Source organism: Marinobacter sp. (assembly GCF_041687235.1).
Classification (GTDB): domain Bacteria; phylum Pseudomonadota; class Gammaproteobacteria; order Pseudomonadales; family Oleiphilaceae; genus Marinobacter.
This window is the reverse complement of sequence record NZ_JAWLCH010000001.1, coordinates 690257-805599: the sequence shown is the minus strand read 5'-3', so window position 1 is coordinate 805599 and position 115343 is coordinate 690257. Positions and strand designations below refer to the sequence as shown.

Genomic DNA, 115343 nt, shown 5'->3' with positions numbered 1-115343 from the left:
ACCTCGGCCTGACCGGCTCTGGGGCCATGAATCCAGTACCTGAGGATACGGTACTTCCAGGTTTCATTGACCAGTACGTAGTCGCCTTCCGGAGATACCGCCACGCCATTGGCAAAATGCAGGTTTCCCAACAGGACTTCGGCCTTGCCGGTTTTTGGCGAATAGCGAAGCAATCGGCCATGGGGGCGCATTTCCAGAAGATCCAGCAGGTAGTCCGGCTGTCGGAACTTCGAGCTGGCATCGGTAAAGTAGATCCGCCCGTCATCGGCAATATCGACATCATCAGTGAATCGGAACAGGGTGCCTTCCGCCTCCCGGGCCAGCACTTCAATCCGGCCCTCCGGACTGATGGACAGCAGCCCTTTCCAGGCATCCGCCACGATCAGGTTACCCTGGCGGTCGAAGACCATACCCAGGGGCCGACCGTCGGTGGACAACCAGTTCTCCACCCGACCATCCGGAAACACCCGGGCGATGTAACCGTCCTGGGTACCGGTATAAAGCACTCCGTCCTGACTGATGGTGGTGTCTTCGGGGCCGTACACCTGGCCCCGGGCCAGCAGGTCCGCCAGCCTCAATCGTTCGTTTGGCGCGGTAGGCCCGGTCAGGGGCGGCGGTGAAGGTGGGGTCCAGGCCTTGCTGTCGACAGGCGAGGGTGTCAGCAGGAAGCTGCCAAGCAGCAGGAAAACAACCAGCAATCCCACCATCCATTTCATACACTCTGCCCGCCTGTTGCCATTTCAGTTCTGTGTATCAGCGAATGACTTACCTTAACAGACGGGCCAGCGGGCAGGAAAATGCCCGGGCCTGTCATTCCCCGGCACTGAGGAAACGCCGGCAAAGAGCGGCGAAGGAATCCGCCTTTTCGGCGTGCAACCAGTGGCCAGTGCCCTGGATAATACGCAGTTGCGCCTGCGGAAACAGTCGCTGAATGGCATCCCTGTGTTTTTCCTGGATGTAGGCCGAATCTGCGCCTTTGAGAAACAGCACCGGTCCTTCGAACGGACCCTCACCTTCCGGTGCCCGGGCAAGATTCTCGTAGCAGGCGTCAATAACCGGCAGGTTGAGGCGCCAGCGAAACACTGGCCCACCCTCCTTCTGCTGCTCCCGGGGAATGCGTTCAAGGTTTTTCAGGAGGAATTGCCTGACACCGGGCTCTTCGACGAATCCGGCCATCAGCTTGTCGGCGTCCTGGCGGGAGCCTACGTCGGACAGATCCATGCCTGTCAGCCCTTCAAGAATGGCGTCGTGTCTGAGCTTGTAGGTGACCGGCGCAATATCGGCTACGATCAGTTTTTCGACGCGCTCCGGCGCTTGCAGGGCAACCTGCATCGCCACCTTGCCGCCCATGGAATGGCCCAGCAAACTGGCCCTGTCGAGGCTCTGCGCATCCATGTAGGTAATCACATCTGCCGCCATGGCCGGATAATCCATGGCGTCCGTGTGGGGGGAACTGCCATGGTTACGCTCATCCAGCGCATGGATCTGCCACTGATCTTCAAGGCGCCGGGCAATACCACCCAGATTGTCGAGGGATCCGAACAAACCGTGTAACAGGATCAGCGGCGGGCCTTCGCCGGTAATGCGGTGATTCAGCGCAACAGTCATGGGCAGTCAGTCTCCGGATTGGTCTGCGTTCTCAAACCGGATACATTACCACTGCCAGTTTTGCGAGCAAGTGCCGGTATCGGCGGCCATTTTCCAGGGACGAAAAAAAGCCGGGCAGAGCCCGGCATGAAGGTCATAGACGTTACGCCTGAGAAATCAGCAATAGAAGATGCTGTTCAGGTACTCGGCGAGCTCAATCACGTTTTTGCGTTCAAGCTCGGTATGGGGTACGAAGATTTCCTGTTCCATAAAACACCTCCTGATTGCTTTTCCATTGCTTCAACCTGATACCCTGATGCTATCGTTAAATTCATGGGTAACCGTTGACAGGCGGTTGCATACACTTGACATTTTGTACCAGCCATCATGACAGGTCGTTAACTATCGGGCCGTATAATGTGACATCTGCTCAAAGAGACCCCGCCAGCGCACCTCTGGTCGCTGCTTCAAGCACGTTGGCACTGGTGAACTACCTCGAGCGCCAGGGCGTGCTGAACCCGCCCCGCGTTGAAAAACTGACTGGGCTGGCAATGTCGGAACTCACCGACCCGGATCGGCGGGTGCCCGCCGACGCCCATTACCGGCTATGGGAGCACGCAGAGCTGGTTACCGGCGACCCCGGAGTCGGGCTGCATGCCGGGCAGGTGGTGGATCCGGAGCGGATGGGGCTGGTCGGCCACGTCTTTTTCAATTGCGATACGCTCGGCGAGGCAGTTACCCAGTATGTGCGGCTGCACCGGCTGATCAATGAGTCGGTCTTCCTGAGCTTCGAGCAGACCGCCGACCAGGCCATACTCTGCTGGCAGCCGGACAGGTCCGAGCATTACTGCCGGCAGGATATGGACCGGACCCTCGCTGCCGCCATCACACGCACCCGGCACTTTATCCACCCCGGCATACGAGCCGACTGGGTAGACATAGCCCACCCTGCCCCGAATTACGCCGACGAGTACGAAAAGCTCCTCGGTGGGCCGGTCCGATTTGACTGTGGCATCACCCGGCTGGCGTTCAGCAGCAGGTATCTCGGGCATCCGATTCCCCGCCGCAATCCTTACGTCTACTCAGCGGTACTGAAACAGGTCAACTCACTTCTGGCACGGCTGCAGACCCGGCGCTCCTTCGGCCGCAAAATCCGCCGGTTGATTTCAAAACAGATGGCAACCGAGAAGATTGATGCCGACAGTCTCGCCCGCCAATGTCACATGAGCCGGCAGACCCTGTACCGGAAGCTCAAGAAGGAAGGCTTGAGTTTCCATGGACTGGTGGAGCAGGTGCGTCAGGACAAGGCTCTCAGATACGTGGCTGCGGACCAGTACTCCCTTGGCGAAATTGCCTTCCTGCTGGGGTTCTCGGAACTCAGCGCTTTCAGCCGCGCGTTCAAGCGCTGGACTGGCACCTCGCCGGCCGAGTACCGGGCCCGGCACCTGCTACCGCTGGCGTCAGACAACTCACGGCCGCCGGTCGGCAACGGAGAACACTGACATGGACGAACTGTCGCTGGTTGCGATTGTTGTGGGCGCCATTTACCTGGGTGCTTTTGCCTGCATTTATCGAATCCTGCTGACCTATCGCACCACCCAGGGTGCCATTGCCTGGGTTGTTGCCCTGCTGGGCCTGCCCTATGTTGCGGTCCCCATGTTCGTGCTGTTCGGGCGCTACCGGTTTGGCGGTTACGTAAAGGCACGCCGCCTGGGAGACGAATCCCTGACCAACCTGTTGAACCGGTTCGAACAGCAGACCACGTCCATCCCGATCCCGACCAGTGACCGGTTCACGGACGAACTTCAGGTGTTGTGCCGGCTGGGCCGCCAGCCGTTTACCGAAGGCAACCGGTGTACCCTGCTCCGGGACGGCGAGGCCACCTTCGAAGCGTTGTTTGAAGCCATGGAAGACGCCGAGCACTATATTCTGATGGAGTTCTACATCGTGCGTTCGGACCGGGTTGGCCGCCGGATCAAGTCCATCCTTGAACGCAAACTGGCCCAGGGCGTGGAGGTCTGGTTCCTGTACGACGATATCGGCAGCGTCTGGCTGCCACGCAACTACCTCAAACAGCTTGCCGCCGCCGGCGCCCGGGTCGCTTCGTTCGGTGACGGCAATATTCGCAGGCGACGGTTCCAGATCAATTTCCGCAACCATCGGAAACTGCTGGTCTGCGACGGAAAAATCGGTTTTGTGGGCGGCATCAACCTGGGGGACGAGTATCTGGGCACCGCCATGGACCAGGAGCCCTGGCGTGATACCCACTGCCGTATAGAAGGGCCTGCGGTAACAGGCCTGCAGCTGGCATGGCTGGAGGACTGGAACTGGGCCAGCAACGATTTCCCCAGCCTCGACTGGACTCCCTACAACAACCAGCCGGGCAGCGACGAGGTGCTGATGCTGCCGACGGGCCCCGCGGACACCTGGGAAACCTGCACCCTGTTTTTCCTGAACTGCATCAATAATGCCCGGACCCGGTTATGGATTGCGTCACCCTACTTCGTGCCAGATTTCCAGATCATGAATGCCCTTCAATTGGCCGCACTTCGAGGGGTGGAGGTAAGGATCCTGATTCCGGAAAAGTCGGACAGCCGCCTGATCGGGCTGGCGGCCTACTCCTATCTTGTCCAGGCCTGCAAGACCGGAATTGAAATCTATCGTTACCAGCCAGGCTTCATGCACCAGAAAGTGATACTGGTGGACGACCGGTACGCGGCGGTCGGGACCGCCAACTTGGACAACCGGTCCATGCGCCTCAATTTCGAGATCACCGCTATCACCACGGCATCGCATTTCATCCGCAGCGTTGAATCCATGCTGGAACAGGATATCGACAACTCCCGCCTGATGACCGAAAGCGATTACAAGGACCGTTCGATCCTGTTCCGCCTGGGCTGCCGTGCGGTCCGGCTGCTGGCACCACTGCTGTAAAATCCCCCGCCACTGGCTCCGGAATACCCGATGTGCGACTATGCCAACACGAATCAGCCAGTACGCAGTAGCGACAGACCACCATGAATGCCTTCAAACCAAGAGAAACACTGACCGAACAGGTCGCTCGCCACATTGAGAACCTGATCGCCTTTGGCCAGCTACGATCCGGTGAGCGGATCTACGAGGGTGCCATGGCCAAGCAAATGGACGTGAGCCACGGGTCCATTCGGGAAGGGCTACTGCTGCTCGAGAAGCGGCACCTGGTTCGCAACGTGCCCCGGAAGGGCGCGTTCGTGACACCACTGGATGAGTATTTCGTCCGCAGTCTCTATGAAACCCTGGAGCTGTATCTGACCCACACGGGACGAAAGCTGGTGCGCAACTGGCAGCCGGATGACATGGCCCGCCTGGAGAGCCTCTACGACCAGATGAAGGCCTGCTATGAAAAGAACGACCTGATGGCATTCCTGGAACTTGGTATTGAGTACACCAAGGCATCACTGGCCTATGCCGATAACTATTTCATCGTCTCGGCTATTGATGACCTCTGGCCGTCAGCGAAACGCTGCGCCTTTGTCGCCTTCCGGCAAGGGGGCAACCAGGTGCTTGAGGACAATCTGTCGCACATGAAGCAGTCCATCAGTGCCATCAAGGACCGGGACGAGGACCGCCTCGCCGATATTCTGCACCGCTACGCGCTCCAGCAGTGCCACCAGGTTCTGGAGGCAATTGACAGGACCGATGGTAAAACAGCGTAGTGGTTTTCAATAGAAGAGCTGCGTGAACGAAAAGCCGATATTCAGGTAGGCGGTCCAGTTATCCTCATTATTGTAGGCCACGGCCAGTTGCACCGGCCCCAGGAACGTATCCACGCCGGCGAACACACTGGAGGATTTCACCGAGCTGTCCCAGCTTGCCGCGTCCAGCGAAGCCCAGGCGTTTCCAGCCTCAAACCCGACACCCACGAACCAGGGCACCAGCGGTCCGCCAAAGGTCTGGCTGGCGTACGCGGAAGCCATCAGGGCGTTATCCCCGGTAATTTCACCCGGCGCATAGGCCGACAAGCGCCGGAACCCGCCCAATCGGACGGCGTTTTCAATGCCGGGGGTCCCTTTCGTAACCGCATGGGCGTACAGCAGGCCGCTGAGGGTCAGGCCCTTCCAGCTTTCGGTACCGAGTGCCAGACCGGTCACTGAATCAAATTCCCTGTCCGACCCCAGGCCCTCCCGCTCGAAGCGCCCCCTGATACCGGCAAAACCACCCTCTCGTGGAAAGAACGTATCGTCCAGCGAGTCATGAACCAGTTGCACGGCCATGCCTCCCTGATGCACGGATTCCTCCGGAGCTACTGGCTGACCGATCTGCTCATCGACCGTCGCATAGCCCCGGGCATAGATCAGCCGGATTTCTGCGTTGCCGCCAATCTCCATACCCAGAGCCAGATCCGCTTTTCGGAAGGTGACATCCACCTCCGCGATGCGGGCCCCGGAGGTATCAAACAGACTGAACGTGTCGCGGGAATACTCACCGCCGAGCACCAGGAATCGCTCATAGCCATAATCCAGAGGCTGATACCACTGGCTGCGCACCCAGGGCTCAGTGCCCAACTGGACGCCAGTCTGCCATTCGCCACCCAGCTCATTCAACTCGGTCATTCGAACAGAGGAGGCGAGATTGAAGCGGGTTTCCCCGTCAAAATTGTCCTCATAGTTGAGGCCGAAAGACAGGTAGTTCGGCCCCCAGCTCTTCTCCTGGACGCGGATGGTCAGGATAGTGCCTTCGGGCGACGACGCAGTGGAGTAAGACACAATTTCGTAGTAGCCCAGACCGTAAATTCGTTTGAGATCCGCCTCCAGCTGTTCCGTATCCAGCGGCTCGCCGGTTTTCTGGCGTATTCTCTCCTTGAGAAAGTCACTGGCCAGTCGACGGCTGTCTTCAATCCTGATTCGTGAAACGGTGTCAGCCTCAGCGTCCCGGGCCACCACATTCTCTCGCCATGCATTCCAGTCTTCCACGGATTCCGAGAGCGGACGCAGTTCGACGCCATGCTCTCTCGCTGCACTGGCACCCAATTCAAACAGCATCGGAGCATCATAAAAGTCGGCCGAACTATAGCCTTCCAGATCGGGACGAATCAGGACATCACCATCAGCAAGCAGATCCAGCTGCTGATCGGTATTGCGTCGGGTCATGATGGTGGTAAGTTGCCCGACTACGGAGAAGGCCCCCCGCAATTCATCGAATTCCATCAAACTGTCGGTAATATCAATGGCGATGATGATGTCGGCGCCCAGATCCCGGGCAACACTGATCGGCAGGTTGTTGGCGACACCACCATCCACCAGCAACCGGCCCTCGCGCTCCACCGGCGCATACACTCCGGGAATGCTCATGCTGGCCCGAATGGCCTCTGACAGGTTGCCGTCACCGATGACCACCTGCTCACCGGTCTCAAGATCCGTGGCAACAGCGCGGAACGGAATCGGCAGGCGGTCAAAGTCTTCAACCAGCGCAGCGTTGCGGGTCAGTTCGTTCAGGATAAAGCCCAGATTCTGGCCGGCAATCAGCCCCCCACCAACATGCAGACCATCGGCACGCACTCCGATACCCGGGACCACCGGAAACCGCCAGTCATCCTGCTTCCTCCGTACCGGTTTGTAGACCCGGCCCGGGTCGTCACGGAAGCTCGACAGCCAGTCCATACTGATAAAGCGTTGTTCGATATCGCTGACCGGCATGCCACTGGCGTAGAGAGCGCCGACCGCGGAACCCGCACTGGTACCCACCACCAGATCAACCGGAATCCGCATTTCTTCGAGAACCCGCAGTACCCCGACATGGGCCATACCCTTGGCACCACCGCCACTGAGCACCAGGCCAACCCGGGGACGCTCTTCACCCGTGGCCAGTGGCGCCATAAGAAACAGTAGCGTGACCATCAGCCACGGGACAGTCCGGGCCCAAAGCGTCTGCCGGTTCACGATCGGGTCATTTCCTCTCGGAGGAATCGTCGTCCGCCAGCGACAGGTGGGAAACGTCAGGCACCACCGGCGGCGGAAGATCACGCTCCACACCAAGGTCACTGCCAGCCGGCGCCAGGCTCCATTCATCCAGATGCTGGAACATGGGCGGTTCCACTTCGGTCTGTTCGGCCAGGGTAACCCCGACCGGGTCCAGACTCAGACCGGAACCGGAGAGGATGGCGTCCACCTTCTCGCCCGCGACCGGCAGTCGATCACCGGGCTCGGTTTCAGGAACCCCGCCCCGCTTCTTTTCCGCCGGCGGGTTAGCGGCCGCCGGTTCCTGGGACGGCTGGCTTGCCGGAGCCGAAGGCGTGGGTTGAGGTGCCGCGCCGGCAGCAGGACGGGCCTCGCCCATGGGTTGAACATACGCCACCATGCCGTGCTTCTTCAGTACCGCCCGGTACTTTTCAGCCTGCACCTCTTCCAGCTTGTTACGAATAACCACTGGCTGGCCACTGAACATGCGGTCAACCTGCTCAAGAGAGGCCTTGAACAGCGTGCGGGCATTGTTGCGCGCCGTTTCCAGATCCGTTCCGGGAACGCATTCCCCTTTAAAGACAAGCTGAAACATGCGTTTTCCTCTTAACGTCCGTCTTTCTCACATCATAGTTGATCGTATCGCGCACCGGGAGCCCAGGCCCCTGCCCGTTACTGTATCGAGAGTGCAAACAATTGAAAAATTAATGTCACATATCACGCAAAATGCGACAGACTCTGCAATAATCCTCCGTAACCAAACTTTACACTTGGTTACAGATTAACCGGATTGTCACCAGGGAGTGGCCTCCAATGACTATCAGACATTTGCTCAGCGCCTCTGTCGCAACCCTGTTGCTGTCGGCACCCCTTGCCCATGGGGAAAACCTCGACGTACTCATGAGTCAGGTCTTCCCGGAAGCCCAGGCGACTTACATCGGATACGAGAGCGTTGAACGGGAAGATATTCCGGCCAGCGCGGCGGTCGACAGAAAATACCTGATAGTGGATTTCCGCCTGGCATCCAATGAAATGGCATCGGAACAGCTTCAGGCCAGCGTGCACAAGGTCTGCATGGCACTGCTGAAAGACCGCGACCTGATCCGTCAACTCTCGGATTCCGGTTACGACATGGTCTCTGTCGCTTTTGACCGTCGCTCCCAGTTCGATTGCCTGTAAATCACCTGGAAACTCATTCCTCGCGGCCGAGCAATTTCGGGAACGCCTCAAGAGCGCTATTGACCGCATCCAGGTTGAACGCCTCAACATCAGCCAGCAGCTTTTCCCCATAACGGGTCACGGACCGGGAGCGGAATCGCTGCCCCCAGGCCAGCACCCGGCGTGCAAAGTCTTTCATCTGCTCCGGATCACCGCTCTCTCTCACGGCCTCCCACTCGTCACCAAAATCCGATGCCAGCTGCTCCCTGAGCCAGCCCCGCTCCTGCATGCTGAGGGTCTGGGCCAGCAGTCGGTCCGATTCTTTCGGAGCACCCTCGTCTTCGGCCTGCTCCACCGTGGCCTCGACCCTCGGCAGCGTTACCGTAAACACTGAACCGGCCCCCGGCTCACTCTCCACTTCCAGTTCACCGCCCATCATCCTGGCCAGCTTCCGGCTGATCGCCAGTCCCAAACCAGTGCCACCGTAACGCCGGGTGTTCTGCCCCTCCTGCTGTTCGAAGGCATCAAAAATTCGCTCGACCTGGTCCTGCGGGATCCCGATGCCGGTATCCCGGACCGTCACGATCAGCTTGTAATACTGGCGTTCCGGTATGTCCGGGCCCTGGGCCACTTCCGGGGACCGGTTCTTGAGCGGTTTTGCTGTGGCCCGAACCGTCACACCACCTTCATGGGTAAACTTGATGGCATTGCCAACCAGGTTGAACAGCACCTGCCGCAAGCGGGTTTCGTCCAGCATCATGGCGCCCGGCATCCTTGAATCGACACTCACTTCCAGGGTGATACCCTGCTCCCGGGCCCGCAGATCGAAGATGTGGCGAACATCGTCCAGAAGACGGCGTACCGACACCGCTGAGTAGTCGAGCCTCATTTTTCCTGCCTCAATCCGGGACAGGTCCAGTATGTCATTGATCAGCATCAACAGGCTGCGGCTCCCGGCGCGGATAGCATCCAGGTAGTTACGCTGCTGTGGATCTGTGACGCTGTTACTGAGCAGGTCACTGTAGCCAATGACCGCATTCATCGGGGTCCGTATTTCGTGGGACATATTGGCCAGGAATTCACTCTTGGCAAGGCTGGCAGCCTCCGCTTCCCGGGCTAGCCGCTCGGCCTCGAGCTTGGCGGCCCGCAGTTCGTCCTCGCTTCGGCGCAGGGCATTTTCAGAACGGATACGCTCATCCACCTCCCTGGACAGTTTCCGGTTCCAGTACAGGAAGATCAGCACCACCAGGATGGCAATCAGGACCACCCGCCGCACCACCGTATAATCGGTTTCCTGCTCGATATCCAGATGGATCCAGCGGTTGTAGATGGATTCGGTTTCGCTGGCCTCGAGACTGCCCAGCGCCTTGTTCAGTACCCGGTGCAGTTCCGGACTGTCCTTGCGCACTGCCAGTCTCAGGTCGTACTGGTAGGGCGTGATACTGGTGATTCTGAGATTCGACAGGCCCAGCCTGGCGACGGTGTAACTGACCGCCGGGATGTGGGTAACCATGACATCCAGATCGCCATTGGAGAGCGCCAGAAGGCCCTCCTCCACGGTATCCATGGGATACAGATCCAGGTTCGGATGGTTAATGAGCAAATAATCGTGAGCCGCATGGCGGTTCACCACACCCACCCGCTCACTGCGAAGCTCTCGAAGATCGCCGATAAAGCGCCCGTCATCACGGATGGCGAGGGCAATGGGCACCGTCAGATAGGCCCGGGTAAACAGAAACGCCTCCTCCGTGCGCGGAGTCCGGGACAATCCCGGCAGTATATCCACTTCACCGGAGCGGAGCTGTTCTTCAGCATCTATCCGACTGCCTGCTACCGAACGGGTAAACCGGACGTTCAACTGAGTCTCAAGCCGGGTCAGCAAATCCGGAACCAGACCCGTTGGCCGACCATCCTGGGTATATTCAAACGGTGGCCAGTCCGAGCGAAACGCGACCTTCAGATCCGGATGCCTTTCGAGCCAGTCGACATCAGAAGCCGACAACTCAATGCCGCTTCGCTCCAGTGCCGGCTGATCAGCCTGCAGCCAGGACTGACGGATGGCCCGATGTTCATTGTGGCTGATCGCGGCAATGGCTTTGTTCAGCACCTGGAAGAGCCGGTCGTTGTCGGTATCCACCTGCAGAACCACATCCACTGGATTGCTATCCAGCAGAACAGACAGGCCGATACCGTTCACCATGGCGGACTGCAGGTAATCGGAAACAACCGGAACCGGCGCCAGAAATGCGTCCGCATGCCCGGAAAGAATCTGCCCGACAGCGTCGCTGACATTGGCCACTGGCACCGGTGTGAATTTTTCAACCGGGTCCAGCATGGGGTATTGGTTGGGATCACCGGCAATCACGGCAATCCGGCTGCCTTCCAGGTCCGATAGGCTCCGAATGGCGGCATCGCCGGCGCTGACGAACAATCCGTAGGTCAGCGACATCAGGGGGTCGGTAAAACGCTTGCCGGGTACCACCGGCATCCCCGGCATACGCGTGGTCAGAATCGCATCGGCTTGCAGCTCACTCTGAACCGGGCCTCGGTCTTGTGCCGTTGCCAGCACAACCGGTTCCATGGTGACACCCAGTTTTTCCGACAGCCGGGCAAGATAGTCAATGTAGGTCCCGGCAAGGACATCATTACCGGTATCAAACACCAGCGGAACCTGATCACTGCGAAGACCGATGCGAAAGCGTTCCTGACCTTCCAGCCAGGTCAATTCCTGTTTGCCAAGTACCGGTGCCGGCGACAGTTGAGGAGGCTCCGCCCGGACCGGGGATTGAAACAGCGCCAACAGGCAGCATAGTAGAAAGGGAAGGGTAACCTTCACTGGATATCCTCAAGGGTTCCGCTACATTTCAGGGAACAATACCTGCAAACGCCATTGATTTCATTCAGGCACATGGCCAACGGGAGATGAATGTCCATGGACACCAGCAAACACAACCTCAGCACCCTGTTCGAACAGCTTGGCCTGGCGTCCGACGCCAAAAGCATCGAGGACTTTGTGGCCAGGTATTCCCCCTTGCCAGGCGAGGTTGCGATCCAGGATGCCCCCTTCTGGTCCGAGAGCCAGTCCCACTTCCTCGAGGAGGGACTGGAGGAAGACAGTGACTGGGCGGAGATCATTGACGAGCTGGACGCAATGATGCGTCACTGAGCTTTGGCGCTTTCGCTGATTATAACCCGGTCGCGACCGGCGTCCTTGGCCTGGTAGAGGGCGCGGTCGGCCCGGTCAAACACCGATTCTTCGGTGTCACCCGTAACAAAGCCCGCCAGACCGGCGGAAAAGGTAACGGTCACCGGTTCACCGCGAAAGTGAAAGGGCAATTTGCCAACGTGCGCTCGCAACTTATCCACCACTGCCCGGGCATCGGAGGGCTCGGTTTCCGGGAACAGCACAACGAATTCCTCACCGCCAAACCGGGCAATAAAGTCAGTGGTGCGCAGACGCTCCCTGAACTCCCTTGCCACCAGCTGCAGCACCCGGTCTCCCGCCTTGTGGCCGTAGCAGTCATTGATCCGCTTGAACAGATCAATGTCCAGCACACCGATGGTCAGAGGGTGGCTGTAGCGTTGCCAGCGGTTGTATTCAAAGGACAGTCTTTCCTGCCAGGCTTCGCGATTGGGCAGTTCGGTCAGCAGATCGGTCATGGCACGCAATCGCTCCTTGCGGACCTGCTCCTGCATCTGCTCCGAATGGGCCTCCATGGCGGCCACTTTCTCCTGCATCGCTTCGAGCTGTTCTGAAAGCGCCCGTTCCCGTTCCGATTCCTGGGTTCGGAAACGGCCAACGGCCTGACCGATAGACGCCAGGTGACGACTGACCGACTGCTTGAGATCCACAAGGTTATCGCTTTCCTGCAAGCGCTGCCCCACCCGTTCAATCTCATCACGGATTTCCCGGTCAAGATGTTCGGACGCACGCAATCGGCCGGACTGGGCTGAAGACTGGGCGGAGAAGTGCTCCCGCAGCAGCTCCAGCCGCTCGTCCAGGCGCCTGAGGAAGTCTTCAAATTCACGCTTGCTACGAGTGACGGCGGCTATTACCAGTTCTGCGACATGATTCAGGCCTTCCCGCAATTCGTCCCAGTCGTTGCTGGCCAACAGGGATTGCTGCAGCGCCCGGGCCCGGGCCTCGGCCGCAGGTTCAAGGGAAACCTGTGACAGCATCTGTCCCAGCAGCTGGCCCACACGGCGGGCGATACGCAACCGCTGGGCATTGTCCTCGATATCCTGTCCATTACCCGGTTCAGGCTGGGTCTGATCCGCGTTTTCCGTCTGTGGTTCTGGCTCGGCCGGCTGCTCGGACTTGTTCCGGGAAAACAGTGAACGCTTCCGGTCATTGCCGGACTGACGTTCATCGAGCAGGGCCACCTGGCGATCGATCTGGTCCTGGAGTTCCTTCCAGGCATCCACATCCACCCGATTTTTTCGCAGGTCTTTCCGGATTCGCGCCAACAAACGGTCCAGTTCCGGCGTCTGGCCCTCGGATGCGAGGCTGGTTCGCACCAGCATACGCTCAAGGGTGTTACGTTCCGCCTTCCACTGCTTTTCCCGGTTATCTGCAGATTCGAGTTCCTGAAGGTACTTTTCCTTCCAGGACTGATCCGATGCCATGGAGCGCTCCCGCTTACCTTTGTTGTCCGGTTATTGACTGAAAAGCCCCGCCTGACCGTTAACAGTCTCAGGAACTCTTGTCGCTGGTTTTTCCATGATACTTATCGCGGCGTGCCCTGGGGTGACTCTGGTCATAAACCCGTGCCAAATGTTGAAAATCAAGATGAGTATAGACCTGCGTGGTGGCAATGTCGGCGTGGCCGAGCAATTCCTGGACCGCCCGCAGGTCACCACTGGATTCGAGCATATGGCTGGCAAAAGAGTGTCTAAGCAGGTGAGGATGGAGCTTCTGGTCAGCACCTCGGCTGATGCCCCACCGGCTCAGCCGGGCCTGAATACTGCGATGACTGAGGCGCTCGCCCCGCTGGCTGACAAACAGGGCCGTTTCACCCTCATTGGCCAGGCCTGCCCTCTGTGGCAGCCACGCCTGAATGGCCGCGATTGCTTTCCGTCCAACCGGCAGCAGCCGCTCCTTGCCTCCCTTGCCCACAACCCGCACGTCGCCACCACGCAGATCGACGGTGTCCAGATCCAGGCTCGCCAGCTCAGCCAGTCGCAATCCGGAAGAGTACATCAGCTCGAACATGCAGAGATCACGGACTTCCAGAGGATCGTCCGGCTGCGCATTCAGCAGGTGATTCAATTGATCAACGTCCGCCACACGGGGCAAACGACGACCACTCTTCGGCGCACGAATATCCAGAGCCGGATTGTCCGAGGCCAGTTTTTCCCGGAGCAGGAACTGGTAGAAACGACGGGTCGCGGAGAGATGCCGGGCAATACTTCGCCCCGACAAACCCTCCCGACTGAGCGTTGCCACATAGCGGCGCAGATCATGATTGGAAACCCGTTGCCAGGTGCCAGGTCCACTGCGGCTCAGCCACGCTGCCAGACGCATCAGATCGCGTTGGTAGCTGTCACAGGTCCTGGGGGAATGGCGTTTTTCCGATGCCAGGTGCCGGATAAAATCCGTCAGCGGCCCGGAAAGTTCGTGGGACACCGCCGGAGCCTCTGACACCTCAGCGGGACTCCGTCGCCATATCGGCTACCGGGGCCGCAGCAGTGTGGCGCTGCACCATGGGCGGCAGCAGACGGCTGAGCGTGTCACTGATGTAGCTCAGGAACAGGGACCCCATGCTCTGGTCAAAATAGCCGGACTGACAGCTGCCGACAGCGAACACGCCCACCAGCTCATCATGCCGCAGCGGCACCAGGGCCACAGAGGCGATCGGCTCCTCCCGGTCGGGGAACAGAAACTCACGCTCACTCTCGCGGAACTGGCCGCACACAGCCCTTTCGCCCTCCAGAAGGCTCCCCAGGCGCTCACGGGCCACGGACGGACTCACCACATGCAACGCACCCTGGGAGGCTTCGGGCAGCTCAACATCGGTGAACAGCAGCACCGACGCTGCGTCGAGACCGAAATCACCACGGATACTGTCATCGATGGCCGCAGCCATATCGTTCAGAGTCCGCGCTTCGATCACCTGCATTAACAGACGCTTGCTCTTCTCGAACAACCGGTCGTTGTGGCGAGCGATGGACACCAGCTCCACCAATTCCCGGCGCAGTGTGTCGCGCTGCTCCCGAAACAGGTGCACCTGGCGTTCCACAAGGGAAATTGCCCGGCCACTGTCATGTGGCAGGGTGAGACTGCGCAGCAGTTCGTCCTGATCGACAAAGAAATCGGGGTTGGCTCGCAGGTAGTCGGCCACCTCTTCCCGGGTGAGCTCACCGGCCTTCTGTCGGGCCGTTTGTTCTGTCATGGAGTACTCCTGGCTGTCAGGATCGTTGTTTATGGGGGCGACCGCTCCTGCGGCGGCGACCACCAGATTCACCTGGCAGCCTTAACTGCCCCTCGAATACGCTGGTTGCAGGCCCTTCCATCATAACAGGCGACCCTTCACCCTGCCATTCGATGACCAGTTTGCCGCCGCGAAGCTCGACTTCTACACGAGAATCCAGCAGGCCACGCAAACCACCGGCAACAACGGCGGCACAGGCGCCACTTCCACAGGCCAGGGTCTCGCCGGAGCCCCGCTCGAACACCCTCAGGCGGACATGCTTGCGATCGAGGATCTGCAGGAAACCGATATTGGCCCGCGCCGGAAACCGCGGGTGTCTCTCCAGCTTTGGACCGAGGGTTTCCACCGGCGCCTGATCCACGTTCTCAACCAGCAGAACACCGTGGGGATTGCCCATGGACAGGGCGCTGAGTTCGACCGTCTGACCATCCACATCCACGGTGTAGACATCCTTGCGACGGTCCGCCGCAAACGGAATAGCCGGCGGATTGAACTCGGGTACGCCCATGTTGACCATGACCATGCCATCACGGCCAACCCGCAGTTCGATAACACCCTTGGCAGTCTGAACCCGGATCACCTTTTTGTTGGTCAGACGCTGGTCACGGACAAACCTGGCAAAACAACGGGCGCCGTTTCCGCACTGCTCCACCTCGGAACCGTCCGCGTTGAAAATACGGTAGCGGAAATCGACGTCCGGCAGCCCGGGAGGCTCCACCACCAACAGCTGATCGAAGCCGATTCCGAAGTTCCGGTTAGCCAGATCCCGAATCATTTCCGGGCGCAGGCGGAACGGTTGGCTGATGGCATCCACCACCATGAAATCGTTCCCCAGCCCGTGCATCTTGGTAAATCGAAGCATCGGGCCCTGACTCCGGCGTTGCTGTGTCATCTCCTCACCCCCGCTCATTCCGGAAGACAGCTCTCGGGCGCGAGCTGGTCTTCAAGAGTTTCGCGGCGACGCACCACATGCACCTGGTCACCATCGACCATCAGTTCCGGAGGCCGGTTCCGGGTGTTGTAGTTGGAGCTCATGACAAAGCCATAGGCGCCGGCAGAGCGAACCGCCAGCAGGTCCCCCGCCTGGAGACGAAGGTGACGATCCTTGCCCAGGAAATCACCGGTTTCACAGACCGGACCCACCAGATCCCAGGCTTTTTCCTCGCCTTCCTGATGCGGCGTAACCGGAATGATCGCCTGCCAGGCACTGTAGAGGGCCGGGCGAATCAGGTCGTTCATGGCGGCATCGATGATGGCAAAATTCCGGTGCTCGGTGCACTTCAGGAACTCGACCCGGGTTACCAGGATACCGGCATTGGCGGCAATGGACCGGCCCGGCTCAAGGATCAGCTCAAGCTTGCGGTCACCCAGCCGTTCGGCCAGCGCCTTTACATAATCCGACGGCTGCGGTGGCTGTTCCTGGTTGTAGGTAACACCCAGGCCACCCCCCATATCGAGGTGATGAACGTGAATTCCCTGATCCGCCAGGGTGTCAATCAGCGCCAGCACCCGATCCAGGGCATCCAGGAACGGAGACACACTGGTCAGCTGGGAGCCTATGTGACAATCCACACCCTTTACCTCGAGGTTCGGCAAGCCGGCAGCGCGGGCATAGACCTCCGGGGCCTCGGCGATATCGATCCCGAACTTGTTCTCTTTCAGGCCCGTGGAGATATACGGGTGGGTACCTGCGTCAACATCCGGGTTCACCCGCAGGGAGATGGGCGCCTTCACGCCCAGCTCGCCCGCCACGGCATTCAGCCTGTCCAGTTCGGTATCGGATTCCACGTTGAAACAGCGCACGCCCACCTCAAGCGCCCGCCTCATCTCCCACTCCTGCTTGCCCACGCCGGAGAAAACAACCCGGGACGGGTCGCCACCGGCCCGCAATACCCGCTCCAGCTCACCGGCTGAAACAATATCGAAGCCTGCACCGAGCCGGGCCAGAACGTTCAGTACCGCAAGATTGCTGTTGGCTTTAACGGCATAGCACACCAGGTGCGGGTGGCCCCTAAGAGCATCGTCATAGGCCCGGTAATGACGCTCAAGCGTGGCCCGGGAATAGACATAGGCCGGCGTACCAAAACGATCGGCGATGGCAGAGACAGGGACATCTTCGGCGTACAGCTCGCCGTCGCGGTAATTGAAATGATCCATGAGTTTCCTGATTCGGTTAACGGGGCCAGGAGGCCAGAGCGCTAGTCTCGGTTGTCTTCGCGCTCCTGCTGGTCCTGAGCGGATTCCTTTTCGGGCGCGGCTGACGCACCCTCACTGTCACGGTACAACGGGCCTTTCTGGCCGCAACCACCCACGACCAAAGTCAGCACCAACACCATGATCGGCAGAGTCCACGCTCGCATACCTGCTACCCCTGAGTTCACTATGGGCGCAGTATACCTGACACCCGCCCCGGGCCGCGAGGTCAGCGCGTTCTGGCAAGGTGTCTGTTGAGGGAATCCTCCAGCACTGACCGGTAATAGAGATACTGACTGGTCTGGATGTCCTGCTGGTAGACTCTCGGGTCGATGTCGTGGGGCAGATGAACGTCGGTCAGATACACCGGGTAAACTTCGTCACTGCGGCGCATGGAGCGGATGTAGTGCGCGACTGCCGGAATCAGTTGATCGCCATACTCCTGAACGCTGAACTCCTGGTCACCACAGAAGATATCGAAACGCAGACGACTGTCGCCCTCGTGAATGCCCACGGCCTGCACCTCAAGCCCCGGCAGGGGCACGCCCGAATCCGGTTCCGGCCGGTACTCGGCACGCCAGGTTCCGTCGCGGCGGACAATTTCGTAACACTGAACGCCGGCGACCACGCCGGCAGTCTCCGTGTGACGGAGCAACCGCCGTTCAATCAGGTTATCCAGAAAGCGCAAAACCGGCACCAGCAAATGCCGCCGACTGGTCACCGCCTGCTCCCAACTAAACACCGAGCCCAGCTCATCGACCACCCAGAGGCGGGCCTGGCCGGCCAGGATACGGTAGAACACCTGGATATTGTCCGGCTCGCTGGCCTGGCACACCGCCCGCAGGGCCGGCTCGTCCTGCAGCGCGTAACGATCGAACACCACCGGCAAGTAACGCTCCTGGGGCAACGCAAGATGCTCCATCAGCGCCTCGAAGCTCTCCAGGGCAACAAAGCCCGGCTCCAGGCCATTGAACTGGAGCATGAAGTAGCGACGGTCCATCTCAATCACGTAGCGAAGCGGGTGCGGGCCGGTACCGCCGGCAAAGAAAGGCCGAAGCACATCGGCAAACAATTCCTGGACCCGTCGGGCGATGGCCGAGCCGTGCCCGCGGTTGTGACAGTGCACCTGAATACCCGGCAGCTCTGCGGGGTTTGCTGCCACCGACGCGAGAATATTCTTCAGGCATTGAATGAGCGTGTCGCCGGCCGCGTAATGCTGCAGGCTCACCTCGTGCCAGCTATTGAACGTGATCTGGTCAATACTGATGACCAGGTTCTCCCGGCCGCCACTGAAACCCAGCGAATCGTGACGGGAACTGAGCTTGTGAAGGCCCTTTTCAGTCAGGTGCGCCTGGGGATCGACACCCACATTGACCAGCAGGAGATTTCTCAGGGGCCGGACACCCCGGGACAGCGCCTCCCGCTCAGCCGGCGCAATCGGAAATGGCAGGAACCCGGACAGGGCATCCAGCATTTCCCGCAACTCACTGACCGAGGCAACACTGCTTCCGGAACGCACGTTCAGGCGGGTCGATCGGGTCAGCAGGCCATTGCAGTAGCACCAGACCATCAGCTCTGCCAGATTACCCGAGCGGCGGATGACCGGCTGCCAGAACGCATCCGCCGGGTCTTCCAGATCCCGATAAAGCAACCAGCCGTCGGCATCCCCGCCCTGCTCCGACTGGTGGTGGAAGGCCAGATTCTCCTCGGCCAGCGAGGGCGCCAGCCCCGGGTTGATCTGCTCGATCTTGCCCGCTTTGCGCTGAAATGCCGCATAGAGCTTGCGGCCCAACAGGTTGATGTCGGTATCACTGATGGCAGCACGCTGGCCATGCTCCCTGGCCATTTTCGAGAGCAGCCGGTAACCATGGGTCAGTTCGTTGACGATGGTACGGCGCAGGGTAGTGACCTCCTCCGCCCGCCAGCGCTGGCGCTCATCCAGCTCGACCAGCGCGCTCTCGGGCCAGCCCCAGCGTGTCACCAGCTGACGTAACAGCCTTGCACGCCATTGCTCGCCGGCGGCTTCGGTCCGGGTCAGTGGCAGACCGGCTTTGAGATACAGGCTCCGGCGGATCAGATCCAGCCTGGACGACACCTCAGGCCCGGACAGCCATGCTTCCAGCCGGTCGTAAAGCATGACATAAGGGTCAAGACTGTCAGCGTCGGTCTCTCCCCGGAAAACGGCCCGCTTGAACTCGCTGGACAACAGGGGCTGCCCGGCCGTGCGCGCATAGCATTCAATCAGGAGCAGTTTGAGGATGGACTTCCAGGGCGCATCAATCCCCTTGTAAAGCTGCCAGACCCCGGCACCGAGAAATTCCGCCTCCGGAATCGCCGGAACCGGTCCAAAATCAATATATTCATCGGCCCGAACGAACCGGAAGTCCACCAGCTTGCGCATGCAATCGTCGTAGCTCTCTTCCTGTTCGGCAGGAATCAGCCACCACATGGGCCAGGCACCGGCAAGATGGATGCTGGTCCGGTAAAACTCATCCAGCAACAGGAAGTGCTGGGCGCTGCCACAGTTCTCGCCGGTGACCTCTGCCCGTTGCCGACCGGCCCGCCAGTCCGAGGCACAGAATACGAATACGTGGAGTTCCACACCCAGTGATTCTGCCCACCGGGCCAGCTTTTCGGCCTTGCGCTCCAGACAGCGGATTCCCCGCTCCGGCAAATCACTGCGGTGGCAGAGCCAGACATCCAGATCACTGGCCACGGAATGCCCCAGGGTCCCGGGACTGCCCATCAGGAACATGGCGTCCAGATCCGGCTTGCGTTTACCTTCATCTTTCACGGTGAAAGTCCGGGCCAGCCGCCGTGCCGCATTGATCGTGGCAAACGACGGCTTGTAATTACTCAGGCCATAGGGACAGTCGCTGTCGAGATACCCGGGCAACGCCGGGTGGTTGAGATGAAAGACCAGAGGCAGGATTTCCAGCACCATTTGCTGACGATAGGACAACGCCGAATGGGCACGGCTCCAGCGCTGCTGATTGACCAGCAGAAACCGGTCCCTCAGACGACGGAGAGTCTTGCGATCTATTCCCTCCTCAAAGTCGAGGGAAATCGGGGCAATATGGGCGGTCAAGGCGGCTCCGCAGAGAGGTTCTTTTCAGGATCAGTATGAGTATGATGTCGGCATCGTGGCAAAACCTTTAGAAAAATAAAAGCTGGAGAACACGCGAGGCTCACCCGCTGTGAAAGAATTCATTATTCGCCGCTATCGTTCGGATCAGGCCCCGGCGTCCGAACGCCAGACCGTTCTGCGCATCGACGATGAAGGCAAAGTCCTGTTCGCAGACCACCAGGCCGAGGCGGTTCTGGGCTATGACGGCAACGAACTGGAGGGCCAACCGGTGCACCGTATCCTGGCATCACGCCAGGATGACCCCTTCGCACCCGCGAACCGCCATCGGATTGAACGGGGCCAGAATGTTCTGGTGACTTTCAGGCACAAGGAAGGTTTTTTCTACACCGCCTGCCTGACTCTGCGGCTCGACATGAGGGATTCCGACAAGGCGGCAAGCGCTACGATAACCTTGCGTGACAGCTCCACCAGAGATTCACGGCTACTGCGCTGGGCAGAGAGCAGCGCCGGTTTCGGAATCTGGGAGCTGGACACCCGAACCAATGAAATGATCTGGACAGAGGGCATGTTCCAGCTTCTGGAGTTGAGACCCGGCGCCGATGTCACACCCGAACAGGCCCTGTTTTACTGCCAGACCGGACAGGCCAGGGTCCGGGCCATGTTCCGGCGCTGCCTGCGCACCGGCGAAGCCTTCTCGCTCGATCTCGACATTGTCACTTCACGCCAGAACCCGCGGCGGGTAACCCTCAGCTGCCGTGCCCTGAAGCAGGGTGGCAGGATTCCCCGACTCGGCGGCACCCTGGTGGACCGGACGGCCGAACTGAAGCTCGACAGCGCTCGTCAGCACGCCATCAGAATGCTGGCGGCGGCCAGCAGCGCCACCGCAGACCTGATTGTTGCCGTGGATGCCTCGTTCAACCTGCTCCACTTCAATGACGCCTGGGCCCGGCAATTTTCCGAAACCTTCGGTCTGCAGCCCCGGCTGGGCAATAACCTGAGCGACCTTCTCCAGGAATTTCCCAACGAACGCAGGTTAATGGAACGCCTGTGGCACCGGGCCTTCGAGCGTGACAATTTCGTGGTTGAAATGCCCATGGCCCAGCAATCCCGTGCATTGCCGGCGCATGAATTCCACTACCAGCGACTGACCAATGAGCAGGGCGAAGTAACCGGCGCGGTACACGTGGCCAGGCGCATCGAACCGAGGCTCAACCACGCCTCAAGCGAGGAATACCGTATCCGCCATGATCCGGTTACCGGGCTCATGAACCGCAAGGCGTTCATCGCCCGCGTAGCCAGGACGCTTGAGCAGAAATCCCATCGCGAATCCTGTGACAGCCTGCTCTATCTCGACCTTGATGAGTTCGAGCGCTTTAACGATCTGGCCGGCAGCGGCACCTGCGACCGATACCTCCGGGAGCTGGCCGGCAATCTGGGCGTGCGCGTGCGTCAGCGAGATGCCCTTGCCCGACTGGCCGGTGACACCTTCGCCCTGCTGATCGAGAATTGTCCGGAAGCACGGGCCCGGAAAATTGCCCAGGAAACCCTCGACCTGATCGGCGAGTTTGTCTTCGACTGGCAGGGCCACAGGCTGCAGACCACCGCCTCCGGCGGCCTTCTGATAATGGATAACGACATTCCCGCAGATCCGGAGCAGCTACTGAGCCAGGCAGCGGACCTGTGCCATACGGCCAAAACCTCCGGACGCAACCGGATCCACGCGGCCAGGGCCTTTGCCCACCAGGCCGACGACTCCATAGCCAGCCAACGGGTCGAGCAGATCCGAGAGGCTCTGGACAACCGGAAGCTGATTCTCGAGTACCAGGCCATGAGGCCGGTGGCCAGCCCTACCTGGGGCGATCACATCGAAATCCTGTGCCGGATTCCTGCAACGCCAGATGGCGAGACAGTACTGAAGCCTGACGACTTTCTGCCCATTGCAGAACGCTTTGACCTGGCCAAACGCCTTGATCGCCAGGTGATCCGTCAAACCCTCGACTGGCTGGACAACCAACCGTTGCTGGAACCGCGATTGAAGTACTGCGGCTTCAACCTGTCACTGGCCAGCGTGCTGGATGACACCTTTTCCGACTTTATGGCCGAAGCCCTGAGTGATTCGGCGTTTAACCCCGGCTGCTTCTGCCTGGAAATCCGTGAAGCCCACGCCACCCAGTATCCGGATGATGTGGCCGTGCTTTGCGATGCGTTGCATCGCGCAGGCTTCCGCGTCGCCCTGGACGGCGCCGGCGCTTCAGTGGAGAGCTACAGCCTGGCGGCCAGATTACCGGTCGACATTATCAAGCTGGATCGGAGAATGGTGCAGCAACTGGAAGAGGACCCGGTGCAGCAGGTCATGCTTGAGGCTCTGCACCGGATTGCCGAGGCCGCCGGCAAGGTCACCGTGGCCACGTTTATTGAGAGCGACGACGCTCTGCGCAAGGTCCGGACTCTGGGCATCCATTACGGCCAGGGGTACCGGCTATTCCGTCCGCAACCGCTGGACGAACTCACCCCTGCGGCGGTGGATCTGACTACGGGGCGGATCGGCGGCTAACCGTTCCGCCCTGCAGTATGCTTCCGGTTCAGCCCAGTTGATTGCGTGCCCGGCCGACCGCCGCGCGCACCTGATCCGGCGCCGTGCCACCGAGGTGATCACGGGCCTGAACCGAGCCTTCAAGCGTCAGCACATCAAAGACATCGGCGCCGATATGATCGGAGAACTGCTGCAACTCTTCCAGTGTCATTTCGGACAGGTCGCGCCCCTCGGCGACACCAAACGCCACCGACTTGCCAACAATTTCGTGGGCATCCCGGAAGGGCACGCCTTTCTTCACCAGGTAATCCGCCAGGTCGGTGGCGGTAGAGAACCCGCGCTTGGCTGCCACGCGCATGTTATCGGCCTTGGAGCGAATGGCCGGAATCATGTCGGCGTAGGCTTTCAGGCAGCCCTTGATGGTATCGACGGTATCGAACAGAGGCTCTTTGTCTTCCTGATTGTCCTTGTTGTAGGCCAGCGGCTGGCTCTTCATCAGGGTCAGCAGGCTGATCAGGTGACCATTGACACGGCCGGTCTTACCCCGGACCAGCTCGGGAACATCCGGGTTCTTCTTCTGGGGCATGATGGACGAGCCGGTGCAGAACCGGTCCGGCAGATCGATGAAATCGAACTGGGCCGAGGTCCAGAGCACCAGCTCCTCGCTGAACCGTGAAAGGTGCGTCATCAGCAGCGCGGCGAAGCTGCAGAACTCAATGGCAAAGTCCCGGTCGCTGACGGAGTCCAGGCTGTTCTCGCTGGCCCGGTCGAAGCCCAGCAGCCTGGCGGTCATCGCCCGATCAATGGGATAGGTGGTGCCAGCCAGGGCCGCTGCGCCCAGGGGCATCACGTTCACCCGCTTGCGGCAATCCTGCAGGCGCTCGGCATCCCGTACCAGCATTTCATACCAGGCCAGCAGGTGGTGCCCGAAGGTGACCGGCTGGGCGGTCTGCAGATGGGTGAAGCCGGGCATGATGGTATCCGCCTCGCGCTCGGCCAGGTCCAGCAGGCCTGCTTGCAGGCGCTTCAGTTCCTCGGCAATGACATCGATTTCATCCCGCAGGTACAGACGGATATCGGTGGCTACCTGGTCATTACGGCTACGGCCGGTGTGCAGTTTCTTGCCGGTGATGCCGATACGGTCAGTCAGGCGCGCCTCAATGTTCATGTGCACGTCTTCGAGGCTGACAGACCACTGGAAATTGCCGGCCTCGATGTCCGCCTTGACCCCTTTCAGGCCTTCGATGATCTGGTCCCGTTCCTCGGTGGTGAGCACGCCGACCTCGGCCAGCATGGTGGCATGGGCGATGGAACCGGTGATGTCGTGGTGGTAAAGGCGCTGGTCAAATCCTACGGATGCGGTAAATTTTTCAACAAAGGCATCGGTGGGTTCACTGAAGCGTCCGCCCCAGGGTTTTTCAGAGCTTGTGGTCTGGTCAGACTTTTTCTGATCCGTCATGGTCTATCTTTCCTGCTGACAGCCCGGCATCATCTGGCGGGAACTGGGTACATTGAACGTGGCGGGAGTATACCATTCTGACCCGGGTAAAGGAGACACCCCGTAACGGGGACAAAGGTGTGACAGATCACGAGTTCTTCGTTCCGGACCTGTGCCGGGTAAGGGCCGTGTTCCTGTTGCTGGTGACCAGTGAGCTGCTGGTTCTGGTACTCGCCATCGTGCAGGCAGACCAGGGCTGGATCGACTGGAATTACTTCGGACTGTTGTCACTGTTTGTCCAGTGGACCACCCTCACCAGCGCTGCTCTCATCTGCCTGTTAAGGAGCAGGCTCGCCCGAATGTCAGTCTCCGGTGCCACCACGACCATTGTGGTCATCGTGCTACTGGATGTACTGGCCTTCAGTCTGTTTGCCGACAGCGTGCTGCACCCCCAGGCTGGCGTAGCCGTGTGGCAGGGCGTGGCCAAGAAAATGCTGCTGGCGCTGCTGATCGTGCTCATGGTGCTTCGCTATTTTTACCTGCAGCACCAGTGGCAACAGCAGCGGGAGGCGGAAATGCAGGCGCACCTGGCATCCCTTCAGGCCCGCATACAGCCTCACTTCCTGTTCAACAGCATGAACACCATTGCCAGCCTGATCGCCGTCAACCCGGAACGGGCGGAAGAGGCGGTGCTGGACCTGTCGGAACTGTTTCGCGCCAGCCTTCGCACCGGCGATCAGCTGATCCCGCTGTCCCGGGAACTGGAGCTGTGCCAGCGCTACCTGGCCATAGAAGCGCTCCGCCTGGGCGATCGCCTGAAGCTGGAATGGCAGATCGAGGATGGCCTTGAGCAGCAGGCGATTCCGCCGCTCACCCTGCAGCCGCTGGTAGAAAATGCCATCTACCACGGCATTCAGCCCCGCCCGGACGGCGGCACCGTGAGGGTTGAGGCCCAGGCCAAAGGCGACTTTGTCTACCTGCTGGTGCAAAACCCCAAACCGGACCAGAACAACCGGCAACATGACGGCAACCGTATGGCTCTGGCCAACATCCAGTCTCGGCTCAGGGCGCTGTTCGGGGAACCGGCGGTACTGAAACACAGCCACCAGAACGATGTGTATACCGTTACCCTCAGGCTGCCCCGACAAAAGGCTGGCGAACAGATAACCCGCAAACCATGAATCCACGGGAGAGGGAACCGAGAACAGCCATGAGTGATATCCGCAGTGTCCTGATTGCCGATGACGAACCCCTGGCCCGGGAACGCATTCGCAGGTTGGTTGAATCACTCCCCGGGTATCGGGTCTGTGGTGAGGCCGCCGACGGCGACAGCTCCCTGAAACAGGTTGCCGAACTTGAGCCGGACATTCTGCTGCTGGACATTCGCATGCCCGGCATGGATGGCATGGAGGCGGCCAGCCGCCTGAGCCAGCTGGCCAATCCGCCCGCCCTGATTTTCTGCACGGCCTACGACCATTACGCCATCCAGGCCTTCGACGTTCAGGCCATCGCCTACCTGCTCAAACCGGTTCGCAAGGAGGCATTGGCGGATGCCCTGGCCAGGGCCGGCAGGGTCAACCGGGTGCAGCTGCAGACTCTGAACGGCCAGACCGGCCGCGACCAGGAACAGCTGGCGGTGCGCAGCCATCGGGGCACCGAGCTGATTGATCTGTCGGAAATCCTCTACTGCGAGGCGGATCAGAAATACGTCACCATCCATCATACCCGCGGTGAAACCGTGTGCGACTATACCCTCAAGGAACTGGAAAGCAGTTACCCGAGCATCCTGCTGCGGATCCATCGGAACACCCTGGTAGGCGTGCGCTTTATTCAGGGACTGAAACGGACACCCGACGGCCACAATCGGGTATTGCTAAGGGACGGCCAGGGCGAACTGCCAGTCAGCCGGCGCCATGCCAGCAACGTGCGCCAATGGCTTCAGGAGCACCAGCCGGGCTGACTTCGTGACGCTCCCGGCTGTGGTAGCCACGGGACTTTTCTGCCGCCACAAGGTAACCTTGGCGGACATTTTTCGAACCGACAGTGAGTGTCATGTCCAAACGTACCCTTCGCATTGCAACCCGCAGCAGCGCCCTGGCGCTGTGGCAAGCGGAATTCATCAAGGCCGAACTGGAAAGGCTGCACGACAACATCACCGTGGAGCTGGTCAAGATCAAGACCCAGGGCGACAAGATTCTGGATGTGCCCCTGGCCAAAATTGGCGGCAAGGGCCTGTTCGTCAAGGAACTGGAAGAAGCCATGCTGGACGGCCGTGCGGACCTCGCCGTGCACTCCATGAAAGACGTGCCTATGGAATTTCCGGAAGGCCTGGGCCTGGTGGCCATCTGCGAGCGGGAAGACCCCACCGATGCGTTTGTCAGCAACCAGTATGACAACGTTGATGCCCTGCCACAGGGTGCCGTAGTTGGCACCGCGAGCCTGCGCCGGGAAGCACAGCTGCGGGCCTACCGCCCGGACCTGCAGATTCGTGTTCTGCGCGGCAACGTCAACACCCGCCTGGCCAAACTTGATGCCGGCGAATACGAGGCCATAGTGCTGGCCAGCTCCGGCCTGAAACGCCTGGGCTTTCACGACCGCATCCGCTACTGCCTGCCGGACACCGTGTCGCTCCCGGCGGTCGGCCAGGGCGCCCTTGGGATTGAATGCCGGCTGGACGACCACGACCTCCTGGCCATGCTTGAGCCTCTCAATCACAAGGACAGCTCGGATCGCGTCAGGGCCGAGCGTGCCCTGAACCGACGTCTTGAGGGCGGCTGCCAGGTTCCGATCGCAGCCTATGCCTTGCTTGAGGATGATGACACGCTCTGGCTTCGTGGCCTGGTGGGCGCCGTGGATGGCACCCAGATCTTCCGGGTTGAGGGCCGTGCGCCCCGGGCGGAAGGTGAACGCCTGGGCAGGGAGTTGGCGGAGGATCTGCTGGCTCTCGGTGCCGACAAGGTTCTGGCTGAAATCTATGGCCATACACCCACCTGAGCCGGACCTGAGCGGCCGGCGGATCCTGATCTGCCGGCCCGAACCCGAGGCTTCGCGGCTTGCCCGCCGGTTTCGTTCAGCCGGTGCCAATGTAAACATCCTGCCACTGATTGGCCGGGAACCTCTGCCGGAAACACCCGAGCGCCGCACACTCATCCTGAGCCTGGATGAGTTTTCCCACGTGATCGCGGTCAGCCCGTTCGCTGCCCGCCTGCTGCTGGAGGAGGTGGACACCTGGTGGCCCCAGGTTCCGATGGGCATCCGCTGGTATGGCGTTGGCGCCGGCACAGCAGCAGTGCTTGCGGAACACGGCCTCAGTCCACGCCGGCCGCCCGAGGGCTGGACCAGCGAAGCGCTTCTGGCACTGCCGTCACTGCAAAAGCTGCAAGGCGAACGGGTTCTGCTCGCCCGTGGCGAAACCGGACGCGAGCTGATCCGGGAAACACTCGAATCCCGTGGCGCCCGGGTCACCCTCCTGCCCCTGTATCGCCGCTTTCGCCCGGACCACGCCCCGGAACAGATCCGGGCCACCCTCGACACCTTTGCTCCGGAGGCCATCGTCGCCCTGTCCGGAGAAACCTTGAACAATCTCATCGCACTATGTGCGAATAGCAGCCATAATCTATACGATAGGTTATTGATTGTTCCCGCAGATCGGGTTGCCGAACAGGCCCGGGCAGCGGGATTCAGAAATCCGTGTATACCAGGAAGCCTTGCCGATAACGACATCGTGGCCACGGTTGCAGCGCAACTTGCCGGCCGGGACGGTGGCTCCGGAAAAGCCAAGTAAGGACGCCCGTGACAGACACAACGAATCAACTGCCCGCACCCGTTTCCAAGGAACCACCGGCACGCCAGAAACTCTGGCCGGTATGGCTGGTCGCCATTGTTGCCCTGATAGTCGCTGTCGCTCTCGCACTGTGGAGCTGGCAACAGTGGAACAACCATCAGGCGGTTATGCAGACACTCCAGAGTCTGCAACAGGACACTGCCCAACTCGAAGACCGCTATGGCGACCGTGGCAGCCAGCAGAGCCAACGCCTCCAATCCCTGGAAGAGAAACTGGCGAGCCAGCGAGAGCTGATTGCCACCCAGCAGCGCCAGATCGACCACAATGCCCGTGAACTGCTGGAAGCCGGAAACCGGACCCGCACAGACTGGCTCCTGGCCGAGGCGGAGTATCTACTGCGCATCGCCAATCAGCGCCTGATGATCGAGAAAGACATTCGCGGCGCCATGTCGGCCCTGGAAGCGGCTGATGAAGTGCTCGCCGAATCCGACGACATCGGCGTCTACCCGGTTCGCCAGCAACTGGCCCGGGAAATCCTGGCGCTCAAAGGGCTCACAGATGTGGACCGGACCGGTCTCTACCTGAAGCTGGAAGCCGCCATCGACAGCATTCACCAGCTCACCGACCAGGCCCTGATCAACGAAAACGCGCCGGGCTTTATTGCCAGCTCCGGCGCGGAAGAAGAACCCGGCGGCGAGCCGGGAGCCCTGGCGCAGGCCTGGAACAAGGTAAAATCGACACTGATGCAGGTTGTGGTCGTGCGCCGTATGGACGAGCCAGTGAAGCCGCTTCTGTCCCCGGATCAGAGCGCCTATGCCAGGCTCAACCTGCAGCTGATGCTGGAAGAGGCAGAGATGGCGGTATTGCGTGGCAACCAGCCGCTGTATGAACGAGCGCTCACTAAAGCCCGAACCACCATTGATGACTGGTACGACGCCAGCAATGCCCGAGTCACCGCACTGACTGAAACCCTGTCCGAACTGGCGCAGAAAAATGTGGATCCGGAACTTCCGGATATCAGCCAGTCGCTGGATTTGCTCAAGGAACGCCTGGCCGGCCGCCTCAATGCCAACAACGGCAGTCGTGAGGATAACGCCGGTGACGATAGTGGAGGCGACGATTCATGATTCGCCTGTTACTGATCATCCTGCTAGCGCTGCTGATTGGCACCGGCCTGTCCCTCGGGTTGCAATACGACCTGGGCTATATCCGCATCAGCCTGGGCAACTATCTGATAGAAACCAACTTCTGGGTAGGACTGGGCCTGATCGCGGCCCTGATCGTGCTGACAGTGCTGACCCTCAACGTTTTCCGCAGGCTCAGGACAAGCACCGGGCTGGTGGCCAGCTGGATTGCGCGCGGCAACGAACGCCGGGCGCGTCGCCGGACCACCCAGGGCCTCCTGGCGCTGGCCGAGGGCAATTGGCCCAGAGCCCGGAAACTGCTCACATCTTCCGCCAGCCATGCCGATACACCTCTGATCAATTACCTGGCCGCTGCCCAGGCGTCGTTCGAGTCAGGCGATCATGAAGCCGTGGACGAACTGCTGCGCAAGGCCTTCGACAGCACGCCCGGCTCCGATATGGCCGTCGGTATCACTCAGGCCCAGCTGCAACTGGCCGGCAACCGCCTTGAGCAGGCCCTCGCCACGCTGGTTCGCCTGCGCAAGCAGTCGCCCCATCACCCGTTTGTGCTGAAGCTCCTGAAAAACACCTACTTGCGCCTGGAAGACTGGCGCGAGCTGTCCAGGCTACTCCCCGAACTGCGTAAGCGCAGCGTTCTGCCCGAAACGGAACTGAATGAGCTGGAGCGGCAAGTGTGGCATAACCTGCTGGAGCGGGCCGCCGAAGATTGCCGACGTCGGCAGAAACAGGACCCCGAAGCGTCGCTGGAACCGCTTACCCGGCTATGGGACGAGCTTCCGGGGTTCCTGCGCCGCGACGAGTACACCATCCGAGACTATGCCCGCCTGCTGGCCAGCCTGGGGGACGAAGTTCAGACCGAAACGCTGTTGCGGAAGGTATTGCGCAATCACTGGAGTGATGAACTGATCAATCTTTATGGACGGGTGAAGGGGCAGAAGCCGGATGAGCAGTTGTTGCTGGCCGAACAATGGCTGAAAGACCGTCCGAACAACCCCGAGCTCCTGCTGGCCCTGGGTCGGCTGAGCCTGCGCAACGAACTGTGGGGCAAAGCCCGGGAATATTTCGAAACCAGTCTCCGGCTGAAGCGTAGCCGCGAGGCACTGGCAGAACTAAGCCGCCTGAATGCCCACATGGGCGAGGAAGAGGCCAGCGTCAAACTGCTGATGCAGGGGCTGGCCAAGGATAATGGATTGCCGGAACTTCCGATGCCGCGGGCCTGAGTCCGCGGTAAATATGGGGTCAGATGAACAGTTCATCTGACCCCTTGTTCACGCCCTTGGGGCGTACTCCAGCACGTCAGAGAAAAACGCGTCTTCAGGCAGACCCGCATCCACCAGGGCATCCATCAAGGTATACACCATGGTCGGCGATCCACTGGCGTGCACCTCTACATTATTCCAGTCCATTCCGGAAGCCAGGACAGCGCGAACGAGCTGATCGTGGTGGCCCGCCCAGTCGTTGTCCTCATCATCCCCTACCACCGGCAGAAACGTGAGAGGTGGCCATTCCTCCTGCCACTGCTGCGCCAGGGCGCGAAGGTACATATCCTCGTGCCGCCGCACCCCCCAGTAGAGTTTCACCGGCTGCTTGTAGGACGTTTCCCGGAGGTAATCCACAAGGCTTTTCATCTGGGCAAAGCCGGTGCCTGCGGCCACTAGCAACAGCGGTTTCGTTGGCGCTGATGCCAGACACGCCTTGCCGTGGGGCAGCTCCACGGTCACTTCACCGCCCGACGTCAGAGCATCAATGACCTTCTGGGCTGATACCCACTCCGGGGTCGCCTGAATGTGCAGCTCGATGGTCTCGGCCGATGGGCTGCTGGCGATGGAAAAGTAACAGGGGTCTGCATCAGGAAGATTGACCGACAGGTACTGCCCGGCGTGAAACGACAGTTCCCGACGCCGCGGAAGCTGAAGCTCAACGCGATAGACATCGTGACTGATGGAACGTACGTCCACGACCTTTGCCTGAAACTTGCCAGGCTGATTGTTTCCAGCTGCCATAACGGCGGATATCTCCAGTTCCAGGTCCGTGAGCGCGATGCTTCGACACATCATCAAGCGCTCGCCGACCTCTATAGTCTGTTGGTTTCGGGTATTAAGGGCGCTTCCGGCCAATAGTCGGGCCTCGCAAATTTCACACACCCCATTGCGACAGGCCGCGGGCACATCAATGCCTGCCTGCGCGGCAGCGCCGAGCAAATCTGCGCCCGCTTCAGCAGTGAAGGCGATACCAGAAGGCAAAAGGCGCACCGCCCTGTGTTCACTGCCCATATCAGTCGGGGCGCGATGCCGGACTTTCAATGCCCAGGGTATCCCACAACTCATCGACGCGCTTTTTAACCTCGTCTGTCATGGCAATGGGCTCACCCCATTCGCGAGTGGTCTCGCCCGGCCACTTGTTGGTGGCGTCCATCCCCATCTTGGAGCCCAGGCCGGAGACCGGGGAGGCGAAATCCAGATAATCGATGGGCGTATTCTCCACCAGCGTTGTATCCCGGACAGGATCCATCCGGGTGGTGATCGCCCAGATCACATCTTCCCAGTTCCGGGCATTCACGTCGTCATCGGTGACAATCACAAACTTGGTGTACATGAACTGCCGCAGGAATGACCATACCCCCATCATCACCCGTTTGGCATGGCCGGGATACTGCTTCTTCATGGTCACCACCGCAAGGCGGTAGGAGCAGCCCTCCGGCGGCAGGTAGAAATCCACAATCTCCGGAAACTGCTTCTGCAGAATCGGGATAAACACCTCGTTCAGCGCCACCCCGAGTATCGCCGGCTCATCGGGTGGACGACCGGTGTAGGTGCTGTGATAGATCGGATCCCTGCGATGGGTGATCCGTTCTACGGTGAACACCGGAAAGTGGTCCACTTCGTTGTAATAACCGGTGTGATCACCAAACGGCCCTTCCGGCGCCATATCGTCCGGGTAGATAAAGCCTTCCAGCACAATCTCGGCACTGGCCGGCACCTGCAGATCACTCAGCCCTGCCTTCACCAGCTCGGTCCGGCTGCCACGGAGCAGCCCGGCAAACGCATATTCAGACAAGGTGTCGGGCACCGGCGTTACCGCTCCGAGAATGGTCGCCGGATCGGCGCCCAGGGCCACGGCAACCGGATAGGGCTGGCCCGGATTGGCCTTCTGGAACTCCTGAAAATCCAGGGCACCACCGCGGTGACTCAGCCAGCGCATGATCAGCCGGTTGCGGCCGATGACCTGCTGCCGGTAGATACCCAGGTTCTGTCGTTCTTTGTGGGGCCCGCGGGTAATCACCAGCGGCCAGGTCACCAGGGGCCCGGCATCGCCGGGCCAGCAGTGCTGCACCGGAATCTGGTACAGGTCCACCTGATCCTTCTCGATCACCACATCCTGGCAGGGCGCAGAGCGAAGTACCTTGGGGCTCATGCGCATTACCTGCCGGAACAGCGGCAGTTTCTCGATGGCGTCCCGGAAGCCTTTGGGGGGATCCGGTTCCTTGAGAAACGCCAGCAGCTTACCGATGTCCCGAAGCGCAGTGACGCTATCCTGTCCCATACCCAGCGCCACCCGTTTCGGTGTTCCGAACAGGTTGGCCAGAACTGGCATGTCATAGCCCCTGGGATTTTCAAACAACAACGCAGGACCACCTGCCCGCAGGGTGCGGTCGCAGATTTCGGTCATTTCCAGGTGAGGGTCGACTTCTACGCTGATACGTTTCAGCTCACCCAGCTTTTCCAGCTGGTCAATGAAGTCTCGCAGGTCGTTGTATTTCATCGGTTACTCCGTTCAGATATGCCAGTACTACGGAGATCGGTGGTCGCTGGACTGCTTTTTCTCGGAGTTAGAACAAGGCGGGGACCTGCGTTCCCAGACACGCCGTAAACCCATCCCTGGGGGCTTGGTCTTGCCATCCATGGCAAGACACAGTCTGGGAACGCAGGTCCCCACCTCGTTCTTCAGATCACCAGTTCTTCTCGAAGCGCTCGTCTCAGTGAAAAATCAACGGCGCTTCATGGACTGGAAGAACTCATCGTTGGTTTTGGTGTCCTTGAGCTTGTCCAGCAGGAACTCGATGGCGGCGGTGTCGTCGTCCATGGAATGCAGGAGCTTGCGCAGGATCCAGACCCGCTGGATATCCGCCTCACTCATCAGCAGATCTTCACGGCGAGTGCCGGAGCTGCGGATGTTGATGGCCGGATAGGTCCGCTTCTCGGCAATCTTGCGATCCAGATGGATCTCCATGTTGCCGGTACCCTTGAATTCCTCGTAAATCACCTCGTCCATCTTGGAACCTGTGTTCACCAGGGCCGTCGCCAGGATGGTCAGGCTGCCGCCCTCCTCCACGTTACGGGCGGCACCGAAGAAACGCTTCGGCTTTTCCAGGGCGTGGGCATCAACACCACCGGTCAGGACCTTGCCTGAAGACGGGATAACCGTGTTGTAGGCACGAGCCAGACGGGTAATGGAATCCAGCAGGATAACCACGTCTTTCTTGTGCTCGACCAGGCGCTTGGCTTTTTCAATCACCATCTCGGCCACCTGAACGTGACGGGCTGGCGGCTCGTCGAAGGTGGAGGCGATGACTTCGCCGCGCACGGTGCGCTGCATCTCGGTCACTTCCTCAGGCCGTTCGTCAATCAGCAGCACCATGACATGGCACTCGGGATTGTTACGGGTGATGGACTGGGCAATGCTCTGCATCAGCAGGGTTTTACCGGCTTTGGGCGGAGACACGATCAGGCCGCGCTGGCCCTTGCCGATGGGCGCCACCAGATCCAGCACTCGGGAGGAGAGATCCTCGGTGCTGCCGTTACCGGCTTCGAGCATCAGACGCTCGTCCGGGAACAGGGGCGTGAGGTTCTCGAAGAGAATCTTGTTTCGGGCGTTGTCCGGCTTGTCGAAATTGATCTCGCTGACCTTCAACAAGGCAAAGTAACGCTCGCCGTCTTTGGGCGGGCGAATCTTGCCGGCAACGGTATCACCCGTGCGCAGGTTAAAACGACGGATCTGGCTGGGTGAGACGTAGATATCGTCAGGTCCGGCCAGGTAGGAGGCATCGGCGGAACGGAGGAAGCCGAAGCCATCCTGCAGAATTTCCAGTACGCCGTCGCCGTAGATGTCTTCGCCGCTTTTTGCGTGCTTCTTCAGGATGGTAAAGATCACATCCTGTTTGCGCGAACGAGCCAGGTTATCGAGGCCCATCTCTTGCGCAATATCGAGCAATTCGGGCACGGATTTCTGCTTGAGTTCAGTAAGATTCATAGTTTGTTGGATTTTCAGGAATGGAAGTAAACGAATATTGGAATGACAGGGGCGCCCCTGAACGTATTGATCAAATAAACGCTGAACTTGGTGCTGGCCAGTTGGAGCAACCGGTGTAGATGGAGTCCGGAATTAAGGTACTGAAGCCAGAGAGTGGGAACAACCGTTCGCCGGGCAAGAGCGATCATCGGCCACCTGACTGGCGAATGTCAAGTGCACTGCACAAATTAACAGCAATTTCACCTCTAACCGGCCACAACAGGCCTCTTGAGCCTCCCCCTGATGGGTTACTCCCTTCCATTGAAAGCCCGTGATGGCGATACTGGCGTATAACCATTTTTCAACGATTCTGGAGCGCCATCCATGAGCAGTGTACCCAGCACCGAACTGAAACCCCTGAACGTTGCCCTGCTAACCGTGTCCGATACACGGGGGCCTGAACAGGATACCTCCGGGCAGTTCCTGGAGGACAGCGTGGTCGAGGCCGGCCACAACCTGGTCGCCCGCCGGATCCTGCCGGACGACGTGTATCTGGTGCGGGCACTGTTGTCCAACTGGATTGCCGATTCACAGGTGCATGTCGTGATCATTACCGGTGGCACCGGCCTGCTTGAGCGGGACAGCACGCCGGAGGCAGTCAGGCCTTTGCTGGACAAAACTGTAGAAGGCTTTGGCGAGGAATTCCGTCGTCTGTCCGCCGCCGAGATCGGATCTTCGACTGTGCAGTCACGGGCGATGGCGGGAATGGCAAACCATACGGTGATCTTCTGCCTGCCCGGCTCAACCGGTGCCTGTCGCACCGGCTGGGAAGGGATACTCCTCAGCCAGCTGGACAGCCGTCATACACCGTGCAATTTCTCGGGCCTGGTCTTGCGCAAACCCGAGAAGCCCATGCAGCGGCTCAGCGAAGTGATTGGACAGCGCGCCCAGCGCTGAGGCGAGAAGACATCCTGATCGGAGTTCAGAATTGATGGCCAACCCAAACCTCACGCCCCTGGAAGATGCCCTGGACCACCTGTTGTCGGAAGCACCGGTGGTTACGCAGATTGAAACCGTCGCCCTGGCCGACTCCCTGGGCCGGGTACTTGCCGAAAACCATTATGTACCGGCCGATGTGCCGCCGGCCGATAACAGTGCGGTGGACGGATACGCCGTGCGCAACCAGGATCTTCAGGCCGATCAGCCCATACCCGTCTCGGCCCGGATTCCGGCCGGTGAAGCACCAAAACCCCTGGAGCCTGGCACTGCCGCGCGCATTTTTACCGGCTCGGAGATTCCCGAGGGCGCCGACTCGGTGGTCATGCAGGAGCGGGTGGAGGTAACAGACGCCGGCATTCTTATCCTGGCAGAGGTAGACGAGGGCCAGAATATTCGCCGCCGGGGCCAGGACCTGGCTCGGGGTGACCTGGCCTTGCCTAAAGGCACCCAGGTGCGCCCTAACGAGATGGGGCTGCTGGCGTCCATGGGCGTTGCCCGGGTTGCCGTTCTGGCGCGGCTGAAGGTCGCCATTCTCTCCACCGGAGATGAGCTGGTGGACCCCGGCACGCCCCTCGGGCCGGGACAGATCTACAACAGCAACCGCTTCACCCTGATGGGGCTACTGACCGAAGCCGGTTGCAACGTCGTGCTTTGCGAGACACTGAAGGACAAACGCGAGGCCACGCGGGAAACGCTGCTGCGTGCAGCGGAGTCTGCCGATCTGATCATCACCAGCGGGGGCGTATCCGTGGGTGAGGAAGACCACGTGCGCGCGGTTCTGGAAGAGTCCGGCAGCCTGTCGCTCTGGAAAATGGCGATCAAACCCGGCAAGCCCGTGGCTTTTGGCGCCATAGGCGGTACGCCGGTGCTGGGATTGCCTGGCAACCCCGGGTCTGTGCTGGTCACGTTTCTGGTGGTGGGCATGCCCTATATCCGGAAACGCCAGGGGCGGAATCCTAAAACGCTTTCCGGAGAGCGGATACCGGCAGATTTTTCCATTTCTTCAACATCGGTTCGCAGGGAATTCGTCAGGGCCCGAAAAGAAGCCCGGGGAGCAGAGCCGGTGGTTGCCGCGTTTCCCAATCAGAGTTCCGGCATCCTGAGCTCTACGTGCTGGGCAGACGGACTGGCCGTGGTACCCGAAAATACCACGGTAAGCCCCGGCGACCTGTTAACCTACTATTCGTTTGCGGAACTGTTGAGCTGATCATGAGTGATAACACAATTACCGTGCGCTTCTTTGCCCGCCTGCGCGAAGAGCTGAAAACCGAACAGCTGGCTGTCGAAGCCAGACCGGGGCTGACGGCGGGCGACGTGCTCGCGGAGCTGGCAAACCAGGGCGGCCCCTGGAGCCAGTTGCAGGGCGACCAGCCGGTGATGATCGCAATCAACCAGGCTATGGCAAAACCGGGTTCTGAGGTGAAGGCCGGTGATGAGCTGGCCTTCTTCCCGCCGGTAACGGGAGGTTGAGATGATCTCGATACAGCCTGATGATTTTGATGTTGCCGCCGAATACGCCGCCCTTCGCGACAGCGGTGCCGGCACGGGCGCTATTGCAACGTTTACCGGGTTGGTGCGCGACAGCGGCGACCTGAAGGATGTTTCAGGACTTTACCTGGAACACTACCCCGGAATGACCGAACAGGTGATCCAGGGCCTGATTGATGACGCATCAAAACGCTGGGATGTGCGAAAAGCCAGGGTGATTCACCGGGTGGGGAGGCTGGCGTTGTGCGACCAGATTGTGTTCGTGGGAGTGTGCAGCGCCCATCGCGGAGACGCATTTGCGGCCTGCGAGTTCATCATGGACGCCCTGAAGACTTCTGCGCCCTTCTGGAAGAAAGAGATCACCGCCGGCGGTGAACACTGGGTGGAACAGAAGGAATCGGATCTGGCGCGATCTCAAGGCTGGGATTGACGGATCATTAAAAAACCGCCCGTGAGCTTCGGCTCAGGGGCGGCTTCTGATGGCCGGATGCAATCAGAGGTTGCTGTCCAGGAAAGCCGCCAGCTGGGATTTGGAGAGCGCGCCGACCTTGGTGGCGTCCACGTTGCCGTTCTTGAACAGCATCAGGGTAGGAATACCACGGATGTTGAACTTCGGCGGGGTCTGCTCGTTTTCGTCAATGTTCAGCTTGCAGACTTTCAGTTTGCCATCGTATTCGTCGGCAATCTCTTCAAGCACCGGCGCAATCATTTTGCACGGACCGCACCACTCGGCCCAATAGTCCACCAACACGGGGACATCGGACTGCAGTACATCCTGCTCAAAAGAAGCGTCGGTTACATTTACGATATTTCCGCTCATTACCTTTTCCTGATTCATGCACTACTGCTACGCAACGGCATTTCCGCATGGGATTGGAATACCGGGCACAGGTGCTGTTGACTGTCGCTGAAGGCTGCCATGATTTCCGAACAGCCTTTCACCCAAATCACGGTACGTCATACTTTACGCGATTGATCAGCCGGATGTGAAGCGGTAGATCCACTACCAACGATCGATCCTCGCCTGATCCCGGTCAAATACCGGGTTTGCGGGTTACTGACAGGCCTGAGCGATTTCGCTTATAGTAGCCCGCACGTTCATATCAAAAGGATTCCGACCACGTGACGGCCGCATCCACCGCCGAAAACGCAGCTCCCTCACCGGAGGTGCTGGCAGCCATCGACATGGGCTCGAACAGCTTCCACATGGTGGTCGCCCGACTAGTGCATGGGGAAATCCGCACCCTCGAAAAGATGGGGGAAAAAGTTCAGCTCGGTGCCGGCCTGGACCAGTACAACCGGCTCACCGAGGAGGCCCAGGAGCGTGCCCTGGCGTGTCTGGGGCGGTTCGCGCAGCGGCTCAAGGGGATGCCCCCGGAGGCGGTGCAGATTGTCGGCACCAACGCGTTGCGGGTGGCCCGCAACGCTCATCAATTCATGACCCGGGCGGAAGACGTCCTCGGCTACCCGGTGGAAATCATTGCCGGTCGGGAGGAAGCCCGCCTGATCTATCTGGGCGTTTCCCACACCCTGTCTGACGATACCGGGCGCCGGCTGGTGATTGACATTGGCGGCGGCAGCACCGAATTCATCATCGGCCAGCGTTTCGAACCCCAGGAACTGGAAAGCCTGCACATGGGCTGCGTTTCCTTCCGGAACCGGTACTTCCCGGACGGCAAGATAACCAAACGGCAGATGGACAGGGCCGTGACCCATGCAGAGCAGGAACTGCTGAATATTCGCCAGCACTATCGCGCAGTGGGCTGGCAGAGTGCCGTGGGCTCATCCGGCTCAATCAAGGCCATCGCCAGCGTACTGGCGACCCTGAAAATCACCGACGGCACCATCACCCTCGCCGCGATGCAGGAGCTCCGCAAACGCCTGGTGGATATGGGCAAAACGGAGAAACTTGGAGATCTCGGCGTGCGCTCCGATCGCCAGAGCATCTTCCCGGCCGGTTTTGCCATCCTGATGGGGGCATTCCAGTCCTTGGGCATCCGGGATATGTCCTTCGCCGACGGCGCGCTGCGGGAAGGCCTGCTCTACGACATCGTCGGACGGATACAGCACGAGGATGTGCGGGAGCGGACGATCTCCGCCCTGCAGGAGCGCTACCACGTTGACCAGAACCACGGTGCCGCGGTCGAGGCGACAGCCGTTGCGGCCTGGCAGCAGGTCGCCGATGCCTGGGGGCTGAATACTGCGGCGGACGAGGAGGTCCTGCGCTGGGCCTGCCGGCTGCATGAGATCGGCCTGACAATTTCCCACAGTCAGTACCACAAACACGGCGCCTACCTGTTGCGCTACTCGGACCTGCCTGGTTTCAGCCAACAGTTCCAGCGGGATCTGGCGACGCTGGTTCGCGGCCACCGTCGCAAGTTTGCCGCCACCATCTTTGAGGGACTGGACCCGGAAGACATCCCGAGGCTCCGATACCTTTGCGTGCTGGTACGCCTGGCTGTTCTGATTCAACACCCGCGAAATATGGAGCCGCCCCCGGCATTTACCCTGACCGCCCAGAAGGACAAGCTGACGCTGGCATTTCCGGCCGGCTGGCTGGATGACAGACCGTTGACCCTGGCCGACCTTGAAAACGAGCGGGACTATCTCGCCAAACAGGATTTCGTGCTGGAGCTGAACGGCGGCTGATCGACATCAGCCCGCCAGTTCCGCCTCCATCGATTCGACTTCCTCACTGACCTCAAGCCACTGCGCCTCCACCTCTTCGAGGCGGGCCGTGGCTGTGGCCTGCTCACCAAGGAGTTCTTTCAGGCGGGCCTTGCCACTGTCCTCGTACAGGCCCGGATCGGATAGCTGCTCTTCCAGCGCCGACAGCTTCTGTTGAAGCTGTTCCATTTCCTTCTCCAGGGCGGTCTGCTTCTTGCGGTAGGGGCTGAGCTTCTGACGAAGGGCTGCCTCTGCCCGTTTGCGGGCCTTCCGGTCCTCGGCACTCTCGCCCACCGCTTCGGCGGCCCCCGCAGCAGACTGTTCCCCGGCCGGTGGCCGCCTGGGCGCTTCAGTTTCGTCTTTCCGGCGGTCCGCCAGCCAGCGTTCGTAGTCCTCCAGGTCACCCTGATACTCTGTCACCCGGCCGTCATTGACCAGCCAGAACTCATCCACCGTATTTCTCAACAGGTGCCGGTCGTGGGACACCACCACAATGGCGCCGTCAAAGTTCTGCAGGGCCATGGTCAGGGCCTGACGCATTTCCAGATCCAGATGGTTGGTGGGCTCGTCCAGCAGAAGCAGGTTCGGTTTCTGCCAGGCAATCACGGCCAGCGCAACCCGCGCTTTTTCGCCGCCTGAGAATGACCGGATGGGGCTCAGGGCTTCATCGCCGTGAAAATCGAAACCACCCAGGAAGTTCCGGATACTCTGTTCCGAGGCTTTCGGCGCCAGCCGCTGCAGGTGCAGGAATGGGCTGGCATCCAGGTCCAGCGACTCCAACTGATGCTGGGCAAAGTAACCAATGGCCAGGTGTTCGCCACAGGTTCGATCTCCGGACAACAGCGTACTCTCACCGCGAAGCGCGTCCATCAGGGTAGACTTGCCGGCACCATTGGGGCCCAGCAGACCAATCCGACTGCCGGGCAGCAGGGTCAGGTTAATACCGTCGAGAATGGTGATGTCGCCATGACCGGCCTTGCCATTGCGTATCGACAACAGCGGATTGGACACCTTTTCTGCCACCGGGAACTCAAAGCTGAAAGGCGAATCAATATGGGCCGGTGCAATACGCTCCATGCGCTCCAGCGCCTTGACCCGGCTCTGGGCCTGACGGGCTTTGGTGGCCTTGGCCTTGAAGCGGTCAATGAAGCGCTGGATTTCGGCAATTCTGGCCTGCTGGCGCTCAAAACCAGCCTGCTGCTGGGCCAGACGTTCACTGCGCTGGCCCTCAAAGGATGAGTAATTACCCGTATAAAGCTCCAGCTTGCGCCGTTCAAAATGCACCACGTGGGTGGCAACCCGATCCATGAAATCGCGATCGTGAGAAATAAACAGCAATGTCCCGGGGTAGCGGCGCAGCCAGTTTTCCAGCCACAGACAGGCATCCAGATCCAGGTGGTTGGTTGGCTCATCCAGAAGCAGCAGGTCGGATGGCCGCATCAGGGCCTGGGCCAGGTTCAGCCGGATTCGCCAGCCACCGGAAAACGCCGACACCGGCCGGTTGGCATCTTCATCAGAGAAGCCCAGCCCCCGCAACAACGCCTCGGCACGACGTGCCGCAGACCAGGCCTCGTGTACATCCAGCTCTCCGTGTATACGAGCAATGGCATGGTCATCTCCGGCAGCTTCTGCCTTCGCCAGCTCCCGCTCCAGACGACGCAGATCAAGATCGCCATCAAGCACAAAATCTCGGGCACTCCGCCCGGAGGCTTCGACTTCCTGCGCCATATGGGCGATGCGGCAACCACCGGGCAATGAGACGGCGCCCTGCTCTGGCGCCAACTGGCCCAGCAAGAGCTGGAACAGGCTGGATTTGCCTGCACCATTGGCACCAACGATGGCAACACGCTGGCCGGGCTGCACCGTCAGGTTGACGGATTCTAGCAACCAGACGCCGCCCCGTTGTAAACTGAGATCGGTTATCGTTAACATGTTTTCATTTTATCAACGTAAAGTGTTCAGGGAAGGCACAGCGCCTATGTCGGTCCGCTCGGCTACCATCCCGGATTTATCGACAGTGCCGCTGGAATTACCGGCAGATCTGGAACCGGAGAACCCACTCTGGCGTTTTGCACTGACGTTCTGGACGCTTCCGGACGTTCAGGACAGTTGCCTGGCGCTTCAGAACCAGGGCTGGAGCGTGACGCGGATTTTGTGCGCAGCCTGGCTCGCACTGTCTGGCCGGGCCTTCACCGGGGTCGAGGACGCTACGGTAACAGAGTGGCGCGACCGTGTAACCGGTGCGCTGCGCAGCGCGAGGAAATCGCTGCCCAGCCGCACAGAAAACTATCAGAAGCTTCGCACCGGCATCGCCGGCCTGGAGCTGGAAGCCGAACAGATCGAACTGGCGCTGAGCTGGCGAACGCTAATGACCAACAATCCGGAACAGGCTGACATGCAGGGACGCGACACGCTGATTACAACCAATCTTGTTGCGGCTGCGCCGACATCATCCGTTGATGACCGTGCCAGCGCCCTGCTGAATACACTGGCCACCACCCTGGCCGACTTTCCCAAGGGAGACCACCAGCCATGATGATGAAATGGCTTATACGGCTCTCGTTTCCAGCCCTGGGCTTGCTGTTGCTGCTGATTTTCTTCGGCCTGAACGACCCGGAGCAGGTATCCGAACCCGCGGCAAACGACGAACAGCCGGAGATCCCGGCATTTGAAGGGTTGGTGCCGTCACCCATACCCACCGAGGGCCCCGAGATCGTGTTCAAGTGGCAGGATACCGATGGCAACTGGCACTACGCCGACCAACCGCCAGAACAGGGCCGCTGGAATACCCTGGCCATCGAACGGCGGGACAAGCCCTTCCCTCAGGCTCGGCCGCCTGAGCCTGAAACCGACTGGCAATCCCCTTACAGCGCGCCATTCTCTCTGGGGCCATCCGCAGCCGGTTCCAATGGCAGCTGATGCTGATACGTCTGGTTTCTTAACACATGTTCAGTGGCATCTGACGCCGGAACCCGTTACCTTCTCGATTCTGACAAACACAACGCGGGGCCCTGCCCCGAGCACCGACGTTAAAGGATAATGCAATGAAAAAGACGCTCCTTGCACTGGCAGTGACCGGCCTCATCGCTGGCTGCTCCACCCCCCCTGAAAGCCCGGAACAACCAGAACTGGATTCCACCGACCAGAAAGTCAGCTACGGCATGGGCCTGGTCCTCGGTGAGCGCATGGGCAATGACCTGCCAAACCTGCAGATGGATCAGTTTCTTCAGGGTATCCAGCACGGCCACGCCGGCGATGAAGATGCCAAGCGCATGAGCCGCGAGGAGATCCAGCAGGCCCTGATGGCTTTCCAGCAGCAGATGCAGGAAGAACAGGGGAAGCAGATGGAAGAACTGGCCCAGAAAAATCTGGAGGCCGGAGAGGAGTTCCTGGCACAGAACGCCGAGCGTGAAGGGGTTGAAACCACCGAGTCCGGCCTGCAGTACGAAGTACTTGAGCAGGGCGAAGGGGAAAAGCCCTCAGAAACCGACACGGTTCAGGTTCACTACACCGGTGAGCTTTTGTCTGGTGAGGTCTTCGACAGCTCCCGCGAGCGCGGCGAGCCGGTAACCTTTGCACTGAACCAGGTAATTCCGGGCTGGACAGAGGGCCTGCAGCTCATGAGCGAAGGTTCCCGCTACAAACTCTACATTCCCTCTGACCTGGCTTATGGCCCGGGCGGCAATCAGGCCATCGGTCCGAATGAAACCCTGGTGTTCGAGGTCGAGCTTCTCGACATTAACCCAGGCTCCGGCGACTGATCGTGCAATCCAGCCGCGCCAGTTTCGGCGCGGTCACAAAAAAGCCCCAGCCCGGCAATGCCGACTGGGGCTTTTTTTGATTCAGGCGTTTTTCAGGCAGAGGCCACTTTGCCAGCGTGGGCATTGTGAAGGTGCTCTATCAGGAAATCCTCCATCTCGAACCGGGTCTCCAGCGTTTCACCCAGCTTCGACAACTCCCCGAACAGCTCTTTGACGTCTTCTTCCGTCAGCTCACGGCCGTCCAGACGATCATTAAAATTCAGGGCAACTTCGGTGGTTTCCTCAATCCGGGGATAGACTTTGGCAGCCAGTTCCAGGCCACCATCATTGAACTCCCTGGCTTCACGGACCAGCTGCTCATAGATCTCGAAGTGGCCGGTAGACACATAGTCCACCAACACCTCACACAGGCGTACAAACTTCTCTCTCAGGGCTTCTGTCTGCGAGAAGTCGTTCTCCCCGGACAGATCGCAGTAATGGACCAGCAGCTCCTGACGCTCCTTGAGCCAGCGATCAATCAGTTCGCTGACGCCACCCCAACGCTCCCTGGCATTCCGGCAATTTTCCAACATGACGCCTGTTCTCCGCTTGTAATCGGTACTTCTGTTTCAGTTTTGATTTTTATTAGGTTTGGATCAAGTTACCCCATGGCTGCCGTCCCCCGCAACCGTTTCAGCTCCGAATCCATTCCCGGCTTTTTTGCCGGCGAAATAACAGAACGAGCCCGGCAACGACCAGCAGCGAGAAAAACACCGCGGTCCAGCCGGGTATGCTCAATCCCAGGAACCGCCACACCACCTCGGCGCAGTCTCCGGTGCCCTGGAGGGCCGTGGAAAGCACTTCAAACCAGGGCAGAACATCCAGCATGTAATCAACCGACGGGCCGCAGGCAGGCACCTGATCCGCAGGCAGACTCTGCAACCACAACTGCCGCCCTGCCACACCAAGCCCCGCCCCGGCGGTCAGTACCAGCAGAAAACCATAGATGCGAACTCCGAATCCGGTGGGACCTTGCAGAAAGGCCAGGAAGCTTACGAGGCCAGCCCCCATAAATCCGAAACGCTGTAGCCAGCATAGCGGGCAGGGCTCCAGCCCCATCACATGCTCCATATAGAAGGCCACACCCAGAAGTGCGGCGCAAACAAGGAAAATAAGCCCGAAAACCCATCTGCTGGTCAAAAGAACACCTCAAATTGTGAATTGAAACTGCAACCGGCCACCAGGCCTGTTATTCTCGTCACTTAACCCTAAACCACGATCAACTTCAAGCCTATGACACGCCAGCCAAAATCTGTCCTGACGCTACTATTTCTAGTGTTTGCAATGATCCCTTTGCCCGCCACTTCCCAGGATCAGGAAAATGCCAACGAGGAAGTCGCTGAAGAAGAGAATGGCGTTACCGACTACATCAGCATGGATCCTGCGTTTGTTACCCACGTGGGTGCGCCCGGTAACAAGCCAACCTACCTGAAAGCCGCTGTCAGCCTGAGGGCGGGAAATGCCAGCACGCGGCCGGCGGTGGAAGCTCACATGCCAAGACTCAGGCACGAGTTGGTGATACTGTTCGGTGAGCAGACCGATACCGACCGGCTGACCTCGATGGAAGGTCAGGAGGCGCTTCGGGAGGAAGCCAGAAAAAGGATAAATGCGGTACTTGAGGAGCAGCAAACCGGCGAGCGCATTGCCGGTGTCCTGTTTACGGAGTTCGTGGTGCAGAAATAAGAACTGAGCCGGCCAAAGGATCAGGCGATTCGTGAAAACAGATCGTCTGCCGGCTCCCGGTCGTCCCGGGCAACCTGATCGGCATCATCCCATCCGGCTTCCCAGGCCGCGATGACTACGTCACCACGATAAGGGCAGCGGGTTTTATCCATACCCATGTTGGCAGCCATATAGCCCTGACGGTAAGCTTTGTTCAGCGCCTCGACATCCCACCCGAGTTTGATATCCCTTGCCATAGTCGTGTCTCCCGATCCTGATGTTACAAAAATTAACAGCCGGATCGGAGGGAGACAACTCTTTGTTCGGTTTCTGTGCGTCAGGTCCGCAACGATCTGCGATCGTGGCCCGACCCAACACTCAGGAGCGCAGGTACTGCTCCAGAAACTCACTGAACGGCAGGGTATCGGCGCGCTCCATCTGCGCCTGCTCGGCCAGGGACTCCGCCGTCATGGCATCAAACGCCTGGCGTACCTGGGGATCGAGACCTTCCTTTCTGAGGGTCTGCTGATGCTGCTGCGCCATTTCCATGCCCCATTCCCGATGCCCCATTCCGGAAGAGCGCATGGCGTCCAGAACCCGGGCGGAGGGCACCGTCCAGTCACCGGTCAACACCTTGCGCTGGGCAGCCAGGGCACTGCGGTAGGTGTCGTCACCGCGCCAGCTGTCCAGCAGCTCCGCCAGCGGCTCGAGCTGCTCCAGTATATCGGTCGCTGCCTCTGACACCGGCGTACGCTGCCCGCCCCGGCATAGTTTCAACTCGCGGTAACGTCCACTGGCCACCACATCCTTGTAGTTGTCATCCAGGCGTTCGCACTCTTCATCACCGATACGGGGCGAGTCGGACAACAGGCAGTCGAGCAGGAACAGGTCGAGGAAATCGATCTGGGCCTGATTCACACCCACCGGTGAGAAGGGGTCAAGATCCAGACACCTGACCTCAATGTATTCCACACCACGGGCTTCGAGCGCCTGAATCGGTTTTTCTTCCCGCTGCGTCGTGCGCTTGGGTCGCACCGCGCTGTAGTACTCGTTCTCGATCTGCAGCACGCTGGTGTTAATCTGGATAAACTGGTCGCCCCGGCGGATGCCAATATCTTCATACGCCGGCCAGGTGGTGTGGATGGCACGGTCCAGGGTCTGGGTGTAGGTGCTGAGTTCATTAAAACAGATGTTCAGGGATGCCTGGGCATTGTTGTGGTAACCCAGATCCCCCATACGCAGGGAGGTGGCGTATTCGCCGTACCAGGTGCGTTCGTCGAACCGGCTGAGGTCATGGCTGACCCCCGCAACAAAGCTGGCATCCAGCGCTGGCGAAGCACCAAACAACAGCATCAGCAGCCAGCTGCGGCGGCGGAAATTCCGGATCAACCAGAAATACTGGTCCGATTTGAAGTCTTTCAGGCTTTGCTCATTGCCCAGCAATTCCTGCCACTTGTGCCAGAAACTGTCCGGTAGCGAGAGGTTGTAGTGGGCACCGGCGATACTCTGCATCATCCGACCGTAGCGAACGGCCAGCCCCTGCCGATAGACATGCTTCAGCCGACCGATGTTGGAGCTGCCGTACTCGGCAATGGGAATGCTCTGGTCGCCATCCAGTTCACAGGGCATGCTGGCCGCCCAGAACACCTCATCGCCAAGGTTCTGCTGCACGAAGGCGTGGATATCCCGAAGCGATTTCAGCATGCCTGCGGTGCTGCTGAACACCGGGGTAATCAACTCCAGAAGGGCTTCTGAATAGTCGGTGGTAATCCTCGGATGGGTCAGCGCCGAACCCAGGGCCTCAGGGTGCGGGGTCTGCGCAATGAACCCGTTACGATCCACCCGCAGACCTTCTTTTTCCACACCCTTGAGAAAACCGTCCCAGTCGCTGGCGGCGAACTGACGAAATACGGAATGGCGGGATTCAGCCATGGTCGACTCCTGCTGCGGCCGGTCCCGCCTTGTGAGCAAAACCGACCGGTGAAAAGATTGTTAACCCGTCAGCTGTCCTTGCGCGCCGAGGCCAGTGCCTGGGCCAGTGCACCAGCCATGGCGCCCTGCGGGGATTTTTGACCAGAACCACTGGCGCTATTCCGGTTGCCTGCTTTGCGACTGCCCCCGGTGCGATTGGCGGCCATCGGCTTGCCCTCATTTTTTTCGCCGGGCTGATCATCCATACGCATGGTCAGGGCAATTCGCTTGCGCGGGATATCCACATCCATCACCTTGACCTTGACGATATCCCCGGCCTTGACCACTTCACGGGGATCTTTGACAAACGTATGGGACAACGCAGAAATATGCACAAGACCGTCCTGATGCACGCCAATATCCACGAACGCGCCGAAATTGGTAACGTTGGTCACCGAACCCTCCAGCACCATGCCAGGCTTGAGATCACTGAGGGTCTCAACGCCTTCCTCGAAGCTGGCGAACCGGAATTCAGGTCGCGGATCCCGCCCCGGCTTCTCCAGTTCCGAGATAATGTCCTTGATCGTCGGCAAACCGAACTGCTCTGTTACGTAATCCTGGGGATTCAGACCACGCAGGAACGCGGAATCGCCGATGATATCTTCCACATTGCGTTTATTCTGCTTGGCGATGGCCTCGACCACGCCATAGGCTTCCGGGTGCACGGATGACCGGTCCAGAGGGTTTTCACCACCGGCAATGCGCAGAAAGCCTGCGGCCTGTTCAAAGGTCCGATCGCCGAGCCGGGTAACCTTGAGCAACTGCTTTCGATTACGGAACATGCCGTTCTGATTGCGGAACTCGATGATGTTCTGGGCGATGGCCTGGTTCAGGCCGGAGACCCGGGCCAGCAAGGGTGCAGAGGCCGTATTCAGATCCACACCCACGCCGTTTACACAGTCTTCCACAACGGCATCCAGGCTGCGGGACAACTGCACCTGGGAGACATCATGCTGATACTGCCCTACCCCGATGGATTTCGGCTCGATCTTGACCAGCTCCGCCAGTGGATCCTGCAGCCGACGGGCGATGGATACTGCACCACGGATGGTGACATCCAGATCGGGCAATTCTTTGGAGGCAAACTCGGACGCGGAATAGACCGACGCACCGGACTCGCTCACCACGATCCTGGCCAGCTTCAGTTCCGGATAACGCTTGCTGAGGTCGGCGACCAGCTTCTCGGTCTCCCGGGACGCGGTGCCGTTACCAATGGCGACCAGCTCGATCTTGTATTCCCGACACCAGGCCGCCAGTTGCTCGATGGAACGGTCCCACTGGTTCTGGGGGGCGTGGGGGAAAATGGCACCGTGGCCAGCCACCTGACCCGTGCCATCAATCACAGCCACTTTCACTCCGGTGCGCAGCCCGGGATCCAGGCCCAGAGTCGGGCGTGGGCCAGCCGGAGCCAGCAACAAAAGATCCTTGAGATTGGCGGCAAAGACGTTGATGGCTTCGGTTTCAGCCGCCTCCCGCACCTGCGCCATGAGATCGGTTTCAATCTGGGTGGAGAGTTTCACCCTCCAGGTCCAGCGCACCACTTCCGAGAGCCATTTGTCGGCGGCGCGGCCGTTGTCCCGGATATTCCAGCGAGCGGCAATGCGCTGCTCGGCCGGATGGGGCGCACGGCGGTCGTCATCGGCATCGCCGACCACAATTGTATAACCGAGAATACCCTCGTTCCGCCCCCGAAGGATGGCCAGGGCACGATGGGACGGGACCTTTTTTAAGGGCTCAACGTGGTCGAAATAATCCCGGAACTTGGCGCCTTCGTTTTCCTTGCCTTCCACCACGGTCACTTTCAGCTGGCCTTCCTGCCAGATGAAATCACGCAGGTTGCCCAGCAATTCCGCGTCTTCGGCAAAACGCTCCATCAGAATGTAGCGGGCACCGTCCAGCGCGGACTTGGAGTCTTCTACCCCTGCTTCTTTATTCAGATAAGCCTGCGCGGTGACTTCCGGGTCCAGCGTGGGATCATTGTAGAGAGCCTCAGCCAGAGGTTCGAGGCCAGCTTCCCTGGCGATCTGGGCCTTGGCCCGGCGCTTGGGCTTATAGGGCAGGTAAAGGTCTTCCAGGCGGTTCTTGGTGTCCGCATCGTCAATACTTGCCTTGAGCTCAGCAGTCAGCTTGCCCTGTTCCTCGATACTTTTAAGGATGGTGGCACGACGGTCTTCCAGTTCCCGCAAATAGCGCAAACGCTCTTCCAGGTTCCTCAACTGGCTGTCATCCAGTGAGCCTGTGATCTCTTTACGGTAGCGGGCGATAAACGGGACTGTGGCACCTTCGTCGAGCAGGGCGACGGTGGCATTTACCTGTTGCTCGCGGACACCGAGCTCATCGGCGATACGCCTGGAGATACTGTTCATGCAACCTCTGTCTGATGCTTTGCCAATAAACCAGCAAAGGTACAGCGGCTTACTGCTGCAGGCAAGCGGCCTGGCCCCGCTTGTTCAGGAATTGCACAAGATCGGCCCAGGGCATGGGTCGTGCGTAGTAATAGCCCTGGATTTCGTCACAATGCTGCTGGCGCAGGAACTCCAGTTGGCCTTCGGTTTCCACACCTTCGGCGACCACGCTGATCTGAAGACTGTGGGCCAGGCTGATAATAGCCCGGATAATGTGCTCTGCATCGGCGGAATTACCCAGCTCCTGAACGAACGATTTATCGATTTTAACCAGGGAAATGGGCAGATGCTGGAGGTTGCTCAGAGAGGAAAAACCGGTCCCGAAGTCGTCCAGCGCAAAGCTGATTCCCAACTGGTTCAATTCCCGCAGGCAGCGTTGGGCATACTCCGGGTCGTGCATCATGGCGCTTTCGGTGAGTTCCAGCTCCAGAAGGCTGGTATCCACGTTGGCGTTGAAGATAATACGGAAAATGGTCTCGGTCATCTTGCGGTCGTGGAACTGTCGGAACGACAGGTTGACGGCAAACACCAGGCCGGGAAAGCCAAGCTCTGCGGATTCCTGCAGACGCTTGCAGGCCTGCTCGATAACCCAGTAACCGATGGGCACAATCAGCCCGCTGCGCTCGGCGACCGGGATGAATTCATCAGGCCCCACCAGCCCACGCTCCGGATGATTCCAGCGCAACAGGCATTCGACACCCCGGACTTCCTCGGTGGCCAGATCAATCCGTGGCTGATAATACAGCTCCAGTTCCTTGCCCCTGAGGGCATTGCGCAGATCCGCCTCAAGCCGAAGCTGGTAGCCGGCGGAGATATGCAACTGCCGATCATAGAAGCGATAGCTCGTGCCCGGGTCCCGCTTGGCCTCGAACATTGCCCGGTTGGCCCTGCGTAAGAGATTTTCGGCGCTGTCGCCGGCTTCCGGATACGTTGCCACGCCAAGGCTGGCGTTGACCACAACACTCTGGCCATCAATGGTAACCGGCTCGTCGAGGGCATTGACCACCTTGCGGATGATCTGGGTGATATCCAGTGAGTCTTCGACCTTTTCGATGATGATGGCCAGCTCGTCACCACCAATACGCATCAGCGAATCCACCCGTCTGAGGGAGTGTCGAAGCCGCTCCGCCAGCTTCATCATTAACTGATCGCTTTTCTGGTAGCCGAAGGATTCGTTGATGCTGCGAAAATCGTCGATATTGAGATGCAGAAGCGCCAGCCGGTGGCTGGCCCGCTCGGCTCTGAGCAATGCCTGCTGGAGGCGGTCAAAGAACAGATCGCGGTTGATAAAACCGGTGGCCACCTCACGCCCCAACTGGCCATGGGCCGACTCGGACAACTGCTCCCGGTACCAGAGGCACTTGACCGCCCGGCGAAAATTCCAGTGGTCCAGATCCTGACGGCAGAGATAGTCAGCAGCGCCGGCCGCAAGCAGTTCCGGCGCCCGCGCCCCGGGAAGCTCGGAACTCAGGGCCAGCACAGGCTTTTCATTGCTGGCGACAGCCAGATACTGGAGGAAGGAAGCTTCGGAACCGCCGTGAAATACGCAATCCCAGACAATGACATCAAAGCTGGCATTGCGGATAAGATCATCACAATCCACCAGATCCGGGCACCAGGTTGCGTCCGCGCTGATTTCGACGTCACCCGCCAGAAGAGCATTCAGCCAGAGAAAATCAGCATAATCTGGTGTCAGAACCAACAGGCGCAACTGTCCGGGCCTCATGGTTTCCAGTGGCAGTGTCATCAAGCAGGATCCATCTATGCGTGAACAACCGAGTCCGTTCTATCAATCATAGTCGATAGATCGTCAAGGTACAGCAACTCTGTCTGGTGTAGAATAAGCCCACGCCCGTTATCCCCATTTCGTTCCATTCTGGCCACTTATTTGTGAACAAGCTCAACCCCAGACAAAGCGAAGCAGTCCGCTATGCCGACGGCCCCATGCTGGTACTCGCCGGTGCCGGCAGCGGCAAGACCAGCGTGATCACCCGCAAGATTGCCTACCTGATTGAGCATCTGGGCATTCCGGGGCGTCATATTGCCGCAGTCACCTTCACCAACAAAGCTGCCCGGGAAATGAAAGAGCGGGTTGGCCGGATCGTTGACCGGAAGCTGACCCGGGGCCTGATTGTATCCACTTTTCATAATCTTGGCCTCAATATGATTCGGGAGGAACACGCCCACCTTGGCTACCACCCGGGCTTTTCCATTTTTGATGCCGAGGATGCCAAGGCCCTGTTACAGGATCTCATGCTCCGGGAAGCCAGTGCCGAGGCCGGCGACGAGCTCAACGACATCCAGATGACCATCTCGTCCTGGAAAAACGCCATGCGCGGGCCGGCGGAGGCCCTGAGCAAGGCCGCGGATGAGCGGGAGCAGCGCATCGCCATCATCTACAAGAAGTACAACGAGTATCTCAAAGCCTACAACGCGGTGGATTTCGACGACCTGATCCTGCTGCCGGTAATGCTGTTCCGTTCACACCCGGACGTGCTGGCCAAATGGCGCCGGAAGATCCGCTACATGCTGGTGGATGAATACCAGGACACGAACGTGTGCCAGTACGAACTGGTCAAACTGCTGGTGGCCGAACGCGCCGCCTTCACGGTAGTCGGGGACGATGACCAGTCGATCTACGCCTGGCGCGGCGCCCGGCCGGAAAACCTCGCGCAACTGAAAGAAGACTTCCCCAGCCTGAAGATCGTCAAGCTGGAGCAGAATTACCGATCCACGGCCAGGATCCTGCGCAGCGCCAACACCGTGATCGCCAACAATCCTCACGTGTTTGAAAAAGCTCTGTGGAGTGATCACACCATCGGCGAGGAGATCCGGATTGTCCGGTGTCGCAATGAAGACGCGGAAACCGACCGGGTCGCCGCCGAGATTCTTGATCAAAAGCTGAAAAAAGGCCTGGAGTTCCGGGACTTTGCTGTGCTGTACCGGGGTAACCACCAGGCCCGGCTGCTGGAAATGAAACTGCAGGCCTACCAGATTCCCTACCGCATCTCCGGCGGCCAGTCCTTTTTCTCGAAAAACGAGATCAAGGACGCCATGTCCTACCTGCGCCTGCTGATCAATCCCGATGACGATGCCGCGTTCCTGAGGGTGGTCAATGTGCCGCGCCGGGAAATCGGACCGCGCACTCTCGAGCAGCTCAGCCACTATGCCCGATCGAGGAATGTCAGCCTGTTCAAGGCGCTCGGTGACATGGGCGCAGAGACCCACGTGACCGAGAAAGGCCTCGACCGTCTCCGGCGATTCGCCCACTGGGTGGACGCCACCTGCGAGCGGCTGCACAGCGAGAACCCGGTTCCCGTCATCAAGCAGCTGTTCACAGACATCGAATACGAAGAATGGCTGCACCAGCACTCCGGCACCCCAAAGCAGGCCGAGCGCCGGATGGAGAACATCTGGTACCTGGTGGAGTCCATCCAGCGCATGCTTGACGACGGCAAGGGCACGGCCGATGAGCTGGGCATCGAGGACGCCATCACCAAACTGATTCTCCGGGACATGATGGAACAGCGGGAGGAAGAGGATGACAGTGACAAAGTCCAACTGCTGACCCTTCATGCTTCAAAAGGTCTGGAGTTCCCCCACGTATTCATCATGGGGCTTGAGGAAGAGATCCTGCCCCACCGCAGCAGCATCGAGGAAGGGAACATCGAGGAGGAGCGGCGATTGATGTACGTGGGCATCACCCGCGCCCGGGAAACTCTGACGCTGACCTACGCAGCCACTCGCAAACAATATGGCGAAAAACTGGAAACCATTCCGAGCCGGTTTCTGGATGAACTGCCCGAAGAAGATCTGAAGTGGGAGGGAACCGGCGATCTTGATGCCGAAGCCAACCAGAAGAAGGGCAAGGCGACCTTATCCGCCTTACTGGGCGACCTCGGTCTTTGATGGCCGCCAGAACGCAAGAAAGCCCCCGTGGGGGCTTTCTTCAGAAGAGCAAACTCGGCCGCTTACTGGCTCTCTTCGACGATATACTCAACAGACGCCTGGATCTCTTCATCAGGACAGTCTGAACAACCGCCTTTTGCCGGCATCGCATTGAAGCCATTGATGGCATGATCCACCAGGGTATCGAGCCCCTTCTCGATACGAGGTGCCCATGCATCGGTATCGCCAATCACCGGAGCGCCGGCAGCGCCAGAGGTGTGACAAGCCATGCACACAGCATCGTACACTTCGCTGCCCGAGCGCGGGCCGGAGCTGGCCGATTCGGAGGCAGCTGCAGCTTCACCACAGTCTTCACCCTGCAGACATACTTCGCCGACGGGTTGGATACGTGCACGGATTTCATCTTCGACACTTGCCATAACGGCGCCGGCTGTCAGGCCAAGACCGACCAGTACAGCAGCCAGGACTCTCTTCATCTTCACAATGCACCTCGCATTTGAGCGTTATAATCTTCGGTCGCCGCATTATAGCGACTGAAACCTGGCAAAAAAACCAAACAGCAAAATCATAAATTGATTTCAACCATTTTAATTGCGGTTTCGTAAGTCAGAGGGTGTTTCAAGAACAATCCGGTTACCATGGTGTTCGCCGACGTTTTACCATTCAGGACCTGTTTCCATGACAAATACGGAACCAACTTCACCTCACCCGTTGCGCAAACCGCTGCTTGTTGCAGAATTTACGGCACTTGCTGTTCTGCTCGCATCCATGGGGTGGTTTTCCAGCCAGACGAGTGACGGCCAATCCATCAGCGCAGCCTGGCTCCTGATTCCCGCCGTCGCCAGCCTGGGAGTATTTCTCAGCTTCATCGGGCTGATGTACCTGCGCTGGGTTGCAACGGCAGACAGCGGCAACCGGTTCAAGCACAAGCTTATATTCTCGCTTCTGGCCGTCACCCTGATCGGCGTCTGGATCTATGGCATTGCCAACACCTGGTTCAGCCTGACTGCCAGCTAGGAGGCTCCCCACAATGACATCTTCACATGCGCCGACTCCTTCAAAAATTGCGCTTTCAATATCGGCGATACTTCTGGTCCCAACTGGCGTCCAGGCCGAACCCGGGGAAGAAAGCCAGATCGAGTCGCCGGAAAAGTGTGCACTGATCGAAGATGGCGTGCAGCGCCTGGCCTGCTTCGACAGCCTCTACAAGCCGGCAGAGCGTCAGGCCCGGGCTTCTGAAAGTGCCAAGGAACAAGCCGAGAACGACGTGGAGCGTCTTGCGCCAGACGGGGAAGATCTTGAAAACGTTGCCGGCGAAGCCCGGGAAGGCGCGACCGACGCGGGCGTCATGTCTGCGCTTGTGGATCGCTATGTCGCTGCCGAAAAGGCAGTGTTTTCGTTTTCCGGAAGCTTCGTGGGTCACCGGCCTACCTACATCCTGCCGGCGACCTGGGTAAAAGACCCCAACCCGGTTCCATCCAGCCCCAGGCTGGGGACCGTTGGCTACGATTATGATCTGGAGCGGGAAGAGGCCAAATACCAGATCAGCTTCAAGGTGCCGCTGCTGACAGGGCTTCTGGATGATCGCACAACAATGTGGTTTGGCTACACCCAGACATCCTTCTGGCAGGTTTATAACAAGGACGATTCCGCCCCGTTCCGGGAGACCAATTACGAACCGGAGATTTTCCTGAGGTATCAGACCAAGCTGGATCTGGGCCCCGGCAGGCTCGATGGCGTGACGATTGGTTTCAATCACCAGTCAAACGGACAGTCGGAGCCCAGATCCCGGAGCTGGAACCGGATTATGGGGTCAGCGGCCTACAGTTATGATCGCTGGCTGTTCATGGTCCAGCCCTGGTATCGCATTCCGGAAAACAACGACGATGACAATGCAGATATCGAGCGCTATCTGGGGCATGCCAACTATTATGCGGTCTACAAGCTGACCGAAGACCGGACGTTTTCGTTAAAGCTGATGAATAATCTGCGATCGGAGGATAACAAGACCTCGGTGGAGTTCGGGTACAGTTTTCCGATGGGGGATACGGTTAAGGGATTTTTCCAGTACTACAACGGGTACGGAGAGAGCCTGATCGATTACAACCACCGGATTCAGCGGTTTGGTATCGGGATCATGCTGAATGACTGGCTCTGACTTTGCCTTGACGCTTCGGCACAAGACCACTCGTCACGGGGTCTTGTGCCGATCGGCCCCGAGCTGCAGTGCTAACCCTCTTCGTTCAATCTCCCCATTTCAGCCAGCAATTCTTCCGTCTTCTCTTCCATCAACGGAATATCCGCCCTTGATTCCACGTTCAAGCGCACAACCGGCTCGGTGTTGGACATCCGGAGGTTGAAGCGCCAGTCGTCGAATTCGATGCTTACGCCGTCCACGTGGCTGACGCTTTTGGCGCCGACGCTGTATTTGGCTTCAATCGCGGCGATGACCTTGGGGGGATCATTGATGGTGCGGTTGATTTCGCCGCTGGCCGGGTAGGCTTCGATTCGGGCGTCGATGAGGGACGAAAGAGTCTGGCCGGACTGGCAGAGCCGTTCGGCGATCAACAGCCAGGGGATCATACCGCTGTCGCAGTAGGCGAAGTCCCGAAAATAGTGGTGGGCGCTCATTTCGCCACCGTAGACGGCGTCTTCGTCGCGCATTCTCTGTTTGATGAAGGCGTGGCCGGTTTTACTTTCGATGGCTTCGCCGCCGGCGGCTTTGACGAGGTCGAGGGTATTCCAGGTCAGCCTCGGATCGTGGATGACTTTGCCGCCGCCGGTTTTACGCAGGAACTGGTCTGCCAGCAAGCCGACGATGTAGTAGCCCTCGATGAAACGGCCGTTTTCGTCAAAGAAGAAGCACCGGTCGTAGTCGCCGTCCCAGGCGATGCCCATGGCGGCGCCTTCTGCGATGACGGCGTCGGCGGTGGCGGCGCGGTTTTCCGGCAGGATCGGATTGGGTACGCCATTGGGAAAGTGGCCATCCGGTTGGTGGTGCACTTTTACGAATTCGAAGGGCAAGTGCTGTTCGAGTTCGTCGATGACCAGGCCGGCGCCACCATTACCGGCATTGACGGCAATGGTCATTGGCGTCAATGAGGCCGCATCAACGTAGCCCAGCAGGTGGTCAATGTAGGCGCTCATGACCTCCAGAGGCTCATATCGACCCTGCTCCGGGGCATCACCGAACGGCTCCAGAACCCGATCGCGGATGTCGTTCAAACCGTTGTCGGAGCTGATCGGCCGGGATTCGGGGCCGACCATTTTCATGCCGTTGTGGTCTTTGGGATTGTGGCTGGCAGTCACCATGATGCCGCCGTCCATCTTGTAATGGCTGGTGGCAAAATACACCTGCTCGGTGCCGCACAGACCGATATCAAACACATCCGCACCGGCCGCCATCAGACCGGAGCTGAGGGCTTCGGCGATGTCCGGGCTGGAAAGGCGAATGTCGTAGCCTACGATGACTTTTTTGGCGCCGGTGATTTCCACATAGGCGCGCCCGATTTTCTCGGCCAGGTTCGGATTCAACTGATCCGGCACCCGGCCACGCAGGTCGTAAGCTTTAAAACAGGACAGGTCCATTGTCGTGTGTTACTCCGCAGAGGATGACTGAAGCTGGATGTAGTTCTGGATTCCCATCTGGGAAATCATTTCAAGCTGGGTTTCCAGCCAGTCGATGTGCTCTTCTTCGCTGTCCAGAATGCTGCGGAACAGTTCACGGCTGGTGAAGTCCTGCACCTCTTCGCAGTAAAGGATGGCCTCTTTCAGGTCGGTATGGGCAATTTCCTCCAGCTTGAGATCGCAGGAGATCATTTCCTCGACATTCTCGCCGATCAGCAGTTTGTTGAGATCTTGCAGGTTGGGCAGGCCCTCGAGAAACAGGATCCGCTCAATGAGCTGGTCTGCGTGCTTCATTTCGTCGATGGATTCTTCGTATTCCTTGGCCGCCAGTTTGGTGATACCCCAATCCTTGTACATGCGGGAATGGAGAAAGTACTGGTTGATCGCAGTCAGCTCGTTGCCGAGGACCTTGTTCAGATGCTGGATGACCTTTTTATCGCCTTTCATAGTCTGGCTCCCTGATGGCCGAATGAATCAGTCTCTTAGGATAGCCGCTTATCAGACAGGAGAAAAATAGAGCCAGACAATCAGGCCAGTCAGGCAGGCTGGGCCAGCATATTAGCCATTGCCATATAATCGGGTGAGCGACTCTCGCGCAGTATCTCACGTGCCGTGCAGGCGCAGCGTCCGCACTGGGTTCCAACACCCAGCTCCTTCCCAAGCTGGCGCATGGACGAAATGCCGTTATCAGCAGCTTCGCGAATTTCCCGGTCGGTTACGCCGTGGCAAAGGCAAACATACATAACAGTGACTCACCAATGACAATAAAGAATAATGATAATTATTGTCATTAGAATCCAAGAATGCAAGCCTGTTGTCTTAATTTTGTGCAACTATTTGTTGCCGGCTCAGCCATGCCAGAGCCTCCTACAAACGGAAAACCAATGGCAGCATCAGGGCAGTAAAAACACCAGTGAGCCCCATTCCGAGGGAGGCAAATGCACCGGCTGTATGGCTGATTTCGAAGGCCCGTGCCGTTCCTATGGCATGTCCATTCAGCCCCAGCGCAAAACCGAGAATACGTTCGTCTGTAACCGGCAAAAGCCGGGCGAGCAGGTCGACGAAGAGGGTTGCCACCACGCCGGTGATCAACAGACCGCCCATCATCAACGGCACCGAACCACCCAACTGCTCGGTTATACCGATGGCGATCGGGGCCGTCACTGACTTGGGCGCAAGAGACGCCAACACCTCCGGCGTGGCGCCGAGAGCCCAGCCAATGACCACGGCGTAAACCGCGGCCATGGTGGCAGCAATTGGCAGAGTGACCACAATCGGACGCCACATGGCACGGATATGGTGCATCTGTTGATACAGGGGGATGCCCAGGGCCACCGTGGCCGGGCCCAGTAGCACGGTGAGCCAGCGGGCGCCCTGCTGATAATCGTGATAGTCCACCGCCAGAATCGCAATAACACCGGACAACAGACACGCCGACAGAACCACAGGCGGTAGCCACAAGGGCCGGCCAACCCGGGAGAACAGCCAGTTACCGACAAAAAACGCGCCCAGGGTCAAACCGATAGCCAGAATCGGGGTGGTTGCCAGCGTATCCGGCAACGCCTGGAAACGAATGAGGAGTTCACTCACGATCACTGACTCCCCTGGTGGTCACCAGCTTCATCAGCACGAGCGTGGTCAACACACTCAGGAAGGTACCAACCAGCAAGGCGGCCGCGACTGCCAGCCACTGTCCGGAGAATTGATCAGCGGTAAAAAACACACCCACGACGCCTGGCATGATCAGCAACACCAGCACCGAAATCAGCCCCTGGCTGGCCAAAGCCAGATCATCGCTCACACTGCCCTTGAGCATCAGCGTGAACGTAATGACCACCATCCCCAGCACACCGCCACTCACCGGCAGCGCCAGCAGCAGGCGCACAGACTCGCCGAGAATAAAGAACAAGACCAGAACCAGAAAACCACGCAACATCGACATGCGCTTACACTCACCCGGGAAAGAATTGCATTACACTAGCCCAAACCACCACTTCGATACCAATGCAGGAAGCCCATGGCGCTCAAAGCAACCATCCTCAAGGCGACGCTCAACATTGCCGATATGGACCGCCACTACTACGCGGACCATCACATGACCATCGCCCAGCACCCGTCTGAAACCGACCTGCGCGTAATGATCCGGCTGCTCGCCTTTGCCCTGAACGCCAGCGACGCCCTGGAATTCACCAAGGGCCTGAGCACCGACGACGAACCGGAGCTGTGGCAGAAAGACCTGACCGGCGAGATTGAATTGTGGATTGAACTTGGTCTGCCCGAGGAAGACCGAATAAGGAAGGCCTGCAACCGCGCAGAAAAAGTGATCCTTTACACCTATGGCGACCGCGCCTTTCCGGTCTGGTGGGACAAACATCATGGCAAGCTGGAACGTTTCGACAACCTCACCATCATCCACCTGCCCGGCGATGACACGGAGGCGCTGGCCGCACTCGCGGACCGGTCCATGAGCTTCCAGGTGACCATCCAGGACGGCGAGGTAACCTTCAGCAACGACAACAACCTGGTAACCATTACCCCCGAGCAGCGACTGCCCCAAAACTGATGGCAGGACTTGGCCTCAGGGGCTGGACAGCGACCCGCTTCGCACGTAAGATTGCGCACTCGAAATCGGCGAGCCATCGTCGAGCTCGAAGCGCCCGTAGCTCAGCTGGATAGAGCGTTGCCCTCCGGAGGCAAAGGTCATAGGTTCGAATCCTATCGGGCGCGCCATTATTTTCAAAGGCTTGCGTGAAAACGCAGGCCTTTTTTATTTGGCTGTGTCCAAATTGTGTCCACTGTGTGTCCGTACAAATTCGGAAGGAAATTGGGGCGATCGCAATCTGACCTTTGCACTGAACGAAACCAAAGCGCCTCCGGAAAAAAAGATTCATTGAGGTCGCTACGGTCGCAAAGCGAACGTTCAGATTTTTGGAAATGCTAGCAGTGAACGGTGCCCTCGCTGCCATCGACGTCAAACCAGATCAGGCGATGGCCGAGGAGCAAAAAGCCGCTCGACCAAAGCGGCAACCCCAAAAGACCCCGCCGCCGGACTTCCTAGAATCTAGATCCACCACGAACCGGACAATCCCCAGTGCTGACCCAGCCACCGATGTTGCGTCAGCGTGTCAATATTCTAGGCCGTCATCCCAGACTGTAGAACCAAATGGGGCTTTTCCCGGCTTGGCAATGCCTCACTCGTCCTCACCGTTCAGGGATTGAAGAGCATCGGCAAGGGCGCGGACGCGCTGATTGGTTTGGTCAACCAGACGACGTATCTCAGAGGCAGATTCACCAGAGCGTTTCGCCAACTGCCGAACCTCGTCCGCGACAACCGCAAAACCGCGCCCAGCGTCGCCTGCCCGTGCAGCTTCGATCGCCGCATTGAGAGCCAGCAGGTTCGTTTGTTCGGCGATGCCATTGATAACTCCAATTATCTGCTGAATCTCGCTGCTGGAGGCCTCTACCTTGTCCATTTCTAGTTCCGTGACCTCAACGGCTTTGGCGCGGCTAGTCACGTCGATGCCGTAGGACACGAGATATTTGATTTTGCCTTCCGAATTGAATATCGGAGCGACGACCGTATCGAAGCGTTTCTGTTCTCTGTTCGCGCCTTTAAAGACCAGTAAATTCTTTACCTGTTCTCCATTCAAAACTCTGGCGAAATCCTCCTCGCCAAGCATCACTTTCAGATTGTTTGAACGGATTTCAGCGTTATTCGGATCCTCAGATCCAAGATGCGTGAGCATATAGCTATTGAAAGATTCCGGTTCTCCTGTAAGGCTCCATTGCATGATGCCGTTACTGACGCTGATAGCCTCAAACCGTCTTTCCGCTTCCAAGGCCCTTTGTTTTGACTCTGTTATGTCGGCCTGAATAGAGATGAAACTTGATAGCTTGCCCTCGTCATCGAAGACAGGGTTTATTGACACTGAAATCCAGTAAGCCTCGCCATGCTTGTTATAGTTCAGCAGCTCATCGTAAAAGGGTTCGCGATTTTTGAGTCTCTGGGAGATCTTTTCAACTGTTTCCGGGTTTGTGCCTGGGCCTTGCAACAACTCGCCCGGTTTCCTTCCCCGCATCTCCTCCGGCGAATAACCGGTTAGTTTTTCGAAGCCCTGGTTTACGTATCTTGTCCGGCCTGCAGCATCAGTTATGATGACAGCGTTATCCGTTTCATCAGCAACCATCGACAGCATTTTGAACTCTTCACGACGCTCAACCTCCTCGGTCACGTCTTTTACAAAAGCTGTGTACTGAATCTCTCCTTCAGGAAGCCGGATTTTCGAGATGGCAAAGCTGCCCCATCGGTGCTCACCATTTTTACGTACTACCGGGACCTCACGAGTAGAACCGACGATCTTGTTCTCGCCCGTTTCGCGGTTGCGGTTCACAAAACTATCATGGTTGCTGCGATACTCTTCGGGCACCAGCATTTTCACGTTTTTACCAAGCATCTCCTGACGGCTGTAACCCCAGAGTTTCTCCGCGGATGCATTGGCAAATGTGATCAGGTTATCACCATCGATCGTCACTACTGCGTCAAGCGCTTGTTCAAGCGTTTGATTAACAATTTCCTGGGCTCTCTTTTGAGCGGAGATGTCATGGACAAAGGCTGTGTATGTTGACTTACCCCGGTGCAGTACATGGGTTAAAGCGATATTTACCCAGGCTTTGCTCCCGTCCTTGCACTCCATCAGAACATCCCGCGAAGTGCCAACAATCCGGTTTTGGCCCGTTGAGCGATGATGCTCTATGAAACCATCATGCTTGCTTCTGATTTCTGCAGGCACCAGCATTTTTACGTTTCGCCCGAGGACCTCGCTCCTCTGAAACCCCCAAAGCTGCTCCGCCGCATCATTGAAATATATGACCCGGTTCTGCGCATCGATACTTACAACCGCGTGTATGGACTGATCCAGCGTTTTCTTGTAACGGCCATCAACGACCAAATCATTTAACATCTTGAAATCCCGAATTCGCGGTGAAGCTCATCACCAAATTTAAATCGCAATCGTAAAGTCTCGGTCCAATTCAACGGCTTTTGCTACAAAACCTTGAGCGCTTGCCTGCATCGCATCAGACAATGTCCGATAGGGCCAAGGGTAAACGCTCAAGTGCACGGGCCTCCATCGGCCTTGCCAGCAGAAAACCCTGTACGGCATCACAGCCCAACTCAGTTAGCGTTTTCAGCTGTACAGCATTCTCCACACCTTCGGCAATCACTCGCAGATTCAAGGATTTGGCGAGCGCAATGATACTGCGGCAGACAATATCGCCATCCACGGATTCGCCAAGCTGGTTGACAAAGCTTTTGTCGACTTTCAATGCGTCAAGCGGGAGTTGATGAAGTTGGCTCAGATTTGAAAAACCTGTGCCGAAGTCGTCGATATGGAAGGTGATCCCCAGTTTTTTCAAAGCCATCATGTTCTGCTTTGCTTGTTCAATGTCCTCTACGAGGCTGCTCTCCGTAATCTCAAACACGACTGAATCGCCAGAGAGGTTATGCCACCTCAAGGCACGTTCTACCCACTCAGGGAACGCCGGTTTAAGAAGATCCTGGGCAGAGAGATTAATCGCCACCGCAATGTTTTCTGTTTTCAGATACTGCCTGAGCTCCGGAACCTGTTGCCATGCCCGCTCCATCACCCAAGAAGTTATTTCATGAATCAGGCCCGTTTTCTCGGCGACTGGAATGAATTCGTCTGGCCCGATGCGCCCAAGCGATGGATCGTGCCAGCGCAACAGGGCTTCCACGCCGCAGATCTTTCCATCGGCAAGACAGTATTTCGGCTGATAGCAGAGGGTCAGAGACTCGTTGCGGGTTGCTTCTCTGAGTCTAGTCTCAATGTCTACCGAACGTTGATGTAGCGCAGCAGTTTCGGAACAGTAGAACGAAACAGTGCCGGGCAACGCCCGCTTCGGCCTGGCCAGATCTGACTTGATCAGCAACTGTTCTGGATTTTCACCATCGCCAGGATAAAGGCTGATGCCCACGGTCGGGATAATGCTTCTCCCGTCCAGAGTGAAAGGCTGTGAGAAAGCAACTTGAAGTTCCTGAAGGTATCTTTGGTGCTGCAGGTTATCGGTAGATTCAGTTTCCGGGTTTGTAATGGCTATCAGCGCGCAATAGCGACCATCGCCCAAATCGCCCGAAACACTCGCATTATCGAATAGACTGCGGATGTGGTCTGCAATCTCGCGATTCAGTAACGTTTGTTCTTCCAGAGACAGGTCAAGCGCGGAGATCGCGTAATTGTTGATTCTCACGACGACCATCGCAGCCTGCTGAATACTGCTCATCAGGGCACGGCTTTGCTCCAGAAAGAGCCGCCTGCCGGGGAGCTCAGAGCACGGGTCGAACAGCGTTTGCTGGAACAGTTGATTGCGCCAGCTTTCGAGGCGTGTGCCCTCATTCAGCTCCCTTTCAACAAGCTGGGCAAATTGAAGCAAAAAGTCCAGTTCCTGATCGGAGAATTCTCTGGGCTTAGTATCCAAGATGCAAAGCGTTCCAACGGCATAACCGCTCGTACTTCGCAACACTGCGCCGGCATAAAAACGCATCCCCTGATCCTTCACGAACGGGTTATCGTGAAATCTTGGGTCGCGCGATAAGTCATTTACTACAAGAAATCGTTTTTCCTCAATCGCATAATGGCACACCGCGATATTTCTGGAGGTCTCGCAGGCGTCCATGCCAACCCTTGACTTAAACCACTGGCGATTCTGATCGACAAGGCTCACCAACGCTGTTGGAGCTTTGAAAAAAGCTGATGCCAGGCGAGTTATACGGTCGAACCGGTCCTCGTCAGGCGTGTCAAGAATGTCCAGGCTTTGAAGTTCAAAGAGTCTTCGACTCTCGATTTCCGACAATTCTTGCGAGGTGTGTCCCCTATGCATAAGACTGTTTTCCTGGAAAGCCCTGGACCTAACAATTGGTTATATCGATATGATATTGCTCAGCGTTATTATGTTACTTCCCAAGCTTGAATTTTGATCACTCAAAAATGACCTGCGACAACATTTAACAATTTCCCAGAAGTGGTTTTCCGGGCTTGCCTACGAAGTTGTCGGGTTGGCGATGGTTCCTGAACTTAATCAGTTTAGGTCGGCATAGGAGCATTCACGCCCCAGTCGCCGATGAAGGTGAGAACTGATAAACATGCATCCTTACTAACAAAACATTGGTAAGGTCGCAAAGCGAACATTCAGACGGATAGGCAACGACTCTCCTTCGGCGAAATTCAGCCTCTTTTAAGGAATGTCCGCAGCAATGGGGTAGAACCCAAGCGAAAATTCAGGCGGATAAACCAACACTCACCTTTGGAGAAATTCAGCTTTGGATTTCCCCCAATTCCCGAACCTGAAGCCACCCAGGTTTCATATCAAACTACGATCCATGCCCTGGGTCAGGCGTTCCTCTATTTGCCTGACGAAATGGCGCTTCACTCGCGTCCAAACTGTCTGGACAATGAACTTTGCAACTTGCCCCGTAACAAACTCGTAACAGGCCTGAAGTACACTCTGGTATATACCAAAGGAGTGCTGCATGCTTGCAATTTTCGACCTGGACGAAACCCTGATTCGGGGCGACAGTTCTCAATTGTTCACCGAATTCCTCCGCGCTGAAGCTATAGATGCCGCCCCCGAGTCTGAGGCAAGGAATCGCGCGTTCATGAGTGCCTATACCAACGGCGACCTGGATCTCCAGGAATACATGGAATACAGCCTTGCACCTATTCAGGGTTGGCAGCGGGACCAGGTGGAGGCGCTGATTGATCGATTCGTAAAGGAGGTGATCCCTCCACGCGTGCTTCCAACAGGCCGGGAGCGCGTAGCCTGGCACAAAGCCCAAGGGCACGATCTGCTCATTATCTCGGCAACGGGAGAGCATCTGGTCTCGCCCATCGCCCGACACCTCGGCGTTGATGACGACATCGGCGTACAGGTGGAATGGCAGGACGACAACCTCAAAGGCACCATCGGAACCCGGCGCCCATTCAGGGATGGCAAAGTGACTGCCTTCAAGGAGTGGATCTCGACGCGCAACGACGTCCCTGAGAAGGTCTGGTTCTACTCAGACTCCCATAACGACCTTCCCCTTTTGAGATCTGTGGACTATCCCGTTGCCGTGAATCCGGATCCGATTCTGGAGCGCTACGCAAGGCGAAAAGGCTGGCGTGTGCTCATTGATGAGGTGGTACAGGCATGACCCTTCGTTACCTCAATCTAGCAAAAGCGACGCTTTGCCTCTCCCAAACGGAATCAAGGCGAACCATCACCCCAGAACCACCAGCAGCAATCCCGCAAGAATGGTCAGCACGCCGAATAATTTGGGCGCGTGCAGAGGTTCTTCAAGGAAATACCAGCCCAGTGCAACGCCGATAGGAATGCTGACTTGCCTGAAGGCTACCACGTAGCTGACGTCATCCGCATAGGCCATGGCCCACACAACCAGTACGTAGGTGCCGAGGATCAATACTCCCGCTGCCATGGTGCTGCGCCAGTTCGAGACCAGTTCCGTTAAAAGCCGTCGTTCGGTTGCCTGCAGGATCAGGCCAAGACTGAGCCATATCAGGGCCGACCAAGCCTGGAGGATGACAAAAACAAACGCCACCTCCCCATCCAACGCGATACCATCAAGTAGGTCTCGCATCTGATCCGTGGCGTTGTCGTCGACGAGCGAGTATCCGGCGGTGCTGGCAGCAGCGAGAAGGGCGAACAGGGTGGCGAGGTTGCGGTAGTTAGTTAGACGGAAATCCCGGAACCGGTGCATAGGCAAGATGATGCACCCCGCCACAATCAGAATAATACCGGCGACGGCGGCGGCGGTAATGGTTTCGGCCGTGCCCAGGAACAGAGTGCCGACCAACAGGATCAACAGGGGCGATGAGCGCGCCAGGGGGTACACCACCGACAGTTCGCCATGGCGGTAGGCCGCAGCCAAAAAGCTGAGATAGGTTGCCTGGAAAAAACCGGTGGCAACCACCAAACACCAGATACCCGAATCCAGTTCATGCAACAACGGGCGGTAGTACACCAGTACCGGCAGGGTCAGGAGTGCACCCCACAGGGTGCTGTACCAGAAGAACGCGCCGCTGGGGCTCACCTTCTTGCCAAACAGGTTCCAGCCGGCGTGGGCAAGGGCGGACACCAGAACAATAACAATCGCCGTAATGGTCATGGGGTTTGAGGCTGCTGACTCATTCCGTGCCCTGCCGCCACGCCCGGGTAGAACGGTCCACCCAGAACCGCAGTACCCCCTGGATGAGTTTCGCCACTGCACAGGTTGCCGTGATCAGGATGGCCATGGCCGCCGCCGGGGCGATATCACCGGCCTCGTCCATGTTCAGCACAGCCACCGAGGCCAATTGGGAGTCGTGGCCGTAAAGGAATACAACTGCTGAGACTGTGGTCATGGCATTCACAAACAGGTACAGGGCGACATCCAGGATGGCTGGCAGGCACAGGGGCAGCGTGACCGTGAACAGCACCCGCCATCGGGAAGCATTGAGCGACTCCCCCACCGCCTCGAACTCCTGGTCCAGTTGCTTCAGCGCCGTGACTGCCGTGAGGTGGGAAACCGCGTAGAAGTGCGTGACAGTGCAGAGAATCAGGATGAACAGGGTCCCGTAAATGCCGTTGATCGGGTTGTCCGGGTGGTTGAAGAAAAAGATGTAGGACAGCCCCAGCACAAGGCCGGGAACCGCCAGCGGCAGCAGCGAAAGAAACTGGAATACCCCGGTCAGCAGCCTCGACTGTGGTGTGCGTTCCATCAGCCAGGCGTTGAAGAAGACCAGTACAGTTCCGAGTACCATGGTGCCCAGCGCCATCTGCAGGCTGTTGGTGTAAGCCCCCCAACCACCGCCATCCATACGGCCGAATTGGTAGTTGTTCAGGCTAAGGTCGAGGTTGTAGGGCCAGAAGGTCACGAATGATGCGTAGATAGCCATGCCAATGATGGCGAAAATGAACATCACGGTCGGTGTCAGCATCAGTGCTCCCAGGGCGTCCCGCTTGCGATCCTGGCGGGGCCTGTAGGGCACGGATCTGGCCGTAAAGCTTGCGGATTGTTTGCGCTGCACATAGCGGTCAGCGATGAACGCCAGCATGGCCGGCAACAGCAACAGCACGCTGACCACCGCGCCCATCTCGAATTTCTGCTGCCCGATCACCTGCTTGTAGATGTCCGTGGCGAGGACATCGAACTGTCCACCAATCACCTTGGGCACGCCGAAATCCGTAATCACCAGCGTAAACACGACGAACCCCGCGCTCACTAGCCCATAGCGGGCACCGGGCACCGTTACAGTCCAGAAGGTGCGCCATGGGCTGGCTTTCAAGGCGGTAGCTGCTTCGTAATGGCGCCCATCGGCGTTGTCCATCGCCGTCAGCAAGATCATCAGGGCGTGGGGAAAGGTCCAGAAGCAGGAGCCCATGATAATGCCAATCGGCCCATAGATTTCAGCGCCGAACAGCCAACTTTTTAGTACGCCCTGATTGCCGAACAGGTACACCAGGCTGATCGCCGGCAACAGCGACGGCGCCAGGATCGGTAACACCAGGACACCACGAACCCAGCCGGTGAATGGCAAGCGCGTGCGGGTCAGTGCCCAGGCCGCCATGAAGGCCAGCGAAACTACAATCACAGTGCTGAGCCCGGCCACCCAGAGGGAATTGAAGAATGCAGATTCGATACCGCCGGAACTCAGGTAGTGGGCAAAGTTTTCCAGCCCGACAAATTCACCGGCCTTGTTCTCGACACTTTTCGAAAGCAGTGTGTAGAGGGGTGCGAGCACCAGCAGGGTCAGAACCAGACAACCGGTTACCAGCAACACTGCAAACACCCAACGGCCGGCGAGCCTCCGGCGTAATTCCGCCAGGGTCGGCCAATTGCGTGTGGTCGATGTCGAAAGCGTGGGAGTATCAATCATGGAAAACTTACCGGGGTCGGACTCAGACATTCGGAACTCCGCAGCCCGTCACGCAGCGAAGCAGTGCAGGGCGTCGGAAGGCAAATTGAGGCAGATACATCCGCCAACGCGCAGATCAAGCCGACGCGCGGAACGTGGGTCCACATCCACCACCAGGTCCAGCTCAATGTCCCTCAGGCGAATGTGTGTCCGGATGAAGGCGCCCAGATAATCCAGGGCCTGAACCTCCCCTTCCCATTCGCCATCCCCCTTGGGTAAGAGGTGAACATCTTCTGGCCGGATGGCCAGCTGGATACAACCCTCGGCTGTGGGCAATGGCCGGACCAGTTCCAGCTCGCGGTTTCCGACCTTCACGCGCTGCCCATTCAGAGGAGCGCTGTCGATAAAATTCATGGCACCAATAAAAGAGGCCGCAAAGGCGGACGCAGGTTGCTGGTATATGTCCAGTGGCGTACCGACCTGCTCAATCACGCCATTGTTCATAACCACCACCCGGTCGGCCATCGCCAGGGCTTCTTCCTGATCGTGGGTTACCATGATGGTAGTGACACCCAGTTGCTTCTGGAGGCTACGGATTTCACTGCGCAGGTGATGTCGCACTTTGGCATCCAGCGCCGACAATGGCTCATCAAGTAGCAGCAGGCCTGGCGACGGCGCCAGGGCGCGTGCCAGGGCAACCCGTTGCTGTTGGCCACCGGATAACTGCGCGGGGTATTTGCTGGCCTGGTCTTCAAGCCCGACAAGAGCCAGTAGTTCATCGACCCGGCTGCGGACTTGGGCCCTCGGCATGCCGATACTGCGTAATCCGTAGGCGATGTTGTCGGTGACCGTCATGTTCGGAAACAGGGCGTAGGACTGGAACACAATGCCAAAGTCACGCTCCCGGGGCGGCTTCAGGGAGATGTCCGTCTCGCCCTGGTGGAGCAGCCCTCCACTCTGGTGCTCAAGCCCCGCAATGATGCGAAGCAGGGTGGTCTTTCCACATCCGGATGGCCCGAGGAAACACACCAGCTCACCCGGTTCAATGGTGAGATTGATATCCTTCAGCGCGCAAAAATCGCCAAAGAACTTGTTGACGCCCTGGATTTCCAGGCGGCTTCCCTGGGTTTTCTGGTTCATGGTACCCCCTGCTCTTGAATAATCTGGCGCGGCGCCCGAAACCGGGCACCGCCTTGGCTTACCGGGCTAGCGCCCGACCCGCCAACTCACTTTGCTTCGGATTTGCCGTCGTAACGACGCGCCCATTCAGCCAGGATGGCCTCACGGTTACTGGCCGCCCAACCAAAGTCGTTGTTGATGATCAGCTCGTCCGCGTTTTCCGGAAAATACTTTACCGGCTGTGCCACACCCGGCATGCCCACGATGGCGTAGCCTTCGTTGTACATTTCCATGGCCTTGCGGGTGATGGACCAGTCAACCAGCGTTTGGGCGGCTTCCATCTTGTCCGTCCCGTCGACAATCGCAGTCGCTTCCACTTCCCAACCCAGGCCTTCTTCAGGAAACACCAGTTCAAGCGGCGCGCCCTGTTCCTTTAGGCGGGCACCACGGAAAGCGAAGGAAACGCCTATAGTGGTCTCTCCGGAAGCCGCCATCTTGCAAGGCTTGGAACCGGAGTGGGTGTAACGGCTGATGTTCTGGTGCAGCCCGTCCATGAACTCCCAGCCTTTGTCCTCACCCATCATCTGAAGCCATGCAGAGACGTCCAGGAAGCCGGTACCGGAGGAATTCGGGTTCGGCATAACCACATGGCCCTCGTATACCGGCTTGGTCAGATCATCCCAGCTGGAGGGCATTGGCAGGTTGTTTTTCTCAGCTTCGATGGTGTTCACACAGATGGCGGCCATCCACGCATCCATACCCACCCAGGAAGGTGTTTCATCGCGGTCGCGAAATTTCGGAGACAATTTTTCCAGCCCTTCCGGCGCATAGGGAACCAACATACCTTCATTTTTCAGCAGCAGCAGGCTGGTGCCTGCCAGTCCCCAGACCACATCCGCCTGGGAGTTCTGCTTTTCTGCCAGCAGGCGCGCGGTGACAACGCCGGTGGAATCGCGAACCCAGTTGATCTTGATGTCCGGATGGTCTTCGTTGAAACGCTCGGCGTATTTTTGGAGGTCCTCTGCTTCAACCGCTGTGTACACGGTCAGTTCGGTCTGGGCATTGGCATTCATGGCGACAGCCAGTGTGGTCAGGGCAAGGGCTTTTTTGAGGTGTTTCACGCAAGTCTCCTTATTACGAGGTCAGGTTGAGGCGCTCTCTTTCTGGTCTATACCAGTTTCGATCACCACTACCTTAGAGCTATTTGATTGCAAGGACGTGACAGCGATGTGACGTTTCCTTGGCCATCGCTTACGGATGTTCACCGGCTTGCAACCGCCGTCCAATATCGGCGAGCACATTCGGCAAATCCATAATGGAGTCAATCACATAGTGGGCCGCTGACTGCGCCATCACACGATGCCCGCGAACCAGAATGTCCGCTCGTTCAGCCTCGCTAAGGGCGGAAAGCTGCTCCTCGCTGAGCCCTACCGCATTCCCGGACGCCACAACCGCCACTGTCCACATACCGGCGTTCAAGCCCTCTTCAATACCTGTAGTCGTGTCGTCAACTTTCACGCAGCCCTGCACGGCGGTGATTCCCAGTTCGAGCGCATTTTTAAAACTCATATGAGGCGCCGGCCTTCCCTGAGGTACTTCCGTTGCCACAACGACGCTTTCCGGCTCAAAGCCCTGGGCAGCCAGCCCTGGCAGCATTACGTTCACCATTTCGCGGCTGTATCCGGTATTCACACCGAGTTTGATGCCCTGTTCACGGAGTTGCTCCTGCAGAGCCAGGGCCCCAGGGACCAACTTGGTGCGTTCAGCAATGGCCGCTGTCTGCAGCGGCAGAAAGGCGTTATAGAGTCGATCAATATCCGGGCGTTCAGGCTCACTGCCGAAAGCATTGCGCCACTGGTTTCGGATTCGTGGCATCGCCAGTATGCGGCGGATGTGTTCGCGTTTTTCAGTGCCCATGGGCTCACGGGCTTCCGCTTCGGACAGGTCGATGCCTTCTGCTTCGAACAGCTTCATAAAAGCCTGGATGGGCGCCAGTGATCCAAAGTCCACGCAGGTGCCGGCGAGGTCCATAATCACCGCCTGGAGCGGCCCAGTGTAACGACGGGTATAGGTATGCATAACGTTCTCCCTTCAGAATTCAGACGGTTTCGAGGTTGTCGGGTGCAACAGCGGGCGCCGCAACGGGTATCGACAGGCCGAGCTCCTGGCAGGCCTCGGCAACTGCGGTAATAACGGCGTCAATCTGTTCATCGTGGAGCTGGCCAATGCAGCCCACCCGAAAACTGTCCGCAACGGTGAGTTTGCCGGGGTAAATGAGGAAACCACGAGCTTTGATCGCGTCGTAGAAGCGACGGAATTCAAATGCCGGGCTGTTCGGAGACAGAAAGGTGGTGATGATCGGCGACAGCCACTCATCCGCCAGCAATGTCCGGAAGCCGATCTCACGAAGGCCACTCACCAGACGATCCCGATTGCGGCTGTAGCGGGCCAGACGTCCGTCCACACCACCCTCGGCTTCGTGTTCGCGCATGGCCTGGAGAAAGGCGCCCACCACATGGGTGGGCGGGGTGTAGCGCCACTGCCCGGTTTTCTCCATGTATTGCCACTGGTCATGGAGATCGAGGGACAGGCTATGGCACTGGCCGGCTGATGCCGATAGCAATTCCCGTTCAACAATGGCGAAGCCGAAACCCGGCACACCCTCGAAGCACTTGTTGGCTGACGACACGAGGGCCGCACAGGGCAGCTCGACCACATTGATCGGCAAGGCGCCAAAGGCGCTCATGCTGTCGATGATCAGGCGCTTGCGTGCCTGTCGGCACACTTCGGCAATCTCTTCGATCGGATTAAGAATGCCGGAGCTGGTTTCACAGTGAACCACCACAACCTGTTCAATCTCGGGATGCTCTTGTAAGGCAACGGCAACCTCGTCGCCGCGCGGCGGGTGGTAATCCCCCTTATCAATGGCCAGATACGGGCGCCCCAGCGTGTCGAGAATTTTGCCGATCCGCTGCCCGTAGGCTCCGTTCATCAATACCAGGGTTGTACTGGCTGGAGGAATCACCGTACCAAGCGTGGCTTCCACCGCAAATGTGCCGCTGCCCTGCATGGGCACGCAGACATGGCTGGCACTGCCGCCTGCTACGTTCAATAATCGCTCACACATTTCGGCTGTTAGGCCGTTGAAGTCGCTATCCCAGGAGCCCCAATCGTGCAACATGGCCTGTTTCACGGAGAGGCTGGTGGTCAATGGACCGGGAGTGAGCAGATACGGATCTTTCTGGGTCATGGAGATCTCCATCAGATTTAGCCGGTGCGCTTGCGGGCGCGAGCCTCGGCGCAGCGGCGGATGAAATCGGGGCTGTAGGCATCAATGGCGCCGAAGCGATCCAGGCGGAACGGTTCGGGGGTTACGAAGGTGCTCTGGTTGGTTGCCAGCTCAGCGACTAACCGGCCGATACCACCGGACATGCCGATACCCGCGCCGGAGCAGCCGGTGGCGGCCATGAAACCCTCGACACCCGGCATTGGGCCCAGCAGGGCAAAACCATCCGGCGTGTAACTAGAGACATTGCTGACGTAGTGAGCCAGTTGTAACTCGTCCAGCACGGGAAGCTGTGAGCGAAGTGCCTCGTAGCCGCTTTCAAGGGCCAGGTCGCCCGTCGGGTCCGTATCGAAACGAAAACCCTGGAGGTTGTCCGGTAAAGCATTGGGATGAGCCACGACCGATTGCGGGTCTCGTAGCCCGAATAACAATCCGCCCACTTCCGGGCGGGCGTAGGCGCCGCTATCGGGCAGAATCGTCATCGGGCCGTCGGTGGTCACACGTGAGTGTGGTGCGGATATCCAGTAATGGCTGCGAACCGGTGCCATGCCAAGGTGAATTCCCGCCTGCATTGCCAGCGCCGTGCTCCAGGGACCGGCAGCATCAATGACAGTTCCGGCAAAGATCGTCTCGCCATTTGCGAGGCGCACGCCCGTGACCTTCGAACCGTTCCTCAGGAGTTCGCAGACCGTCCGGTTCAAAAGAATCCGGGCGCCATTGCGCCTGGCGTCGGCGGCATAGGCCTGGCAGAGAGTATAGGGGTCAATGTAACCGTCGTCTGGCAACCATAGGGCAGACGTATCTGATGCCAGCTCAAGCCAGGGGGCAAGTCGCATTGCATCGGAGCTGCCGATCCGTTCAGCGGACACTCCTGCCTCATCGGCTCGCTGGGCAGTTTGTTCAATCTGACGCTGTCCACCGGGGTACTCCGAGACCTGCAGACTACCCACTTTTCTCAGGGGCAGCGGCTCATTCCGATCCTCGCCCAGCTCTTCAATGGCCCGGAAGGTTTCCATCACCATATCCGTCAGTGCGCGATGCGGTCGAATACGGGTCAGAAGTGCCGCAGCGTGGCTGGTCGTCTGCTCACCCAGACCATGGCGCTCAATAACGACAGCGCTGAGGCCGGGCACCCGACTGAGATAACGGGCTATGGCGCACCCAAGGATGCCGCCTCCAATGATAACGACATCCGGGTGATTGACTGTGGGCATGATTGCTCCTCGCTAATCTGGTATAGACCAGTTTGGCGAGGAACTATGACGATTTAATGAAGGCCTGATGACAGTCCAGCGGCAAGGTCGGCTCGGATCAGCTCACGTCGACCTGGATGCTCAACGCATCGTGCAACCAGAACTCTTCATCAAACTCTACGAAACAGCCGTCGGCATCCCGACTGCAGCGGGTAACATAGAGACCGGCTGTACCCGCTGTCACCCCAATTGCACTGGCTTGCGGATCCACCAACGCCGTCGGATACATTTCGATCTGTTTACCGCGTAACTCCACGCCATACTGCTCTCGCAGCAACTTCCAGAGGGAGCGGTCGAAGTTGTAGGTTTCAATACCTGGCAGACGCTTGGGATTCAGGTAAATGTTCTCGACCAATACCGGTCGATCATCAATCTGCCGGCGGCGCCGAAGCCAGACAATCGGGTCACCAACCGTAAGGCCGGTCCGGGCAGCCAACCAGGTGCCAGCCTGCGTGGGTGTCACGTCTAGCGTTTCGGTTGCAGGAACTCGGCCTTGCGCTGTTACATTCTCCGAGAAGCTGTAGTCATGTGTGGGTTTGTAGATCAATCTGGGAGGCGACACAAACCAACCTCGCCGGTTTGAACGGTAGATACGGCCTTCCGCTTCAAGCTGAGCCAGTGCCAGTCGGGCCGTGACCCGAGTCGTGTTGTGCTCTTCCGCGAGAATACGCTCGGAGGGCAACCGGGTATTGGGCGTTAAAAGCCCTTTCTCGATCCGCGCAGCCAATTGGTCTCGCACTCTAAGATAGAGAGGCGCAGCGCCTTCCCCATCGACCCGATCCTGCATGCTCTCGCTCCTTAGCCCAACAAAACCATCCAATATAGACCAGACAGGTCACGCCATTATGACAACCACTCGGTGCTTTTTGCTCCGCTGTCCTGATTCCGACCACCCATTTCCCAACAGTTGCGCACCTGTTTCCGGGGAGTGACATCTACCGATGCATCACCTGAAGCAAGGTACCAATCTATCAGCGACTGCCATCAAACCGGCTCAAACCGCTCCTGCAACCACGCCTTGATCTCATCAGACTCGTAAAGCCAACGCTCACTGCCATCCTCCTGTTGAATCTTCAGGCAGGGCACTTTGATGCGGCCGCCGCCAGCCTCCAGCGCCGCACGATGCTCCGGATCATGCTGGGCATCGCGGGTTTCGATGTTGAGGCCAAGCCGGGCGATTTCCTTTCTTACCTTGATGCAGAACGGGCAGGCCTTGAACTGGTAAAGAGCGAGGTCCTTGCTGGCCTCGTCGGCGCGGGCCTGCTCTTCAGCAGAGCGGGTAACGCTTTCGGGCGTGCTGAGCTTTTCACTGAGCAGCATGAAGGGCGTCAGTACCAGACGCAGGGTGCGAAAAAAATAACGAATAATAACTCTCATGGATAAGGCTCTAACTCCTCGTTGAAGGTGGCCTGGAAGATATCAGCCTTCAGGGAAGATTTGCGTCCCTGATAACCGTGTACGAGGATATCATTTCAAAAGATGAAGTGTTCAGAGTAACGGGGCATAACCCTCATTGATGGAGAATCCGATGTCTGAATCCGGCACAAAGTCACTTCGCAAACCCCTGAGATTCTGGGGCTGGGGCTATGCAGATGAGGATCTGCACCCTGAAGAACACGCCATGATCGAGACCGTTACGAACATGTTCGTGCCGGAAGGCGTGGTGGAGATTGAGCCGCCAAAGGTTGAAGACTTTGACCTCCCGGCATCCCGGTTATCGTCAGTCCCCGGACATCTCTCAGACATTGTTTCCACCACCACCTACGACCGCCTGGTGCATAGCTACGGAAAGTCCTACGCCGATATGGCCAGGATGCTGATGCGGGAAGTGCCCAACCCGCCCGATGCCGTTGCTTTTCCCAAGGCGGAAGACGATATCCAGCAGCTGTTCCGCTATGCCTCCGAAAACAACATCGCACTTATTCCGTTCGGTGGCGGCACCAGTGTCTGTGGCGGCGTGGAGCCCGATGTTGGCGACACCTACCAGGCGACGATCAGTGTCGACATGGAGAACCTGAACCGGATTCTGGAGATTGATCCTGTCAGTCGTCGCGCACGCATTCAGGCCGGCATCAAAGGCCCCGACCTTGAACAGCAGTTGAAACAGCACGGTTTGACACTGCGCCATTATCCCCAGAGCTTTCCATTCGTGAGCCTCGGCGGAATGCTCGCAACGCGCGCTGGCGGCCATTTTGCCACCGTATACACGCACATCGAAGACATGGTGGAAGCAACCCGGCTGATCACGCCAAAAGGCATCATCGAGACCCGCGCGTTACCCGGATCAGGCGCGGGACCTTCGGCAGACCGCATGATCTGTGGTTCGGAAGGCATGCTGGGAATCATTACCGAAGCCACCATGCGACTGCAGCATCGCCCGACCTGGCGGGCCACTGCGTCACTGCGTTTTGATCGATTCATGAAGGGTGTCGACGCGGTCAGACAGATCGCTCAATCGGGCTTATTTCCCTCGAACTGCCGCCTGCTGGATGAGGCGGAAGTGATGATCAACAGGATCGCCGACAGGCCTTGCGCCATACTGGTTCTTGGTTTCGAATCCGCGGACCAATCCCAGGAGAACAAAATTGAGCGGGCCGTGGCGATTGCCGAGGAACACGGCGGCGTTTTGCAAAAAGATGGCATTGCCTACAATTCCGATCATTCAGGGAAAGGATCAAACGAAGCCGAGTCCTGGCGGAACGCTTTCATTCGCATGCCGTACTGGCGCAACCGATTAACCGCCATGGGCATGATTGCCGACACTTTCGAAACTGCGATCACTTGGGATAAGTTCCCGAGCCTCTACAAGGCGGTAAAATCGACCATGGAGTCTGCGCTTCGCGACATCACCCAACGGCCGTTTTCATTTTCCTGCCGCTTTACCCACGTCTACCCGGACGGCCCGGCGCCCTATTTCACCTTTTACTGCGTGGGCGACACGACCGGCAATCTGGGCAAGGCCCTGGAAAAGTGGAAACAGCTCAAGCGCATCTCGATGGAAGTGCTGGCTGAGCAGGGTGCGACCGTTACTCACCACCATGCGGTCGGCCGGGATCACCGTTATGGCTATGAACAGCAGACGTCACCGCTGTTCCGCCAAACCCTGGCTGCCGGCAAACAGTTTCTGGACCCCCACGGCATCCTCAACCCGGGGGTACTGATTGATACGCAGGATAAACACATGGGTATTACGGGTGTTTTTTCCGACGTCGAGTTTTAACCCGACGTCAGCCCTGCCTGTGGATCAAAACCCGACCATCACGAACCGAGGCCAGAACCGGCAACTGCCCCAACAGCACCTCATAAGGTGACTGGCCCTGAAGGACAACACAACGAGCGGGCAGCCCCTCGCCAATACCGTATTCTTTCAGATCCAGTGCCGCTGCACCGTTATCGGTAATGAGTTCCAGGGATCGATCAATCCAGCCCATGCCCAGCATGTGGCAGGCATGCAGGCCCACATCCAGAGTCCTCAGCAGGTTGCCGTTGCCCAGCGGGTACCAGGGGTCGCGGATGGAATCCTGTCCGAACGCCACCTTCAGCCCTGCATCGAGCAGCTCAGGCACGCGGGTCAGGCCGCGTCGTTTGGGATATCCGTCAAATCGCCCCTGCAGATGCAGGCTCTCGGTGGGCATTGACAGGAAGCGCAGGTCGGATTTCTTCAACAGTCGGAATAACCGGCTGCAGTAATGGTCGTTGTAGGAACCCATGGCACAGGTGTGGCTGGCAGTGACCCTGGAGCCATAATCCAGCCTGAGGGCTTCGGCCGCCAGAACTTCCAGAAAGCGGGATTCAGGGTCGTCGATCTCATCGCAGTGGACATCGACCAGACGGTCGTGTTTATGGGCCAACTCCACCAGCCAGCGCACCGATTCGACGCCATAATCCCTGGTGAATTCAAAATGGGGAATACCACCGACGACGTCTGCTCCCAGACGCACCGACTCCTCCATCAATTCCTTACCCTGAGGAAACGACCAGAGCCCCTCCTGGGGAAACGCCACGATCTGGAGATCCACCGTTTCAGCCATGCGCTCGCGCACCTCAAGCATCGCCTTCAGTCCCGTCAGCGTCGGGTCTGTCACATCCACATGGGTGCGGACATGCTGGATACCGTTGTCTGCAAACAGTTTCAGCGTCTGCTCCGCCCGGCCGATCACATCGTCGCGCGTCAGGCTGGCCTTGCGCTCAGACCAGCATTCAATACCCTCAAACAGCGTACCGCTCTGGTTCCAGCGTGGCTCGCCGGCGGTCATGGCCGCATCCAGATGAATGTGCGGCTCCACAAAAGGAGGCGCGACCAGATTTCCGCCGGCGTCCAGCTCGTTTTCTGCAGTCCTTTCAGGTGCATTCTGGGCGGTAATTTCACTGAACCGACCGTCGGCAAGAGACAACCGGTATAAACCCTCCTGGCCCTGCAGGCGGGCGTTAACAATCGCACTCAAACGTTCACTCATGACATCTCCACACAGAATTCCACTGGCGAATCATGGCCTCGACAACAAATGGGCCAGCACCAGGGTTTTGAAGTATTCGTTCGGGTCTGCCTCCGGAGGCATCTCCTCAGCCAACCGATTCATCCGGTTACGGATGGTATTCCTGTGACAATCCAGCGCCTCGGCCATAGCGCTCTGGTTGCCTTTCTCAGTGAACCAGGCGTCGAGCAGATCACGGCTTTCCTCCAGTGTGGCTGCCGCCCCGGGCAGATACTGTCCGATGAGCCGATCCAGCTGATGGCGACCAATACCAGCCACCAAAGCTTCGGCCAGCCCTTCATCCGGCGATTCCTTAGCCCGCTCTGATGCGAGGATCGCCCTTGCAATGGTTTCGGTCACCTCGACCATTGGCAGCGAATAGGGCTGCTCGAACAATGGAATGGCAAGTTCATCCGCCAGACGGCTCAACATGGCGGGTAACTGCCCGATGTAGGCATCGCCCGTCAGCACGACCAACCCCGATATACCGCATTCTCTGCCCTCGTACAGGCATTCAGCGAGGTTGGCCGGACTCCGGTGCCGACTGATGCCGGTGACAAAAACCAGCTCACCGCCTTTGACCCAGTGACTGAACGACCGGTTCTCGGCGACATAAGGCCAGCGTACCGTGTTATCCGAGCCGAAACCCCCGCCCCGCATCTGAATGCTCTCAAGGCCCGGGAGTTCCGGAATATCCCGGCATTTCAGTGCCACTTACGCCGCTCCCAGAACCTGGGCTCGGCGATCACGCACGGCCTCACTGACCACCAGCACTACGGCGTAACTTGCTGCGGCAACCAGAACGCCCACGATCGGTGCGATCCATGGTGAGGTATAAGCCGCCGCGGAACCGATGGCATAAGCCGCCAGACCGGGAAAGTTGAATGCCGGCAGAGTCACAGAATCCAGCGACGGGTACTTGCGTTTGTAGCCAACGAAATAGCTTGCCATGATGACGCCGCCAATGGGTGGAATGAAGGTTCCAAGCAGCACCAGGAACGGAATGAGCCACTCATACATCCCCAGAACGGCCAACAATGTGCCAATGGCTGCACCACAGACTGTGACCAGCTTTCGCCGGCGGGTACGGATCATATTGCAGCCGGCCACGGCGAAGTTGTATACGGTATTATCCTGCGTTGTCCAAAGGTTCAGGAACAGCATGAGAATACCCAGGGTCGCCAGCCCCTGTGCCACCATGATGTCGACAATATCCGCCTGCTGGTATACCAATGCACCGAACGCGCCGATCAGGGTCATCAGGCCGTTGCCAAGGAAGAACGCCAAGAGGGTCGCGATCACCGCCGTTTTTCCGGATTTGGCAAAACGGGTCCAGTTAGTGGCCTGGGTGCCACCACTGACGAAGGTACCAAATACCATGGTAATGGCGGCAGCCACTGTCATCTCGTCAGAGGGCGTAATGGCGAGCAGCCCGGCAAAGCCTCCGGCATCCGACGTGGCGATGGTCATGCTCACAGCCACCAGGATAATCATGGCCGGCACCGCAAAGCGGGACAGCATTTCCAGCCCCTTGTAACCAATGAACGCGGTAATACAGAAGCCGAAACCGAACACCACCATCAGCGGCGTGGTCCAGCTCTCGGGCAAGCCTGTCAGCTTGACAAGAAGAATGGCCATGGTCGCCGTGCCCCAGGCGTACCAGCCAATCTGGGTGAAGCCCAGGATGAAATCCGAGAGCTTGCTACCCAGCTCACCGAAGGTAAAGCGGGACATCAGTGCTGTATTCAGCCCCGATTTGGCAGCGATGTAGCCAAGAATGGCTGCGTAGGTACCCAGAAGAAGGTTACCGACTGCCAACACCAGCAGCATTGTTGAAAAATCGAATGCAACACCGATGCTGCCACCCGCCCACATGGTGGCGGTGAAGAAGGTGAAGCCGAGCAGAACCAGGCCCATGGACCAGATACTGCGGCGCTGGTCCATGGGCACCGGGCTGAGCGGGTAGTCCTGTTCCTGAGGCGTTACTTGTGTGGTCATTGCCATATCTCTCTTTGATGAAAACACGAGAGAAAGATCGCAACGTCTGTGCCATGTGGTTCTCAAGGCCATGGATTTAGAGGGTGGATGACACCTGGCCTGTGCACTTTGCACAATCAAACCAGATCAGGATGTGGTCACATCCCGGGTTCGCCCTGACCTGGTGCAAAAAAGCAGGCCAACGTTCATTTCAGTGCAGGACTACCCAAAGACCAGACCCTGCAATACCGACAATCCTGGCTGGGAATGATCAAAAGAACGCCTGAATCCCGGTCTGGGCTCGACCCAGAATCAGGGCGTGAACATCTTGGGTGCCTTCATAGGTGTTCACCACTTCCAGATTCACCAGGTGTCGCGCCACCCCGAACTCATCACTGATACCGTTACCCCCGAGCATATCCCTGGCCAGGCGGGCAACATCCAGAGCCTTGCCGCAGGAATTGCGCTTCATGATGGAAGTGATCTCGACGGCAGCCGTGCCCTCATCCTTCATCCGAGCAGGGCCAGGGTGATGTCCGTCTGCATGTCTGCCAGCTTTATATTTTGAAGAGGCGTATGTTGAAACTGACAAGGCAACTGCGCAGATTAACGGTGCTTCCACTCGGGCTGACGTTTCTCGAGAAAAGCAGTCATACCCTCGTTGCGATCCTCGCTGGCAAAACTGGACCACAGCCTCGTGCTTTTCAAGCAATATGTTGCTGTACTCCATAACCATCTCCACTAACAGGTGCTTTCTTATTACTTTCATTGAAAGCCATGAAAGCTTACTTATCCGATTTTCAGAGGCCACACCGGAACGCTTTTAAGGCAACATATTGACATATTATTTTGAGAAGGCGTATGTTGAAACCGACAAGGCAACGACCTGCTTTTACGGTCAGGCCATCCAACAAAAACAAACCGGACACAACAGGTGAATCAGATGGATACAGGCATCACTCTCAATCCGGAACGCCGTGCCGCCATGCTCGAAAGCGGCGCCTGGAACGACAAGCTCATTACTGACTACCTGGATCAGGCAGTCGCCAGCACCCCGGACCGGGAAGCCATCGTCGGCTACCAGTTCACCAGCGACACCCGCACCGCCCTCACTTATCGGGAACTCAATGACAAAGTCACCCGCATGGCGGCGGGCCTTGTGGCACTGGGTATCGGGAAAGGTGAGGTGGTGGCCTGCCAGCTACCGAACTGGTGGCAGACCACCGCCCTGCACCTGGCCTGCATGCGCATCGGCGCGATTCTGAATCCGCTCATGCCCATCTTCAGGGAGCGGGAACTGCGCTTCATGCTAAAGCATGGCGAGGCCAAACTGCTGGTCATTCCAAAGGTCTTTCGTGGCTTTGATTACGAGGCCATGGTTGACGGCATTCGCGGGGAGCTGCCGGATCTCGAAACCCTTCTGGTCATCGGCGGAGAGGGCGAGCGCAGCTTTGAACAACGCCTGGTGGAGACCCCCTGGGAAGAAAAGCAAGACACCAAGGCCCTGTTTGCCGAGCGCCAACTTACTGCCGACGACGCCATCCAGATCCTCTACACCTCCGGTACCACCGGCGAACCCAAGGGGGTCATGCACACTTCCAACACCCTGTTTTCCAATGTGCGTCCTTACGCCGACCGCCTGCACCTGAGCTCGGACGACAAGGTGTTGATGGCCTCTCCGGTGGCCCACCAGACCGGATTCATGTACGGCATCATGATGCCGGTTTACCTGGGGACCACCGCTATCCTTCAGGACATCTGGGACGCGGACTATGTCTGCAAGGTGATTGCCGCCGAGAAACCGGCTTTCACCATGGCCGCCACGCCGTTCCTGGCGGATCTGGTGAAAACCGCACCCAAGCACGAGGGCGAACTGGAATCCCTGCGGATCTTCGTCTCTGCCGGCGCACCGATCCCAAGTGCCGTGGTGGAACAGGCCGGCAATGTCCTGAAGGCAAAGATTGTCTCAGCCTGGGGCATGACCGAAAACGGCGCTGTCACCATGACCTGCCCGGAAGATCCCGCCGAGCGGGCCAGTCAGTCCGACGGCAAGGCCATGCCCTTCATGGACGTGAAAGTCACCGACTTCCAGGGCAGTGAACTGCCCGCCGGAGAAGAAGGTAGCCTGCTGGTAAGGGGCTCCAGCCTGTTTGTCGGCTATCTCAAACGGCCCGAACTCTATGGCGTGGACGAGAATGGCTGGTTCAACACCGGCGACCTCGCGCGCATGGACAAGGACGGCTACATCCGCATCACCGGCCGCACCAAGGATGTGGTCATCCGAGGCGGTGAGAACATCCCCGTGGTTGAGGTGGAGAACCTGCTCTACAAGTTCCCCGGCATTGTCGATGTCGCCCTGGTTGGGTGCCCGGACGAACGCCTGGGTGAGCGCCTGTGCGCCTATGTCACGCTCGACGAGAACGCCACCGACCTTACCCTGGACCAGGTCAAGGCCTATCTGACCGAACAGCAACTGTCCAAAAACTACCTGCCCGAATACCTGGAAGTGATCGAGGCCATGCCCCGCACTGCCTCCGGCAAGATCCAGAAATTCAAACTGCGCGAGCAGGCCAAAGAAGTTCGTCTGGAGCCGGCCACGCGCGGTTAATCCCATTGATCTAACAGCTACAGGAGCAAGTCATCATGAGAGGCCTTAACGGAAAAACAGTCATCGTGACCGGCGGCGGTGGCGGCATTGGCCGCGCCGTGTGTCAGCGCTTTGCCGAAGAGGGCAGCCTCGTGGCCGTGTTGGATCGTGACGAAAACACGGCCCAGGCCACGGTAGACCTGATCACCGAGGCCGGTGGTACCGCCCGCGCCTACGCCGCCGACATTACCGATTACGCTGCGATTACTGACACCGTAGCGGCCATCGAGAACGACCTTGGCGTGCCCACAGTGCTGGTGAATAACGCCGGCTTCGACCGCTTCATGCCGTTCCTGAAAACCGAGCCCAAACTCTGGGACCAGCTGATTGCAGTGAACCTGACCGGTGCGCTGAACATGCATCATGTGGTACTGCCGAAGATGATTGCCGCCGGTGGCGGCAAGGTCATCAACATTGCCTCCGACGCGGCACGGGTCGGCTCTTCCGGCGAATCCGTCTACGCCGCCTGCAAGGCTGGCCTGGTTGGCTTCAGCAAGACAGTGGCGCGGGAACTGGCCACCAAGAACGTGTGCCTGAACGTGGTCTGCCCCGGCCCCACCGATACCGCACTGCTCAAGGGCGTAGCGGAAACCGCCCCAAATCCAGAGAAGCTACTGGAAGCCTTCCGCAACGCGGTGCCCATGAAGCGCCTGGCCCAACCCGAAGACTACCCCGGCGTCATCGCCCTGCTCGCCAGTGACGATGCCAACTTCATTACCGGCCAGGTGATCAGTGTGTCCGGCGGCCTGACCATGGCCGGCTAAGCGACCAGTTAAACGATCTAGGAGAACGCACCATGAATTACGAAGACATCCTGTACGACGAAAACAACGGCGTCGCCACCATCACCATTAACCGGCCGGACCGTTACAACGCTTTCCGCGGCCAGACCTGCATGGAGCTGCTGGACGCCTTCAACCGCGCCGGCTGGAACAAGGACATCGGCGTCATCGTGTTCACCGGCGCAGGTGAAAAAGCCTTCTGCACCGGCGGCGACCAGGGCGCCCACGAAGGCCAGTACGATGGCCGCGGCCTGATCGGCCTGCCGGTAGAAGAGCTGCAGCGCACCATCCGCGAAGTGCCCAAGCCGGTGATTGCCCGGGTCAACGGTTTCGCCATCGGTGGCGGCCACGTGCTGCACGTGATCTGTGATCTGAGCATTGCCTCGGAAACCGCTGTCTTTGGCCAGGTCGGCCCGAAAGTCGGCTCGGTGGATCCCGGCTTCGGCACCGCTTACCTGGCGCGGGTTGTCGGTGAGAAGCGCGCCCGGGAAATCTGGTACCTGTGCCGCAAGTACAGTGCACAGCAGGCACTGGATTGGGGCCTGGTTAACGCAGTGGTGCCACAGGAGCAGCTGGATGAGGAAGTACAGAAGTGGTGCGAGGAAATCCTTGAGAAGAGCCCCACCGCTCTGACCATCGCCAAGCGCTCGTTCAATGCCGACAGCGACAACATTGCCGGCATCGGTGCACTAGGCATGCAGGCCCTGAGCCTTTACTACGACACCGAGGAATCCAAAGAAGGCGTGAAAGCCTTCAAGGAAAAGCGCAAGCCGGACTTCCGGAAATTCTACAAGTAAGCAGATCGACCCGGCGGCCTCATGCCGTCGGGTCAAAAACAATGCCCGGAGAACACCATGAATTTCGGATTCAATGAAGAACAGAACGCGATTCGCGAGGTTGTGGCCCGCTTCAGTGCCGAGGTGCTGGCTCCGGGCTACCGTATGCGGGATCAGGAAGGCGTCATCGAAAAGGACATCATCCGCCAGCTCGGCGAGATGGGCCTGCTCGGCGGCGAGCTGCCCGAGGAATTCGGTGGCAGCGGCATGGACTGTGTTACCAGTGGCCTGATCATCGAGGAAATCTCCAAAGGGGATTTCAATGTCGGTTATATCCCGCTGCTGACTTCCCTGAACGGTCAGATCATTGCCAGCCACGCGGCACCGGACCTGGCGAAGGAGTGGCTGCACGGCATGACCACCGGCCAGAAAGTGGCCTGCATCGCCCTGACCGAACCCCACGGCGGTTCCGACGCCGCCAACCTGCGCCTCAAAGCAGAGAAGAAGGGCGACGTTTACGTGCTCAACGGTGAGAAAACGTCCATCTCCATGGCCGACCAGGCCGATGTAGCGGTGGTGTTTGCCAGAACCGGCACGGTGGAACAACGGGCCTCCGGTATCAGCGCGTTCCTGGTGCCCATGGACAGCCCGGGCCTCACCACGACCCGTTTTGAGGACAACGGCCAGCGTGCTATCGGTCGCGGCTCGATTTTCTTCGATAACGTGGAAGTGCCCGCCGTCAACATGATGGGCGACGAGGGTAAAGGCTTCAAACAGGTCATGCAGGGCTTTGATTATAGCCGCGCCCTGATTGGCCTGCAGTGCCTGGCCGTGGCGCAACAATCCCTGGATGAAACCTGGCAATGGCTGACCGAGCGAACCGCCTTCGGCCAGAACCTGTCCGCTTTCCAGGGTCTGACTCATCCGCTGGCTGAATACCAGACCTATGTTCATGCAGCCAGGATGCAGTGCTACCATGCGCTCTGGCTCAAGGACAACAATCTGCCCCACAACGCTGAAGCCGCTATGAACAAGTGGTGGGGCCCGAAACTCGCTTTCGATGTGGTAAAACAGTGCCTGCTGGCCCACGGTCACACCGGTTGGGGTGAGGATTTACCGTTTGCCCAGCGATTGCGGGATGTTCTTGGCCTTCAGATAGGTGACGGTACCGCGCAGATTATGAAGAACATCATCGCCCGCGAATACCTGCCAAAGTGACGCGTCCCATGCCTTCCGTGATTCAGGACGCCGAAAGCCGCCCTCGCCGGCCCAGCCGCCAGCGGCGCACTATAGGAGCACAGATGATCGTCAACGAATCCGGAGGCATTCCCAACCGGCTATTTTTTCGCCTGTTCCAGACTGGAAACATTCTGCAGCGCCAGGTTCAGAATGAGATGGGCATCAGTGCTGTGCAGTGGGCAGTACTGGGTGCATTGTCTCGAGAAGGATTCGAAGACGGCACCTCATTCAATCAGCTGAAAGAGTACCTTTACGTCAGTCGCCAAAACCTCGATGGCGTCCTCAAACGAATGGAAAGAGATGGACACGTCCTTCGGATACCGGATCCCCAGGACCGCCGGGCTCGACTGGTGGTACTTACCGAATCTGGTCGAAATTTCTGGGATCAACTGCAAGACACTATTGCGGAGTTTTACAAACAGGCTATGCAAGGAATGAGCTTCGACGACAGCGTCAGCCTTCTGCACCTCTTGAAAAAGCTTCAGCATGAGCTTGTCGATATTTCGCTCGGCCAGAATGTAAACCAGGACTGAATGGTGGTGTTCGGTCGCAAAGACCACCCACGCCACTTCTTTTCGGAGGGATTCTTTTACTCACTGTTTTACTGCCAGTTTTCGCCCACGCATCCAGGCAGCGCGAACCGTTTCCGAAGCAACCCCGGCCAGAACCCCGAAAAACGGATCAATCCAGAGGGTCACCAACGCTGTTATTGCAATGACAGGCCAGCAGGACGGTTTGGCCGTCCATAGGCGCTTTGAAAAGGCAAGCTCCACCGCAGCCACAAACAGCAGGGCCCCGAGACCGGCCATCGGTATCGCCGCAATCATTGCAAGGCCGCCCGGCAGGAACGCCACCAGAAGCAACCCTGTGCCCAGTAAAACAGGCGCCATGCCGGTCCGCGCACCAAAGCGATAGTGCGCCGCCACACCACCCGCGCCATGGCACATTGGCAAAGCGCCGAGGGGGACCATCAAGAGATTGGCCAGGCCGGTGGACACCGACAAACGGGCAGGCGTGACACGATGCGATTGCTCGCCGAAGTAATCGCCAACCACCAGTGCCGTCAGAACGACGGCGTTGGTTAACGTCAGGGCCAACTGCGGTAAAACCAGCGAAGAAACCGCTTTCTGCACGTCGTCGACGCCTGGCAGTTCAGGCAGTGAAAATACCACGGATTCGGCCACCGGAAGCATGAGACCCGGCGCCCCCAGCAGGGTTCCGACCGCTACAGCGCCAACGAGCCCGATCAGCGCGGCGGGCCAATGTGGCAGGAGCTTCAGAGTCATACCCAGCATTGCCAGTGTGACAATGCCCACAGGAAGTGACGTGGCCATCAAACCAAAACTCATGGTGGCCAGCATCAATCCCAGACCCAACTGAAGGCCGCTTAACACTGATCTGGGTATGAGCCGGGCCGCCTTGTTGATCCATCCGGTTGAACCCAACACCAACAGTATCGCCCCGATCAGCACGCCGCTGGCAACCAGGCTGTTAGAGCTGACCTCGGTGGTCAGCAACAGCGCGGCAACCGCTTTCATGGGCTGAACCGGAACAGGTAAACGGTAATAAAGCCCCGTTGCTATGTAGAAAACAGCAAATCCTGCCAGCACCGGTACCGGGGCCAGGCCCGCCAGCCCGATAGCCCCCAGACCCAGTGGAATCAGGGTACCAAGGTCGCCCAGCGCGCCACTGGCATCCCTGACCAGGTTATTTTGTACGGAAGGCATGATTATCCGCCTGTTTGTTGTTATTGGTGCGGCTCAAGCGTTGTAGACAACGCTCCCCAGCTCACGGATGTCGTAACCACCCAGCGCGTCGGCGCGCTGAACAAAACGCTCGCTGCCGGCAAACGCCAGCAGCCGCTGAATCGCCGGCTCAAAGTAATGGCGCCGGCGCATGGCCAGGTCAAAGTGCTCATGCTGCAACGGAATGAAAGCAAGCCCCTGGCGCCGCGCCGCTGCCTCGATTCCCACGCCAACGTCCGCCTCGCCCTGGCGAATGGCCAAAGCAAGATCGTCCTCGCTGAGTGACGGATGCGTTGCCCAGGTCAGTTGCCTCCCATCAATACGTTGACTGGCTAGCAGACTCTGGAGTAAATGGCTGACGCCGGCATCCGGTTGGCGATGCGCCAACCGGATGCCTGGGCGCGCAATATCCTGAAGGCCTGATAACCTATGAGGATTATTCGCTGCCAGTAAAAGCCCCTGCTGGCGCTTTGCCCACCGGATCAGCACCAGGTCTCGCATGCCGTTCAACCCCAGTGTCGCCGGATCATTGTAGCGCTGATTTTCTGCGTGCCATATGTGCATTCCGGCAAGCATCGCACGCCCGTCAACCAACCTTTGTACGCCATCGCCACTTCCCTGACAGAGCAAAGCCAGTTCAGCTCCGCTCTCTTTCACCGCCCATTCCAGCAGCGGGTCCTGGCTACCCGCCAGCACTGGCGGGATTGGAGAGCTCACGGCGTCGTCGCCCTCCAGATGGTTCATCAGCCACAGATCTATACGCTGGCGAGGGAACAACAGCTTTCCTGTTACCCGCACGCACGGAATAACGCCCTGGCTGACCAGATCGTAAACCTTTCGCTCTTTCAGGCGTAGATATTCTGCGGCTTCGGCCGTGGTGAGATACGTGGGAAGAGGCATCCGTTTATCCTGCTGACCGGGGAAGAAGTATTAGGCTGTTTATCGCTGCATAATTTCCAGAAGCCTGTGCAAAGCGTAGCCAGAAACGCCACGATGCTCAATATCAAGGAGACGCAGCTGTGGAAAATAATGCGTTTTATGTGGCGCTGTCGCTACTGTTAAATCTCGACGCTTCGCTCGTTCAGATCGTGGCGCTTTCGCTGCAGGTTTCCCTGCTGGCCGTCCTGATCGCGGCGGTACTGGGGTTTCCGCTCGGTGCAGCGGTGGCGTTGTGGCGCTTCCCCGGGCGCGGCGGGATGATTGTTGTGCTCAATGCCCTGATGGGCCTGCCTCCGGTGGTTGCCGGGCTTCTGGTGTATTTACTGCTCTCGCGCGCCGGGCCTCTGGGCGAGTGGGGGCTCCTGTTTACGCCGGGCGCTATGGTCATTGCCCAGGTGGTGCTGGTGTTGCCTATTCTTGCCGCGCTCTCGCGCCAGAAAGTGGAAGAGCTTCTGGGAGAATACCAGGAGCAGTTTGTTTCGTTGGGCATGTCGCGCTCGCGGATGATGCCCACCCTGTTGTGGGATGCCCGCTTTGCGCTGTTGACCATCCTGCTTGCCGGGTTTGGCCGCGCCAGTGCCGAGGTAGGTGCCGTTATGATGGTTGGCGGCAACATTGAGGGGGTCACGCGGGTAATGACAACCTCCATTGTGCTAGAAACCGGAAAGGGCAACCTCCCCCTGGCACTGGGGCTCGGAATTGTCCTTCTGGCGCTGGTCATGCTCGTTAACGCAGGCGTGTATTGGGTAGGTGAACTGACCAGGAGGCGAACCGGATGACCTCATTTAACGCGCCCCTCCTGGCCTCCTCGGCCCTCTGCCCGCCACCGGCACTGTGTTTTGACAGCGTCCTATTCAGTCACGAAGGCAAGGTGTTACTCGGCCCGTGCTCATTCACCCTTGACGGCACCGGCCCCACCCTGGTGATGGGACCTAACGGGGCAGGCAAAAGTCTGCTGCTGCGGCTCGCCCACGGCCTGCTCGCCCCGACACAAGGGCGGGTAGCCTGGTCAAGTGAAGACCGCCCCCGCCAGGCGATGGTGTTCCAGCAACCGGTGCTTTTGCGCCGATCGGCCGTGGCCAATCTCATTCATGCCCTGGCGGTGAATAATGTTCCGCGCAGGGCACGGGCAAAGCTCGCGGTTGATGCCCTTGAGCGTTTTGGCCTTTCAGCCAGCAGCCATACCCCCGCGCGCGTGCTCTCGGGTGGCGAGCAACAACGCCTGGCTCTGGCGCGCGCCTGGGTGCTTTCGCCCCAGGTACTGTTTCTGGATGAGCCCACCTCCGCCCTCGACCCTGCGGCCATTAAAGCCGTCGAAGCCGCCGTGCGTGAATTCCATCAGCGGGGAACCCGTGTTGTGATGACCACCCACGATCTGCATCAGGCCAGACGTCTCGCCGGGGATGTGCTGTTTCTCTCCGGCGGAAAAGTGCGGGAACACACGCCCGCTGAAGGCTTCTTCAGAAGGCCTGTCTCGCGAGAGGCGCAAGCGTACATTGCCGGCGAGCTGGTAGAGTAATGGAGAAAAGCAACATGCTAAAACCGCTAACCCTTGTGCTCGCCGGTGCAACCAGCATGGGGCTGGCATTCAGCGCTTGCGCTGGAGACTTCATCACCCTGGCCTCAACCACATCGACAGAGAATTCGGGACTCTTCGGCTCCATTTTGCCCAGGTTTGAAGACGCCACCGGCATCGAAGTACGGGTTGTTGCCGTGGGTACCGGACAGGCATTTGAGATTGCCCGACGTGGCGATGCAGACAGCCTTCTGGTGCACGACACTGGTGGCGAAATACGATTTGTCGAAAACGGCTTCGCCAGCGAGCGGTCTGATGTCATGTACAACGACTTCGTGTTGATTGGTCCTGCTGATGATCCGGCTGACATCCGCAAAGCGCAGAGCGCCGCCGAAGCCTTCGCGGCCATCGCCAGTGCCGAGGCGCCGTTCACGTCACGGGGCGACGACAGCGGCACCAATCGCGCCGAATTGCGCTTCTGGGAAAACGCCGGCATCGAGCCCGACGGCGACTGGTACCGCGAACTGGGCAGCGGCATGGGGCCCACCCTTAATACGGCGGCGGCGATGGATGCCTACGTGATGTCGGATCGAGCCACCTGGGCGGCCTTTGGCAACCGTCAGAATCTCACACTGCTTTTTGAAGGCGACGAGGTGTTGTTCAACCAGTACGGCAGCCTGCTGCTCTCTGAAGAGAAGCACCCGCACCTTAAACACGAACTGGCACAACAATGGCACAACTGGCTTCTCTCGGAGGATGGCCAGCAGGCAATTGCCGACTTCAAGGTGGACGGACAACAGTTGTTTTTCCCGAATGCCAAATAAGCTAATCTCTGCCGATCTCCGTAAATATTCCATTCTGCGGTTTCCTTGGAGCGGCTATAACAAAAATGATGATTGACCCAATACTTCCCGACCCGAAAGATCCTCGACTGTCCCGCGCAGTGGAGGGTGTCGATGAAACCGGTCAGGACAAATCGATCAGCGTGATCGAAGAACGCCCACTGACCATCTACCTGAACAGCCAGGAGATCGTCACGGCCATGACCATTGGCGATCACCCGGAGTATCTGGCCCTCGGTTTCCTGCTGAACCAGGGCATGCTGAAAGAGAGCGATCAGGTCACCGGAATCGATTTCGACGAAGAGCTTGAAGTCGCTGTGGTTCGCACGGCCAACGTCACCGATGTCGAAGACAAGCTGGAAAAGAAAACCCGCACGTCAGGCTGCGCCGTGGGCACGGTTTTTGGCGACATGATGGCTGGCCTCGAGGGGCTTTCACTTCCGGACACCCCGGTGCACACCAGCACCTTTTACGACCTCTCCTTTCAGATCAACCACACGCCCAGCCTTTACATGGAAACCGGTGCCATTCATGGCACCGCCCTGTGCCAGGGGCGGAACATCCTCGCTTACATGGAGGATGTCGGACGGCACAACGCAGTTGATAAAATTGCCGGCTGGATGTACCTGAACAACATTCCGGCAGCCGACAAGGTTCTCTACACCACCGGCCGGCTGACGTCTGAAATGGTCATCAAGACATCGCTGATGGGCATTCCCACCCTGATCAGCCGCTCGGGCTTTACCGCCTGGGGCGTCGATATTGCCCGGCACGTCGGGTTGACCCTGATCGGACGGATGCGGGGCAAGAAATTCACCTGCCTGAGCGGCCAACATCGTCTGGTGTTCGATCAGGACTTGTCGCAGGTACCCGATGAAGACAAGAAGCTGCGTCGCAAAGGTGCTCAGAATGATTAACGGAGGCACTGCATGACTGATTGTGCAGTCATCCTGGCGGGCGGCCAGGCAAACCGCATGGGCGGCGGCGACAAGGGCCGGCTCATGCTCGGAGACCAGTCGCTGATCGAGCGGGTGATTGAGCGGATCGGGCCTCAGGTCGATGCCGTGGTGTTGAATGCCAACGGCGATCTGACCCGGTTTGACGACCTGGGGTTGCCCGTGGTGGCCGATTCCATCGAGGGTTTTCCGGGGCCCCTGGCGGGCGTGCTCGCGGGCATGGACTGGGCCGCCGAACAGGGCCATGACTGGCTGATCAGCGTCGCCGCCGACACTCCGTCCTTTCCCAGGGATCTGGCTGTCAGGCTGGCTGAACATGACACCCCGGTGGTGCTGGCGGCCACACCGGACCCCGAACGGGGCCGGCTGCCCCAGCCGACCTTCGGCCGCTGGCAGGTCGCTTTGCGGCATGATCTGCGAGCCGCCCTGAACGATGGGGTACGCAAGATTCGCCAGTGGACACAGGCCCAGGGAGAGACACTGGTGATTTTTGGCGAGGACGATTTTTTCAACATCAATACACCGGAAGACCTGGCCTGGGCGGAGAAACATCTCAAGTGAACGTTATAGGCATTGTAGGCTGGAAAAACTCCGGGAAAACCACGCTGGCCGCAGCCCTGATTCGCGAGCTTTCCAGCAGGGGGCTGACGGTTAACTCAATCAAGCATGCCCACCACATGGTGGATGTCGACCAGCCTGGAACCGACAGCTACAAACACCGTGACGCCGGTGCCCGTGAGGTCATCCTGGCCGGCGGTCAGCGCTTCGCCATCATGCACGAACTTCGAGGCGCGAAAGAGCCAACGCTGGACGAATTGCTGGCACGGCTGAGCCCCTGCGATTGGGTGGTGGTGGAAGGATTCAAGACCCACACCCACGCCAAGATCGAGGTGCACCGGCGGGAGGGTTCACGGTCGCCGCTGTTCACCGAGGATCCAAGCATTGTTGCCGTGGCGTCAGACTACGCTGCCGAGTTCTCGGGCCCCGTGTTCGACATCAACGATATCCCCGCCATCGCGGATTTTATTCTGAACCGTCAGCAAGCCTGAACAGCCTAACCAGGAGCCGAAGATCCATGAGACCGCTTCGCAACGACTGCTTTGCCCTGCCCCCCGGCGTCAACTGGACCCCGGTTGAAGAGGCCCTTGAGCGTTTGCGTTCTCGGTTACATCCTGTGGTGGAGATTGAGCGCGCCGTTCCGCTCTCTCAGGTAAACGGCCGCATCCTGGCAAGCGATGTCTATGCGCCTCGGGCTCATCCCCCAAGTAACAATTCGGCCGTCGACGGCTATGCCCTGGCCGGACCGGTGACAGACGTGCCCTGCACACTGCCGCTGGTAGATGGCCGCAGCGCCGCCGGTGAGCCTTACATGGGACAGGTGCCGGAAGGCCATGCGATCCGGATTCTGACCGGGGCGGTCATTCCAGCCGGCACGGATACCGTGGTTCTGGAGGAAGACTGCGACGTCAGGGATGGTCAGCTGCATTTGAACGGCACGCTAAAAGCAGGCGCCAATGCCCGCAAAGCCGGTGAAGACATAAAAGCACAGGACAGGATCCTCACAGCCGGAACCCGCCTGAGCCCGACCCAGATTTCCGTGCTGGCCAGCGTGGGCGTGGAATCCGTCGACGTCTATCAACGACTGCGGGTTGGTGTGCTGTCCACGGGTGATGAGGTGAAACCGGTCGGCGCAACGGTTACCGACTGGCAGATCTACGACGCCAACCGGCCGATGCTCAGCGCCCTGATCTCGCAACTGGGCTACGAACTCGTGGATCTTGGCCACGTGCTTGACCGGGCCGAAGAGGTGAAAGCGGCGCTTGAGCGCGGCGCGGAACACTGCGACCTGATCCTGACCAGCGGCGGCGTGTCCGCCGGCGACGAAGATCACGTGTCAAAAACATTGAAAGCACATGGCGAGATCAGTAACTGGCGCATTGCCATCAAACCGGGCCGACCATTGGCCCTCGCCATGTTCCAGGGAACACCGGTGGTGGGCTTGCCGGGCAACCCGGTGGCCGCCTGGGTTTGCGCCCTGAGGTTTGGCGCCCCGGCCATGGCGCTGTTAGCGGGAGCGGAATGGTTCGAGCCCCAGAGCTATGAAATGCCGGCTAACTTTTCCAAAAACAAAAAGCCCGGGCGCAGCGAGATGCTGCGAGCGCGGGTCCGGGACGGAAAAGTCGAGGTATTCGGCTCGGAGGGCTCCGGCAGGGTAACCGGTCTGGCCTGGTCCGAGGGGCTGGTGGAACTGGATGAGAGTGCCCAACAGATAGAGCCGGGTACCTCCGTGCGGTTTATTCCTTACGGCAGCTTCGGACTGTAATCAGTCAACGCTGCCGTGAACCGCAAAGGCCTCCAGTGAGGCATCCTGCGGACCCCGGGAACGATAGGTTTCCTCGACACCCAGCTCGGTCAACGTGCGGCTGACCATTAGCAAGGTGTTGTCCTCGAAATCTTCACACATGTTGCGCATCTGATCGATTTCTTCACAGGCCACCGGATAGGCAGCCTCGATATCCGGTGCGCCGTAATGGTCAACAAAGGTTTGCGCGAGGGTCCGGCGCACCTGCTCCAGTTCCGGTTCAGTGATATTGCATACACCCACGAAACTGGCGCGGCCGCCAGACTCAATGCTGTACCAGCCATTCGTAAATGCCTGGCGGGCTTTCCCCTTCAGGTCTGATTCGGTCCAGTTGGAAAATTCGAAGCCACCGGAAATCGCCCATTCGCCGCTGGGCGCAGGCTTTTCAAATACGTTTTCGTCCGATATGTCCAATTGCAGGGTTCGGGCCAGCTTCATACATGCTCCGCGAATTCAATCAGGCTCAATGTCTCGGTCATCACATCCTGGCGCAACAGCATCCGGCCTTTTTCATCCAGGCCAACAAAAATGCCGGGCCGGGGCCGCTCGATTGTCTTGCCCAAGGTGTCACAACGGGGCCGCCACTCGTTATGCACTCGCTCGAAGCCGCTGTCCATATAATAGGTCAGCCACAACAGCGTGTGTTTGGACCAGCTTTCCAACAACGCCATAGGCGTGATTTCAACGCAGCCTTCTTCGTACAGACAGGTTTCGTCCGGATTTTCTCCCGGCTGGTCCGTCATCGGAATGAAAGGCACCTCAATGCCGATGGCCAGCCAGTTGGGCCTCGCCTTCGGGTCAGAAACATCCGCAGCGAAACGAACGCTTCCGCAAAGGGCACCATTGACTTTGATACGGTCGGGCCATTGAAAGTGCACAGGGACTTCGGGCGGGGCCAGAGCGCCAAGACTCTCAGCCAGGCCAACCTGGGCGACATAAACCGCCTGGATGGCTTCTTCCAGGGGTGTTTCCGGCGCCAGAACCAGGGCCGCACGCAGGCTGTCGCCTTGCTCGGAGTAGAACACCGTGCCGGAATCGACACCGGCAATTGCCCGGCTCACAGCCTTGTCAAAAGGGTCGGTGTGCCGGGGCACCACCTCTCCGGTCAGTAACGGTGGGAACTGGGGTGAATCGATCATTGGATGGCCCGGGCGTAGACGTCAGAGGCAACGATTTCGTCAGCGATGCGCTGGAAAGCCTGCGCCTGAGGGCTGTCCGGCTTGGACACCACAATCGGGACACCACCGTCCGAACCGATACGGATATCGAGATCGAGCGGGATCTCACCCAGGAACGGCGCGCCCAGTTTTTCAGCCTCTGCCCGCGCACCACCGTGTCCGAACGGATGGTGCTCTTTACCGCAACCATCGCAAATAAACGAGGCCATGTTTTCAATAATTCCAAACAGGGGCACATCCATACGTTTGAACATATCAATACCCTTGCGGGCATCCATCAGGGCGATGTCCTGAGGCGTCGAAACCACAACCGCGCCGGCGACGAAGAATTTCTGGCTCAGGGTCATCTGGACATCACCGGTACCCGGCGGCAGATCCACCAGCAGTACATCCAGCCTCCCCCATTCCACCTGGTTCATCATCTGTTGCAGGGCGCCCATCAGCATCGGCCCGCGCCAGACAATAGCCTCATCATCCGGTGTCATCAGGCCCAGGGACATCAGGGTTACGCCATGGTTTCTCAGCGGCAGGATAGTGCTTCCATCCGGACTGGACGGACGACCGGAAACCCCCAACATGCGAGGCTGGCTCGGGCCATAGACGTCGGCATCCAGCAGGCCGACCTTGAGTCCTTTCGAGGCCAGGGCAACGGCCAGGTTAGACGACACAGTCGATTTACCAACACCGCCCTTACCCGAGGCGATGGCGATGATCCGGTCAACGCCCCTGGGGTTCTTGTCCTGAGGCCGCGGGGCGTCAGTTCCGATCAGGTTCGGCTTTTTTCCTACTTCGGTGTACTCAACCATGGTGTGTCCTGTTGTTGTTAGCTGTCCAGATAGTCATCACTGGTGCGGACCCGCGGGCGTTCACCGGCCGCCATGGGGGCGGAATCCCCGTGGAACTGGGCCTTGACCCGACAGTCGTCACACATCTTGATGAGCTGCACGTTATCAGAGTTCTTGTACATCCAGTGCTGGTTTTCCAGTTTCTCGACGATTCGGTTAATGGTACTGGCAACGCCAAACGGCGTTCCGCACTTGATGCACTCGAACGGCTCTTCGCCATGCAATGCCCGCGCACTCAGCGCCGCCTTGGACACATCCAGCTGGGGCTTGAGGGTGATGGCGGTTTCAGGACAGGTGCTCTCGCAGATGCCGCACTGGACACAGGCGTTTTCCGTGAACTGGACCTCCGGACGATCCGGATGGTCACCAAGGGCACCCGTCGGGCATAGTGATACACAAGCCAGACAGAGCGTGCACTTGTCGGAATCAATTTCGATGGCACCGTATGGCGCGCCCACAGGCAGCGGAATCGGCTCTTCGATCTTGTCGGACATGGCGGCCACGGTCACCCGGGTGATATCCCGGCGGCCACCTACCAGCAGAACGGGATCGCTCACGCGACCGGCATTGTCGCCTGCATCACAAAGCTCAATGGCGGAAATAACCCGAACCCGGCTCGGCGAGTTGTGGGTACCCTTGAGCATGGCCCGGGCCAGCTCCACTTCGGCAGTTACCGCCCGACGGTCTATCTCGTTGTCCGCAAGGATCAGGACCTCGGCGTAGCCGGCGCCGAACGCCGCCATGATTTCCGCGTGGCCGATCCGGTCGACATGCTCCAGACCCATCGGGATCAGATCATCCGCGAGGCCATTATCGTAGCGGGCCAGGTTGGCGATGGCTTCGGTACCCGCACCCAGGGTGTGGAACACCAGGCGAGGAGACTCGTGGGTGTGCTCACGGTAAACCCTGGCCATCACTTCCACGGCCTTGGTCAGCGCCTCAAACGGGGTTTCATTCATGGTGACCGCAGAGGTGGGGCAGACAGCAGCGCAGGAGCCGCAGCCGGCGCAGATATCGGAATCAATCTGGATATGATCCCCGAGAGAAAAAATAGCCTCTGTCGGGCAGACATCCAGGCAGCGGGTGCAGCCCGGCTTGTTGGCCCGGGAGTGCGCGCAAAGAGACTCTTCCAGACGGAAATACACGGTTTTCTCGAACTCACCCACCATTTCCCTGGCCGTCAGGGCGATGCGCTCCAACTCACCGCTTTTGTTCGGGTCGGCCCAGAAATAACCGTTGCGCTTCTCGTGACTGGGAAACGCCGGGGCGCCGCCACGAAGGTCGATGAAGACATCGCACTCGCTGCGAGCGGTGGGCTTTGCTGCTTCATAACCGAGCTCACCGCGCCCGGCAGGATGCAGTGCTTGAAGGTGCGCAAACTCCAGTTTGAAGTTGCCCAGCGCCCCATAGGCTCCGGTCAGCTGTCCCTTGGCCACATCGTAAGCGGCTGATGGCAGCTGGATGGGGCCTGCATCATTAACAACGCAGGTCACGCCCAGTTCGTCCTGCACCAGTCCGGCCATCCTTATAGCCTGTTCGGTGGGACCCACAATGCAGCACACGCCGCTGGACTGGATGGTTTTCGCAGGTGCCATGGGCGCGGGCAGCTGGGCGGCAGCAATCAGGGCGGCCTGCTTGGCGTGCAAGCGCTCGGGCTTCGCATCGGGCGCGCTCCAGCCGGCGCGATCCCGGATATCAATGGACTGGAGTGGCGCTGAATGCTGGGTCTCAGCGTAAACGTCCTCCGCAAGGCGCTCGAACAGAGCCGCCTGCTGACCGCAGGCTATGAGAACGTCATTGCTGGCGCCAAGATGTTCGGCGGCAACACTCATTTCGGTGCCACACAGTTGATCAACTGCAATCACCTGCTCAGCGGCCGCGGCTTTACGCAAGGCCTCTGAATCGAAGGTCTGTGATTTATCGCAGCTGCATAATAGTAGGGTCTTGTATACCGTCATCAGGAGTTTGACTCTTTCGTTGTTTTTATACGTATACGTAACTGTATCGCTTTTCGAGCATGCCACAGGCATTTACTTTTGGACAATTGGATAATTGTTTTGGCCCTGCTAGCTTTACGCTATAACAAAAAAGAGACACACCATGAGCAGTCGTACAGATCAATGGAAACGTGAATTAAAGGTCGGCGCTGTCGTTCGCCGGTCTCCAGGCGTTACCCGCTGGGCAAAACATATCTGGAAGCCGGTTGCCGTTATACCAGGGGCACCTGAAGCGTTCTGGAAAGAGATGGTTCACGAAGGCGAGGTCATCGATTACCACGCGGCCACCGTGACGATGGAACTGTTCCGGGCCGATGTTGAGGGCTATCTGGTTTCTCTCAACATGGCCGTACCTTCGGTGTGGATTATCATGGACAGAGATGTAACGGGCCTGTCGCCCTCCGGCTGGGTCGTCAGCACCGTCACAGCCAGCGCCCATGAAGCGCTGGATGCCCTTGATAGCGGCGAGAGCATTGTCGAGGCAGTTCCTATACCCGAGTCCCTGGCGGCCTGGATCAAAGAGTTCATCGACATGCATTACATCGAAGAGCCATTCAAGAAACGCCGTCGCGACGAGATTCGCGTTGATGGTGTTGAGGACGCCAAGGGCGATCCCCGCATACGTCAGGAAAGCGACGTTTTCCGTGCTCCCACGACCATCAAAAAACCGAGAATTCAGTGATGACCGAATCACGTCTTCAGCGCTGGGCGCGCAAAAAAGCCGAAGCCGGCAAACAAACCGATCAGTCCCCGCCTCCTGCTGTTGAGTCAGAACCGACTCCAGAGGAACAGGAACTGGCCATCAACGAAGCATTGCCTGAACAGGAGTTGCTGGAAAAATACGGCCTGCCAAACCCGGAAAAGATTGAACTGGGCACCGACATCACCGGATTCATGCGCAAAGAAATTCCGGAGTTCCTTCGCCGGAAGGCGCTACGGGGGCTTTGGAAGTCCAACCCGGTACTCGCGGTTCTGGATGGACTCAACGATTACGACGAGGACTACACACTGGCCTCGACGGCGGGCCAGACGGTGACAACCCTGTACAAGGTTGGTGAGGGACTCGTCGACAAAGCCAAAAAAGCCGCTGACGTAGTGGATGATCAGTCAGAAAAACAGGCAATCTCATCAATGGCAGAGCCTGGTTCGACAATCGCCGAGGAGCCGGAACCTGAGGCCAGCCCCGAGCTGGAGGAGCAGGCAACGCCGACGAAACCTCCCGAGCAACAACTTGCTCAAGAAGAAACCAGCCAGTCAGAAGAGGAACCGGAACCACGATTCCGCCCTCGGATGCGCTTTGACTATTAGCTGAATACATTTCAGCTATTAGCGAAATGAAGCCCGTTTACCCCACTATTCAGAAACGTGTACTAGAATAGTGTGACAGACCGCAAATAATAATTAGAAGGAACATGAATTGAGTAACACTGCGGAAATCCAGTGCCCCCGTTCGATCTCCGAAGAAGATCGTGCCCGGGCCCAGATCTACCAACTGCTGAGCGTCCTGCTCGCAGAGCCTCCCTCGAGCGAATTGTTAAAGGGGTTGGCGTCGTTGCAGGGTGATGAGACCCCTCTGGGCGCCGCCTGCAAGAACCTCGCTGCTCTCGCCGAACGAACCAACCCCTACGATGCCGAGCGGGAGTACAACAACCTGTTTGTCGGTCTTGGTCGTGGCGAACTGCTGCCTTACGCCAGCTATTACCTCACCGGCTTCCTGAACGAGAAGCCCCTGGCGGAGCTTAGAACCGACCTCAGGTCCCGGGGCATCAAAGCCCGTAGTGATGTCAAAGAGCCAGAGGACCATATCGGGACCCTCTGTGAAATCATGGCGGGCATCATTACCGGCGAATTTCCCTGCGATAGCGGACTGGCGTCGCAAAAAGCGTTTTTTGACGCCCACATGGCGAAGTGGGCGGCCTTGTTTTTTACTGATTTGGAAGAAGCGCAAAGCGCCGTGTTATACGCGCCCGTCGGCTCGCTTGGGCGAGCCTTCATGGCCGTGGAAGCCGATGCCTTTGCAATTCAGTAACCGGGATCTGACGATCCCTTAACCCAGGGGGAGGTGTCCTATGGACAACCCGAAGCGTGAAAACAGCCGTCGCCGTTTCCTGCAAATGGCCGCAATCGCAGCGCCAGCTGCCGTTGCCATGACGGTTGCACCGAACGCCGCAGCCGAGGTCGTCAGAACAGACGTTCCGAAAAGCCGCGGTTTACGGGATACCGAACATACACGTAAGTATTTCGAATCGGCTCGCTTTTAACGGGGATTTGAGTTGATCGAGGTTGCGAAAGGCCCTTGAGAGACTCAGCTTTCCGAAAAAACGAGAATAATAAAAGAGAGAGGTATACGACATGTTAAGGAAGAAGACCAACGGGGTAGCGAAAGGCCCCCGTGCAGGCTCTTTGCTTTCTTCTCTCGCTGCCAAGACTCTGGACCGTCGTCAGTTCCTGACAACGTCTGGCGTGGCAGTGGGTGGTCTGGCGGCACTGTCGCTGACATCGGGACGGGTTGAAGCCGCAGCCCCGGCAACCGGTGGCGGGGAAGTGGTCGTCAAGAAATCCGTCTGTACGCACTGCTCGGTAGGCTGCACCGTGGAAGCCGAAGTTCAGAATGGCGTGTGGACCGGCCAGGAACCGGGCTGGGACAGCCCCTTCAACATGGGTGCGCACTGCGCCAAAGGCGCTTCGGTGCGGGAGCATGCCCACGGCGAACGTCGTCTCAAGTCGCCCATGAAATTGGTTAACGGTCAGTGGCAGAAGATTACCTGGGACACCGCCATCAACGAAATCGGCGACAAAATGCTGGAGATCCGCGAGCAAAGCGGTCCCGATTCGGTCTACTGGCTTGGCAGCGCAAAGTTCAACAACGAGCAGGCCTACCTGTTCCGTAAATTCGCGGCCTACTGGGGCACCAACAACGTGGACCACCAGGCCCGTATCTGTCACTCCACCACCGTAGCCGGTGTAGCCAATACCTGGGGCTACGGCGCGATGACCAACTCCTACAACGACATTCACAAGTCCAAGGCGATCTTCATTATCGGGGGCAACCCCGCCGAAGCGCACCCGGTGTCGCTGTTACATGTGCTGAAAGCGAAGGAAGAGAATAACGCCCCGCTGATCGTTTGCGACCCGCGTTTCACACGGACAGCCGCCCATGCCGACGAGTTCGTGCGTTTCCGCCCGGGCTCGGATGTTGCACTGGTGTGGGGAATTCTCTGGCACATCTTCGAAAACGGCTGGGAAGACAAAGAGTTCATCCGGACCCGTGTATACGGCATGGAGGACATTCGCGAAGAAGTGAAGCGGTGGAACCCCGAGGAAGTTGAACGCGTGACCGGCGCACCGGGCGCGCAGCTTGAGCGGGTTGCCCGCACTCTGGCCAACAACCGGCCCGGCACGGTTATCTGGTGTATGGGTGGTACCCAGCACACCAACGGGAACAACAACACCCGGGCTTACTGTGTGCTCCAGCTGGCCCTTGGCAACATGGGCGTAGCCGGTGGTGGCACCAACATTTTCCGGGGCCACGACAACGTTCAGGGCGCTACCGACCTCGGCGTCCTCGCCGATACCCTGCCCGGTTACTATGGTCTGGCCGCTGGTTCCTGGGCCCACTGGGCGCGAGTCTGGGAGGAAGACCTGGACTACCTGAAAGGTCGCTTTGCCGTGTGGGACAAAGACGGCAAGTCCCGGGCCATGATGAACGAGAAGGGCATTCCCGTATCCCGCTGGATTGACGGTGTTCTGGAAGCCAAGGAAAACCTGGAGCAGCCGGACAACACCCGGGCTATGGTGCTATGGGGCCACGCGCCCAACTCCCAGACCCGGATGACGGAAATGAAGGAAGCCATGGAGAAGCTCGACCTGCTGGTTGTAGTGGATCCCTTCCCGACCGTTTCCGCCGTGCTGCATGATCGCAAAGAAGGCGCCTACCTGCTGCCGACAACCACCCAGTTCGAGACGACAGGTTCAGTAACCGCATCAAACCGGTCTCTCCAGTGGCGTGAAAAGGTGATAGAGCCCCTGTTCGACTCCAAGGTCGATCACGAAATCATGAAGCTGTTTGCCGACAAATTCGGCTTCACTGATCGCATGTTCCGCAACATCGCCATTGAAGGCGATGAGCCGTCGATTGAGGACATTACCCGCGAGTTCAACAAAGGCATGTGGACCATCGGCTACACCGGCCAGTCCCCTGAACGCCTCCAGAAGCACATGAAGTACCAGCACCACTTCGACAAGACCACGCTGCGAGCAGTTGGTGGACCTTGTGATGGTGATTTCTACGGCCTGCCGTGGCCCTGCTGGGGCACAGCGGAGATGAACCATCCGGGCACAGCCAATCTGTACGACATGTCGCTTCCGGTCTCCAAAGGCGGTCTGACGTTCCGTGCCCGCTTCGGTGTTGAGCACAACGGCCAGAACATTCTGGCGGATGGTGTTTACTCCAAGGATTCCGAGATCAAGGACGGCTACCCGGAATTCACCATGCAGATGCTGATGGATCTGGGCTGGGAGGGCGACCTGACCGCGGAGGAGCGCGCCAGTATTGATGCAGTGGCCGGTCCGGCAACCAACTGGAAGACCGACCTGTCTGGTGGTATCCAGCGTGTTGCCATCAAACACGAGTGTGCACCCTTTGGTAACGCCAAGGCCCGCGCCATAGTCTGGAACTTCCCGGATCCGGTGCCCCTGCACCGCGAACCGCTGTACACCAATCGCCGTGATCTTGTTGAGGATTATCCGACCTACGAAGACAAGACCTTCTGGCGGGTGCCGACGCTGTACGAGTCAATCCAGAAGAACGACTTCAGCAAGGAGTTCCCGATCATCCTCACCTCCGGTCGTCTGGTCGAGTATGAGGGTGGTGGTGATGAAACGCGCTCCAACCCCTGGCTGGCGGAATTGCAGCAGGACATGTTCATTGAGGTGAACCCCCGGGATGCCAACAACCTGAACATCCGTGACGGCAATGACGTCTGGGTTTCCGGTCCTGAAGGCGCGCGGATCAAGGTCAAGGCCATGGTGACAGAACGTGTCGGAGAAGGTGTGGCGTTCATGCCGTTCCACTTCGGCGGGCATTATCAGGGCAAGGACCTTCGGGACAAGTATCCCAAGGGCGCCGACCCCATCGTTCTGGGCGAATCCACCAACACAGTTCAAACATACGGGTATGACTCGGTCACGCAGATGCAAGAGACCAAAGCCACCCTGTGTTCGATTATGCCGGCATAACAAGAGGTGTAGACCATGGCACTTGAAGGACAAGCACGCGCAAAATTCCTTTGCGATGCCGAACGCTGCATCGAATGCAATGCTTGCGTGACGGCCTGTAAGAATGAAAACGAAGTCCCCTGGGGTATCAACCGTCGCCGCGTGGTTACCATCGAAGATGGCAAGCCAGGCGAGCGCTCGATCTCGGTAGCCTGCATGCACTGTTCAGATGCGCCTTGTATGGCCGTCTGCCCGGTGGATTGCTTCTACCAGACCGAGGACGGCATCGTACTGCACTCCAAGGACCTGTGTATCGGCTGTGGGTACTGCTTCTACGCTTGCCCCTTCGGCGCGCCCCAGTTCCCGCAAGCGGGCAACTTTGGCAGCCGGGGCAAGATGGACAAATGCACCTTCTGTGCAGGTGGCCCCGAAGAAGACAATTCAACAGCCGAGTTTTCCAAATACGGACGCAACCGTATTGCCGAGGGCAAATTGCCCCTCTGTGCGGAAATGTGCTCGACCAAAGCCCTGTTGGCCGGTGACGGCAACGAGGTGGCGGACATCTATCGCCAGCGTATTGTGAACCGCGGTTTCGGTTCCGGCGCCTGGGGATGGGGCACAGCTTACGAGAAGAAGGGTGCATAAGCTGACCTGACTGTTCCGGGGTCCCTCGGGGCCCCGGAGCGCATTGAGGCAACGAACTCTTCTTGGTGATTCCGTTGGAGCGCTCTAATGAACAAAAAACTATTGGGTGCCGCCACTCTGGTACTGGCGACACTGCTGTTCAATCCTGCCTGGGCGCAAGAGGCCCCGGAGGTTGATCGTACAGCAACCGGGGGAGCTCAAACCCTCGAAGATATCATGCGGCGCCAGAAACAACTGGAGATGGACGATTCCTTCCGGTCTGAGAACCTGGGAGATCCGTCCCGCGCAGCACCAATCACTGACCAACTGGGCACCAGAGGCGGGGTTTCTGACTCCGAAAACTGGCGCGCTATCCGCTACAACGAGATTGACCCCAGAACCCAAGTGAGGGGGCCGGCGGCTGATGTCCTTATCCAGGATGCCGGGATGCCCTGGTGGAAACTGCGGGAAGGCCCCATCATCACGTACGGCGGCGGCGCAATTCTGGGATTCATAGCGTTGTTGGTGGTGTTCTACTTAGTTCGCGGCAAAATCATGATCGATGGTGGCCCTGCCGGCACCACGATTCAGCGATTCAAAGCCATTGAACGATTCGGCCATTGGCTCCTGGCAGGCTCCTTTATTGCGCTTGGTCTCACCGGGCTGATAACCCTCATGGGCAGAAGCTTCCTGATTCCTGTCATGGGGCCTGATGCCTTCGCGACACTCGCCGCCGGATCAAAGTGGTTGCATAACAATGTAGCCTGGGCCTTTATGCTGGGTCTGGTGATGACATTCGTGATGTGGGTTGCCCACAACATCCCCAACAAGCTGGACTGGCAGTGGCTGAAGGCAGGTGGCGGTATTTTTACCAAATCCCACCCGTCTTCAAAGAAGTTCAATGCCGGTCAGAAAATCATCTTCTGGACGGTAATGATACTGGGGGCCTCGGTGTCTCTTTCCGGGCTGTCACTGCTGTTCCCGTTCCAGATGCCGATGTTTGCCGACACCTTCGGAGTGATCAACAGCGTCCTGGGAACCAGCTTCCCGACCGATCTCGCGCCCCATGAAGAGATGCAATATGCCAATATCTGGCACTCAATCGTGGCGTTCGTGATGATGCTGGCCATTATTGCCCACATCTATATCGGCTCGGTCGGTATGGAAGGGGCGTTTGACGCGATGGGCAACGGCCAGGTTGATCTCGAGTGGGCCCGCCAGCACCATGATCTTTGGGTTGCCGAGGTTGAGGCCAAACAAGGCAAAGGAGAGTCACCGTGAAGGTCATGATTTCCGCATTTGTCGCAGCTCTGGTCATTGCCTTTGCGGCACCGGTTGTTCTGAACCAGTTCGGCTGGTCTTCAGCCGAACAAACCAGCGCCGAGAGTGTGCGTCTTGACTGATCAGTCCGAGGTATACCAGATCGACGCCGTCGGTCTGGTATGCCCGCTTCCTATTCTGCGTTTCAAAAAACGGATCCGGGATTTACCCAGCGGAACAGAGGTCGAGTTTCTCGCCGATGACCCCAGCGGTCGAAAGGATTTGCAGGCTCTGTGCGAGATCACGGGCCACCAGGTCAAATGGATCCGTGAAGAAAACGCGGGTGTGCTCCGCTATCGGATTCGTCTGGCTTAACAAGACATCGGACAAGAAACCACATTCAGTGCCCAACCCCTCCTCTTTTTCGATCATTAAAACTGGAATAATCGATTTTTACCGCGAGCCATCGGGGGTAGATTGCCGGGCCTGGATTGGAATCGTTCGAGTCTGACGATTTTTGTCTCTTTAAGGAAACGCCATGCCCGCGACAATCAAACTGGATGCGACAAGAGCAGACCATCTTCAGCAGGCCGCCAGCCTCCTGCTTGCCGGCCAGCTCGTGGCTGTACCGACAGAAACTGTTTATGGCCTGGCGGCCGACGCGAGTAACGAACAAGCCGTAAGAAAGGTCTTTGAAGCGAAACAACGCCCGGTCGGACACCCTCTTATTGTCCATGTTGCTTCACCGGACAGAATCAGGCTCTGGGTCGATCACCTCCCGCAGACAGCCGTCCAGTTGATCAAGGTATTCTGGCCCGGGCCGCTCACGCTGCTGCTGCCAAAGAAAAGCGGCGTCAGCGATTTCATTACCGGCGGTAATCCGGGCGTGGCGGTCAGGATGCCGGCGCACCCGGCAACGCTGGCAACCATGGAGCGGCTTGGACGAGATCTGGTTGCCCCATCCGCAAATCCTTACGGCAGGATCAGCCCGACAAACGCAGAGCACGTGCTCGCGGGCCTGTCCGGGAAAATCGAGGCGGTACTGGATGGCGGGAACTGTTCGGTAGGCATTGAATCCACCATTATCGACCTGACCGGCGACACCCCGGTCATCGCCCGACCCGGGCAGATAGCACAGAGCGATATCGAAGCCTGCCTGGGGATCACGCTCGCGCCAGGCAAAGCTGCCAGTCAGGCCGTGCCGGGAAGCGTAAAGCGCCACTACCAGCCGGTCACACCCACCGTTGGAGTGGCCAATGATCGCTTCGCCGCGCTACTGCCGGAAGTCACCCCGGCAGGCGAAAAGATTGGCGTTATCTGGTGGCGATCTCCTCCGGGCGAACTGGCCTCCGAGTCCATCATGCTCAGCGCCGACTCCAACGAGTACGCCCGCATGCTCTACACCGCAATGCACTCCATGGATGAGGCAAACGTCGATCGAATCGTGATCGAACTACCGCCCAGGGAAAACCAGTGGCTGGCGGTCCACGATCGTTTGGGACGGGCCTGTACCGAACAATTCGGTTAAGCCGGCACGCCCTGGCACACAGGGCAATAATACAGCCGCCGGCTGGCCATCATGGTTTTCACAAGAGGCGACGCGCAATCGTGGCAGCGTTCGCCATCGCGGTTAAACACCATGTGCCGGCGCTGCCCGAACGTCCATCCTTCCTGCTTGAGCCGGTCCGCCCGCTCGGGCGAATTGGTGATGCCCTTTAACTGATAGGTTCGCTGTACCAGGGTCAGAATCGCCCCGGCCAATTTCGACTGCTGATCGGCATCCAGATCACGCGGTCGTGCCCAGGGCGAAATCCCTGCTTCGAAGAGGATTTCCGAGCGCAGATAATTGCCGATTCCGGCAACAAATCCCTGATCCAGAAGCAGACCGCCCAGGTTTCGGCCACGGAAACGCTTTTCTCCGAACACGGCTAAAAGCTGATCTATTCCAACTGCTTGATTGAGAGGATCCGGTCCCAGCCGGGAGAGGTAGGGAACCTCGTTCAGTTCATCCGGCCGAACCAGTTGAATGTCCGAGGCACTGTATAGCCGGGCGGCTTTCTTCGGACCAAAAACCGCAAACCGCAGCTGCCGATTGGTCTTCGGCTCCGCATCAGGCCTTCCGATCCGCCACTTTCCGTAGAGCTGGTTATGACTGTAAACACACCAGGGCCCGTCTTCGTCCGTGGCTTCGAAAAACACCAGGACGGCTTTACTCCGAGCTTCCACTCGCTCCACTCTGCGTCCGCAAAGGGCGTTTTCGAAAGCTTTCAGGTGTTCAAAGGCAAAGAACACGGATTGCACTGTCTTGCCGCCCACGGCTTTATCGATGTCATCGACCATGCGGCGTATTTCCGGACCCTCGGGCATACTCTCAACCGCTCCAGACCAGTCTCGTTGTTTTACAAATGAATCATGTCGTACGTTGTTTTCAGCAGTTCGGAGTTTTCAGGTCACAAAGTTTTGTCCGGATCCGGGTAAGCCCTTTGCCCAACCTGCTCGTAGGTTCTGGAGTATTCAACGCACGAGCAAGGTGGGTCATGATGGAATCAGTCGCACTTCTTCTTACCGCCGCCCTATTCGGCGGCATGGTGCTTTATTCCGCAGGTTTTGCCGGCTTCCTGTTTACAGTATTGCCGCCGGACACCGCTGGCGCGTCGATACGAAGAGCCTTCCCGGTGTTCTACTTGCTGGTAATGGGCACCTCGCTGCTGGCCGCCATCTTCGTCTGGCGGAGCGATCTATGGAGCGCCATCTGGCTGGCCATTATTGCACTCTCAACACTACCCACTCGCCAGATTCTGATGCCCGCCATCAATCGGGCGAATGACATGAAGACGCAACCGCTTTTGCTGCTGAGCGCGACAGTTGTTCTTGCCATAGGCTTGCTTATTGGAACCGGAGAATCGCAGTCGGCCAGCAAAGAGACCGCTCAGCTGGTACCTCTGGCGTACGCCGAGAAATGGGGTGCTGCTCGATGGGACGATGGGCTTCGGGAACAGTTTCTGAACGATCCAGATAATATGGTTCGGTTGTCCCGAGAAGACATGCAGAAACGTAACAATCGAGGGCTGGAGGAGTGGCTGCCGGCTTCAGGTCAGTGCGACTACCTCGGCAAACTCATGTCTGTGATGGAGCAATATGAACTCCACCACAGACATGAACAATGGCAGGATTTACTGGTCAAACGACAGCGTTGCTACACCCAGTTTCAATAACCTTAACGCTTGTCTCCCGGACCGACCAGATCAGAGAGTTTTTCGCGCAGTGAATCGATATTGTCTTCTCCACTTTGCTTCAGCTCATCCAGTTTTTTGCGGCCATCCGAGATTTTATCTTCGACCGAACGCAACGCATCCGAGGCGCTCTGCTGGATATCCGCGCTGGCCTTCTCGTTCTCGGCTTCCGCTTCTTTGGCTTTAGCCTGGGCTTTCAGGGAATCGGCTTGCTTTTCCCACTCTTCAAGTTGTGCTTCTGCTTTTCTGATCAGTTCGTCTTTCAATGACATGGAGCGCCTCCTTTGCTGTATCAGCGAATGTCGACCCTCATACTCAAGAAAGAGGATCGCAAACGCAACCCGTAGGCCTGCCATATGACTGATTCAGCGACAGTTATTTCGGAAAACCAGTAACAAATGTCAACTGAAAGTGTTCATTTTGCCGAGTATCCTCGCGGCTCGATTTCATCAGTGACAGATCAGGCAAGGACACTTACTGCAAATGAACAAAACGGACCTCGTCTTTCAGAGCTACGGACGCTGCTGCAACCGAGATGCCTTCTTCGTCGACTTCTATGACTCCTTCATGGCCAGTTCGAGCATTATCAAGGATCGGTTCGCGAATACGGATATGGGCGCGCAACGTCATCTCCTGCGCAACGGCATCATGCAGTTAATCCTTCACGCTCGCGGCATGTCAGACCGAAAGCTGAAAGCGCTTGGCGAGAGCCACAACCGCTCGCAATACAACATCAAGCCTGAGTGGTACTCCCTATGGCTGGATTCGCTCATGAAGACTGTGCGCCTTCATGATCCGGAGTACACCCCTGAACTGGATTCAGCGTGGCGGGAGGTTCTGACGCCGGGGATTGATCTTATACGCGGGGCGTACTGAGCTACGTCGCGGCATACGCCACAATCTCCACCAGCATTTCTTCCCGCGCAAACCCCGAGACAATAATTGCAGCCCGATTCGGATAAGGCGAAGCCACGTACTCGGCATAAACCTGGTTTACCGTGGCAAGATGAGCCCTATCGGTCACGTAGATGAGCGCCTGAGTCAGGCTGGCCATGCCGCCGCCGGCGCATTCAAGGGTATGTTTGAGGTTTTCCATGGTTTGCCTGGCCTGGGATTCGATGCCGCCTGCCACCACCTGACCACTGGCGTCGATTGGAATCTGAGCGGTAAAGAGAATGCCATTGGCGGTAACGGCCCATTCGAGGGGAGCCTTGGAGCGCGGCAGTTGTGTAGCAACTGGGGTAATTGTGCTGGCTGCGGTCATGTTGTGTTTCTCTATTCAGTCGTTATCACTGGTGCCTGCACCGGCACCGCTTCGGGAAGCATCGGTTGCCTCAACCAGAAGCCGATCGGCCAGGGATTTCAGGTTGTGCCAGAGCTCATCGTCAACATCCATGCCCTCGACCAGCGCTCTGTCTCTCTGCCTTTCGAGATCCTCTTCGGTCTGTCGCATCAGGTTGGTCAACTCGTATTCCGAGCGCAGGCTTGGCAGTAAATCAACGTGGTTCGCCATGATCAGGGTGATGCCATCGTTTTTCTCGGTGTCGTCGGGCGTATTCTCCAGACTGTAGAGGCAGATCTCGGGAACCGGGTGCCCCGCCTTGAACCCGACCACCAGTTCTGTGAGCGGGTCATGAGCATTGCGCCAGAAGGCCGTGACATTCATGCCCCGGCGCGCAAGCCGCGAAAGATAGCCAATAATCAGAATGCGATTGTGGCAGTGGCGAATCTTGGTGACCGACAGACCTCGCCCGCGGGCCCTGGCATACCCCAGTTCCACAGCAAGGCTCGCGTTGCCGAGAATACTATGGCTGTGGGCATCAAGAACGCTGAAGTCTTCATCCTGGTAGACCAGGGTTGGCGACTCGTTATGATCCTCAGCCAAAAGAAACCTGAGACCTTTTTTCAGCGCTTCGACCCCGCCCAGGCCATGGGCTTCCATCCAGGCGACCATTTCAGCGGCGTCGATGGCATCACCCTCGGCAAAACCGATTCCGATAAACGCTTTCCTGCCTATACCCTGAAGTTCATTGAAGGAGACTTTCATGGCAGGTCCAGCTCCGGTTCCACGGGAAAGCTCCAGTCGTCCAGCTCGGCGAGTCGCGCCTTGTCGGTGCCGTGATCACTGAAAAGCTCACAGAACAGGGGCGCACCCTGGAACATGGTCACTCTCACCCAACGGTCGGATTTAGGATCAAACCGGCTGGCCCCGAAGAACGACAATTTCGTTCTCAGAAGATGCATGGGCTTCATGTCCCGGTGCCAGAGATTTGCCTGGATTTCACCATAAGGCGTAGCGGCCATGGTCTGGATCCGGCGCACACACTCTTTCTGCCGGGGATGCGCCATCAGAAACTCGACTACAGAACCCCGGGGGGATCGGTCGAGAAAGGCATCCAGCAATTGATGGGTACGATAAATCCGGGGCCCGATCGCAAGCGGCATTTCTTTTTCCGCGCCCGGTTCGCGTGCGCGCACCCCGAGCCTCGGTTCTTCTTTCTCGATAGAGCGGTACCAGAACCAGTACTGGTGGTCCGGGTTTTTAGGATCATAGTCCAGTGCCCAGGCAAACCGGGCTTCAATTTCCTGCTTCAGCGTTGCTGCCCGCATTTCCGGTTGTAGTTCCAGTATTTCCTCACAGCCGAGTTCATCCTCCACGGCATCAATCAGATCCGGATACAGTTCGATAAGCAGGGTATTGATCAGTTCCTGGGCCTCCAGTGAACACTGCTTGTCTGCCCAGGCCAGCAGATCGCTCCACAGGGTCGGAGTGGCCGGGGTTCTTTCCAGCCATTCGATAACTGAATCAATGGAGACAACGGTCGCCTCATTGCGCCGGGTCTGCTCGGGATCCTCGGTGACAGTCTCCAGAAAGTGCCTGTGGGCCCTTTTTAGCAACGCCAAAAGTTCACGCCGGCTGGCGTCATCGGGCAATTGTTCACGGGCATAGGCCAGAGCCCGCTCACGACAGTACACCCATTGCTGGATCAGTTGAGGGTGATTGATCAGAAACGGCGCCATGCCAAGCCCTGTGGAATTTCCGATGCCCAGATAACGCTGCAAGGATGGATGCAGGGCAACCGCCCGCTCCGGCGAAAGATTCCTGGCAAGATGCTCAACCTGCTGCACTGAAAAGTGGCGCAACAGGTAGACCGCAAACATCTGCGCCGAGAAGGGCCGATTGAAATCCGGGTTGTTCTGCAGGCGTGCATAATCCGCGATACCGAACTTGCCGTTACCGTAGACCGCGGTTGTGCGGTAAAGGTAACCGACCCGTGTCAGCCAGGCCGGATCAGGCTGGCGGCCGGCGGCCAGCGCATCAACAAAGTGACCAAAGTTCCTGAGGCTCTTGTTGGCGCGCGATAAAACCAGCAATCGAGGATGTTGACGACCCGCCTCCTGCAGCGGCACATTGGCCGCCATTTGCTCAAGAAGACTGTCTTCCACTTCACCTTCCAACAGCGCAAAGGTGACATCCCAGGCCTCCGCAATCACCCGGTCAGACCGGAGTTCCGGATCCAGATGCTGTGAGAACACCACGCCATGATAGGTGTGGTTCGGGGTATTCAGGCGGTAAATCACAACCCCATGACCATCGGCATCAAGGTCAAAACGAACCGTGGTGACTGTCCAGTCCTCCCTTGCCATCTGGCGAACCAGACTGCGACAAAAGCTCAAACGACTGGCGTGGAGGCTTCCAAGCCGGACCAGATTCATCACCTGGCCGGGCGGGCGGAGCTGGAGCTCGGGCTGTGCATCTAAGGGAGTTGCCATGCTTCAGACTCCTGAACTCTCGGACGAGCCCGTGGTGGCGCCAACCAGCGCCACTTCACCCTTGGGCGGGACGATGCCCTGCTCCCGAGCCATGGCGTAGGCAGATTTGGGCCCTATGTAGAGCGATGGCAGCAGGATCAGTGAAACCGGGATCGCCGTAATCACGATAAACTGCTGCAGAGCACTGATCTGCCCTGCCCCCATGTACAACAACACTGCCGCCATCAAGGCCATGGCAACGCCCCAGAAAGCGCGAACGATCGGCTCGGGCTCGTCATGACCGGCGCTCACCACGGCGATGGCATAGCTCATGGAATCGCCGGTGGTAGCGACAAAGATAGTCGTCAGCAGCAGAATCGCCAGCGCCATCATGGCTCCGCCCGGCAGGGCTTCCGCAATGGTGAGTGTGGCAACATCGAACTGGAAGTTGTTTAGAGCCTCGGTGAGATCGATCACCCCGGTAATCTGATAGAAGATGCCGGAACCACCAAGCAGAGTGAACCAGATTGTGGTGGCGACCGGCGCCATGACACCAACCGCGAGAATCATTTGCCGGATGGTGCGTCCCCGGGAGATCCGCGCAACAAAAATGGCCATCAACGGCCCATAACCCAGGAACCAGGCAAAGAAGAACACCGTCCACCACTGCATCCACCAGCCTTCAGCGGTACCCGCCGTTACGGTAGCCATTGCGAAAAAGGAAGTGATGTATTCGCCAAAGCCCTGAGTGTAAGCATTGGTCAGAAACAGTGTCGGACCAAAGATGAAGATAACGGCGGCAATGGCCAGGGCGAGAAACACGTTGAAACGGCTCAGCAGCTGAATTCCCCGGTGAATGCCGGTCATCGCCGAGGTCACGTACACACCGGCAAGCACCGCGAGAATGATCAGCTGGGTGCCATAACCCTCGGAAAAGCCAAACAGCTCGTGCAAACCAAAGCTGACCTGGGTCGCAAGGAACCCGATGGGCCCGACCGTGCCCGCAACCACGGCAATCACACAGGCTGCGTCAACGCAGCCGCCAAACCAGCCCTTCATTACCCGATCACCAAAAACGGGATACAACAGAGTACGGGGCTGTAACGGCTGACCTTTTACGTAATGAGCATGGGCCAGAACGATGGCTGACAGAGTGCCGAGAATGGCCCAGGCCAGAAAGCCCCAGTGCATGAAGGACTGGGCCAGCGCAGGCGCTACAGCCTCTGCCGTACCCGCTTCGGTGTTGAATACCGGCGGCGTGACAACAAAGTGGTACACCGGCTCACCCGCCGCAAAGAAAACGCCACCACCGGCAAGAAGGGTGCACATGATAATAGAGAGCCATTTGAAGGTGCTGAGCTCAGGCGTATCCCGGTTGCCGACCTTGGCACTGCCCGCCGGCGAGATCGCCACCCCCATTCCGATCAGAAAGGTGAGCAGCAACAGCAGCTGGAAATAGGACCCCAGGGATTTGGCAGTCCATGCAAAGCCGTCGCTGATCAGTCCGGCCGTCCACTGAATGTCATACAGTGAAAGACCCAGAAAAAGCAGTATGAAGCCGACGCTCAGGCCTAATACAATTGGATCGCCGAAGCGTCTTACACCCGTTTCCGGGATAGCGATGGAGCTGGCTGAGTTTGTCATGACGATTACCTGTTTTTGTTTTTGGAACAGTGTGTAATCAGAACGCGGCGTTTACAGCGGGCCGCGTGCCCTCGGTTAATTGTCTGAGCCAGTTTCGGCCGATGATCTTTTCGATTTCCTCGTGGTTAAATCCCTTCTGGCGCAGACCTTCCACGATATTCGGGAAGTGACGGTTATCGCTGAACCAGGCCAGCGGGGAGGGCCAGCCGGCGTTCGACTGGCTGCCTTCGCCGTAGTCCATGGCCTTACTCCAGCGCCCGTTTCGCATCCAGGTCAGCACCGATTCGGGCTGGGCCTGGCAGAGATCCGTACCCATGCCGATGTGATCAATCCCCATCAGCTCGGCGGTATCGGCCACCATGCCGCAGAACTCATCCAGCGTGCAGTCGGGCCCATTTTTAAGATGAAATGGATACACTGAAAAACCGAGAATGCCGCCGCTTTCGGCGATGGCGCGCAACACCGTATCGGATTTGTTGCGCTTGGCAGGATGAAAGCTGGCAGGATTTGCATGGGAGATGATGACCGGCCGCTCCGACAGCTCAATAGCCTCAAGCGTGGAACGCTCAGCGCTATGGGACATATCGATCAGCATCCCGACCCGGTTCATCTCCCGGATCGCCTGCCGACCAAATCGGGTAATGCCGCTGTCTTCCGCTTCGTAACAACCACAGGCCAGAAGGCTCTGGTTATTGTAGGTAAGCTGCATGATCAACAATCCCAACCGGCGCATGATGGCCACCAGGTCGATATCATCCTCAATGGGCGAGCAGTTCTGGGCTCCGAAGAAAACGCCGACCCGGTTCGTTTCTCTGGCCAGTTCGATATCGCTAGCCTCAAAGACCGGCATAATCAGGTCTGCATGTTCCTCGAAACGACGCTGCCACTCGCCAAAACGCAGAAGGGTTTCGCGACAGTTCTCGTGGTACACAAGCGTGGCGTGGACTGCATCCACACCACCCTCTCGCATTTGTTCGAAAATGGCTCTCGACCAGTTGGAATACTGCAGGCCGTCAATGGTAAGCACAGACTTTGACATGGCGTCAGACCTCAGGCCTTGGTGTAGCAGGTTTTGATCACGGTGTAGAACTCCCGGGCATACTGGCCCTGCTCCCGGGGCCCGAAGCTGGAGTCCTTTCTGCCACCGAATGGCACGTGGTAATCGGTGCCGGCGGTCGCCAGGTTAACCATCACGCAACCGGTCTCGGCCCGGGCCTTGAAGTCAGAGGCACGTTGCAGTGAACGGGTAATCAGACCGGCGGTCAGTCCATAGTTGGTATCGTTCAGGGTGGCCAGGGCAGTTTCGTAGTCGGGCACACGGATGACACAGGCCACCGGGCCAAACACTTCGTCGCGGTTGATGCTCATGTCGTTGGTGGTATTGGTGAACAGCACCGGCTGCATGTAGTAACCGTCTGCATCCACGTTGACGTGGTCGCCACCGAAGGCCATGGTCGCACCCTCTTCCAGCGCCACGCCAACCCAGCGTTGATTGGCTTCCAGCTGGCTCTTGCTGGCTATCGGGCCGATAGCAGTGCCCTCGGACAGAGCCGGGCCAACTTTTGCACCGGCCAGCTTCGCCGTCAGCTTCTGAACGAACTCGTCATGCACCGAATCCACAACGATCAATCGGGAGGATGCCGTACACTTTTGCCCGGAGCCGGAGTAGGCGCCGGCAAAAGCCGCTTCGACCGCCAGATCCACATCGGCATCGTCGA

Annotated in this window: 109 protein-coding genes, 1 tRNA gene and 1 pseudogene (2 of these 111 running past the window's edge); 52 read left to right on the top strand and 59 right to left on the bottom strand. The window is 58.5% G+C overall.

The annotated features are described in order from the left end of the window. Positions 1–716, bottom strand: the 5' portion of a protein-coding gene (locus tag ACESMK_RS03540) for an SMP-30/gluconolactonase/LRE family protein (protein ID WP_372995302.1). Its footprint begins 367 nt before the window's first position; the window shows 716 of its 1083 coding nt (coding positions 1–716); the start codon lies at positions 714–716; its stop codon lies off the left edge, out of view. Positions 717–810: 94 nt separating this feature from the next. Continuing rightward, entirely contained in the window at positions 811–1608 is a 798-nt protein-coding gene (locus ACESMK_RS03535; RefSeq protein WP_372995300.1) for an alpha/beta fold hydrolase, read from the bottom strand. Positions 1609–2006: 398 nt separating this feature from the next. On the opposite strand from ACESMK_RS03535, the gene ACESMK_RS03530 reads away from it, so the two are divergent. The 3 genes from ACESMK_RS03530 to ACESMK_RS03520 all read left to right on the top strand — a co-directional run bounded on the left by ACESMK_RS03530 (position 2007) and on the right by ACESMK_RS03520 (position 5282). Further along, positions 2007–3089, top strand: a complete 1083-nt coding sequence (locus ACESMK_RS03530; protein ID WP_372995298.1) for an AraC family transcriptional regulator — start codon at positions 2007–2009, stop codon at positions 3087–3089. 1 nt (position 3090) lies between these two features. After that, positions 3091–4521: a cardiolipin synthase gene (gene cls, locus ACESMK_RS03525; RefSeq protein WP_372995296.1), complete on the top strand. Its 1431-nt coding sequence runs from the start codon at positions 3091–3093 to the stop codon at positions 4519–4521. Between the two features lie 83 nt (positions 4522–4604). Then, on the top strand, positions 4605–5282 hold the full coding sequence (locus ACESMK_RS03520; RefSeq protein WP_372995294.1) for a GntR family transcriptional regulator: 678 nt from the start codon (positions 4605–4607) through the stop codon (positions 5280–5282). Between the two features lie 6 nt (positions 5283–5288). Here the strand turns inward: ACESMK_RS03520 and ACESMK_RS03515 are convergent, their stop codons facing one another. Then, positions 5289–7463 (bottom strand): patatin-like phospholipase family protein, encoded by a 2175-nt coding sequence (locus ACESMK_RS03515; protein WP_372995439.1) that lies wholly within the window; start codon positions 7461–7463, stop codon positions 5289–5291. A gap of 49 nt (positions 7464–7512) precedes the next feature. Then, a complete protein-coding gene (locus tag ACESMK_RS03510; protein WP_372995292.1) occupies positions 7513–8118 on the bottom strand; it encodes a hypothetical protein in 606 nt (201 codons plus the stop codon). A gap of 218 nt (positions 8119–8336) precedes the next feature. Here ACESMK_RS03510 and ACESMK_RS03505 point away from each other — a divergent pair, with 218 nt between their 5' ends. Beyond that, positions 8337–8702 carry a hypothetical protein gene (locus tag ACESMK_RS03505; RefSeq protein ID WP_372995290.1) on the top strand — a complete coding sequence of 122 codons (366 nt, stop codon included), beginning with the start codon at positions 8337–8339 and terminating at the stop codon, positions 8700–8702. A gap of 13 nt (positions 8703–8715) precedes the next feature. Here ACESMK_RS03505 and ACESMK_RS03500 read toward each other — a convergent pair whose 3' ends face one another. Further along, a complete protein-coding gene (locus ACESMK_RS03500; RefSeq protein ID WP_372995288.1) occupies positions 8716–11517 on the bottom strand; it encodes an ATP-binding protein in 2802 nt (933 codons plus the stop codon). Positions 11518–11613: 96 nt separating this feature from the next. On the opposite strand from ACESMK_RS03500, the gene ACESMK_RS03495 reads away from it, so the two are divergent. Then, a complete protein-coding gene (locus ACESMK_RS03495; protein WP_372995286.1) occupies positions 11614–11847 on the top strand; it encodes a DUF2789 domain-containing protein in 234 nt (77 codons plus the stop codon). Here the strand turns inward: ACESMK_RS03495 and ACESMK_RS03490 are convergent. The 7 genes from ACESMK_RS03490 to ACESMK_RS03460 all read right to left on the bottom strand — a co-directional run bounded on the left by ACESMK_RS03490 (position 11841) and on the right by ACESMK_RS03460 (position 20393). Next, complete coding sequence (locus tag ACESMK_RS03490; RefSeq protein ID WP_372995284.1) at positions 11841–13307, bottom strand: diguanylate cyclase; 1467 nt, start codon at positions 13305–13307, stop codon at positions 11841–11843. The two genes, ACESMK_RS03495 and ACESMK_RS03490, sit on opposite strands and share 7 nt — an antisense overlap. A 67-nt stretch (positions 13308–13374) precedes the next feature. Continuing rightward, the gene (gene xerC, locus ACESMK_RS03485; protein ID WP_372995437.1) at positions 13375–14307 is read right to left on the bottom strand and encodes a tyrosine recombinase XerC; all 933 of its coding nucleotides are present in this window, start codon (positions 14305–14307) and stop codon (positions 13375–13377) included. 19 nt (positions 14308–14326) lie between these two features. Beyond that, positions 14327–15073 carry a DUF484 family protein gene (locus tag ACESMK_RS03480; RefSeq protein ID WP_372995282.1) on the bottom strand — a complete coding sequence of 249 codons (747 nt, stop codon included), beginning with the start codon at positions 15071–15073 and terminating at the stop codon, positions 14327–14329. Positions 15074–15089: 16 nt separating this feature from the next. Next, a complete protein-coding gene (gene dapF / locus ACESMK_RS03475) occupies positions 15090–16004 on the bottom strand; it encodes a diaminopimelate epimerase (protein WP_372995280.1) in 915 nt (304 codons plus the stop codon). A 14-nt stretch (positions 16005–16018) separates the two neighbouring features. Beyond that, complete coding sequence (gene lysA / locus ACESMK_RS03470) at positions 16019–17269, bottom strand: diaminopimelate decarboxylase (RefSeq protein ID WP_372995278.1); 1251 nt, start codon at positions 17267–17269, stop codon at positions 16019–16021. Between the two features lie 41 nt (positions 17270–17310). After that, positions 17311–17472 carry an LPS translocon maturation chaperone LptM gene (gene lptM / locus ACESMK_RS03465; RefSeq protein WP_372995276.1) on the bottom strand — a complete coding sequence of 54 codons (162 nt, stop codon included), beginning with the start codon at positions 17470–17472 and terminating at the stop codon, positions 17311–17313. Positions 17473–17534: 62 nt separating this feature from the next. Further along, positions 17535–20393 carry a class I adenylate cyclase gene (locus ACESMK_RS03460; protein ID WP_372995274.1) on the bottom strand — a complete coding sequence of 953 codons (2859 nt, stop codon included), beginning with the start codon at positions 20391–20393 and terminating at the stop codon, positions 17535–17537. Positions 20394–20502: 109 nt separating this feature from the next. On the opposite strand from ACESMK_RS03460, the gene ACESMK_RS03455 reads away from it, so the two are divergent. Continuing rightward, positions 20503–22947, top strand: a complete 2445-nt coding sequence (locus ACESMK_RS03455) for an EAL domain-containing protein (RefSeq protein ID WP_372995273.1) — start codon at positions 20503–20505, stop codon at positions 22945–22947. A gap of 28 nt (positions 22948–22975) precedes the next feature. Here ACESMK_RS03455 and argH read toward each other — a convergent pair whose 3' ends face one another. Next, positions 22976–24385 carry an argininosuccinate lyase gene (gene argH, locus ACESMK_RS03450; RefSeq protein WP_372995271.1) on the bottom strand — a complete coding sequence of 470 codons (1410 nt, stop codon included), beginning with the start codon at positions 24383–24385 and terminating at the stop codon, positions 22976–22978. A gap of 119 nt (positions 24386–24504) precedes the next feature. Here argH and ACESMK_RS03445 point away from each other — a divergent pair, with 119 nt between their 5' ends. The 6 genes from ACESMK_RS03445 to ACESMK_RS03420 all read left to right on the top strand — a co-directional run bounded on the left by ACESMK_RS03445 (position 24505) and on the right by ACESMK_RS03420 (position 30513). Next, positions 24505–25545 carry a sensor histidine kinase gene (locus ACESMK_RS03445; RefSeq protein ID WP_372995269.1) on the top strand — a complete coding sequence of 347 codons (1041 nt, stop codon included), beginning with the start codon at positions 24505–24507 and terminating at the stop codon, positions 25543–25545. A gap of 29 nt (positions 25546–25574) precedes the next feature. Beyond that, the gene (locus tag ACESMK_RS03440) at positions 25575–26324 is read left to right on the top strand and encodes a LytR/AlgR family response regulator transcription factor (RefSeq protein ID WP_372995267.1); all 750 of its coding nucleotides are present in this window, start codon (positions 25575–25577) and stop codon (positions 26322–26324) included. Between the two features lie 92 nt (positions 26325–26416). Beyond that, positions 26417–27358 (top strand): hydroxymethylbilane synthase, encoded by a 942-nt coding sequence (gene hemC / locus ACESMK_RS03435; protein WP_372995265.1) that lies wholly within the window; start codon positions 26417–26419, stop codon positions 27356–27358. Further along, a complete protein-coding gene (locus ACESMK_RS03430; protein WP_372995263.1) occupies positions 27339–28148 on the top strand; it encodes a uroporphyrinogen-III synthase in 810 nt (269 codons plus the stop codon). Before hemC ends, ACESMK_RS03430 begins: the two co-directional genes overlap by 20 nt. An 8-nt stretch (positions 28149–28156) precedes the next feature. Further along, positions 28157–29275: a uroporphyrinogen-III C-methyltransferase gene (locus tag ACESMK_RS03425; RefSeq protein WP_372995261.1), complete on the top strand. Its 1119-nt coding sequence runs from the start codon at positions 28157–28159 to the stop codon at positions 29273–29275. Then, positions 29272–30513 carry a heme biosynthesis HemY N-terminal domain-containing protein gene (locus tag ACESMK_RS03420; RefSeq protein ID WP_372995259.1) on the top strand — a complete coding sequence of 414 codons (1242 nt, stop codon included), beginning with the start codon at positions 29272–29274 and terminating at the stop codon, positions 30511–30513. The genes ACESMK_RS03425 and ACESMK_RS03420 overlap by 4 nt, the downstream gene beginning before the upstream one ends. A 48-nt stretch (positions 30514–30561) precedes the next feature. Here the strand turns inward: ACESMK_RS03420 and ACESMK_RS03415 are convergent, their stop codons facing one another. The 3 genes from ACESMK_RS03415 to rho all read right to left on the bottom strand — a co-directional run bounded on the left by ACESMK_RS03415 (position 30562) and on the right by rho (position 34543). Further along, positions 30562–31566 carry a 2Fe-2S iron-sulfur cluster-binding protein gene (locus tag ACESMK_RS03415; RefSeq protein ID WP_372995257.1) on the bottom strand — a complete coding sequence of 335 codons (1005 nt, stop codon included), beginning with the start codon at positions 31564–31566 and terminating at the stop codon, positions 30562–30564. Between the two features lies 1 nt (position 31567). After that, a complete protein-coding gene (ubiD, locus tag ACESMK_RS03410; protein ID WP_372995255.1) occupies positions 31568–33055 on the bottom strand; it encodes a 4-hydroxy-3-polyprenylbenzoate decarboxylase in 1488 nt (495 codons plus the stop codon). 225 nt (positions 33056–33280) lie between these two features. Then, a complete protein-coding gene (gene rho / locus ACESMK_RS03405) occupies positions 33281–34543 on the bottom strand; it encodes a transcription termination factor Rho (RefSeq protein WP_008169890.1) in 1263 nt (420 codons plus the stop codon). Positions 34544–34906: 363 nt separating this feature from the next. On the opposite strand from rho, the gene moaB reads away from it, so the two are divergent. Genes moaB through ACESMK_RS03385 form a run of 4 tightly spaced genes read left to right on the top strand, consistent with a single transcriptional unit; the run spans position 34907 to position 37439 of the window. Then, entirely contained in the window at positions 34907–35479 is a 573-nt protein-coding gene (gene moaB, locus ACESMK_RS03400) for a molybdenum cofactor biosynthesis protein B (protein ID WP_372995253.1), read from the top strand. A gap of 34 nt (positions 35480–35513) precedes the next feature. Beyond that, entirely contained in the window at positions 35514–36728 is a 1215-nt protein-coding gene (gene glp, locus ACESMK_RS03395; protein ID WP_372995251.1) for a gephyrin-like molybdotransferase Glp, read from the top strand. 2 nt (positions 36729–36730) lie between these two features. Beyond that, the gene (locus ACESMK_RS03390) at positions 36731–36991 is read left to right on the top strand and encodes a MoaD/ThiS family protein (RefSeq protein ID WP_372995249.1); all 261 of its coding nucleotides are present in this window, start codon (positions 36731–36733) and stop codon (positions 36989–36991) included. Between the two features lies 1 nt (position 36992). Further along, positions 36993–37439: a molybdenum cofactor biosynthesis protein MoaE gene (locus ACESMK_RS03385; protein ID WP_372995247.1), complete on the top strand. Its 447-nt coding sequence runs from the start codon at positions 36993–36995 to the stop codon at positions 37437–37439. A gap of 63 nt (positions 37440–37502) precedes the next feature. On the opposite strand, the gene trxA is transcribed toward ACESMK_RS03385, so the two are convergent. Beyond that, the gene (trxA, locus tag ACESMK_RS03380) at positions 37503–37829 is read right to left on the bottom strand and encodes a thioredoxin TrxA (protein ID WP_008169901.1); all 327 of its coding nucleotides are present in this window, start codon (positions 37827–37829) and stop codon (positions 37503–37505) included. 302 nt (positions 37830–38131) lie between these two features. Here trxA and ppx point away from each other — a divergent pair, with 302 nt between their 5' ends. Further along, a complete protein-coding gene (gene ppx, locus ACESMK_RS03375) occupies positions 38132–39658 on the top strand; it encodes an exopolyphosphatase (protein ID WP_372995245.1) in 1527 nt (508 codons plus the stop codon). A 6-nt stretch (positions 39659–39664) separates the two neighbouring features. On the opposite strand, the gene ACESMK_RS03370 is transcribed toward ppx, so the two are convergent. Continuing rightward, a complete protein-coding gene (locus ACESMK_RS03370) occupies positions 39665–41608 on the bottom strand; it encodes an ATP-binding cassette domain-containing protein (protein WP_372995243.1) in 1944 nt (647 codons plus the stop codon). Positions 41609–41654: 46 nt separating this feature from the next. Here ACESMK_RS03370 and ACESMK_RS03365 point away from each other — a divergent pair, with 46 nt between their 5' ends. The 3 genes from ACESMK_RS03365 (at position 41655) to ACESMK_RS03355 (ending at position 43437) form a co-directional block, all read left to right on the top strand. Further along, positions 41655–42212, top strand: coding sequence for a TIGR02444 family protein (locus tag ACESMK_RS03365; RefSeq protein ID WP_372995241.1), 558 nt, complete (start codon positions 41655–41657; stop codon positions 42210–42212). Beyond that, positions 42209–42595: a DUF4124 domain-containing protein gene (locus ACESMK_RS03360; RefSeq protein ID WP_372995239.1), complete on the top strand. Its 387-nt coding sequence runs from the start codon at positions 42209–42211 to the stop codon at positions 42593–42595. The genes ACESMK_RS03365 and ACESMK_RS03360 overlap by 4 nt, the downstream gene beginning before the upstream one ends. A 125-nt stretch (positions 42596–42720) precedes the next feature. Then, positions 42721–43437, top strand: coding sequence for an FKBP-type peptidyl-prolyl cis-trans isomerase (locus ACESMK_RS03355; protein ID WP_372995237.1), 717 nt, complete (start codon positions 42721–42723; stop codon positions 43435–43437). A 92-nt stretch (positions 43438–43529) separates the two neighbouring features. On the opposite strand, the gene rsd is transcribed toward ACESMK_RS03355, so the two are convergent. Next, complete coding sequence (rsd, locus tag ACESMK_RS03350; RefSeq protein WP_372995235.1) at positions 43530–44009, bottom strand: sigma D regulator; 480 nt, start codon at positions 44007–44009, stop codon at positions 43530–43532. A gap of 100 nt (positions 44010–44109) precedes the next feature. Then, positions 44110–44616 (bottom strand): disulfide bond formation protein B, encoded by a 507-nt coding sequence (locus tag ACESMK_RS03345; protein WP_372995233.1) that lies wholly within the window; start codon positions 44614–44616, stop codon positions 44110–44112. A gap of 93 nt (positions 44617–44709) precedes the next feature. Between ACESMK_RS03345 and ACESMK_RS03340 the strand changes: the two genes are divergently transcribed. After that, entirely contained in the window at positions 44710–45159 is a 450-nt protein-coding gene (locus ACESMK_RS03340) for a flagellar basal body-associated FliL family protein (RefSeq protein WP_372995231.1), read from the top strand. Positions 45160–45179: 20 nt separating this feature from the next. On the opposite strand, the gene rmf is transcribed toward ACESMK_RS03340, so the two are convergent. The 4 genes from rmf to ACESMK_RS03320 all read right to left on the bottom strand — a co-directional run bounded on the left by rmf (position 45180) and on the right by ACESMK_RS03320 (position 51261). Next, positions 45180–45395 carry a ribosome modulation factor gene (rmf, locus tag ACESMK_RS03335; protein ID WP_372995229.1) on the bottom strand — a complete coding sequence of 72 codons (216 nt, stop codon included), beginning with the start codon at positions 45393–45395 and terminating at the stop codon, positions 45180–45182. 121 nt (positions 45396–45516) lie between these two features. Further along, positions 45517–47070, bottom strand: a complete 1554-nt coding sequence (gshA, locus tag ACESMK_RS03330; protein ID WP_372995227.1) for a glutamate--cysteine ligase — start codon at positions 47068–47070, stop codon at positions 45517–45519. Positions 47071–47138: 68 nt separating this feature from the next. Further along, positions 47139–49475 (bottom strand): Tex family protein, encoded by a 2337-nt coding sequence (locus ACESMK_RS03325; protein WP_372995225.1) that lies wholly within the window; start codon positions 49473–49475, stop codon positions 47139–47141. A 49-nt stretch (positions 49476–49524) separates the two neighbouring features. Beyond that, complete coding sequence (locus ACESMK_RS03320) at positions 49525–51261, bottom strand: putative bifunctional diguanylate cyclase/phosphodiesterase (protein WP_372995223.1); 1737 nt, start codon at positions 51259–51261, stop codon at positions 49525–49527. 143 nt (positions 51262–51404) lie between these two features. Between ACESMK_RS03320 and rep the strand changes: the two genes are divergently transcribed. Beyond that, on the top strand, positions 51405–53423 hold the full coding sequence (gene rep / locus ACESMK_RS03315) for a DNA helicase Rep (protein WP_372995221.1): 2019 nt from the start codon (positions 51405–51407) through the stop codon (positions 53421–53423). Positions 53424–53485: 62 nt separating this feature from the next. On the opposite strand, the gene ACESMK_RS03310 is transcribed toward rep, so the two are convergent. After that, positions 53486–53899, bottom strand: coding sequence for a c-type cytochrome (locus ACESMK_RS03310; protein WP_372995219.1), 414 nt, complete (start codon positions 53897–53899; stop codon positions 53486–53488). A 202-nt stretch (positions 53900–54101) separates the two neighbouring features. Between ACESMK_RS03310 and ACESMK_RS03305 the strand changes: the two genes are divergently transcribed. Then, complete coding sequence (locus ACESMK_RS03305) at positions 54102–54440, top strand: hypothetical protein (protein ID WP_372995217.1); 339 nt, start codon at positions 54102–54104, stop codon at positions 54438–54440. Positions 54441–54453: 13 nt separating this feature from the next. Next, positions 54454–55581, top strand: a complete 1128-nt coding sequence (locus ACESMK_RS03300) for a phospholipase A (RefSeq protein ID WP_372995215.1) — start codon at positions 54454–54456, stop codon at positions 55579–55581. A 71-nt stretch (positions 55582–55652) separates the two neighbouring features. On the opposite strand, the gene ACESMK_RS03295 is transcribed toward ACESMK_RS03300, so the two are convergent. The 5 genes from ACESMK_RS03295 to ACESMK_RS03275 form a co-directional block, all read right to left on the bottom strand. Continuing rightward, the gene (locus ACESMK_RS03295; RefSeq protein WP_372995213.1) at positions 55653–57011 is read right to left on the bottom strand and encodes a phosphomannomutase; all 1359 of its coding nucleotides are present in this window, start codon (positions 57009–57011) and stop codon (positions 55653–55655) included. Between the two features lie 9 nt (positions 57012–57020). Beyond that, the gene (gene bfr / locus ACESMK_RS03290; protein ID WP_372995211.1) at positions 57021–57497 is read right to left on the bottom strand and encodes a bacterioferritin; all 477 of its coding nucleotides are present in this window, start codon (positions 57495–57497) and stop codon (positions 57021–57023) included. A gap of 89 nt (positions 57498–57586) precedes the next feature. After that, a complete protein-coding gene (locus ACESMK_RS03285) occupies positions 57587–57793 on the bottom strand; it encodes a bacterioferritin-associated ferredoxin (protein ID WP_372995209.1) in 207 nt (68 codons plus the stop codon). 124 nt (positions 57794–57917) lie between these two features. After that, complete coding sequence (locus ACESMK_RS03280; RefSeq protein ID WP_372995435.1) at positions 57918–58643, bottom strand: LrgB family protein; 726 nt, start codon at positions 58641–58643, stop codon at positions 57918–57920. Continuing rightward, complete coding sequence (locus ACESMK_RS03275; RefSeq protein ID WP_372995207.1) at positions 58633–58992, bottom strand: CidA/LrgA family protein; 360 nt, start codon at positions 58990–58992, stop codon at positions 58633–58635. Before ACESMK_RS03275 ends, ACESMK_RS03280 begins: the two co-directional genes overlap by 11 nt. Before the next feature lie 75 nt (positions 58993–59067). Here ACESMK_RS03275 and ACESMK_RS03270 point away from each other — a divergent pair, with 75 nt between their 5' ends. Together ACESMK_RS03270 and ACESMK_RS03265 are read left to right on the top strand one after the other, a co-directional pair. Continuing rightward, entirely contained in the window at positions 59068–59613 is a 546-nt protein-coding gene (locus ACESMK_RS03270) for a YaeQ family protein (protein ID WP_372995205.1), read from the top strand. Between the two features lie 90 nt (positions 59614–59703). Next, positions 59704–59780, top strand: a tRNA-Arg gene (locus ACESMK_RS03265). 461 nt (positions 59781–60241) lie between these two features. Here ACESMK_RS03265 and ACESMK_RS03260 read toward each other — a convergent pair. Then, positions 60242–62011, bottom strand: coding sequence for a PAS domain S-box protein (locus ACESMK_RS03260; RefSeq protein ID WP_372988075.1), 1770 nt, complete (start codon positions 62009–62011; stop codon positions 60242–60244). A 115-nt stretch (positions 62012–62126) separates the two neighbouring features. Then, on the bottom strand, positions 62127–63947 hold the full coding sequence (locus tag ACESMK_RS03255) for a putative bifunctional diguanylate cyclase/phosphodiesterase (protein ID WP_372988074.1): 1821 nt from the start codon (positions 63945–63947) through the stop codon (positions 62127–62129). A gap of 649 nt (positions 63948–64596) precedes the next feature. Between ACESMK_RS03255 and ACESMK_RS03250 the strand changes: the two genes are divergently transcribed. Then, complete coding sequence (locus ACESMK_RS03250; protein WP_372988073.1) at positions 64597–65259, top strand: HAD family hydrolase; 663 nt, start codon at positions 64597–64599, stop codon at positions 65257–65259. Positions 65260–65325: 66 nt separating this feature from the next. On the opposite strand, the gene ACESMK_RS03245 is transcribed toward ACESMK_RS03250, so the two are convergent. The 9 genes from ACESMK_RS03245 to ACESMK_RS03205 all read right to left on the bottom strand — a co-directional run bounded on the left by ACESMK_RS03245 (position 65326) and on the right by ACESMK_RS03205 (position 74995). Beyond that, positions 65326–66231: an EamA family transporter gene (locus ACESMK_RS03245; RefSeq protein ID WP_372988072.1), complete on the bottom strand. Its 906-nt coding sequence runs from the start codon at positions 66229–66231 to the stop codon at positions 65326–65328. Positions 66232–66250: 19 nt separating this feature from the next. After that, the gene (locus ACESMK_RS03240) at positions 66251–68011 is read right to left on the bottom strand and encodes a putative 2-aminoethylphosphonate ABC transporter permease subunit (RefSeq protein ID WP_372995203.1); all 1761 of its coding nucleotides are present in this window, start codon (positions 68009–68011) and stop codon (positions 66251–66253) included. An 18-nt stretch (positions 68012–68029) separates the two neighbouring features. Next, entirely contained in the window at positions 68030–69100 is a 1071-nt protein-coding gene (locus ACESMK_RS03235) for a putative 2-aminoethylphosphonate ABC transporter ATP-binding protein (RefSeq protein ID WP_372995201.1), read from the bottom strand. Positions 69101–69186: 86 nt separating this feature from the next. Continuing rightward, a complete protein-coding gene (locus ACESMK_RS03230; RefSeq protein ID WP_372988069.1) occupies positions 69187–70200 on the bottom strand; it encodes a putative 2-aminoethylphosphonate ABC transporter substrate-binding protein in 1014 nt (337 codons plus the stop codon). Positions 70201–70330: 130 nt separating this feature from the next. Beyond that, positions 70331–71158 (bottom strand): phosphonoacetaldehyde hydrolase, encoded by an 828-nt coding sequence (gene phnX / locus ACESMK_RS03225; RefSeq protein WP_372995199.1) that lies wholly within the window; start codon positions 71156–71158, stop codon positions 70331–70333. Between the two features lie 19 nt (positions 71159–71177). Beyond that, positions 71178–72329, bottom strand: a complete 1152-nt coding sequence (locus ACESMK_RS03220; RefSeq protein ID WP_372995197.1) for a 2-aminoethylphosphonate--pyruvate transaminase — start codon at positions 72327–72329, stop codon at positions 71178–71180. Between the two features lie 17 nt (positions 72330–72346). Then, a complete protein-coding gene (locus ACESMK_RS03215; protein ID WP_372995195.1) occupies positions 72347–73579 on the bottom strand; it encodes an NAD(P)/FAD-dependent oxidoreductase in 1233 nt (410 codons plus the stop codon). Between the two features lie 97 nt (positions 73580–73676). Beyond that, positions 73677–74405, bottom strand: a complete 729-nt coding sequence (locus ACESMK_RS03210) for a UTRA domain-containing protein (protein ID WP_372988065.1) — start codon at positions 74403–74405, stop codon at positions 73677–73679. 197 nt (positions 74406–74602) lie between these two features. Next, positions 74603–74995 carry a glutaredoxin family protein gene (locus ACESMK_RS03205; protein WP_372995193.1) on the bottom strand — a complete coding sequence of 131 codons (393 nt, stop codon included), beginning with the start codon at positions 74993–74995 and terminating at the stop codon, positions 74603–74605. Between the two features lie 151 nt (positions 74996–75146). On the opposite strand from ACESMK_RS03205, the gene ACESMK_RS03200 reads away from it, so the two are divergent. Further along, entirely contained in the window at positions 75147–76838 is a 1692-nt protein-coding gene (locus tag ACESMK_RS03200; RefSeq protein WP_372995191.1) for an FAD-binding oxidoreductase, read from the top strand. Positions 76839–76845: 7 nt separating this feature from the next. On the opposite strand, the gene codA is transcribed toward ACESMK_RS03200, so the two are convergent. The 4 genes and pseudogenes from codA to ACESMK_RS03180 all read right to left on the bottom strand — a co-directional run. Then, complete coding sequence (codA, locus tag ACESMK_RS03195) at positions 76846–78075, bottom strand: cytosine deaminase (protein ID WP_372995190.1); 1230 nt, start codon at positions 78073–78075, stop codon at positions 76846–76848. Between the two features lie 30 nt (positions 78076–78105). Further along, complete coding sequence (locus tag ACESMK_RS03190; RefSeq protein ID WP_372995188.1) at positions 78106–78807, bottom strand: PucR family transcriptional regulator; 702 nt, start codon at positions 78805–78807, stop codon at positions 78106–78108. After that, on the bottom strand, positions 78808–80091 hold the full coding sequence (codB, locus tag ACESMK_RS03185; protein WP_372995186.1) for a cytosine permease: 1284 nt from the start codon (positions 80089–80091) through the stop codon (positions 78808–78810). It lies immediately after the preceding gene. Positions 80092–80341: 250 nt separating this feature from the next. Then, positions 80342–80628: pseudogene (locus tag ACESMK_RS03180) on the bottom strand (acyl-CoA dehydrogenase family protein); the annotation flags it as partial. 385 nt (positions 80629–81013) lie between these two features. Here ACESMK_RS03180 and ACESMK_RS03175 point away from each other — a divergent pair. The 5 genes from ACESMK_RS03175 to ACESMK_RS03155 all read left to right on the top strand — a co-directional run bounded on the left by ACESMK_RS03175 (position 81014) and on the right by ACESMK_RS03155 (position 86047). Next, positions 81014–82678, top strand: a complete 1665-nt coding sequence (locus ACESMK_RS03175) for an AMP-binding protein (protein ID WP_372988372.1) — start codon at positions 81014–81016, stop codon at positions 82676–82678. Positions 82679–82713: 35 nt separating this feature from the next. Beyond that, the gene (locus ACESMK_RS03170; RefSeq protein WP_372988371.1) at positions 82714–83481 is read left to right on the top strand and encodes an SDR family NAD(P)-dependent oxidoreductase; all 768 of its coding nucleotides are present in this window, start codon (positions 82714–82716) and stop codon (positions 83479–83481) included. A gap of 32 nt (positions 83482–83513) precedes the next feature. After that, positions 83514–84296, top strand: a complete 783-nt coding sequence (locus ACESMK_RS03165; RefSeq protein WP_372988370.1) for an enoyl-CoA hydratase-related protein — start codon at positions 83514–83516, stop codon at positions 84294–84296. Positions 84297–84353: 57 nt separating this feature from the next. Continuing rightward, entirely contained in the window at positions 84354–85493 is a 1140-nt protein-coding gene (gene aliB, locus ACESMK_RS03160; RefSeq protein ID WP_372988369.1) for a cyclohexanecarboxyl-CoA dehydrogenase, read from the top strand. Between the two features lie 83 nt (positions 85494–85576). Continuing rightward, a complete protein-coding gene (locus ACESMK_RS03155; protein ID WP_372988368.1) occupies positions 85577–86047 on the top strand; it encodes a MarR family winged helix-turn-helix transcriptional regulator in 471 nt (156 codons plus the stop codon). A 60-nt stretch (positions 86048–86107) separates the two neighbouring features. On the opposite strand, the gene ACESMK_RS03150 is transcribed toward ACESMK_RS03155, so the two are convergent. Together ACESMK_RS03150 and ACESMK_RS03145 are read right to left on the bottom strand one after the other, a co-directional pair. Then, positions 86108–87241, bottom strand: a complete 1134-nt coding sequence (locus ACESMK_RS03150; RefSeq protein WP_372995184.1) for a putative sulfate/molybdate transporter — start codon at positions 87239–87241, stop codon at positions 86108–86110. 33 nt (positions 87242–87274) lie between these two features. Further along, positions 87275–88159: a substrate-binding domain-containing protein gene (locus tag ACESMK_RS03145; RefSeq protein ID WP_372995182.1), complete on the bottom strand. Its 885-nt coding sequence runs from the start codon at positions 88157–88159 to the stop codon at positions 87275–87277. A 119-nt stretch (positions 88160–88278) separates the two neighbouring features. Here ACESMK_RS03145 and ACESMK_RS03140 point away from each other — a divergent pair, with 119 nt between their 5' ends. The 7 genes from ACESMK_RS03140 (at position 88279) to glp (ACESMK_RS03110) (ending at position 93835) form a co-directional block, all read left to right on the top strand. Next, positions 88279–88977 (top strand): ABC transporter permease, encoded by a 699-nt coding sequence (locus ACESMK_RS03140; RefSeq protein WP_372995180.1) that lies wholly within the window; start codon positions 88279–88281, stop codon positions 88975–88977. Beyond that, positions 88974–89717: an ATP-binding cassette domain-containing protein gene (locus ACESMK_RS03135; protein WP_372995178.1), complete on the top strand. Its 744-nt coding sequence runs from the start codon at positions 88974–88976 to the stop codon at positions 89715–89717. The genes ACESMK_RS03140 and ACESMK_RS03135 overlap by 4 nt, the downstream gene beginning before the upstream one ends. Positions 89718–89731: 14 nt before the next feature. Beyond that, positions 89732–90538 carry a substrate-binding domain-containing protein gene (locus tag ACESMK_RS03130; RefSeq protein WP_372995176.1) on the top strand — a complete coding sequence of 269 codons (807 nt, stop codon included), beginning with the start codon at positions 89732–89734 and terminating at the stop codon, positions 90536–90538. A 65-nt stretch (positions 90539–90603) separates the two neighbouring features. After that, a complete protein-coding gene (locus ACESMK_RS03125) occupies positions 90604–91473 on the top strand; it encodes a formate dehydrogenase accessory sulfurtransferase FdhD (protein WP_372995174.1) in 870 nt (289 codons plus the stop codon). 12 nt (positions 91474–91485) lie between these two features. Further along, a complete protein-coding gene (mobA, locus tag ACESMK_RS03120) occupies positions 91486–92073 on the top strand; it encodes a molybdenum cofactor guanylyltransferase MobA (protein ID WP_372995172.1) in 588 nt (195 codons plus the stop codon). Further along, the gene (gene mobB / locus ACESMK_RS03115) at positions 92070–92561 is read left to right on the top strand and encodes a molybdopterin-guanine dinucleotide biosynthesis protein B (RefSeq protein ID WP_372995170.1); all 492 of its coding nucleotides are present in this window, start codon (positions 92070–92072) and stop codon (positions 92559–92561) included. Before mobA ends, mobB begins: the two co-directional genes overlap by 4 nt. A gap of 26 nt (positions 92562–92587) precedes the next feature. Further along, complete coding sequence (gene glp / locus ACESMK_RS03110) at positions 92588–93835, top strand: gephyrin-like molybdotransferase Glp (protein WP_372995168.1); 1248 nt, start codon at positions 92588–92590, stop codon at positions 93833–93835. On the opposite strand, the gene ACESMK_RS03105 is transcribed toward glp (ACESMK_RS03110), so the two are convergent. Genes ACESMK_RS03105 through ACESMK_RS03090 form a run of 4 tightly spaced genes read right to left on the bottom strand, consistent with a single transcriptional unit; the run spans position 93836 to position 97855 of the window. Continuing rightward, positions 93836–94312, bottom strand: coding sequence for a DUF6505 family protein (locus ACESMK_RS03105; RefSeq protein WP_372995166.1), 477 nt, complete (start codon positions 94310–94312; stop codon positions 93836–93838). After that, positions 94309–95013 carry a biotin/lipoate--protein ligase family protein gene (locus tag ACESMK_RS03100; protein ID WP_372995164.1) on the bottom strand — a complete coding sequence of 235 codons (705 nt, stop codon included), beginning with the start codon at positions 95011–95013 and terminating at the stop codon, positions 94309–94311. Before ACESMK_RS03100 ends, ACESMK_RS03105 begins: the two co-directional genes overlap by 4 nt. Further along, positions 95010–95858 (bottom strand): Mrp/NBP35 family ATP-binding protein, encoded by an 849-nt coding sequence (locus ACESMK_RS03095; protein ID WP_372995162.1) that lies wholly within the window; start codon positions 95856–95858, stop codon positions 95010–95012. The genes ACESMK_RS03100 and ACESMK_RS03095 overlap by 4 nt, the downstream gene beginning before the upstream one ends. Before the next feature lie 17 nt (positions 95859–95875). Continuing rightward, entirely contained in the window at positions 95876–97855 is a 1980-nt protein-coding gene (locus tag ACESMK_RS03090) for a 4Fe-4S binding protein (RefSeq protein WP_372995160.1), read from the bottom strand. Between the two features lie 142 nt (positions 97856–97997). On the opposite strand from ACESMK_RS03090, the gene ACESMK_RS03085 reads away from it, so the two are divergent. The 10 genes from ACESMK_RS03085 to ACESMK_RS03040 all read left to right on the top strand — a co-directional run bounded on the left by ACESMK_RS03085 (position 97998) and on the right by ACESMK_RS03040 (position 106523). Further along, the gene (locus tag ACESMK_RS03085) at positions 97998–98576 is read left to right on the top strand and encodes a DUF3305 domain-containing protein (RefSeq protein ID WP_372995158.1); all 579 of its coding nucleotides are present in this window, start codon (positions 97998–98000) and stop codon (positions 98574–98576) included. Continuing rightward, entirely contained in the window at positions 98576–99202 is a 627-nt protein-coding gene (locus tag ACESMK_RS03080; protein ID WP_372995156.1) for a DUF3306 domain-containing protein, read from the top strand. The genes ACESMK_RS03085 and ACESMK_RS03080 overlap by 1 nt, the downstream gene beginning before the upstream one ends. A gap of 109 nt (positions 99203–99311) precedes the next feature. Next, positions 99312–99923 carry a molecular chaperone gene (locus ACESMK_RS03075; RefSeq protein ID WP_372995154.1) on the top strand — a complete coding sequence of 204 codons (612 nt, stop codon included), beginning with the start codon at positions 99312–99314 and terminating at the stop codon, positions 99921–99923. Positions 99924–99963: 40 nt separating this feature from the next. Further along, entirely contained in the window at positions 99964–100155 is a 192-nt protein-coding gene (locus ACESMK_RS03070) for a twin-arginine translocation signal domain-containing protein (protein WP_372995152.1), read from the top strand. 91 nt (positions 100156–100246) lie between these two features. Continuing rightward, the gene (locus tag ACESMK_RS03065) at positions 100247–103132 is read left to right on the top strand and encodes a formate dehydrogenase subunit alpha (protein ID WP_372995150.1); all 2886 of its coding nucleotides are present in this window, start codon (positions 100247–100249) and stop codon (positions 103130–103132) included. A gap of 15 nt (positions 103133–103147) precedes the next feature. Then, a complete protein-coding gene (gene fdh3B / locus ACESMK_RS03060) occupies positions 103148–103756 on the top strand; it encodes a formate dehydrogenase FDH3 subunit beta (protein ID WP_372995148.1) in 609 nt (202 codons plus the stop codon). Between the two features lie 87 nt (positions 103757–103843). Then, positions 103844–105016, top strand: coding sequence for a formate dehydrogenase subunit gamma (locus ACESMK_RS03055; protein ID WP_372995146.1), 1173 nt, complete (start codon positions 103844–103846; stop codon positions 105014–105016). Next, a complete protein-coding gene (locus ACESMK_RS03050) occupies positions 105013–105138 on the top strand; it encodes a hypothetical protein (RefSeq protein ID WP_372995441.1) in 126 nt (41 codons plus the stop codon). The genes ACESMK_RS03055 and ACESMK_RS03050 overlap by 4 nt, the downstream gene beginning before the upstream one ends. Continuing rightward, positions 105131–105370: a sulfurtransferase TusA family protein gene (locus ACESMK_RS03045; RefSeq protein ID WP_372995144.1), complete on the top strand. Its 240-nt coding sequence runs from the start codon at positions 105131–105133 to the stop codon at positions 105368–105370. Before ACESMK_RS03050 ends, ACESMK_RS03045 begins: the two co-directional genes overlap by 8 nt. 163 nt (positions 105371–105533) lie before the next feature. After that, positions 105534–106523 carry an L-threonylcarbamoyladenylate synthase gene (locus tag ACESMK_RS03040; RefSeq protein WP_372995142.1) on the top strand — a complete coding sequence of 330 codons (990 nt, stop codon included), beginning with the start codon at positions 105534–105536 and terminating at the stop codon, positions 106521–106523. Here the strand turns inward: ACESMK_RS03040 and nei are convergent. Continuing rightward, a complete protein-coding gene (gene nei, locus ACESMK_RS03035; protein WP_372995140.1) occupies positions 106520–107362 on the bottom strand; it encodes an endonuclease VIII in 843 nt (280 codons plus the stop codon). The two genes, ACESMK_RS03040 and nei, sit on opposite strands and share 4 nt — an antisense overlap. A 170-nt stretch (positions 107363–107532) precedes the next feature. On the opposite strand from nei, the gene ACESMK_RS03030 reads away from it, so the two are divergent. After that, on the top strand, positions 107533–108210 hold the full coding sequence (locus tag ACESMK_RS03030) for a DUF4149 domain-containing protein (protein ID WP_372995138.1): 678 nt from the start codon (positions 107533–107535) through the stop codon (positions 108208–108210). 2 nt (positions 108211–108212) lie between these two features. Here ACESMK_RS03030 and ACESMK_RS03025 read toward each other — a convergent pair whose 3' ends face one another. After that, complete coding sequence (locus tag ACESMK_RS03025; protein ID WP_372995137.1) at positions 108213–108500, bottom strand: hypothetical protein; 288 nt, start codon at positions 108498–108500, stop codon at positions 108213–108215. Positions 108501–108711: 211 nt separating this feature from the next. Here ACESMK_RS03025 and ACESMK_RS03020 point away from each other — a divergent pair, with 211 nt between their 5' ends. After that, positions 108712–109104 (top strand): globin, encoded by a 393-nt coding sequence (locus tag ACESMK_RS03020; protein WP_372995135.1) that lies wholly within the window; start codon positions 108712–108714, stop codon positions 109102–109104. Between the two features lies 1 nt (position 109105). Here the strand turns inward: ACESMK_RS03020 and ACESMK_RS03015 are convergent, their stop codons facing one another. The 6 genes in view from ACESMK_RS03015 to ACESMK_RS02990 are tightly spaced (at most 37 nt apart) and all read right to left on the bottom strand, a layout consistent with a single transcriptional unit that may run on beyond the window. After that, entirely contained in the window at positions 109106–109492 is a 387-nt protein-coding gene (locus ACESMK_RS03015; RefSeq protein WP_372995133.1) for a RidA family protein, read from the bottom strand. A 15-nt stretch (positions 109493–109507) separates the two neighbouring features. Beyond that, positions 109508–110275: a DUF3726 domain-containing protein gene (locus ACESMK_RS03010; RefSeq protein WP_372995131.1), complete on the bottom strand. Its 768-nt coding sequence runs from the start codon at positions 110273–110275 to the stop codon at positions 109508–109510. Next, on the bottom strand, positions 110272–112002 hold the full coding sequence (locus tag ACESMK_RS03005; RefSeq protein WP_372995129.1) for a hypothetical protein: 1731 nt from the start codon (positions 112000–112002) through the stop codon (positions 110272–110274). The genes ACESMK_RS03010 and ACESMK_RS03005 overlap by 4 nt, the downstream gene beginning before the upstream one ends. A gap of 3 nt (positions 112003–112005) precedes the next feature. Continuing rightward, entirely contained in the window at positions 112006–113625 is a 1620-nt protein-coding gene (locus tag ACESMK_RS03000) for a BCCT family transporter (RefSeq protein ID WP_372995127.1), read from the bottom strand. 37 nt (positions 113626–113662) lie between these two features. Beyond that, entirely contained in the window at positions 113663–114664 is a 1002-nt protein-coding gene (locus ACESMK_RS02995) for a membrane dipeptidase (RefSeq protein ID WP_372995125.1), read from the bottom strand. 11 nt (positions 114665–114675) lie between these two features. Next, on the bottom strand, positions 114676–115343 hold the final stretch of the coding sequence (locus ACESMK_RS02990) for an aldehyde dehydrogenase family protein (RefSeq protein ID WP_372995123.1). The gene runs 775 nt beyond the window's last position; the window shows 668 of its 1443 coding nt (coding positions 776–1443); its start codon lies off the right edge, out of view — the gene reads right to left on this strand; its stop codon occupies positions 114676–114678.

Bases quoted from the DNA above. Each gene is read 5' to 3' on its own strand.
- ubiD (WP_372995255.1), bottom strand. From the start codon at position 33,055: ATGAAATACAACGACCTGCGAGACTTCATTGACCAGCTGGAAAAGCTG.
- ACESMK_RS03215 (WP_372995195.1), bottom strand. From the start codon at position 73,579: ATGCCCACAGTCAATCACCCGGATGTCGTTATCATTGGAGGCGGCATC.
- ACESMK_RS03250 (WP_372988073.1), top strand. From the start codon at position 64,597: ATGCTTGCAATTTTCGACCTGGACGAAACCCTGATTCGGGGCGACAGT.
- ACESMK_RS03385 (WP_372995247.1), top strand. From the start codon at position 36,993: ATGATCTCGATACAGCCTGATGATTTTGATGTTGCCGCCGAATACGCC.
- ACESMK_RS03205 (WP_372995193.1), bottom strand. From the start codon at position 74,995: ATGAGAGTTATTATTCGTTATTTTTTTCGCACCCTGCGTCTGGTACTG.
- rmf (WP_372995229.1), bottom strand. From the start codon at position 45,395: ATGGCAAGGGATATCAAACTCGGGTGGGATGTCGAGGCGCTGAACAAA.
- ACESMK_RS03005 (WP_372995129.1), bottom strand. From the start codon at position 112,002: ATGGCAACTCCCTTAGATGCACAGCCCGAGCTCCAGCTCCGCCCGCCC.
- ACESMK_RS03295 (WP_372995213.1), bottom strand. From the start codon at position 57,011: ATGGACCTGTCCTGTTTTAAAGCTTACGACCTGCGTGGCCGGGTGCCG.
- ACESMK_RS03515 (WP_372995439.1), bottom strand. From the start codon at position 7,463: ATGGTCACGCTACTGTTTCTTATGGCGCCACTGGCCACGGGTGAAGAG.
- aliB (WP_372988369.1), top strand. From the start codon at position 84,354: ATGAATTTCGGATTCAATGAAGAACAGAACGCGATTCGCGAGGTTGTG.
- rho (WP_008169890.1), bottom strand. From the start codon at position 34,543: ATGAATCTTACTGAACTCAAGCAGAAATCCGTGCCCGAATTGCTCGAT.
- ACESMK_RS03200 (WP_372995191.1), top strand. From the start codon at position 75,147: ATGTCTGAATCCGGCACAAAGTCACTTCGCAAACCCCTGAGATTCTGG.
- ACESMK_RS03340 (WP_372995231.1), top strand. From the start codon at position 44,710: ATGACACGCCAGCCAAAATCTGTCCTGACGCTACTATTTCTAGTGTTT.
- ACESMK_RS03275 (WP_372995207.1), bottom strand. From the start codon at position 58,992: ATGTCGATGTTGCGTGGTTTTCTGGTTCTGGTCTTGTTCTTTATTCTC.
- ACESMK_RS03260 (WP_372988075.1), bottom strand. From the start codon at position 62,011: ATGTTAAATGATTTGGTCGTTGATGGCCGTTACAAGAAAACGCTGGAT.
- ACESMK_RS03065 (WP_372995150.1), top strand. From the start codon at position 100,247: ATGTTAAGGAAGAAGACCAACGGGGTAGCGAAAGGCCCCCGTGCAGGC.
- cls (WP_372995296.1), top strand. From the start codon at position 3,091: ATGGACGAACTGTCGCTGGTTGCGATTGTTGTGGGCGCCATTTACCTG.
- phnX (WP_372995199.1), bottom strand. From the start codon at position 71,158: ATGCATACCTATACCCGTCGTTACACTGGGCCGCTCCAGGCGGTGATT.
- ACESMK_RS03090 (WP_372995160.1), bottom strand. From the start codon at position 97,855: ATGACGGTATACAAGACCCTACTATTATGCAGCTGCGATAAATCACAG.
- ACESMK_RS03490 (WP_372995284.1), bottom strand. From the start codon at position 13,307: ATGGCATCGGATCAGTCCTGGAAGGAAAAGTACCTTCAGGAACTCGAA.
- ACESMK_RS03105 (WP_372995166.1), bottom strand. From the start codon at position 94,312: ATGAAGCTGGCCCGAACCCTGCAATTGGACATATCGGACGAAAACGTA.
- glp (WP_372995251.1), top strand. From the start codon at position 35,514: ATGGCCAACCCAAACCTCACGCCCCTGGAAGATGCCCTGGACCACCTG.
- ACESMK_RS03210 (WP_372988065.1), bottom strand. From the start codon at position 74,405: ATGCAGGATCGGGTCGATGGGGAAGGCGCTGCGCCTCTCTATCTTAGA.
- ACESMK_RS03235 (WP_372995201.1), bottom strand. From the start codon at position 69,100: ATGAACCAGAAAACCCAGGGAAGCCGCCTGGAAATCCAGGGCGTCAAC.
- lptM (WP_372995276.1), bottom strand. From the start codon at position 17,472: ATGCGAGCGTGGACTCTGCCGATCATGGTGTTGGTGCTGACTTTGGTC.
- ACESMK_RS03020 (WP_372995135.1), top strand. From the start codon at position 108,712: ATGAACAAAACGGACCTCGTCTTTCAGAGCTACGGACGCTGCTGCAAC.
- ACESMK_RS03255 (WP_372988074.1), bottom strand. From the start codon at position 63,947: ATGCATAGGGGACACACCTCGCAAGAATTGTCGGAAATCGAGAGTCGA.
- ACESMK_RS03270 (WP_372995205.1), top strand. From the start codon at position 59,068: ATGGCGCTCAAAGCAACCATCCTCAAGGCGACGCTCAACATTGCCGAT.
- ACESMK_RS03145 (WP_372995182.1), bottom strand. From the start codon at position 88,159: ATGCCTCTTCCCACGTATCTCACCACGGCCGAAGCCGCAGAATATCTA.
- glp (WP_372995168.1), top strand. From the start codon at position 92,588: ATGAGACCGCTTCGCAACGACTGCTTTGCCCTGCCCCCCGGCGTCAAC.
- ACESMK_RS03030 (WP_372995138.1), top strand. From the start codon at position 107,533: ATGATGGAATCAGTCGCACTTCTTCTTACCGCCGCCCTATTCGGCGGC.
- ACESMK_RS03155 (WP_372988368.1), top strand. From the start codon at position 85,577: ATGATCGTCAACGAATCCGGAGGCATTCCCAACCGGCTATTTTTTCGC.
- ACESMK_RS03025 (WP_372995137.1), bottom strand. From the start codon at position 108,500: ATGTCATTGAAAGACGAACTGATCAGAAAAGCAGAAGCACAACTTGAA.
- ACESMK_RS03055 (WP_372995146.1), top strand. From the start codon at position 103,844: ATGAACAAAAAACTATTGGGTGCCGCCACTCTGGTACTGGCGACACTG.
- mobA (WP_372995172.1), top strand. From the start codon at position 91,486: ATGACTGATTGTGCAGTCATCCTGGCGGGCGGCCAGGCAAACCGCATG.
- rsd (WP_372995235.1), bottom strand. From the start codon at position 44,009: ATGTTGGAAAATTGCCGGAATGCCAGGGAGCGTTGGGGTGGCGTCAGC.
- ACESMK_RS03310 (WP_372995219.1), bottom strand. From the start codon at position 53,899: ATGAAGAGAGTCCTGGCTGCTGTACTGGTCGGTCTTGGCCTGACAGCC.
- ACESMK_RS03080 (WP_372995156.1), top strand. From the start codon at position 98,576: ATGACCGAATCACGTCTTCAGCGCTGGGCGCGCAAAAAAGCCGAAGCC.
- codA (WP_372995190.1), bottom strand. From the start codon at position 78,075: ATGAGTGAACGTTTGAGTGCGATTGTTAACGCCCGCCTGCAGGGCCAG.
- ACESMK_RS03320 (WP_372995223.1), bottom strand. From the start codon at position 51,261: ATGACACTGCCACTGGAAACCATGAGGCCCGGACAGTTGCGCCTGTTG.
- ACESMK_RS03520 (WP_372995294.1), top strand. From the start codon at position 4,605: ATGAATGCCTTCAAACCAAGAGAAACACTGACCGAACAGGTCGCTCGC.
- ACESMK_RS03130 (WP_372995176.1), top strand. From the start codon at position 89,732: ATGCTAAAACCGCTAACCCTTGTGCTCGCCGGTGCAACCAGCATGGGG.
- lysA (WP_372995278.1), bottom strand. From the start codon at position 17,269: ATGGATCATTTCAATTACCGCGACGGCGAGCTGTACGCCGAAGATGTC.
- ACESMK_RS03430 (WP_372995263.1), top strand. From the start codon at position 27,339: ATGGCCATACACCCACCTGAGCCGGACCTGAGCGGCCGGCGGATCCTG.
- ACESMK_RS03070 (WP_372995152.1), top strand. From the start codon at position 99,964: ATGGACAACCCGAAGCGTGAAAACAGCCGTCGCCGTTTCCTGCAAATG.
- ACESMK_RS03285 (WP_372995209.1), bottom strand. From the start codon at position 57,793: ATGTATGTTTGCCTTTGCCACGGCGTAACCGACCGGGAAATTCGCGAA.
- ACESMK_RS03000 (WP_372995127.1), bottom strand. From the start codon at position 113,625: ATGACAAACTCAGCCAGCTCCATCGCTATCCCGGAAACGGGTGTAAGA.
- nei (WP_372995140.1), bottom strand. From the start codon at position 107,362: ATGCCCGAGGGTCCGGAAATACGCCGCATGGTCGATGACATCGATAAA.
- ACESMK_RS03150 (WP_372995184.1), bottom strand. From the start codon at position 87,241: ATGCCTTCCGTACAAAATAACCTGGTCAGGGATGCCAGTGGCGCGCTG.
- ACESMK_RS02995 (WP_372995125.1), bottom strand. From the start codon at position 114,664: ATGTCAAAGTCTGTGCTTACCATTGACGGCCTGCAGTATTCCAACTGG.
- ACESMK_RS03015 (WP_372995133.1), bottom strand. From the start codon at position 109,492: ATGACCGCAGCCAGCACAATTACCCCAGTTGCTACACAACTGCCGCGC.
- ACESMK_RS03135 (WP_372995178.1), top strand. From the start codon at position 88,974: ATGACCTCATTTAACGCGCCCCTCCTGGCCTCCTCGGCCCTCTGCCCG.
- fdh3B (WP_372995148.1), top strand. From the start codon at position 103,148: ATGGCACTTGAAGGACAAGCACGCGCAAAATTCCTTTGCGATGCCGAA.
- ACESMK_RS03360 (WP_372995239.1), top strand. From the start codon at position 42,209: ATGATGATGAAATGGCTTATACGGCTCTCGTTTCCAGCCCTGGGCTTG.
- ACESMK_RS03505 (WP_372995290.1), top strand. From the start codon at position 8,337: ATGACTATCAGACATTTGCTCAGCGCCTCTGTCGCAACCCTGTTGCTG.
- ACESMK_RS03170 (WP_372988371.1), top strand. From the start codon at position 82,714: ATGAGAGGCCTTAACGGAAAAACAGTCATCGTGACCGGCGGCGGTGGC.
- ACESMK_RS03440 (WP_372995267.1), top strand. From the start codon at position 25,575: ATGAGTGATATCCGCAGTGTCCTGATTGCCGATGACGAACCCCTGGCC.
- ACESMK_RS03370 (WP_372995243.1), bottom strand. From the start codon at position 41,608: ATGTTAACGATAACCGATCTCAGTTTACAACGGGGCGGCGTCTGGTTG.
- ACESMK_RS03085 (WP_372995158.1), top strand. From the start codon at position 97,998: ATGAGCAGTCGTACAGATCAATGGAAACGTGAATTAAAGGTCGGCGCT.
- ACESMK_RS03480 (WP_372995282.1), bottom strand. From the start codon at position 15,073: ATGACAGAACAAACGGCCCGACAGAAGGCCGGTGAGCTCACCCGGGAA.
- ACESMK_RS03305 (WP_372995217.1), top strand. From the start codon at position 54,102: ATGACAAATACGGAACCAACTTCACCTCACCCGTTGCGCAAACCGCTG.
- ACESMK_RS03100 (WP_372995164.1), bottom strand. From the start codon at position 95,013: ATGATCGATTCACCCCAGTTCCCACCGTTACTGACCGGAGAGGTGGTG.
- ACESMK_RS03165 (WP_372988370.1), top strand. From the start codon at position 83,514: ATGAATTACGAAGACATCCTGTACGACGAAAACAACGGCGTCGCCACC.
- ACESMK_RS03495 (WP_372995286.1), top strand. From the start codon at position 11,614: ATGGACACCAGCAAACACAACCTCAGCACCCTGTTCGAACAGCTTGGC.
- ACESMK_RS03365 (WP_372995241.1), top strand. From the start codon at position 41,655: ATGTCGGTCCGCTCGGCTACCATCCCGGATTTATCGACAGTGCCGCTG.
- bfr (WP_372995211.1), bottom strand. From the start codon at position 57,497: ATGAAAGGCGATAAAAAGGTCATCCAGCATCTGAACAAGGTCCTCGGC.
- moaB (WP_372995253.1), top strand. From the start codon at position 34,907: ATGAGCAGTGTACCCAGCACCGAACTGAAACCCCTGAACGTTGCCCTG.
- hemC (WP_372995265.1), top strand. From the start codon at position 26,417: ATGTCCAAACGTACCCTTCGCATTGCAACCCGCAGCAGCGCCCTGGCG.
- ACESMK_RS03245 (WP_372988072.1), bottom strand. From the start codon at position 66,231: ATGACCATTACGGCGATTGTTATTGTTCTGGTGTCCGCCCTTGCCCAC.
- ACESMK_RS03175 (WP_372988372.1), top strand. From the start codon at position 81,014: ATGGATACAGGCATCACTCTCAATCCGGAACGCCGTGCCGCCATGCTC.
- ACESMK_RS03325 (WP_372995225.1), bottom strand. From the start codon at position 49,475: ATGAACAGTATCTCCAGGCGTATCGCCGATGAGCTCGGTGTCCGCGAG.
- ACESMK_RS03420 (WP_372995259.1), top strand. From the start codon at position 29,272: ATGATTCGCCTGTTACTGATCATCCTGCTAGCGCTGCTGATTGGCACC.
- ACESMK_RS03125 (WP_372995174.1), top strand. From the start codon at position 90,604: ATGATGATTGACCCAATACTTCCCGACCCGAAAGATCCTCGACTGTCC.
- ACESMK_RS03510 (WP_372995292.1), bottom strand. From the start codon at position 8,118: ATGTTTCAGCTTGTCTTTAAAGGGGAATGCGTTCCCGGAACGGATCTG.
- ACESMK_RS03415 (WP_372995257.1), bottom strand. From the start codon at position 31,566: ATGGGCAGTGAACACAGGGCGGTGCGCCTTTTGCCTTCTGGTATCGCC.
- ACESMK_RS03390 (WP_372995249.1), top strand. From the start codon at position 36,731: ATGAGTGATAACACAATTACCGTGCGCTTCTTTGCCCGCCTGCGCGAA.
- gshA (WP_372995227.1), bottom strand. From the start codon at position 47,070: ATGGCTGAATCCCGCCATTCCGTATTTCGTCAGTTCGCCGCCAGCGAC.
- ACESMK_RS03010 (WP_372995131.1), bottom strand. From the start codon at position 110,275: ATGAAAGTCTCCTTCAATGAACTTCAGGGTATAGGCAGGAAAGCGTTT.
- codB (WP_372995186.1), bottom strand. From the start codon at position 80,091: ATGACCACACAAGTAACGCCTCAGGAACAGGACTACCCGCTCAGCCCG.
- trxA (WP_008169901.1), bottom strand. From the start codon at position 37,829: ATGAGCGGAAATATCGTAAATGTAACCGACGCTTCTTTTGAGCAGGAT.
- ACESMK_RS03040 (WP_372995142.1), top strand. From the start codon at position 105,534: ATGCCCGCGACAATCAAACTGGATGCGACAAGAGCAGACCATCTTCAG.
- ACESMK_RS03535 (WP_372995300.1), bottom strand. From the start codon at position 1,608: ATGACTGTTGCGCTGAATCACCGCATTACCGGCGAAGGCCCGCCGCTG.
- ACESMK_RS03300 (WP_372995215.1), top strand. From the start codon at position 54,454: ATGACATCTTCACATGCGCCGACTCCTTCAAAAATTGCGCTTTCAATA.
- ACESMK_RS03220 (WP_372995197.1), bottom strand. From the start codon at position 72,329: ATGACCCAGAAAGATCCGTATCTGCTCACTCCCGGTCCATTGACCACC.
- dapF (WP_372995280.1), bottom strand. From the start codon at position 16,004: ATGACACAGCAACGCCGGAGTCAGGGCCCGATGCTTCGATTTACCAAG.
- ACESMK_RS03355 (WP_372995237.1), top strand. From the start codon at position 42,721: ATGAAAAAGACGCTCCTTGCACTGGCAGTGACCGGCCTCATCGCTGGC.
- ACESMK_RS03095 (WP_372995162.1), bottom strand. From the start codon at position 95,858: ATGGTTGAGTACACCGAAGTAGGAAAAAAGCCGAACCTGATCGGAACT.
- argH (WP_372995271.1), bottom strand. From the start codon at position 24,385: ATGACGGATCAGAAAAAGTCTGACCAGACCACAAGCTCTGAAAAACCC.
- ACESMK_RS03240 (WP_372995203.1), bottom strand. From the start codon at position 68,011: ATGTCTGAGTCCGACCCCGGTAAGTTTTCCATGATTGATACTCCCACG.